The following is a 115,343-nucleotide window of genomic DNA, read 5'->3' as shown; positions in this document are numbered from 1 at the left end:
TTGCGACTAGCCATGTCGTAGGAAAAGGACCTGGTAACTCCATACAACGAGACTTTTTAAGTCAAGCCTTCTCCGATTTCATCTATGCCATTGTTATTGAAGAGATGGGACTTATCGGAGGAATAGTCGTAGTCTTTCTCTATCTTTGTTTATTAATGCGGGTGGGACGAATTGCTCAAAAATGCGAAAGGACCTTTCCAGCCTTCTTAGTGATGGGTATAGCCTTATTACTTGTATCACAGGCTATATTAAATATGATGGTTGCCGTAGGATTATTCCCCGTAACCGGGCAACCCCTCCCCCTAGTTAGTAAAGGAGGGACAAGTACTCTCATCAATTGCGCCTATATTGGTATGATCTTAAGTGTAAGCCGATATACAGCATACCTTGAAGAAGTAAAAAATCAAGCATTATCTCAAACACCGGAAGAGACAGCCCTCGAAGAGCAAATCGGCAATGAACCTAAAGCTGAAGCATTGAACAGTGATGATCAGTTTGATGATGCCATAAAATAGAAAAGATTTAGTAAGGATAATCATACAATGAAAAAAGAATTAAAAGTAATTATAAGTGGTGGAGGTACAGGAGGACATATTTTCCCTGCCATCTCAATAGCCAATGCCATCATGGAATTAAATCCAGATGCCAAAATTCTCTTTGTCGGAGCAGAAGGAAGAATGGAAATGCAAAAAGTCCCTGATGCCGGGTATCAAATTATAGGTCTGCCGATTGCAGGTTTAGACCGAAAGCACCTTTGGAAAAACATTGGTGTAGCCATTAAACTGATCCGTAGTCAGCTAAAAGCTCGGAAAATCATCAACGATTTCAAACCTCAAATCGCGGTCGGTGTCGGTGGATACGCCAGCGGTCCAACTCTGAAGACAGCCTCGATGATGGGTATTGCTACACTCATACAAGAGCAGAACTCTTATGCCGGAGTAACGAATAAGTTATTGGGCAAAAAAGCCCATCGCATCTGTGTAGCATACGACCATATGGATCGTTTCTTCCCTACGGAAAAGCTTCTGATGACCGGCAATCCTGTTCGTCAAAACCTTATTGATAAACGTCCAAGTAAAGAGAATGCTTTAGCATCGTTCAACCTAGCGCCAAATAAAAAAACCATATTAATCATCGGCGGAAGTTTAGGAGCAAGAACCATAAATAATGCATTGGTCAATGCTATTCCAACAATCAAGAACAATTCTGATATTCAATTCATTTGGCAAACCGGTAAAATCTATCACAACCAAGTGCTAAACGAACTAAAAGCAACAACGACTCTACCGAACCTATACGTCACCGATTTCATCAAAGATATGCCGGCAGCATATGCCGCAGCCGACCTTATCATCTCGCGTGCCGGAGCCGGTTCTATCTCAGAATTTTGTCTATTAGGAAAGCCGGTCATACTTATTCCTTCACCCAATGTAGCGGAAGATCATCAAACTAAAAATGCACAAGCATTGGTTGACAAGCAGGCCGCATTATTAATCAAAGACAGTGATGCCAACCAAGAACTATTTGTAACGGCCCTCCAAACAGTTAAAGATGATGAAACCTTAAAAGACCTAGCTGCTCACATTAGTCAACTAGCCTTGCCGAATGCAGCAAGGATGATCGCAGAAGAGGTGATAAGAATAGCAGAAAAATCTCAAAAGCGATAACGTTTTGTAGTTAAAAAGACAATCTATCATATTAAAAAGAACATGAATATTGAATCAATCAAATCAGTATATTTTATTGGCGCAGGTGGAATAGGAATGAGCGCCTTGGTACGTTATTTTCTGGACAAAGGTAAAGTTGTAGCAGGATACGACCGGACACCTACTCCATTAACCCAGAAGCTCATCGCCGAAGGGGCTGCTATCCATTACGAAGACAATATTAATCTCATACCGGAATCGTGCAAAGATATCGAACGAACATTAGTTGTATTAACTCCGGCTATTCCGAATGATCACTCCGAGCTCGTATATTTCAGAGATCATGGGTTTAGCATTCAAAAACGTGCTCAGGTTTTAGGCATCATCACACATTCCAGCAAAGCCCTTTGTGTAGCAGGAACCCATGGAAAAACCACAACTTCAACCATGGCTGCGCATCTGTTACACCAATCACACGTTGGCTGTACGGCATTCCTTGGAGGCATATCAAAAAACTACGAAACCAACCTCTTACTTTCTCAAGAGAGTCCCTACACCGTCATTGAAGCTGACGAGTTCGACCGTTCATTCCACTGGTTATCGCCATACATGTCGGTCATCACTTCTGCTGATCCCGACCATCTCGATATTTATGGCACCACAGAAGCCTATTATGAAAGCTTCGAACACTATACCACGCTGATCCAACCAGGTGGAGTACTCCTTATGAGAAAAGGGATTACCTTACAACCCCAAGTGCAAGAGGGCGTTCAAATCTACACTTATTCACGTAATGAAGGTGATTTCCATGCCGAGAATATCCGAATCGGCAATGGTGAAATCTACATCGACTTTGTTACTCCTAACACTCGAATCAATAACATTCAGCTAGGTGTACCTATTAGTATTAATATTGAGAATGGAGTAGCTGCTATGGCTCTTGCCCACCTCAATGGTGCTACCGATGAAGAAATCAAACAAGGTATGGCTAGTTTCCGTGGAGTAGATCGTCGATTTGATTTTAAGATCAAAAACGATCGCATCACTTTCTTAAGCGACTATGCTCATCACCCTTCGGAAATCAAACAAAGTATCTTATCAATCAAAGAACTTTATACAGACAAGAAGATCACTGCCATCTTCCAGCCACATCTTTATAGTCGCACAAAAGACTTCTACTCCGATTTTGCAGAAAGCCTCTCTTTGCTCGATGAGGTGATCCTCACAGAAATTTATCCGGCTAGAGAAACTCCGATACCAGGAGTTACAAGTCAGCTAATTTATGACAGACTAAAACCCGGAGTAAATAAGACCTTGTGCAAAAAAGAAGAGATTATTAATCTTCTCAAAGACCGAAACATTGAAGTTTTAATTATATTAGGAGCCGGAGATATAGACAATTACGTACCGGAAATCCAGAAAATGCTTGAAAACCGATAACTTATGATAAAGAAAATCCTTCTACTTCTAGTCATGTTAGGCCTTTTAGTCTATTTCATTATAGCTATAACGGTACTGAACAACAGGCCTAGACAACAGGTTTGCAAGGACTTGGAGTTAACGATAAAGGATACCACATTTGCAGGCTTCATCAAGAAAGAAACCATCACGGCTCTTTTAGAGCAAAACGGAATGTACCCCGTAGGGAAAAAGTTAGAATCGATCTCAACAAAAACGTTAGAAAAGATTTTAAAGAAACATCCGTTAATAGATAAAGCCGAATGTTATAAAACCCCAAGCGGAAAGGTCTGCATAGAAATCACACAGCGCTTTCCGATCCTAAGGGTTATGGCCTCAAATGGAGATGATTACTATATTGACAATAAAGGAATTATCATGCCACCCGAGGCCAAATGTATTGCACATCGGGTAATTGTAACCGGTAAGGTAGAAAAATCGTTTGCAATTAAGGATTTATATAAGTTTGGTGTATTTTTGCAAAACAATGATTTTTGGAATGCCCAAATCGAACAAGTCAACGTGTTACCCGACCGAAGTATTCAACTCATACCTCGTGTTGGTGATCACATGATCTATTTAGGTCAGTTAGAAGGTTTTGAGACTAAGCTAGAGCGATTAAGAATATTCTATATTAAAGGACTGAATAAAGTCGGTTGGAATAAATATTCTTATATTAGCCTAGAATTTAACAACCAAATCATCTGTTCGAAAGATAAGGTAAACAACAAAGTGATGACAACAGATTCGTTTCCACAACAAACAGACTCTGTTGCCTCAAATGATAAGAAAAATAATAACTAACAATATAAACCCTATCGCTCAGTCGTACAGAGAAAGAGTGATAGGACAAATTATAAAGAATATGGCAACAACAGACTTTATCGCAGCGATTGAACTCGGTTCATCAAAGATAACCGGTGTGGCCGGAAAAAAGAATAGCGATGGGAGTATGCGCATCTTAGCATACGCACAAGAAGATTCTTCTACCTTCATACGTAAAGGAGTGGTCTACAATTTGGATAAGACTGCTCAGAGTTTAACTTCAATCATCAATCGATTGGAAAGTGAGTTAAACAATTCGATTGCTAAAGTATATGTAGCTATTGGTGGACAGTCGCTTCGTACAGTACGCAACGTTGTAAGTCGCAACTTAGAAGAAGGAACCATCATATCAGAAGAATTAGTCAGCGCTATAGGAGATGAAAATGTTTCTATTCCGTTAGTCGATATGGATATTCTTGATGTCGCCCCTCAAGAATATAAAATAGGCAACAATCTACAAGCTGATCCGGTGGGCGTAGCAGGCAATCATTTAGAAGGTCGCTTTTTAAATATTATCGCCCGTTCTTCAGTTAAGAAGAACTTAGAACGTTGTTTTGAACAATCGAAAATCGATATAGCCGATCTACTAATTGCCCCAACGGTGACAGCCGATGCCATACTCACCGAAAGTGAGCGCCGTTCGGGATCTGCACTGATCGACTTTGGAGCAGACACCACTACCATCTCGGTCTTCAAGAACAACATCCTTCGCTTTTTGAGTGTTATTCCACTAGGTGGAAACAGCATTACAAAAGATATTGCAACATTACAGATGGAAGAGGAAGAAGCTGAGCAATTAAAAAGAACTCACGGAGACGTCTTCTACGAAGAAGCTGAAAATGAAGAAGAACCGGCTATGTGCACAACAACCGGTGATGGACGAAGCATTGAACTTAACAAACTCAATGCAATTATAGCTGCCCGTGCCGAAGAGATCATTGTCAACGTATGGAATCAATTGCAACTCTCGGGATACGACGACAAGCTACTTGCCGGGCTAGTGATCACGGGTGGAGGTGCAAACTTAAAGAATCTTGATGAGCTCCTTCGTAAGCGGACGAAGATAGACAAAATCAGATTTGCAAAAATGCCGCGAAATAGCATTGATGCAACCGATCATATCGTAAGAAAAGATGGGACACAGAATACCGCTTTCGGATTACTTTTCGAAGGCACACAAAATTGTTGTTTAGTCGAAAGCAAAACAGAAACTCACCAACCAACTTCAACTTTTACATTCACCTCTGAAGAACAGAGTCAAAGCACACCTCAAGAAATCTCACAAGATATGTTTAAAGATGATGAGGAACTCATGCAACAAGCCGAAGCAGCACGTAAGAAAAAAGAAGAAGATGACAAGCGTCGTAAAGAAGAAGAAAAACGCCGCAAGGAGGAAGAAAAGCGCATGAAAGAAGAAGAGAAAAGAATGAAGAAGCAACAAGCCGGACCAAGTTGGATACAGCGGAAGTTAAACTCTCTCACCCAAGAAATCTTCTCAGATGATAACATGGAATAAATTTTAGAGATCAGTCATTAGTATAAAAATATAATACAAAATAGATATGGACGAGATAGTACAATTCGATTTCCCGACAGATTCACCGAAAATCATTAAAGTTATAGGTGTAGGTGGTGGTGGAGGTAATGCCGTAAACCACATGTACCGGGAAGGGATACATGACGTAACATTCGTTCTATGCAATACGGATAATCAAGCCTTAGCAGAATCGCCTGTTCCAGTCAAACTACAATTAGGAAGAAGCATTACTCAGGGGCTTGGAGCCGGTAACCGACCAGAGAGAGCTCGCGAAGCTGCAGAAGAAAGTATAGATGACATCAAAGATTTGCTCAATGATGGGACAAAAATGGTCTTTATCACCGCCGGTATGGGTGGAGGTACCGGAACCGGAGCTGCTCCTGTTATTGCCCGTGTTGCTAAAGAGATGGATATCCTGACTGTCGGCATCGTCACGATTCCCTTTATCTTCGAAGGCGAAAAGAAGATTATTCAAGCTCTAGACGGTGTAGAACGCATCGCACAACATGTTGATGCCTTATTGGTCATTAACAACGAACGGTTAAGAGAGATCTATGCCGACCTAACCTTCATGAATGCATTTGGAAAGGCCGATGATACGCTTTCGATAGCCGCAAAGAGTATTGCCGAAATCATCACGATGAGAGGAACGGTCAATTTGGACTTTGCCGATGTGAAAACCATCCTCAAAGATGGTGGTGTAGCCATCATGAGTACCGGATTTGGAGAAGGCGATAATCGTGTCACTAAGGCCATCGATGACGCTTTACATTCTCCTTTACTCAACAACAATGATATATTCAATGCGAAGAAGGTGATGCTCAATGTTTCGTTCTGTCCAACATCAGAACTGATGATGGAAGAGATGAACGAGGTGCACGAGTTCATGAGCAAGTTCCGCGAAGGTGTCGAGGTCATCTGGGGAGTTGCCATCGACAATGCGCTCGAATCGAGAGTTAAGATCACTGTCTTAGCAACCGGATTTGGCGTTGAAGACGTACCGGGTATGGATAGCCTACACGAAATTCGTAATCAAGAAGAAGAAGAACGACAGCTCCTTATCGAGGAAGAAAAGGAACGTAACAAAGAGCGCATCCGTAAAGCATATGGCGAGAGTGCCAGCACCATTGGCAGTAAAAATATACACAAACGTCGTCACATCTATCTATTCAACACGGAAGACCTCGACAACGATGATATCATCTCCATGGTCGAAGACTCACCGACTTATCTACGCGATAAAACCACGTTGAAGAAGATCAAGACTAAAGCGGCCATTGAAGAAGAGAATGCAACAGAAGAGGTCGTCAACGAGGATGGCGTTATAACCTTCTAAAAAAGCTCTTTGTAAAAGATAATAGATATCAACAAAATAATAGATAATTATGGATTTATTTGAAAGAATCAGTGAAGACATCAAGAGTGCAATGAAAGCCAAAGACAAAGTAGCTCTTGAAACCCTAAGAAACATTAAAAAGTTTTTCCTAGAAGCTAAAACAGCTCCGGGAGCCAATGATACTTTAACTGATGATGCGGCACTAAAAATCATCCAGAAACTAGTAAAGCAAGGCAAAGATGCTGCAGAGATCTATATTGGACAAGGACGACAAGATTTAGCCGATGAGGAATTGGCACAAGTTAAAGTGATGGAAGCCTACTTACCTAAACAAATGAGCCCAGAAGAGCTAGAAGAAGCTCTGAAAGCAATCATTACAGAGGTTGGTGCTAAAGACGGCAAAGACATGGGTAAAGTGATGGGCGTAGCGTCTAAAAAACTCGCAGGATTGGCAGAAGGACGTGCAATCTCAGCTAAAGTTAAAGAATTGCTTGGATAAAAGATTAGAGTAAATGGTTTAGATATGTGGAAACGATTGTTTTTACGATATCAACGCCCCCCAACATTATTACTCTAAAAGTTAATGGCATCTGGTAAAAAAGACACCAGATGCCATTAACTTTTAGAGTCTACTTCTTACTTTTTCGATATTTAACCCATAAATCATATGCAAAAGGCCATGATATAAGCAATATTAGGAAAAAGTCATCATACTTTTGTACGATACCAAATGCGTATAAGCATTTTATAGCCGAATAGATTACAATAATCAAACCTAGCTTTAAGATAATCTTTTTTACTGTATTATTCATTGTCAGCCTTTTTAACCAAATCACGAATCTCCCCTCCATTCCTACCGCCTAAACAAACAGCAAGAATCAGTTTTAGAACATTAGGAATAGCATACTTTTAATGATGATTCAAATTAAACCAACTCCAAAGATCATATTAGAATTGGTCAAATAAAACTTATATTCAAAAGTATAACATTTTCTATACCCAAACAATATTTCATGAAAAAAAACAGAAATCTGCCTCTCCTTTTATCACATGAATTCTATAGTTTGGAATAATGATCAACACAAACCATTAAATAAGAAATAAAAGGCAAAAATGGACCAAGCCAATGAATTAATCGAACAACTCTTTGAGTACCTCTATCGAACGTAAAGACGGGAACTCCGGAAGATGGAGGCGATAATAATCATTAATAATCATCAGGCAACGATTTCGCTCTGCACGATTCATTGCAAACAGGTGCATCGTACGATAGCTCATGCGCATTAAATTCAAGATTCTTGAGGCATCAGCCGGCTCAAGATAAAACGAATGCGTTTGTGGTCGTCCGCCCGTAAAACAAGCATTCAGCATGTCGAAGTAACTCCCGGGACGATAATCCTCCAGATTAGGGAAAAGCCCCAAGAAACGAGAAAGACGCATCAAAAAGACCAGATGAAAATTTGAGAAACCCCCTCGGCAAGCATCTAACCATACCACAGAATGACGTAAATAAGCAAACAATGGTTTATTTTCCCCCTCTTCACGGACGGCCCGATAAAGAAACTCGGCCAAGAAAAGAGCAATGGCCGATTTATACGGATCATAAGGGATCGTTTCGAAAGGATAAAGAGATTTGGCCTCTTTAATGCGATAAAGCGTGGTGCGAGGACGAACATCAACTTCAAACTCAAGGAGCGACAGCGGTTGAAAAAGAGCACCTCTAAGCGTACTTTTCTTTGAGCGAGGTGTAGAGACAACAAAGGCATTTCGCCCTAATAGTTCCGTATACATCTCCACAATCATGGACGAATCGTTATATTTCACTGTATGCAGGACTAATCCTATCGTTTTTTGAAGCATGTTCCCTATTTATTTATGCGATAGCAAAACTACTAAAAAGTAGATAAACCTCAACCCCGGCTACTCAAAAAATCGCTTTATCAGAAGCAATTTGGAAAACTATTATCGAAAAATTCGTAGAAAAAATGAACGGCACCCATCAAAATAGATCCTCATCACTTTCAAGTTGTATTAATGACTACTATATATAATAAGGTATAGTAAAAGAAAGGTAAAATCAAGTAAAGAAGAGAAACAAAGAAAAAAGTAAAAACCTATTCACTTGATATCCAGAATAAACAGAGGATACAAACAAAAAAAATCAAGCAAAACAGCTTTTTTTTCTGAGAAATGTTTGCCAGTTTCAAAAATGTTCCTACCTTTGCATCCGCAATCGAGAAACAAACCACGCTTCGAGAAAGCAACCAAGCAGAAATGCTAAGCCAAATGGCCCATTCGTCTATCGGTTAGGACGTAAGATTTTCATTCTTGAAAGAGGGGTTCGACTCCCCTATGGGCTACAAATAAAAAAATTAAAATCAACAATAAAAAAGATTAGTCGAGATGGCAAATCACAAATCATCACTGAAAAGAATCAGACAAGAAAAAGCAAGAAGAATCCACAATAGATATTATGGAAAAACCATGAGAAATGCTGTGAGAAAACTTCGCGCTACTACAGAAAAAGCAGAAGCTTCTTCATTGTTAGTAGTTGTTTCTAAGATGGTGGACAAGTTGGCTAAGGTAAACATTATCCACAAGAACAAAGCAAATAACTTGAAGTCTAAATTGGCTCTTCACGTTAACAAACTAGCTTAATATCTAGAAACTAAGCACAAAACATATATATTTAGGCTGAGCTTTAAAAGCTCGGCCTTTTGTGTTTTGTCTCGAATCGAAGCCCATTCAAAATATTAAGTTGGCATTCCACATTTTTCACGATTCATTCTTCCCTACCTCAATAAAAATCACTATATTTGTTCTGTTATTATAATCAGAAATGTAATTATGAGCGAAGAACAACTCACTCCCAATAACGGGTCTTATTCAGCGGATAGTATCCAAGTATTGGAAGGGCTTGAAGCAGTAAGAAAACGTCCGGCGATGTACATTGGGGACATCAGCGTAAAAGGACTCCATCATTTGGTTTACGAAATCGTTGACAACTCTATCGATGAGGCATTAGCTGGATATTGCGATCATATCGAAGTTAGCATAAATGAAGATAACTCAATAACCGTTCAGGACAATGGTCGTGGTATCCCGGTTGACTTTCATGAGAAAGAAAAGAAATCAGCTCTCGAAGTTGCAATGACTGTGCTACATGCCGGAGGTAAGTTCGACAAGGGTTCGTATAAGGTATCCGGCGGACTCCATGGTGTGGGTATGTCTTGTGTTAATGCCTTGTCAACCCACATGATCACTCAGGTTTTTCGTAATGGAAAGACCTACCAACAAGAATATGAGATCGGTAAGCCACTCTATCCGGTAAAAGAAATCGGAGAAGCGACTTGTACCGGAACAAAGCAACACTTCTGGCCGGATAAAACGATCTTCACAGAAACCATCTATGATTATAAGATTTTGGCCTCACGCTTACGCGAGTTGGCTTATCTGAATGCCGGATTACGCATCTCATTAACCGATCGCCGCGTGATCAACGAAGACGGAACATTCAAAAACGAAACGTTCTTCTCTGAAGATGGATTAAGAGAGTTTGTACGGTTCATCGAGTCCTCTCGCGAACACCTCATCAACGATGTGATCTATCTCAATACAGAGAAACAGGGTATCCCAATCGAAGTTGCCATCATGTACAACACCGGATTCTCTGAGAACATCCACTCGTATGTAAACAACATCAACACCATAGAAGGTGGTACTCACCTATCAGGCTTCCGTCGTGCATTGACTCGAACACTCAAGAAATATGCCGAAGACAGCAAGATGCTTGAGAAAGTCAAGGTAGACATCTCGGGAGACGACTTCCGCGAAGGGTTGACTGCCGTAATCTCAGTAAAAGTAGCCGAACCTCAGTTCGAAGGACAAACCAAAACAAAACTAGGTAATAGTGAAGTGATGGGAGCTGTAGACCAAGCTGTTGGTGAAGTGCTGAATTATTACCTCGAGGAACATCCTAAAGAAGCAAAAACCATTGTCGACAAAGTGATTCTTGCAGCCACTGCACGCCATGCCGCTCGTAAAGCACGCGAAATGGTGCAACGCAAATCACCGATGTCAGGAGGGGGACTTCCAGGTAAGTTGGCCGACTGTTCAGATCGAATTCCGGAAAAATGTGAATTATTCCTTGTCGAGGGAGATTCTGCAGGTGGAACCGCAAAACAAGGTCGTAACCGCGCCTTCCAAGCTATCCTACCCCTTCGTGGAAAGATTTTGAACGTCGAGAAAGCCATGTACCACAAAGCGCTAGAAAGCGATGAAATTCGCAATATCTATACGGCACTTGGGGTAACGATCGGAACAGAAGAAGACAGCAAAGCAGCTAACATTGAAAAACTGCGTTATCACAAGATCATCATCATGACCGATGCCGACGTCGATGGCTCGCACATCGACACTTTGATCATGACGTTCTTCTTCCGCTATATGCCACAGATCATCCAAAATGGTTATCTCTATATCGCTACTCCTCCACTCTATCTCTGTAAAAAGGGTAAGAATGAAGAGTACTGCTGGACCGAAGCACAGCGTCAGAAGTTTATCGACACCTATGGAGGTGGTTCGGAAAACGCTATTCACACGCAACGCTATAAAGGTTTGGGAGAGATGAACGCCCAACAATTGTGGGAAACAACCATGGATCCTGAGAACCGCATGTTGAAGCAGGTTAACATAGAGAATGCAGCCGAAGCAGACTACGTCTTCTCCATGCTAATGGGTGAAGAAGTTGGCCCTCGCCGCGAGTTTATTGAAGAAAATGCAACTTATGCAAATATCGATGCATAACCCAATATTTTAATTAACCAACCTCACATCTTACAAGAGAAAAAGCGTCGATCCAAAGAGAAATCTTTCGATCGACGCTTTTTTAGATGTATAAAAGAGAAACGGTTAAATCAACTTCCGTTCTTTCAATTCGTTCACTGCAACTTCCAGTTCATTATACCAAGCCTCACCAAACTTGCGAATCAGAGGTTCTTTCAGGAACTGATAAACAGCCACTCCCTCTTTACGTCCTAGAATCTCGGCCGCCTTACAAACCTCCCAACGGTGATAGTTCACCGCTTTAAAAGGTCCATAATCGCCGACACGTATCGGATAAAGATGACACGACACCGGCTTATAGAAATCCACCTTCCCTTCACGGAAAGCTTTCTCAATGGCACAATAACAACACCCCTTTTCATCGTAACACGTAAAGACACAATCTTTACCATTCACGATCGACGTTACCAAATCACCTTCCTCGTCGGTATAGACCACCCCTTGGCGATCGATGACCGCACGAGCCTCAGCCGACAACTCATCCCACACGACAGGTAAAGCAGCTTCCAACTGCGCCACCTCTTCGAGTTCAACCGGAGCACCGGCATCCCCCTCGATAGTGTTTTAAAAAGTGTGTAAATCCCAATATTTCTTAGATTTGTATTGTAACCTAAAATGAAAGAGAAATGGAATTTACACAAGAACAAATGTCTGAAATTATTTCTTCACTTACAAATGGTAAAGAAGGATTTCAGGAATTAATCCGTTTAGGGATGGAATCCTTAATGAAATCAGAGCGTAAGATTTATAATTCTCAGACTGATGATGTGAGTAATGGCTATCGTGATCGTCGAGTATGTCATGGCGGTCAAATGTTTGAGATTCGCGTTCCTCGGAGTCGTGAGAGCAACTTTTATCCTGTTTTATTAGGGGTACTTAAAGATCAAGAAGCTGAAGTTCAGCGCTTAATTTGTAGTTTATACGCTCAAGGCTTGACCACCAAGCAAGTTGGTGATATCTCTGAGGAATTTTACGGTAAGCATTATAGTAAGAGTCAAGTAAGCCGGCTCCTTGATACGGCACGTGGAGATGTTTCTGCGTGGCTGAACCGTAGATTAGATGCACGTTATCCAATCGTTTATATTGATGCTACGTATGTTGCCACCAGGCGCAATGACTCGGTTTCAAATGAAGCATACTACGTAATATTAGGAGTAAAAGAAGATAGAACTCGTGAGGTCTTATCAATTGTGAATTTCCCAACCGAAAGTGCTTCCAACTGGCTTGATATATTCGATGATATAAAAGAAAGAGGAGTTAGTGAGATTAATTTATTTGTATGCGATGGCTTATCTAGTATTGAAAATTCTATCGCACATGCATTTCCTGGTGCAGATATCCAATTGTGCACGGTGCATTTAAAGAGGAATATATTGGGGAAAATTAAACCTCGAGATAAAAAAATAATTGCGGCTGAAATGCAGATAGTATTTAGGCCGGATCAAGATTTGGCCACCCCTGAAAGCTCACATAAACAATTTCTAGATTTTATAGATAAATGGGTGAAGAGTTACCCCATGCTTAAAAGGTATAAACATGAAAGGTACAAATTCTATTTCACTTATTTCAAATATGAGAGAGAAATAAGAGGTATGATATATACAACCAATTGGATTGAACGACTCAATAAGGATTTTAAAAGAGTGCTGAAAATGCGTGGTGCGATGCCAAACTATGATTCTGTGATATTATTGCTTGGCAATGTGGCTATGAATAAAGATGTATTTAAATATCCAATTTACAACTTTCTTGAATCAAAGCTTTTTATCAAAACAGAATAATTATATTTTTGAGAAATATTTATGCCTAAGAAATAAAACATACACACTTTTCTGAACATTACCTCCCCCTCAATACAACAAGCCCCTTTGCACGCCTCAAGATTACATATAAACTTCTCCCGAAGCACATCCAAAGAAACGACTACATCATCTATTTGAATCATACCTTTATTATCATAGACGACAAAGGGCGAAGTCGAACACCCCGCCCTTCATCTATCCATCGTTTTCTTACTTAATCAAACAATTACCGTTCATCTCAGCAGGAAGTTCCAATCCCATAATCTTCAGAATGGTTGGAGCCACATCGGCCAAACGACCGTCTTCCACTTGAGCCTCTTTATTCTCGGTAACATACACACAAGGAACAGGGTTCAACGAGTGAGCCGTATTGACCGAACCATCTTCATTCAACGCACGATCCGCATTTCCGTGATCGGCAATGATGATAGCCTCATAACCCTCAGCTTTTGCAGCCTCAATGGTATCCTTCAAGCAAGCGTCTACAGCGACAACCGCTTTCTCGATCGCTTCATAGATACCCGTATGACCCACCATGTCACCATTAGCATAGTTCACCACGATGAAGTCAAATTTATCTTCGTTGATGGCAGCCACCAATTTATCCTTCACTTCAAACGCACTCATCTCCGGCTTCAAGTCGTAAGTAGCCACTTTAGGTGAAGGAACCAAGATACGTTCCTCATTGGCATAAGGCGTTTCACGTCCGCCATTAAAGAAGAACGTCACGTGAGCATACTTCTCTGTTTCAGCAATATGAAGCTGATTCAATCCCTTCTCAGCAATATATTCACCCAACGTATTGCTCACATTCTCTTTGTCGAACAAGATATGAACCCCTTTGAAAGAAGCATCATAAGGCGTCATACAGTAGAACTGCAATCCAGGGATTGTTTGCATACCAGCTTCAGGCATATCCTGCTGAGTCAACACCACAGTCAGCTCCTTCGCACGGTCGTTACGGTAGTTAAAGAAGATCACCACGTCACCCTCTTTGATCGTCCCGTCAACCGCTGCATTAACGATTGGTTTCACGAACTCATCCGTCACCCCTTCGTCATACGATTCCTGCATCGCCTGAACCATATCCGTAGCTTTCTTTCCGGCACCGTTCACCAACAAGTCGTAAGCCTCTTTCACACGCTCCCAACGTTTGTCACGGTCCATCGCATAATAACGTCCGATGATAGAAGCCACCTTAGCAGTCGACTGCGCACCATACGCCTCCAACTGTTCGATGAAACCCTTACCACTCTTTGGATCGGTATCACGACCATCCATGAAACAGTGTACAAAAGTATTCTCAATCTGATATTCCTTAGCAATATCACAAAGTTTGAATAGATGATCGAGTGAACTATGCACTCCACCATCAGAAGTCAACCCCATGAAATGGACACTCTTACCGTTTTCTTTAGCATAAGAAAAAGCAGAAACCACTTCAGGATTACTCAATATACTATTATCAGCGCAAGCGCGATTAATTTTAACCAAATCTTGATAAACCACACGTCCGGCACCGATATTCAAGTGTCCAACTTCAGAGTTTCCCATCTGTCCGTCGGGCAAACCCACATTCTCACCACTCGCCTCAAGCTTTGAGTGAGGATAAGTACGGGTTAGATAATCCCAATACGGTGTAGGGGTATTAAAAATAACATCGTCTTTTTTCTGATCGCCTAATCCCCAACCATCGAGGATGACTAAAAGAGCTTTCTTACTCATATGTTTCAAAATTAAATTATCAATCTAGTTCTTGGCTACAAAGTTACAAAAAGTTCACGAAGATGACGCTTAATCTATGTTAAGTCAGCCAATAATGACCGTCTATTCAACTATTTTAGCTAAATTTGTCCCGCATTATAAAAAACAATCTATAGAAATATGGACGATTCGAACCCGCGAAGGTATAGTTTACAGTATTCATTCACACGAACAGAGTCATAGCATCTGCCGTCTCTGCTCGTCATTAATTTACGAAAGGAGACAATAAGATGAGAACCTATCTTTATTGTGAGGCCGGTTTTGTAGAAAAAGACCAATGGCTTCCTAATAGCTGGATCAACGTTGTGTGTCCCACCACCGACGATTTCAATTTTCTAACCCAAGAGCTTCATGTTCCGGAATCTTTTCTAACCGATATTGCCGATACGGACGAACGTCCGCATACGGAAGAAGAGGGCGACTGGCTACTGACCATCTTACGCATCCCGGTGCAAAACAGACAAGGCGGCTTCCCCTTTGGTACCGTCCCCATCGGCATCATCACCAATAAAGAGCTCATCATCTCCGTCTGCTACCAACAAACCGACATGCTGCCGGATTTTATTGAACACACCCGTCGGAAAGGCATTGAGGTGCGTAATAAGCTAGACCTAATCTTACGCCTCATCTACTCCTCGACCGTCTGGTTTATGAAGTATTTGAAACAGATCAATCTGGACATTGCAGCCGCAGAGAAAGAGTTGGAACGTAGCATTCGTAATGAGGACTTGTTACGACTCATGAGGTTGCAGAAGACTTTAGTCTATTTCAACACCTCCATTCGTGGAAACGAAGTGATGATCGGTAAGCTAAAGAGTCTATTTCAGAACACCAACTACCTCAATGAGGACCTTCTGGAAGATGTGATTATCGAGTTACGCCAGGCTTACAACATGGTGAATATCTATAGCGACATTCTGACCGGCACAATGGATGCCTTCGCTTCGATTATCTCGAACAACGTCAATACGATCATGAAACGCATGACCAGTATCTCTATCATCTTGATGTTGCCGACCTTGATTGCGAGTTTCTACGGTATGAATGTGGACATCCATTTGGATAGCATGCCACATGCCTTTATAGCTATTATCGTATTCTCGGTCTTGCTCTCGGCATCAGCCTTTGCTGTTTTCAAGCGGATCAAATGGTTCTAAAATTGATTGCAAGCAGTCAACTTGTAGGATAAAGCAAGCATTTACTCCCGCAGTGCCATTTAGAACTTGCACCATCTCTTTAAATATTATTCAAGTCCGATTAAGCGAGAGCTTCATTCCATTAATCGTTCTTTAAGTACGATTTGTTGAGCCCTCGAAGCAGGGCTCTTCAGCCCTCGTTCGAAAACCCATGAGCCCTCGTTCGAGGGCTGAAGAGCCTTCGAACGAGGGCTCAACAAACGACGGTTGCCCAACACCTAAAGTGACTGCAAAAATGATTAAATGCAGCAAGATCTTTCGTTAAAGATACGGCATAAAAATGCTCACGCAATGTTTATCTTGTCCGACCAATCGGAATAAAGAAACCTAAAAAGGCATTCACGCTCTTAGAGTTGTTGCTAAGCATCACATAATCACTGCCAACTAAAACCGGTCCCAGTTTCATGGCTACCCCGAAAGATTGCGCATGACTCTGAATCAATGAATAGCTTAAAGAGAGGTTAAACCATTTCTTCGGACGGAAGTTCGTAGAAAGCGTCACTTCAGACCACGTCTTAGGCTTCAAAAAGCGCGTGGTAGAAAGAGCCCCGAACGATAAACGATCGTTAAAGCAAGCATACTCTGCACCCAGAACCACCGTTGAAGAAAGGGACGTCGTCCGCTTACGTTTCTCATTTTCAGATAAACGCAACAGGTCAAGGTTCAACAAGTCGCCATGATCTACCCGATCAAGAAAATTAGAAGCATCGGCAGAGAACTGCGCCAATCCCTCAGCCGTTAGCGGATAGTCACTCCCTTTATAATCAATATCTTCTTTAGCCTGAGCAAACACAGAACTATTCTTATCCCAATTGATGAAGCCCAAATCGAGCACGGAAGCCGAGAGGGTCACATTTCTAAACGGTTTATAAGAGACACCCAGGTCGACCGCCCCTCCGACACCGGCTATTCCATAGCCCTTGAAACTCACATCATCAATGTATGTATTGTTGGGGTCTTGATTGTTTTCATCCAACGTCCACCCTTTAAAAGAGCCTTCCAGTTGGGCATCGACCTTGATTTGCGCATGATAAGAGGCCAACTCTTCCGGCAAGATGTGGTTCGGATCTTGGGGTAGATGAGTCGAGATATAAATCCGATTCGTTCTGAACTTCATATTTCCCGCACCAAGCAGAACCTTAAACTTTGCGCCGACCGACAGCTTCTCATTGATCGCCCGAGCATAACCTAGACCAACTTCGGCATAGGAGTTAATATCCCAATTGTTGCCGACCAGATCATATTGTTTACCACTCCAATCGATCGTTTCAGAGTCGGTCTCCCGCAAGAAATCAAAGACCGATTTAGAGACTTCTCCACCGATATCCGTTCGGACTCCCACATTAATACTCCAAAAGTTATCTCCTTTATACCATCCCATAGCAAACAGATCCGTGCTCTGCTCGACATTAATCTTGTTTCTATCCGAAAGACGACTCATGAGCGATTCATTGTTATAGAATTTCTTGTCGCTAAAGAGGTCGATCATATCGTTGAAGCCTAATGAACTGGAAGAAGCAGAAGCATAAATCGAACCGACAAACGGAACATACAAATAACCTCTGTCGGGCATTAAAGACGGATTGGACTTCATACGGTAAGGAGCATCTTTCATGAAGTATGCTGTACGGAGGTTCTGCGCCTTTATGGAACACATCAAAGATAAATATAAAAGACATCCACAAAGAGCTTTTAAGCGATAGTTGGTCAACGTTTTTTGCATCATATTGTTTTTTTCAAAAAGAGAGTTTTAATTGCTGATCCCCCAATAGATTGAAAGTCATCCGATGATAAGCGGTCGTTCCGTGCTCGGCAATAGCCAAGCGATGTTTTTTGGTCGGATAGCCTTTATTGTGCGACCAATCGTATACGGGATATTCCTGATGAATCGCATTCATATAATCATCCCTATAGGTTTTTGCCAAGATAGAAGCAGCGGCAATAGATAGATACTTGCCGTCGCCCTTCACCACCGTAGTATGAGGAATTTCCGGATAGCTCTTAAAACGATTTCCGTCGATCAATAAATGCTGTGGTCTCACCTTCAGCTGGTCGACCGCCCGATGCATAGCCAGAAAAGAGGCATTGAGAATATTGATCTGATCAATCTCCTCAGGCGACACAACACCCACCCCCCAAGCAACCGCTTCTTTCTCGATCACCTCACGCAAGGCATAACGTTGTTTCTCGGTCAACTGTTTCGAGTCATTGAGTAAATCATTCCGAAAATCCGAAGGAAGAATAACAGCTGCAGCATAGACAGCACCGGCCAGACAGCCCCTTCCGGCTTCGTCACAGCCAGCTTCAATCAAGCCTTCATGCAAATAGGGTAATAGCATTGCTTCTTAATATTAAATAAAAATGAAAGCAAAGATAAAAATAAAAAATAAGAAAAAAAGACCGGCGACCAGAATCACTTCTAACCACCGGCACTCACAAACCCATATTTTTATTTGATTAAAATAAGCTCCAAACCACTGTTAATCCGGCCATGACTATAGAAACCATGCTCATTAACTTGATTAAAATATTAAGGCTAGGCCCTGAAGTATCCTTGAACGGGTCGCCAACGGTGTCGCCAACGATCGTTGCTTTATGCGTTTCACTGCCTCTGCCGCCAAAATGACCTTGTTCAACATGTTTCTTTGCATTATCCCAAGCTCCGCCGGCATTAGCCATAAATATGGCCAAAACAAAGCCACTACTCAATCCGCCAATCAAAAGGCCAAGCACACCCGGCACCCCAAACACTAATCCCATCAAGATCGGCGCAATAATAGCCATTAAAGAGGGTAGAATCATCTCTCGCTGGGCTCCTCTGGTCGAGATCGCCACACACCGTTCATAATCCGGCTCAACCTTACCTTCTAGAATGCCTTGTCTCTCACGGAACTGACGACGAACTTCGTCGACCATATGCCCGGCAGCACGCCCTACTGCGTTCATCGTCAACCCACAAAACAAGAAAGCCATCATCGAACCAATAAAGACACCGACCAGAACTTTCGGATTCATTAAGTTCACCTCATAGTAATTCATAAAATCGAAGAAGTTCGCCTGAGAAAGAGAGACCGACTTGCCATCAACAAACGTTAAGTCGACCATTCCAGAACGCGACAGTCCGATACGAATCTCTTCGATGTAGGAGGCCAGCAGGGCCAAACCGGTCAGCGCAGCCGAACCAATAGCGAACCCTTTACCAGTCGCCGCGGTTGTATTGCCTAAAGAGTCTAAAGCATCGGTACGCCGACGTACCGTTTCGCCTAAACCCGACATTTCAGCATTTCCACCGGCATTATCGGCTATCGGACCGTAAGCATCGGTAGCAAGGGTAATTCCCAAAGTAGACAGCATACCAACCGCTGCGATACCGATACCATAGAGCCCCATGCAGACATTCGAAAAGTCGCCTGCAGCAGCCAATAAATAGGAGGCAATAACCCCAGTTGCAACAGCGACAACAGGAATAGCAGTAGAAAGCATTCCTAAACCAATTCCTGAGATAATCACCGTAGCGGGGCCGGTTTGTCCACTCTCGCTTAGCCGCTGAGTTGGACGATAAGACTGCGACGTATAATATTCTGTAGACCGGCCGATAATCAATCCCACGACTAGTCCAACCACCACAGCCGATCCAATCCAGGCCCAATTATCTATTCCTAGTAACCACAAGATCAAATAAGTCGCTATAACGATCAGTAACGAACTCAGATTGATGCCAAACGACAGTGCGCCCAACAAATCTTTCATGGTGGCGTTCTCTTTCGTTCGCACCGCAAAGATGCCAATGATAGAAAGCAGGATGCCCACAGCAGCGATCAACATTGGAGCAATCACGGCCTTGTATTGCATCAAGGTATCGGTAGTATGAATATAAGCCGCTGCACCTAATGCAGCCGTGGCTAGGATGGAACCGCAATACGATTCGTATAAATCAGCTCCCATGCCGGCTACATCACCCACATTGTCCCCCACATTATCGGCTATCGTAGCCGGATTGCGAGGATCATCTTCCGGGATTCCGGCTTCCACCTTACCGACCAGATCGGCACCTACATCAGCAGCTTTGGTATAAATACCACCACCAACACGGGCAAATAGAGCCTGAGTGGAAGCTCCCATACCGAAAGTCAACATCGTGGTTGTGATTATACATAACTTGTGACTTGGAGTCAGCACGTCTGCAGGTATCACACTATTTAAAAGTAAATACCAGAACGAGATATCCAACAAACCCAAGCCAACGACGACCAAGCCCATCACTGCCCCACTTCGGAAAGCAATTTTCAAGCCTCCATTCAGCGATTCCCGAGCAGCATTAGCCGTACGCGCAGAAGCGTAGGTTGCTGTTTTCATTCCAAGAAAACCCGATAGTCCGGAAAAGAAACCTCCGGTAAGGAAAGCAATAGGCACCCAATTGTTCTGAACATGGAAAACGTAGGCCATCAAGGAGAAAAGTAGAACCAGGCCTAAAAAGACAAATCCAACAATTTTATACTGTTGCTTCAAATAAGACATCGCCCCTCGACGTACCGCAGCGGCAATTTTGATCATTTGAGGTGTACCCTCACTCTCTTTCATCATCTGCTTATAAAAATAAGCAGCAAAGCCTAATGCTAGAATAGATGCAAAAGGAATAAGCCAAAATAAAGTATTATCCATAGGATTTATGTCAGGTTACAAAGGATAAAAATATCTATTTTATACAAAAAACGCAAATAAAAAAACAGATTTTATACACTTTATCTTGGCTGGTTAGCTATAAAAAGAAAAAAACCTTCTTCTAGTTTTTCTCTTTCATAAAGAAAAGAACAGAAGAAGGTGATATAAATAATCAATTAATCTGCAATCAAAACGGCTGTTCCGGTAGCGGTAACCATTAACATACTACCATTTCCGCCAACAGTCTCATAGTCTAAATCCACTCCAATAACGGCATTGGCACCCATTGCAGAGGCTTGTTGTTGCATCTCACGAAGAGCGGTTTCTTTGGCTTCACGCAACACTTCTTCATAAGAGCCCGAACGGCCACCAACAATATCACGAATACTTGCAAATAAGTCACGAAAAACATTCGCACCGATAATCGTTTCACCAGAAACGATACCATAATACTTAACGACTTGTTTATTCTCAATTATAGGAGTAGTTGTAACTAACATAATATTTAAATTTTAGTTTCTTTATACTATTAGACGAACGAGAAACCTATAAGTTGCATCGGATTTCTTAAAAAAATAAAAACCGCCTAATATTAGACGGTTTTTTTATTTTCTATTGCGTTAGAACATCTTGCGAACTCGATCGATACCGGCAACTAGCCGATCAATCTCTTCCTTCGTATTGTAAATGCCGAAAGAGGCACGAACCGTTCCTTCAATGCCTAACCTTTGCATCAAGGGTTGGGCACAGTGATGTCCTGTACGGACAGCAATGCCTAAACGGTCGAGCAGAGTACCCATATCAAAATGATGGATATTCCCAACAAGAAAGGAGATCACTCCACCCTTATGCTCCGACTCACCATAGATCTTTAAATCCGGAATCTCTTTCAATCTCCGGGTGGCATAATCCAAAAGCATTTGCTCATAAGCGGCAACCTCATCCATACCAATAGCGGTCATGTAATCGAGAGCTTTAGCTAACCCTGTCGTGCCGATATAATCTGGTGTGCCGGCCTCAAACTTAAATGGAAGTTCATTGAAAACGGTTTTCTCGAACGAAACGGTTTGAATCATCTCTCCACCGCCTTGATAAGGGGGAAGGCGATCTAACCACTCCTCTTTACCATAAAGAACTCCAACGCCTGTTGGACCGTAAACCTTATGACCGGAGAAAACCAGAAAATCAGCATCTAGTTGTTGGACGTCAATTTTCATATGAGGAACCGATTGAGCAGCATCCAATAATATAGGAACATGGTGCGCATGAGCAATGCGAATGAGTTCCTGAACCGGATTAATGGTTCCAAGTACATTCGACACATGCGCAATGCTAACGACCTTTGTCTTGTCTGAGAATAGTTTCTCGTACTCATCGACAAGCAATTCGCCCTGATCGTTCATGGGTACCACCTTTATGCTTATTTTCTTTCGAGCAGCTAATAACTGCCAAGGGACAATATTGCTGTGGTGTTCCATCACAGAAACAATCACCTCGTCGCCTTCTTCCATGAAAGCTTCACCAAAAGAATAAGCAAAAAGGTTAATACTTTCGGTCGTTCCACGCGTAAAAACGATCTCATTCGTGCTACGCGCATTAATAAAGTTACGAACCGTTTCACGAGAGGCTTCATGCAATTCAGTGGCTTGTTGCGATAAGTAATGCACACCGCGATGAACATTGGCGTTAACCGAATAATATTCATCGACTATGGCTTCGACCACACAACGAGGCTTTTGAGTCGTCGCTCCATTATCAAAATAGACTAACGGCTTATCATACACCGTACGACTCAAAATCGGAAAATCTTCACGTATCTTTAGAATATCCACTTTCTACTAATTTAATATGACTCAACAGAGATTATTTGCAAATGGCACAACCATGGCACTTATTCAATTCACCTCTAAAACGTTTTTCTACAAGAAGGTGAAGACGATCTTTCAAAGCATCTATCCGGATATTGTCCACCACCTCATTGACAAAAGCAAACATCAACAATAAGCGAGCTTCTTTCTCCGAAACGCCTCTAGATCGCATATAGAACAAGGCCTTTTCATCCAATTGCCCTACAGTAGCACCATGAGAGCACTTCACATCATCAGCGTATATTTCCAATTGAGGTTGAGTGTACATCCGTGCATCCCTGGTGACACAAAGATTTCTATTGGTTTGTTGAGAGTTGGTATGTTGTGCATCCGGACGCACTAGAACAATGCCGGAGAAAGCCCCAACAGCTTGGTCGTCCAAGACATACTTAAATAGTTCATTGCTCGTACAACGAGGAACCATATGATCAATCGAAGTATAATTATCGACCTGCTGGTTCTTATCGGCAATCGCCATTCCACATAAGTTAATCTCAGCGTTCTCACCGGCAAGAGTCACCTTAGTCATATTGCGCGTGGTTCCGTTATGCAAAGTCACACCATTCAAGAGGACATTACTGTTCCGTTCCTGTTTAACATATAGGTTGTTTAAACGAACGGTGCGCGTATGAGTCTCCTCAAGTTCGTATAAGTCGAAAGTGGCATTCTCACCCACATAAGCTTCGATCACTTGAGTCGATAAGAAACGAACGTTATCCATCGCATGATCACAAATCAAGAAACGAGCCTGAGCTCCATCCTCAACGACTATCAGAATTCGACGATTAACCATAAAGTCAACATCTCCTCGCAGGACATTAACAAGTTGAATCGGCTTCTCGATCACTACATTTTTAGGAACATAGCAAAAAAGTCCATCTTGCACAAAAGTCGTATTAAATGCTGTAATGCCATCTTCAGAGGTTTCCGCCAACTGTCCATAGTACTGACTCACTAAATCCGGATATTGTTGGCTCATCTCTTTTAAGCTTCCAACAAGAACTCCTTCCGGTAAATGAGATTTAGGCAATGCCTGATCATAAAAAGAATCATTAACGACAAAATACAAGGATGTACTCATATTAGGGACGTCGCATTTGAAAACCTCATACGGGTTCACAGGGAGATCCAAACGGTTCAGATTCAGTCCGAAGTCCGGTTCAAAAAGACTTGCAACATTCGTGTATTTATACGTTTCTAGTTTTCGGGTAGGAAAGCCAAGATGACTAAAATCAGCAAAGGCCTTAGAACGTTTCAAATTAAGTACCTCAGAACTATGCTGACGTATCATACTTTCCGCCTGCGAAAAAAGGTCTATATATTGTTGTTCTACGCTCATCGTTATTCTCCTAATTCTTTCTTTATCCAATCGTATCCCTTCTCTTCAAGCTCAAGTGCCAATTCCGGACCAGCCGTCTTCACAATACGTCCTTTATACAAGACATGTACAATATCAGGCTTGATATAATCCAATAGACGTTGGTAGTGAGTAATGACAATGGTGCTTGTCTCGGCAGTCTTCAACTTATTCACTCCTTCTGCAACGATGCGCAAAGCGTCAATATCAAGTCCCGAATCCGTCTCATCAAGAATGCTTAAACGAGGCTCCAACATTGCCATCTGGAAGATCTCATTACGTTTCTTCTCTCCACCGGAAAACCCCTCGTTCACCGAACGATTAGCTAGTTTGTTATCGAGTTCAACAACCGCTCTTTTCTCACGCATTAATTTTAAGAACTCACTAGCCGTCAAAGCAGGTAAACCTTTATATTTTCTCTGTTCGTTAACAGCCGCGCGCATAAAGTTAACCATACTGACTCCGGGTATTTCCACCGGATACTGGAAACTTAAAAAGACACCTTCATGGCTACGATCTTCCGGAGACATCTCTAGAAGATTCTTACCATAAAATTGCACACTACCTTTAGTCACTTCAAAAGCCGGGTTTCCTACGAGCACAGACGACAAGGTACTTTTGCCCGATCCATTTGGTCCCATAATGGCATGTACTTCTCCTGGTTTTACAGTTAAGTTTATACCTTTTAATATATCTTTGCCATTAATGCTGGCACATAAGTCTTTTATCTCTAACATGATTTATTGACAGTTAATCTATTTATATTTCAATAATAATATAAGTTCAATCTTATAAGATCAGCCAACACTCCCCTCAAGAGAGATGGAAAGCAACTTTTGTGCTTCAACTGCAAACTCCATCGGTAGTTTGTTCAGTACTTCTTTGGCATAACCGTTTACAATCAGTCCAATGGCATCTTCGGTTGATATGCCTCGCTGATTACAGTAGAATATCTGATCCTCACTAATTTTACTTGTCGTTGCTTCATGCTCAACAACCGCAGTCTCATTATGAATATCCATATAAGGGAAAGTGTGTGCCCCACACTTATCACCAAGCAATAATGAATCACACTGGCTATAGTTACGAGCATTGTCTGCTTTCTCAGAAACACGAACGAGTCCACGATACGAGTTCTCGCTTTTTCCGGCAGATATCCCCTTACTGACAATCGTACTTCGGGTATTTTTGCCTAAATGGATCATCTTTGTTCCGGTATCGGCTTGCTGATAATTATTAGTCACAGCAACCGAATAAAACTCAGCTGTAGAATTATCACCAGATAAAATACAAGAAGGATACTTCCAAGTGATAGCCGACCCGGTTTCAACCTGCGTCCAAGAAAGTTTACTATCATTTCCTTTACAGATGCCGCGCTTAGTCACAAAATTGTAAACACCACCTCTACCTTCAGCATCACCTGGATACCAGTTCTGAACCGTGCTATATTTCACTTCTGCACGGTCATGAACCACAATCTCAACGATAGCAGCATGCAACTGATTTTCATCATGCATTGGGGCGGTACATCCCTCTAGATAAGAAACGTACGACTCATCATCCGCTATAATTAACGTTCTCTCAAATTGTCCCGTATTACGGGCATTTATACGGAAATAAGTCGAAAGTTCCATCGGGCATCTCACTCCTTTAGGAATATAGACAAAAGAACCATCTGAAAAAACAGCCGAGTTCAACGCTGCAAAAAAATTATCTCGGTAACCAACAACCGATCCCATGTACTTTTTAACCAAATCAGGATGTTCCCGAACAGCTTCGCTAAACGAACAGAAAATAACACCTTTTTCCATTAGTGTTTCTTTAAATGTCGTCTTCACAGAAACAGAATCCATCACTGCATCTACAGCAATACCGCTCAAGGCCATTTGCTCTTCCAAAGGAATGCCAAGTTTATTGAACGTTTTGATCAGTTCCGGATCGACTTCATCTAAACTCTTCGGAGCATCTTTCTTTTTTGTCGGATCGGCATAATAGGAGATCGCTTGATAATCAATCTCCGGTATTCTTAAATGAGCCCAAGTCGGCATCGTCATTGTCAACCAATGACGATAAGCCTTCAGTCTGAACTCTAAAAGCCATTCAGGTTCTTCTTTCTTTTGAGATATTAGGCGAATAACATCCTCATTTAATCCTTTATCGATAATTTCGGTATCCACCTCGGTTGTAAATCCATACTTATATCTTTCTTGAGTAAGGTCCTTTACATATTTATTTTGTTCTTCTTGCGGTGTCATCTTTCAATAAATATTGTTGAGTCATTTGTTTTGCGGCAGGTAAAAAGAGTCCTGCCATATTCTTCACTGGTTTATATAACAATGATGAGTTTCTATTTGTTTCACTAATCATATGACCTTTGGGATCAATAAAGTCAATCACATTAAGAAGCAGGCTCAACACAAGCGTGTATTTTAAAAGCCCTAAAAAGCTCCCTAAACACCGATTTAACCACCCCAGAGATATGGCTTCGATTGCTTTTGTCAAAATAGAAGCAACCAGAGCAAATAATAAAGGGACAGCAATCCATATCATCACAAAAGCAAGTATTTGAGCGACGTTCATAGAGTCTGTAACCGTCGGACAAAGTTGCTCTGCCAATGGTGTATAAAGCATCTTTGCAGCGATCAACCCAAGCATTAATCCCAAGAGTGATGATAACTGCTTAATAAAGCCAGCCATAAAGCCTAGGACTGAACCGGCAGCAATAATTATTAATATAATAATATCGATAGTCGTCATACTTAAAATAAAAAAGAATGTGCCAACACGTCAACTGACCGCGCTATATGATACCGCAAGGCAATTGGCATATTGGCACATTATGCGAAGCGCCACAAAATGGCATTGTATTACAATGTCTGTTTCACTTCTATTTCTTCAAAGGTTTCGATGATATCACCAACCTTTATATCACTAAAGTTCACCAAACTGATACCACATTCAAAGTTTGTACCAACTTCTTTAACATCATCTTTGAAACGTTTCAGAGCATTGATGTTTCCTGTAAATATAACAATACCATCACGTACCAAACGAGCCTTATCACTACGTTTCGCCTTACCTGATTTTACCATAGCTCCGGCAACAACACCAACTTTGGTGATATTATAAACCTCACGAACTTCAATATTAGATGTGATCTGTTCCTTAAGCTCAGGGGCCAACATACCTTCCATTGCAGATTTAACCTCTTCAATAGCGTCATAAATCACAGAGTATTTACGGATATCAACGCCTTCTTGTTCAGCCAATCGACCTGCAGAACTTGATGGACGTACTTGGAAACCAACGATAATTGCATCTGAAGCTGCAGCCAAAGAAACATCCGATTCAGAGATTTGTCCAACCCCTTTATGGATAACATTGACCTGAATTTGTTCAGTAGAAAGTTTAATTAATGAGTCACTCAACGCCTCAACCGATCCATCCACGTCACCTTTGACAATAATATTAAGCTCTTGGAAGTTACCCAATGCAATACGACGTCCAAGTTCATCAAGGGTAAGGATCTTCTGAGTACGTAAGCCTTGTTCACGTTGAAGTTGTTCACGCTTATTAGTGATTTCACGAGCTTCTTGATCTGTTTCAACCACATGGAAGGTGTCACCTGCAGCAGGAGCGCCATTCAAACCTAGAATCAACACCGGTTCAGCGGGACCTGCTTCTGTAACTCGTTGATTACGTTCGTTGAACATCGCCTTTACACGTCCATAACTAGTACCAGCAAGAACAACGTCTCCCATTTTCAAGGTTCCATTAGAAACCAAGATTGTAGCAACATAACCTCTTCCTTTATCCAAAGAAGATTCAATGATAGAACCCGTTGCGTTTCGATTCGGGTTAGCCTTAAGATCAAGCATTTCTGCTTCAAGCAAGACCTTCTCCATCAACTCTTTTATGCCAAGTCCTTGCTTAGCTGAAATATCTTGTGATTGATATTTTCCTCCCCAATCTTCAACTAAGAAGTTCATTGCGGCTAGCTCTTCCTTAATCCGATCTGGGTTGGCTGTTGGTTTATCAACTTTATTAATAGCAAAGACAATCGGTACTCCGGCCGCCATTGCATGGTTAATTGCTTCTTTGGTTTGAGGCATAACGTTATCGTCAGCTGCCACAATAATAATAGCGATATCCGTTACTTTCGCACCACGGGCACGCATCGCAGTAAAGGCCTCATGCCCAGGAGTATCAAGGAAAGTGATTCTTCTACCATCTTCCAACTTAACATTGTAAGCTCCAATATGCTGTGTAATACCTCCGGCTTCTCCAGCAATTACATTGGCTTTACGAATGTAGTCAAGTAATGAAGTCTTACCATGGTCAACATGACCCATCACAGTAACGATAGGAGCACGAGGTTTCAAATCTTCAGGAAGATCTTCTTCTTCAACAACAGCTTGTGCAACTTCTGCACTAACGTATTCAGTCTTATATCCGAACTCTTCAGCTACAAGATTAATGGTCTCTGCATCCAAACGTTGGTTAATAGACACCATGATACCAATGCTCATACAAGTTGCAATAACTTGGTTCACAGAAATGTCCATCATGCTAGCCAACTCGTTAGCTGTCACAAACTCAGTCAACTTAATAACCTTACTTTCGGCCATTTCTTGATTCTCAAGTTCCTGCATACGGTTAGAGGCTAACTCACGCTTCTCTTTACGATATTTAGACGCCTTATTTTTACCTTTGCTTGTTAAACGAGCTAAAGTCTCTTTTACCTGCTTAGCAACATCTTCTTCACTAACTTCCTGCTTAATAATCGGCTTTTTAAAGCGATCTTTGTTTTTCTTTCCTCCGGGCACAGGTTTAGGAGATTGAGGATGAGGTCTTTGGTTAGAGGTCGGCTGATTTGAAACGACATTATTGACATCAACTTTTTCTTTATTGATACGTACACGTTTCTTCTTGTTGCCATGAGCATCAAGATCTTTATTGACTCCCTTAGACGGCTTATTATCATCCTTGCGGATTTCCTTGATAATAGCCTCTTTCATTTGCTTTTTCTGATCTTGACGAAGCTTTTCCTTTTCTTCACGTTCGCGACGTTTCTCTTCCTTGGATTTTTTCTTAGGACGAGTCGATTGATTTAAGGCTGCTAAATCGATTTGACCAATAACATTAATTTTCGCTCCTAATTCAGGCTTGCGAATTGTAAACACTTCATTTTCCACTGAAGCATCTACTCCATTTTGAGATGTTTCCTCCGATTCCATTGGCACGTTTTCCTCTTTCTTCATAAGAGTGGGCTCTTCTTGTATTTTCTCTTCTTTCTTTTTTTCCACAATCTCTATTACCTCCTGCAAGTTTTCCTTGATTGGCTTTTCTTGATTATTCTGAGGCTCATTTCTCACAACATCAGAAGACTCTTTAATCTTCAATTCGTTTTCATTGGACTTATTATCCACTGGTTCGTCATGAGCAACGTTCGATTCTTTGACAGAAACTTGAGATTGAGTTTCAGTTGTTTCTATTTCACTAATCGCCTCTGCATTTTTCTCTACTTTGCGATTATTTAATTTTTCTAAATCAATTTTTCCGACAGGTTTAAACTTTGGGCGTGCCTCTTCAGGTACGACAGTTTTAATTACCTCATTAGCCTTTACAGCCTCAGGTTCTTTACTGTAGTCATCAATCGAGACCGAAGCTTTGTTCCGATCTTTATTTTGACGTTCCTGAATAAAACGCTCAGATTCAAGTCTAAGATTTTTATCTGTACTAAACTCTTTCACGAGCATAGCATACTGCTCTTCACTAATTTTCGTATTAGGATTGGCCTCAACAGTATATCCTTTTTTCTGCAAAAATTCAACCACTGTAGTAATCCCTACGTTTAAATCTCTTGTAACTTTGTTTAACCTTATCGTCATACTTTAAATTTAATGAATAAATGAAGCGAAGAAGCTTATTAGGAAAAGACGTCAACCATATTCACAATAGTCTCTCCTTAAAATCCGAAGTATTTCACCTTGTTTACTCTTCTTCAAACTCCGATTTCAAAATGCGTAATACCTCATCCACCGTTTCTTCTTCCAAGTCAGTCTTCTCGATCAACATCTCACGAGATGCATTCAAAACGCCTTTTGCTGTATCAAGCCCAATCGATTTGATTGCCTCGATAACCCATGCGTCAATTTCGTCTTTGAACTCATCCAGATAAATATCCTCATCATCTGTTTCACCATCCAACTCACGGAATACATCAATGGTGTATTCAGTCAACATACTGGCTAATTTAATATTTAAGCCACCTTTACCAATAGCCAACGAAACCTCTTCCGGCTTCAAGAAAACCTCAGCTTTACGTTCTTCCTCATTCAAACGAATGGAAGAAACTTTAGCCGGACTTAGAGCACGTTGGATAAATAATGAAATATTAGACGTATAATTAATAACATCTATATTCTCATTGCGCAACTCACGAACGATACCATGAATACGGCTCCCCTTTACTCCGACACAAGCCCCAACCGGGTCAATTCTGTCATCATAAGATTCTACCGCAATCTTGGCTCTTTCTCCTGGAATACGAGCAATCTTTTTTATAGTGATCAACCCATCATTAATTTCTGGTACCTCCACTTCGAATAAACGCTGCAAAAAGACAGGCGAGGTACGTGAAAGAATAATTTTGGGATTATTGTTTTTATTATCGACGCGAGCCACAACAGCACGTGCTGTTTCACCTTTACGATAAAAGTCAGAAGGAATTTGTTCAGTCTTTGGCAATAGCAATTCGTTTCCTTCATCATCAAGAAGAAGTATCTCCTTTTTCCAAATTTGATAAACCTCAGCACTTATAATTGAGCCAACTTTATCAATATATTTATTATAAATACTATCTTTCTCTAATTCAAGAATCTTAGATGCCAATGTCTGACGAAGATTCAGAATAGCACGACGACCAAATTTTGCAAAAATCACCTCATCGGTAACTTCTTCTCCCACTTCATACGATGCATCAATCTTTTGTGCTTCACTTAAAGAAATCTGCATATTCGGATTTGTCAAGTCTTCATCTGCCACAACTTCACGATTACGCCAGATCTCAAAATCGCCTTTATCCGGATTAACGATAACATCGTAATTTTCATCGGTGCCAAACATTTTCGTGATCACGCTACGGAACGATTCTTCAAGTACACTAACCATCGTTGTCCGATCAATATTCTTCAGTTCCTTAAATTCCGAAAATGTATCAATCAAGCTGATTGTTTCTTCTTTCTTGGCCATAACTTCTATTTAAAACTAATTAAGTATTTAGTATATTTTATTTGTTCATACGTAAAGACCTCATCCTCGTCAACGAGTTTCGGTCGCTTTGCTCCCTCAGGTTTCACCTTCTTTTGAGCAGTCAGAATAAACTTTTCTTCATCAGCATCCTTAAGAACACCAACCAATTTACGACCGTCTTTTGCCAAGACTTCAACCTCTTGTCCAATATGAATGTAATATTGTTGCAAAACTTTAAATGGTTGTCCAATACCAGCAGAGCCTACTTCAAGTTCATAATCTTCTTCCTCACGATTAAGTTTCGATTCGATATAACGACTCAACTCAACGCAATCTTCAATCCAAACGCCTTCTGCATGGTCAATTTCAACAACGATCTTATCATCGGGACTAACATTCACCTCTACCAAAAAGTAGTCTTTTCCTTCCAACCACTCTTCAACAATCTGACAAATAGTTCTTTTTTCTATCATTGATTAACTATTAAGAACAAAAAAAGGAGCTTTATCGCCCCTCCACCTTTCATCCAATTCGACTGCAAAGATATAAATAATCTGTTCGATTACAAAATATTAAAGAAAAAAAGATAGAATTAGATTAAGAGAGACAAACCATTACAAATACAATTCCATCACGTCAAGAAAAAGAGTCTTTATGTTTCTTTGAGACCAGGCTCTTTTTTCATATCTTTACCACTCATTCACTAAAAAAGCTTTTTATGGCACATCGTCTGAATACAAATAAGCAATTTATGGTCGGCAACGGCATTCTTGCATTTGCCGTTATATTTGTTGTTGTACTTTTTGTTTATATGAGCATGAAGCTACAACAAGACAAACAAGGAAGACATCGATTCACCGAATCCTATACGCTTTCGCTCACTAAAGGATTCGTAGACGACTCCATTTCTCTCTTTATCAACGATAGCTTAATCGCTGTAGAACGAATTAAAGAAGAGCCTTACTCCATAAACGTTAACCGTTTTGCAGAACAAAACCTTCTAATGATTGTCGATCATAAGACAGATCTCAGCACCTCATTCGCATTAAGTGAAAAAGGAGGTTCCTACCGATTTGAGAAAAGAGAAGGCAATATTGTATTATTAGGAGAATAGCTTTTTTATCAAAACGTTGTCCGATACCGCTTCAGGTCTTGACGCAGCGCCATTGCCGATCCAGACATCGACTGATCTAAAAGCGCCCAAAAAGCATTACCATGATTCATCTCAACGGTATGACAAAGTTCATGCAATAGCACATAATCAATAAGAGCTTCAGGAAGAGTCAACACATATAAAGATAAGTTTATATTCTTATCAGCAGAGCAACTCCCCCATCGTGTCTTACTGCGATTGATCTTCACCGTTCTAAACGAAAGATCCCTAGAACGGGCCAACTGCGCCAACTTCAAGGGAAGAATCTGTTGAGCTCGTTCGCGAAGGATTTCTTCCACAACCTTCGACAGCCATGTTTGAACATGATGCTCTTCAAAATTGGTTTTTTGAGGACAGACCACTTCAATCATTCCAGGGGTATCCTTACGCACAAAAAAACGGTCAACCTGCTCTTCTACAAAAAACAAACAGAAGTAGGGCGTTTTCAACCGAAAGGATAAATCAATCATTCTTCTAGAATATTTTTGCATCTGATCGAGCAATCGTGGACGCATCTTCCCAATCACGTTTAGTAATTCATCTTTTCTACAGCCAACCGGTACAGTAACACATAACCCAGAATCTTTCGATCTAAAAGTCAAACGTTTAGCCCGAGGATTCACCATTACCTTCACTTGTCCAAGTTCATCATCCTTAATATAATAACATTGTGTCATACCGTCTTAGTTATCTACCCACCATTTGTGTTGCAAAAATAGATAAATAAGCTCAAAATCAACTTTTTTTCTTTATCTATAAAAAAAAAGAGATTTAAAATGCAACTTTTCACCCCCCAGCCTCGTCTAAAATACAAATAACTAAAAAAACAAGAATGATATGAAGACCTTATTTAAAGTGATAACAGTTTGTGTGCTAACGATAGGATTTATTAGCAGTTGCACCCTTTATCAGGGCGATTCAATCAAACCTAGCAAAAATCGGATCACAAGAACTTATCGAGTAACCGATTTCAATAAAGTAGAGATTAACACCGTCGCAGATGTTAACTATCGACAATCAACAGACGGCGCCGTATCTGTAGAAATAAATGGTTCGGACAACATTGTCGCCCTCATGAAAGTCAATGTAAAAAACAATCTATTAACCATCAGCGCATCAGAGAAATTCAGATTAAACAAGAAAAACGTCACGATCAGCATCATTTCGCCACAACTAAATTCTGTATCTTTTAAAGGTGTAGGAAACTTTTCGGTCAAAGATTCTCTAATAGTCGATGATCTTTACATGGAGAATAAAGGAGTAGGAGATATTTTTGTTGATCATTTAAGAGGAAACAAAGTAACCATATACTCCTCAGGAGTTGGAAATGTAACCCTAAAAGGAGAGGTCAACGAAGCTTACCTAAATTCGAAAGGAGTCGGCAATATCCAAGCCGAAAGTCTAATTGCCAATAAAGTTGATGCCCATGCCAAAGGAATAGGCGACATTAAGTGTTACGCCACAAGTGCCATCAACGCTTCTAGCAAAGGGATTGGGAGTATCAGCTACAAAGGTAACCCTTCTATGAAGAACATCAATAAAAAAGGTATTGGAACCATTAGCCACAACTAATAAAAGAAGATGATGACTAGAAAAATAATATATACCGTATTAGCTTTATGGCTAATCAACCTGACCGCCTACTCGCAAAGCCATTCAAAAAGGAATTCACAGTTTGTGACTCAAACCGTTCAAGTCTCAAATTTCAAAGGAATAACGATTTTAGGAAGTGCAGATGTGTTATACAAACAGACTCCAGGCAAGCAGCAAGTTGAAATATACGCTTCTAAAAACATCATTAATGATGTAGAAGTTAAAGAAATCAATGGGATTCTGACTATTCAGACAAAGAACAAAATGCATTGGTTTAAGAACAGCCGATTAGAAGTAAGGGTTTGCAATCCAGGGATCAACTCCATAACGATAAACGGCTCAGGAGACATCAGACTCCTAAACGGATTAAAAATAACCAAGGATCTCATGATGAGAATCAAGGGCTCGGGTGATCTCTACGCCAAAAGACTGATCTCCAATAAGCTAGATTTATCCATCAATGGATCGGGCGACATGAATCTGGCAAACATCAAAGCCCACACCGTATTGGCAAACATTTTCGGATCGGGAGATATCACTCTTACAGGCGAAGCCTATGACGTCGGATTATACAGCCATGGATCAGGAGACATTGATGCCACCAGACTTAAGGGGCAACGCGTCACCTCTCAAATTAACGGATCTGGAGATATCGACTGTTATGCCGTTCAACATCTAAACATGCGAGTCAATGGCAGTGGAGATTTAAACTACAAAGGACATCCCAAAGAAGTCATCTCCAACAAACGTAAAAGATAGATCAAAACAACTCTCTTAATTACTATATAACATTGCAAGATCCAAGAGAGAAATCTCTTGGATACTTATCTCACAAAAAAGGCTACAACGGGATGTTGCAGCCTTTTTTATTTCGTTAGCTTTCAATGAAATTCTTCATATGAAACTTCACAGTCTCAAATAGGTTGTTTTAATTAAGCACACTAACTATATATACTAAAGTAAATGAAAAATTCTATTTATTCATAAGCTCAACTTTAGACTCTTTCTTCAAAGAATCTGCCAATTGCCCATGCTCTAATTGTACGCCATCAGAAATAGCGACTGAAGGTGTTGTCACCTGTTTCCCGATCGTATCTGCCGCCATCACACTCTTATCATTTCCCGGTAAAGAACGTTGAGCCAAATTACCCAACAACAACACCACAGCTACAGCAGCTGCTGCCTTTGCGATGGGCATAAAGCGAGTAACAAAAGTGATTTTCCTAGCTTTAACAACCGGCATCTCAACCTGAGCCAAAATACGCTGTTCAAAATCGTCACTAATCCTCACCTCTTCTTGGAGGCGTTGATAAACAAATATCTCTTTATATTGAATCAAATGAGCAGGGACGTCTTCTGATAAAAAGAAGTCACGCAAAGCCTTCTCTTCAGATAGAGAAGTTTCGCCATTCCAATAATGCTCCAAAAGCTGTTCAATAGATTTACAATCCATATTTTTCAATATCTAAGAATCTTTGTTTTACTTTTTGTCTGGCCCGAAAGAGATTCACTTTTACTTGCTCCTCGGTCAAGCCTAAAACAGATGCTATAGTTTTGTAGCTCTCGCCTTCGATATCCCTCAATTGTATAATCAAGCGTTGTTTCTCAGGAAGTTCATTCACCAACTTATTAATCAGCTCCAACTTTTCGTCCTGTACCAAGCGCTCGTATGGGTTCAACAGATCAGCCTGTTCTTCCATCGCCGGAGTAATTGGAACATTAGAAGCTTCTTTTCTTTGACTACGATCAATCGCCAGATTTCTAGCAACCACCAAGCAATAAGCTTCTACAGAACCAAAGGAACTCCATTCCTCACGCTTTGACCAGACACGAATCATAGTATCCTGAACGACATCCTCAGCCTCTGCTCTATCTAGAGTAATCCTGAGTGCCAAACGAAAGAGCTTATCTTTCAGAGGTAAAATATCGTCTCGGAAGCTAATTTCTTGCATCTCTATAATAATGACGAACGTGTCGATTAAAAGTTACACCTTTGCTAAAGAAAAATATGAATTATTTTTTGATACGAGTTCCTCCGGATAAATAGAAGGCTGACGCAGAAGTAATTACCACCTCTTTCACCCCGGCATTTATTGCGCGAAAAGAATTTTCTAATTTAGGAATCATTCCTCCTTGTATGATACCTTGAGCGACATAATCGTCGAACATAACCTGATCAAGCTCAGGGATAACGCTCCCTTCATCGTTAGCATCACGCAATACCCCACTCTTCTCGAAACAATAAATTAATGTCACCTCAAAGAGCGACGACAACGCTTTAGCGACCTCACCGGCAATCGTGTCCGCATTAGTATTTAACAGATGCCCCTCACCATCATGAGTCAGGGGAGCCATAATAGGAGTCACGCCCTTACAGATAAGATCGGACAAGACCGTGATATCAACCGCCTCCACGTCACCTACAAATCCATAATCCACCTCCCCAACAGGACGTTTTATCGACCGTATGACATTCAAATCAGCTCCGGTCAACCCTAATGCATTCACTCCACGTTGTTGCAAGCCGACCACAATATTTTTATTAACGAGTCCGCCATAAACCATGGTGACCACCTTGAGCATCTCCTCGTCGGTCACCCGGCGACCGTTCACCATCCGACTTTCGACACCAAGCAAAGAGGCTATTTTTGTAGCCGAGCGTCCACCACCGTGAACCAAAATCTTATGCCCCTTAATCGAAGCAAAGTCACACAACAATTGTTCGAGTGAGGCCTGTTCTTCAACAATGGCCCCACCGACTTTAATTATGGTTAGTTTTTCCTTCATGACGCTTACTCCAAATACGTGTACCCATACAATCCGGAGCGGTAATTCGACAAGAACTCCTTGCCCTCTTCAACAGAAATCTTACCTTCCTTGACGGACTTCGTCACCCATGTTTCTAACGTACGAACTAGTTTCTTAGGATTATATTGCACATAATCGAGAACCTCGGCCACCGTTTCACCATCAATGATCTGTTCGATGGTATGTCCCTTCTCGCTGACAGAAACGTGAACCGCATTCGTATCACCGAATAGGTTATGCATATCTCCCAAGATCTCTTGATAAGCCCCAACCAAGAACACAGCCAAATAGTAAGGCTCCTTGCTTTTCAACGCATGAACCGGCATATAATGAGCCACATTCCGAGTCGAAATAAAGTTGGCTATTTTACCATCCGAGTCGCAAGTGATATCTTGTAATGTCGCCGAGCGATCAGGCTTCTCATCCAAACGTTGAATCGGCATAATCGGGAAGATCTGATCAATCGCCCAAGAGTCTGGCAACGACTGAAACAAAGAGAAGTTACAGAAGTATTTATCAGCCAACAACTTCGACATGCTTCTAAATTCATCAGGTGCATGTTTAAGTCCTTGAGCAATCTGATTAATTTCACGAGTGATCGACCAATACAACCGTTCGATTTGCGCACGAGTCTGCAAGTCCACAATACCGTGACTAAACAAATCGAGTGCCTCTTCGCGGATCTGCTGAGCATCGTGCCAAGCTTCAAGCATCTTGTTCTGATTCAGCGTATCCCAGATGCCATAAAGTTCTTGAACCAACTCATGTGCATCTGCAGGAATTTCCTCTTCATCATCCCATTCCGGTAAAGTCGCTGTTTCGAGCACCTCAAAGATCAATACAGAATGATGAGCCGTCAATGCGCGCCCACTCTCCGTGATAATATTAGGATGAGGGATATCATTCTTGTCACTCGCATCCACCAAAGTTGAGATCGAGTCGTTGACATATTCCTGAATAGAGTAGTTCACACTGCTCTCACTGCTCGACGAACGCGTTCCGTCATAATCCACCCCAAGTCCGCCGCCAATATCGACAAACTCCACTTTAAAGCCCATCGCATGCAACTGAACATAAAACTGAGAGGCTTCACGTAAAGCGGTTTTAATACGACGAATCTTCGTCACCTGGCTACCAATATGGAAATGAATCAATTTCAGACAATCTTTCATATTCTTAGCCTCAAGGAAGTCTAAAGCTTCAAGGAGTTCACTCGACGTCAAGCCAAACTTGCTAGCATCACCGCCTGATTCTTCCCACTTTCCGCTACCGGAAGAGGCTAATTTGATTCGAATACCGATATTCGGCTTCACATTCAACTGCTTAGCCATCTTGGCAATGAGTCTTAACTCATTCATCTTCTCAACAACCAAAAAGATGCGTTTTCCCATTTTTTGAGCAAGCAAAGCCAGCTCAATATAACTTTCATCTTTATAACCGTTGCAAATAATCAAAGAGTCAGAATCCGTATTTACCGCAATAACGGCATGCAGTTCCGGTTTTGAACCGGCCTCTAAGCCCAAATTAAACTTCTTTCCATGGCTGATAATCTCTTCAACCACAGGGCGCATCTGATTAACTTTGATGGGATAAATAATAAAATTTTGTGCTTTATAACCATACTCTTCTGCCGCTTGTTTAAAACAGTGAGATGTTTTCTCAATACGGTTATCCAGGATATCCGGAAAGCGAACAAGCATTGGTGTAGCTACATCACGCAATTGTAATTCATCGACCAATTCTTTTAGGTCAACGCCAACACCATCTTTTCTCGGTGTCACCACCACATGCCCTTTGTCATTTATACCAAAGTAAGAAGTACCCCATCCATTGATGTTATAGAGTTCCTCTGAATCTTCAATACGCCATTTTCTCATTTTCTGTATTCGGAATTTATAATTTATTAATGAGGGGCAAAAATACTGATTAATCTATTAATTTCGGCAGTATATGATTAGATTTTATCATTTTTATAGCCTTAAAAGTGAACATAAGCGATTGACGGAAGTCGTAATTTGTTCGCGATCTTCCAATTCATCGGCATTAAAGACATATTGCGCTTTTTTATAAAAAACGTCTCTTTTTTGAAGCGCATTGATAATAAACGCCATAAGTTCGTCATCTTCTTTGTTTTGCAAGATCGGCCGTTGTTGTTTAGCCACCCGCAAACGGCGAAAAAGGACTTCGGGACAAACATTCAAAAACACCGTTTGCCCGACACGATTCATAAAGTCCATATTATCGAAGAAACAAGGGGCTCCTCCACCGGTCGAAATGATGACATCCTCAAACTCACCGACCTCGTGAAGCATCTTTTGCTCTAAGAGCCTAAACGCTTCCTCGCCCTGTTCCTTAAACAAATCACCGACACTTTTATGCAAACGTTCCTCAATATACCAATCTAAATCGACGAAAGATATATTCAAATGCCGTGCAAGAGCCTTTCCTAAAGTGGTTTTTCCGGCTCCCATATAGCCGGTCAAAAAAATCCGAATCATACTATTCATGTTTGATCAAGCAAAAATAATGATTACCTCGACTTCAACGAAGGAAAAGCCTCAAAAAGAGTCGGAAACCCTCGAAAAAGATGTTTAGGTTCCTTCTTCTCTTCCACGCCGTGACTTATATCTTTTCTGCATAAGACTTGCAGGAACTCTTCATAACACACACAGCAATAGCAGCTATACGCATAAGATGTAAAGGGAATGTGCAAATAAGCACTGATTACACGTTCATTGATATTCAACCCAACGTCCTGCTCCTCTCTCACAGCCCAAAGAGTCGCTGTGACACGTCACTTAATGGTTAGCTTATTAAGATTAGCGGTTAGCTTAAGCCCATTTATTGAGCCCTCGTTCGAGGGCTCTTCGGTTTTCCTTCGAGGGCTCATGGGTTCTCGTTCGAGGGCCGATCAGCCTTCGAACGAGGGCTCAACAAAGCAAAGGGCAATAATCACTAAAAGAGTCATCTCAGACGATTAATTGCATCTCAGAAACAGATAATCTCATTGCCTCAAATCTGCCACCCACTATAGTACCATCAGGCCAAACAAGCCTCTAAAAAGACAACGCTTCCCTTCGTCTCTTTATTAGCCTTCCGGATCAAAGACAACCGCAGTCATTAACGAGACACAAGTATGGGACGATGCTCAAAAAGTGTGGGATAATGTTAGAAAGTGTGGGATAAAAGTCAAAAAGAGCACCTCCCACACTCTCTTGAATACCCGATGAAGAAAGTTTTTCGAGAAAAAAGAGTGAGAGAGGTGTGAGATAAACAACATTTTTATTTCTCCGGAGAGAGAAGATATAGGTCTGTTGTCTATAAAGAAATAGGTCAGAACAGCGACTTATTTAAAGACCTTCAACCGATCCGCCATCGGCAAAAAGCTCTTAGGATCGGGCTTCTGAAGAGGAACGCCAAAAGGCATCTGAGCAATTAAAGTCCAATTCCAATCCAAGTTAAATGTTTCGTGCACCTCTTTATCAATGATCGGATTGTAATGTTGCAGAGAAGCCCCAAAACCAACATCCTCCAACATAGCCCAGACCGCCAACTGCAACATACCCGAGCTCTGCAACGACCATTCCGGGAATCGTTCACTGTAAGGTGGAAATTTCGTCTGCAGGCCTTTAACCACCGATTGGTCTTCAAAGAATAGAACCGTCCCATAGCCCGAAGCAAAACAATTCTCAATCTTTTCTTCAGTCTGCCTAAACGCTTCGGTAGACAGTCGTTTCTGTAAGGTTCGCTTCACAATGCTCCACAACCGTTTGTGATGTTCGCCCAGGAGTAGCACCACACGGGCCGATTGGGAATTGAACGGAGACGGCGTATGAGCAATAGCTGTTTCTAGAATATCCTGAATCACGCTGTTATCAATAGGCGACTGATTGGTTATCGAATAATAGGACCGGCGATGCATGAAAGCCTCTTTAAATGTCTTTTCCATATTCATCCTTTCTCTAAAAATTAATAATCGAAACGTAATAAAACAACAAAGGCTATCTCTCGTTTGTTCGAATATTAGCTATCTTTGCAAATCGACAGTCAGATTAATGTGATTAAATAACGATATTAAAAGAGCAATGGCAAAGCAGAAGTATTATGTAGTATGGAAAGGCGTATGCCCCGGGATTTATACCTCATGGACCGACTGTCAACTTCAAATCAAGGGGTATGAAGGGGCTAAATATAAATCGTTCGAAACCCATCAAGAAGCCGAACAGGCTTTTGCTTCTTCTCCTTTTGAGTATATAGGAAAGAGAGTTTCGGCAACAAGCACCGGAAAAGGTCAGCCAACCATTCTCCACACTGCAATCATCGATAATAGTCTTGCAGTAGATGCAGCCTGTAGTGGTAATCCGGGACCGATGGAATATCGGGGGGTTTATGTAGCCAACCGTCAGCAACTCTTCCATTTCGGACCGGTCAGGGGCACCAATAACATTGGCGAATTCTTGGCTTTAGTACATGGCTTGGCTCTCATCAAGCAACAAGGCTATAATATTCCGGTGATTTACAGCGACAGTGTAAATGCGATCAACTGGGTAAGGAACAAAAAATGCAAAACAAAATTAGAGCGTACACGAACAACCGAGGAGCTTTTCTTGATGATTGAGCGTGCAGAGAAATGGCTAAAGGAAAATAGCTACACCACTCACATTTTAAAATGGGAAACCAAAATCTGGGGAGAAATCCCGGCAGATTTTGGTCGTAAATAAAAGTCGTTTATCAGGCTAAAATCTCTTGACTTTCCGAGCAGAAAGTTCTATTGAGGAAGCTTAAACCTTTTCTTACTAAAGCAATTATAAAGCCTGCATGTCATTGAGTCGTTTATAATATCCATTCAACTCAATCAGTTCTTCGTGACGTCCACGTTCCACAATTTCTCCTTCATAAAGCACACAAATCTCGTCTGCATTCTTAATAGTCGACAGACGGTGAGCAATCGCAATCGTCGTACGTGTTTTCATCAAGCGCTCCAGAGCCTCTTGCACCAAGCGTTCAGACTCAGTATCTAAAGCAGAAGTGGCCTCATCAAGGATCAAAATCGGTGGATTCTTCAAGATAGCACGGGCAATACTAATACGTTGACGCTGTCCGCCCGACAGTTTACTGCCTCGATCACCAATATTTGTCTCATAACCTTCCGGTTTCTCCATAATAAAATCATGAGCATTTGCAATCTTTGCCGCCTCAACAACTTGCTCCATTGTTGCATTTTCAACACCAAAAGCAATATTATTAAAGAACGTATCATTAAACAAAATCGCCTCCTGATTCACATTACCAATCAGACTACGCAAATCTTTAAAACTCGTCTCTTTAATATTAATACCATCAATTAAGATCGCTCCGCCAGTCACATCATGATAACGAGGTAAAAGATCGACCAAGGTTGATTTTCCAGACCCGGATTGTCCCACAAGAGCGACCGTTTTCCCTTTACCAACCGTCAGATCGATATTTTTCAAGACCTCTCGTTGACCGTCATAGGTAAATGATACGTTCTTGAACTCCACCTTATCGGTCAACTGTTTTATCGGTTTGGGATGTTCAATCTCTTTAATATTATTCGGAGCTTTTAAGATTTTATCGACACGTTCCATAGAAGCTAGCCCCTTCGGGATATTATAACCAGCTTTAGCAAAGTCCTTCAATGGATTAATCACGCTATAAAGGATAACCATATAAAAGATGAACGTCGGTGCATCCAACACAGAACTTTTGCCCAAGATCAATGCTCCACCAAACCAAAGCACAGTCACAATCAAGAGGGTGCCCAGAAACTCACTCATTGGATGAGCCAAGGCTTGACGCATAGCCACCTTATTCGTTGCCGTGCGCAACTCGTTACTGCATTTAGCAAAACGATTCACCATCTTCTCTTCGGCAATAAAAGCCTTGATGATACGCAGACCACCGAGTGTTTCCTCCAGTTGAGACATCGTATCACTCCATTTTCCCTGAGCTTCTAGAGATTGACGTTTAAGTTTTTTTCCGATCTTGCCCATTAGCCAGCCCATACCTGGAAGTACAAGAAAGGTGAAGAGGGTCAACTGCCAACTCGTAACAATCAACGTCGCAAAGTATAGAATGATCAGAATCGGATTCTTCATCAACATGTCTAATGAGCTCGTAATTGAATTCTCTACTTCACCCACATCACCGCTCATACGAGCAATAATATCCCCTTTCCGTTCTTCCGAGAAAAAGCCAAGGGGTAAATACATCACTTTCGAATAGACCATGATGCGAATATCACGAACTACACCGGTACGTAATGGGATCATCACAGCCGAAGAAGCAAAATAACATCCAGTCTTCAAGAGAGTCATGACAGCCAAGAAGACACCTAAGAAAAGCAACGTAGTCGAAGGTCCGTTGACGGTAATCATCTGTGAGACATAATAATAGAAGTTATTCACGGCAACATCTTTAAGACCTGCACTACCCCATTCCATGTAGTGATAAACTTGAGCCTCAGCTCCAGTCTTAAATAGGATATTCAAGATTGGGATTAATAATGTGAAAGAAAAGACATTAAAAACAGCCGACAAGATATTGAGCAATACAGCCCATCCGATGAATTTTTTATAAGGCGACACGAAACGTCGCATCAATTGCAGGAATTCCTTCATTGTTTACGCTTAAAGATTAAGGGGACAAATATACACGTTTTTATCGTAAGTCGAGAAAAAAGGAAATAGTTATTAAGAATAAAAAAAAGAGGAACGTGCTTTAATATTGAAACTTATAAACGAGTTTAAGTCCCTTTTTTACAATTTTCATCATACATTTTAATAAAAACAAGTTTAACTTGTGAGGTTTATTACTCAACCAGTTAATACCTAAATATAACCGTATAAACGCTAATTCTTTTTTCAAAGCTTTCTTTTTATCCCTCAAAACCAACTCTGGCTTTATTTTATCGTACCAGAACTGTTTGATGGAATTAAAAAACAATGGATTAGCAAATACCGCTTTTGTTCGTGTTATAGATTCTTCAAAACGGTATAATACAGTAACACCATCCATAAAGGAAAGTTTCTCACCCGACTTTGTTACGATTAACCAAAGTGGATAATCTTCCAAAAAAGGATAATCTTCATTGGCATATCCCACCGATAATAGGAGCTTAGCATTGATGAACGCGCTCGGAGCTGTAGGGCCTAAATTGTCGATCAACAATTCTTCATATTGCTGCTCCGCCGATAACGCAAAGAAACTTTTTTCCTCTGTTGTAGGCAATTCGAATAAGAACTCCTTTTCTCCATTCGTCGTCGTTTTAAAGGCTTTTATTGATGAGAACAAGACATTTACTTGATGTGATTGAACGAAAGCCACGTTCTCTTCAATACAATGAGGCAGCAAAATATCGTCACCCGCAATACTTTTTATCCATTCCCCATCTGCGACTTTCCACACTTGGTTACAGTTCGCCGCAATGCCTCGATTCCGATCAGCCTTTATATATCGGACATTCACAAAACGATCAGCATATCGATCGAGCCAATCACGACAGCATTCCATCGTGTCATCATTAGAGCAATCATCACCAATCAGCAGTTCTATCTTCCGATAAGTCTGAGACTTAATACTTTCTAGTGTTTCTATAATTGTTTTTGAAGAGTTATAAGCAATAACACAAACCGAAACTAAAGGAGTATGTACCATGTTATTTTTGTTATACCAGACATTCAATATTATACTTGAAATTGATTCACCAAGTCGACTACGCGACAAACCTCTTCATCGCTCATCACTGGACTTATAGGTAAACTCAACTCTTCTTGATGAATACATTCTGTGATAGGATAACTCTTTGCATTCCATTCCCTATAACAAGCTTGTTGATGAGGTGGAATCGGATAATGAATAAGAGTTTGCACACCATTGTTAGTCAAGTACGTCTGCAATTCAGTCCTATACCGACAACGAATGGGGAAAAGATGAAAGACATGAGCATCCCAATCGGAAACTTTAGGCGTTATAATTAACGGATTATCGATACGATCAATATAATATCGTGCAACCTTCTTTCTTAACTCCAAATCGTCCTCTAAATGAACTAACTTCACACCAAGTATTGCTGCCTGCACTTCGTCCAAACGGCTATTCATGCCTTCGTATTTAAATATATATTTCTTTGATGAACCGTAATTGGCAAGAGCGCGGACAGTTTCAGCAACAATTGCGTCGTTTGTGGTCACTGCCCCTGCATCACCCAAAGCACCTAAATTTTTGCCTGGATAAAAGCTATGACCTGCTGCATCTCCTAATGAACCGGTAGTGCGACCTCTATATTTGCAGCCATGTGCTTGTGCGTTATCTTCAACCAATTTCAGAGAGTGTTTTTTACAAATTGAAGCAATCTTATCCGTATAAGCACACTGACCGTAAAGATGCACGATAAGCACCCCTTTTGTGCGTGGGGTAATGGCAGACTCTATTTTGTCCTCATCAATCTGATAGGTAACAATATTGGGCTCTATCAATCTTGGAATTAATCCATTTTTTGTGATCGCCAAAATAGATGCGATATAAGTATTAGCGGGAACAAGAATTTCATCACCTGCCCTCATAAAACCCAACTCTATGTACGCGCGAAAAATGAGAACTAGTGCATCGAGCCCATTCGCAACTCCAATGGCATGCTTTGTTCCTATAAAAAGAGCATAATCGCGTTCAAAAGCCTCTACCTCTTTACCTTGTAAATACCAACCAGAATCAACTACTCTAGCTACTGCTTGATGGATCTCTTTGGCGTATTTCTTTGTTATCTTTTCTAAATCTAAGAACTTAATCATAACTTAATATTCATATATATAAATCGTTCATCTTCCTTATCTATGATGAATCCCTTTTTTATATAAAGGCTGTAAGCACGTTTATTAGAATGAAGAACTCTTAAATATAGGGTCTTTAATCTTAATCTTTTAGCTTCATCTATACAAGCAGACACCATTTCTCTCCCTAACCCTTTCCCCCAATAATCTTTATTGCCAATATACCCCCAATATTCAGCAGAATCCTCTGTTATCTTTTTAAGTCCGCAAACCCCTATTCGACTGTTGTCAAAAGAGACTCCCCAAATCAAATAATCATTCTTATCAGAGAGCGATTCATACCACTTTTTTTGTTCTTCTCGGGTAAAAGGTGGCGTATCTGTCATTTCACTAATCTCGGCATCCATAAGCCAAGAATAAGAATCTTCTAAGTATTCGGAGTTATAAACTTCTAATTTTAAATGACAAGCCGATGGAATCGCATATTCATAACTATCATAAACAACTCCACGACCTCCAAAACCTTCTTTTTGGAAAATCAACGATTCATTTAAGATATTCCCCATTTGTTCTGTTGATTGACCAAAATCAAAAATAGGAATATTTTTATATGTTTCATTTATTAATTGATCAAATAACAAATCAAGCGCTCCAGTTTCTTTACCTAAAGCACTGGCAGATATATATTGTGTATGAAGCACCTGTTGTGTAATATAAAGTACCGTCCCAGCAACAGCGACAGTATCAATATAGGCTAAATAAAGTTTTATATTATTAGGGAATCGGCTATGCAACAATTCAATTTCAGATAAAGTATGCACGGGAGGTACACCATATTTATTTGCTAAATTAGTATTTAATATATCCCAGAACGAGGCATAATCCTCACTCTCACGAATAACAACGTGATGGTTTAAAGCCTTTCTCATGCCCGACTTACGGGATTCTATGAATTTGATTTTATGACTTTGATAAATTGCAGACGATATATTTCGACCAATAAGTATTGCTTTATTCTTAAATAGCCCATATAAATCTTCTTGCGCTGGGACCTGATGATATATAAAAGGAATTGTTTTATAGACAACCTTTGTGACGCCAATATTAGATAAAAATAGCGAGATCTCTCTAAAAATCTCAACGATTTCAGATGTTGTCACCTTCGAAGACATAATAAGTCCTCCATAAGTAAGTCCCTGGTGAGAATATACTATTTTTGAATCAATATTTGCTGGGAATAGTGTACATAGTTTACCCTTCCTAAAAACCAATAAAGAACAATCTGTAAATCGATCAGAGTGGTAATCCATATATTCTCGATTAAATAAAAATGTCCCATTCTTAGATCTTTCAACAAATTGATTCCAATCATTTGCATATTTGGGGGTATATTTTTTTATTTCAAACATTTTTATAATTTAAGAAATCATCATAACTCCGAATATAGTCACCAATCTCATAAAGGTGAGACGTTAAAACTAAACAAATAGAGCCAGAAGAAAACCCTTGCTCTGAAGCCCAAATACCGGGTGGAATGTGTAAACCAAAAAAAGGACGATTCAATAATACGGTGCGTTTATTGACCCCATCATCCAATACCACTTCAAAAGCGCCACTAGCAGCAACAATAAACTGATGACAAGTTTTATGAGCATGAGCACCACGAGATTCACCACCAGGAATATCATACGTATAGAACACACGTTTAATATCAAAAGGGATATTAAGTGAACCATGTACGGGAGTTATATTCCCTGCACGATTCTCAATGCGCTGTAGTTCTATTAAAGAACAATCATAAACAGACGGAAACTTTATCATTACCTAAGCTCTCTAAATTTGTCGTATTCATAAATGTAATCAGCCGCATCATAAACCGTTGAAGCAAGCACTAACGCCAAAGAATTCGTTGAAAAATTCTCCATCTGTCGCCAAATGCCTTTAGGCACATAAAGGCCATAATATGATCTATTCAAATGAAACGTTTGGCGTTTTTTTCCATCGTCGAGTATCACATCAAAACTCCCAGAAAGAGCGACAATAAATTCTTGATTTTCATAATAAGCATGTCCTCCACGTATTTCACCACCGGGAACATCATAAATCCAATAAGTACGTCGTATTTCGAAGGGGATTTCTTTGAGTTCCTCAATCACCGAAAGATTCCCTCTACAATCAAGAATCTTCGGCAAATTAATCATCCTAGCTTCCGATATATTCATAGACATAAACTCAACTTCTTTTCAAATAAGAATGTATAATAAACTGCAAAGTAAGGAAAAACATTCCATAAATAAAGCTTTTAAACATAAAACTTCCCTATATTTAGGAAGTACAACAATGACCAGAAACATTTTTATAGACCGACTTGGCAAACTCATTCTTTTGATTTATCTTTCCAAACTTTTTTAAGTTTCAAACCTAAAATAAGCCATCAGTCTTCTAAATTAAGATAACAGAATGAAGAAAGCAACTATCGGCATACTCTATATTTGTACGGGCAAATATGACATCTTTTGGAAAGAGTTTTACTTAAGCTCCGAACAATATTTCATGCAATCAAATAATTACACGATACAATACTACGTCTTTACAGACTCCAAACATTTATTCGATGAAGAAAACAACCCTAATATACATAAAATAGAACAAACAAATTTAGGATGGCCCAACAACACCTTAAAACGTTTTGACATATTTCTCCGCATCAAAAAGCAACTTATCAAAGAGACGGATTATCTCTATTTCTTTAATGCAAATTTACTATTTAAAAAAGCTGTCAACGAAGAATTCTTACCACCCAAGGATGGCAATGGCTTAGTAGGTACGCTTCATCCCGGTTTTTTCAACAAAACAGCCTCAGAATTTACATACGAGCGTTCTTCCGAATCCACGGCCTATATTGCTCAAAACGAAGGTGTACACTACTACGCCGGCGGATTGTCGGGTGGTCGCACTAAAGAGTATCTGATCTTATGTGAAACCCTAAAGAAGCAAGTTGAATGTGATGAAGAAAAACAGATAATAGCGATTTGGCACGATGAATCACATATTAACAAGTATTTCTTAAACCACCCACCCTATACATTATCACCAGCCTATCTCTATCCAGAAGGTTGGTCAATACCGTTTGAACCAATCATTCTCATCCGTGACAAAAGCAATAAAAAATATGGTGGACATCATTTCTTAAGAAGAAAAGAGAATAAATTGACGCGGTGGTTAAAAAAGTTCTTAAATAAAAGAAATAAAACTTAGTAAAAGAGAACTCTTTGAATTTTATTTTAACTACAAATAAACCGGATGATTGAAAACGTCTTTCCAATAATATTCAGTGCGATCATCGCATAAAATAACAATTTTAGAAAGATTATCGTTTAGCAAAGCACCGTATTTCCCCAATGTCCCCTTACTTGTTATTTGGTTCTTACAACATGCTATTAAACATAGATCCATGTATCCTTTATCTGAACCATTTATATCAACGACCAAGCTATTCACTGGACCTAGCCCTAAAGCTGGAATAAGTTCATCTATAACCCATTCTGGTTCGTCTGAGAAAAAATAAAAGAAGGCTTGGCCCATTCTATCTTTGAAATAAGCGATCGATCGCTGAAAATAGCCCAAAGAAGCAGGCTTACCATAAGCATAAACCTCCTCTTTGAGATCCCCACGCCGTACATGAACAGCTACTGAATATAAAGAAGAGTTTATTTGATCAAGCATGGCATTGTTTTCTGCATCTAAAACTTTATTATCTATATGATAAAGTGATTTAAAAGCCGAACTCCAAACCTTTGGTGCCAAAGAATAATATCCACCTAAAAAAACAGGAGGCGTTCTCTCCAAAAAGGAATAGTCTGTCATGGTCTCAAGTGAATGATTCCCTAATGTATAATGTTTTCGTCTATATACAGCCACTTCAGTCTTAGAAGCCTTTTCAAAAGTCAAATAAGGAAAGATCTTAAGTAAATCAAAATTTCGCACATATTTATTCTCTAAATCCATCCCCCATTCGTCAAAAAAAGATAAGTCATAAGAGACTCGATATCCACGCCTTAGGAAAAAAGTTCCAATCAAATATTGATGCATTTGAGAACAAATACCACCATCCATCTGAACGACGACTTTAGGAGAAATAACTCCAAAATTTAAAAAACGCTTATATAAGCTTATCTTCCATTTTCTCAACACACTCATTTTAATTAAATTTTACCTTGTAAGTTGTAGCGTTTCAAATTTAAAAAACCTAGCCAAAAAGAATACTGATATACTTTTACTATTTTTCGCTCACGTTTGGAAATCATTAAAATTAGATCAGGATATAACTTTAACGTCCGAAGCACTTCTTTTATTTCTACTTGAAAATCTGAGAACTTTTTCCAATGCATTCGAAGCATAGTGTTTTTCAAATGAAATAAAGCTAATTCCTTGTTTAAAGAAGAATCAAGCTTTTGTTTAATTATGAACGAAATAAACCAATCTACATAAGTATTAAAATCAGCATATTTTGATTCATCAAACATCTTTGGATGAGACATAGACCGTGGAGTAAAATTATATCGAATTATTTCATAATCAATAGGAACAATCTTATTAGATCTTAAGAGTAGCTGAGTAGATAAAATAACATCCTCTCCAAATGACGCATTAGGTCTATCAATAGGCTGATTATATAACGAATGCAAATGAAACTTTGACCAAACACACCAATGAGCTTGTAAATTCAAAATAGCTTTTAGATACGACACACCTGTCATCTCACTAAAATCCAATTTCAACGATTTCTCCGGTTTTCCTTCAATCACAAATAGGAAAGGTGCAACAACCATGTCGGCTTGTGTTTCTTCTGCTTTTCCCACTAAATGAGCTATAGCCTCTTCACGCAAAGTATCATCTGCATCCAAATATTGTATATATTTCCCATGTGCCTGTTCAATTCCTGTTTTTCGAGCTAATACAAGACCTTCATTCTGTTTTTTGTTAATAATCAAGATGCGAGAATCTTTCTGAACAAAATCACTCGCGATCCTTAATGTGTCATCCTTACTACCATCATTGATTAATATGATTTCAAGGTTACAATAAGTTTGTTTGATTACACTTGACAAACAATCTGCCAAAGTCTCTTGGCTGTTATAAGCTGGAATAATTATTGAAACCAAAGGCTCTTTCTGTGACATCTTAACAAATTTATATAATAAAACGATTTATATCTACGATAAAACAAAAGATAGAAAATCAGAGGCAAACTGTTTTCTAACAAAACGCTCATGAATAGACAATTTGAAATTTTTATTAAACTTTTCTCGCAAAGCAAAATCATTTAACAGTTCTATTTTCTGGGCTAAATCTTTGTAATCCCCCTTTTTATATAGGAACCCATTATAACCATCTTGGATTAACTCCGGGTTTGCACCAACATTAGAAGCAATAACCGGAATACCGCATTTTAAAGCTTCGACCGTCACGCGTCCAAAAGATTCTGACTTAGAACAAACCAACGCAACATCCGACAAATAAAAGTAATTTAAAGGAGTCATGGTATAAGGGATAATGGTTACATGCTGTTTCAAACAATGAGACTCAACATATTCAGAGACTAATTGAGAATATGATCCATCATCAGAACCTACTAAATAACAATGAAGGTCTAACCCTTTAACACATAATTCTTTGATTGCCTCTAATAATTCTAATTGTCCCTTGTTGGGGTCAAAACTTCCTATCATAGCTAAAGTATAACGATAATCTTGCCTGCAAATATTATTCGATTGACCTTCTATTTCAACAGCCTGCCATATACGAACGATCTTATATAGCAATATGGAACATTTATTATTGTAATAAAACTTAGCATAGTCAGATGGTACGACCAGCTTAACAGACAACCTATCAACCAATAGCATCACGGATTTCTCCCCAAAAACAAAACTCATATGTTCGGTATCAGAAGGCACTTCATGAACAAACCAAACGTGCTTATATCCACCCAATTTCGCACCTAGTGCACCAGAAGGAATTGCCAGTGTGTTTGTTACCACATAGTCCGGTTTAATTCTCTTAAAGTAACAAAAATTCAGAAATGATGCTTTTATAATTTTTCTGCATAATGCAATTTTTGACTTTTTCTTTGTAGAGAATGAAAGCCAAAAAGGCTGCTTAATGATTTTATGACCATTAATATAGGGAAGGCAGGCGTCTATTAACCCTCCTTCTTTAGGGAATACAACATAAATTTCTAATTCAGATCGTTTTTCCCTCAATCCTTTCAAAAGATCCAACAGACACCACTGAGCACCACCTATCAGGTCCGCATCGTGAGAAATAAAAACTACTTTCATAAAGGCTTAGTTATCCATTTTTTTATAACTTCCAGATATTTTAGGCCATATTTTCTATCAGGTTCCAAATAGTTTCCCTCAGCCCACTCATTCCATGATTTAATAAAAGCAATACGGCGCTGTTCTGGTTTATCTTTAAGACATTCCATTACATCTCCCATGTGCTTATCAAAATTCTTTGGAGTTGATCGGTGCAAAACCAGAGCTTTATACCCAGAACGTGGCGAATGATCCCAGTTCGGAAAAATAGTAGGAATTATAGATGGTTTAGAGTCTTCGCGTCCAACTAAGTAAGGACGGATAGATTTATAAGAGATCACCTTAGGTATATGGAAAAGACGATGCTTCCATTTCACCCAAAAATATAATGCTTTCGCCTTTTTTTGATAGTCAAATAACCGTACCACATTAATGGATTCAAACCCACAAGCCATAAGTCTCGTTTCTTCCTTTACCACATTAAATGATTGTGCTATAAAATGAATTCCTTTTAATCCATTCTCTATAGCTAACTCCTGCCACAATAGTATAAATTTTTTAATTTCAGGATGTTCAAGTGGATGATAAATAACAAAAATAGGTTTGCCATCAATTAGCATATAACGAGAGTCCCTAAACGCTGGCAAAACCGCATTAAAATGTTCCGCATAATCATCAATACCTGGGTACAACTGCTCAATTAATGCTGTTTTCATTTTTACACCATGATCAAAACCACGCCATGATTCATTAGCCCAGGCTAAACAGAAGGGGAAATCAGGCTCACCAGATTTTAAAACTTCTTCAAAAGGACGTTCTAAAAGTCTCTTGCCATTCCCAAACCAATAATGCCAATAGCAAAATCCTTCAATCCCATAAGCTTGAGCCAAATCAGCTTGAGCTTTTCGTGTCTCAGGAACTCTTAAATCATAATACCCTAAGTCTGCAGGTACTTTAGGCTGATAATGCCCTGGAAATAAAACTTTAGCCTTACCTACATTAGTCCACTCTGTAAACCCCTTACTCCACCATTTATCATTTTCTGGTATTGGATGAAATTGAGGTAAATAAAAAGCTATTAATCTTGCTCTTTTTCCCTTACTCATAAGCTGTTGAATCAACTAAAAAAATCTTTTTTCTTATTCTTTTTCCAAAACTCTAACTTCTTTTTCAAACGGAGCTCCACATAAAGACTATGCGGCGTTTTTTCAAATTTAAACTTCCTCCTCAAAGCTTTGTTTAGCCATCTGTGCTTTACTACAACATCAACCATCTTTACATAATCAATCATCCTTATTCTCCATCTCTCAAATTCTAAATAAGAAGTACTCAGAAGTGCAATCTTCTTAACCTGTATCATTGACAAGCGAATAAAGCGTAACCTAATTTCTTTTCTCTCTTTTACCAGATCAGGATGAGATACCGCAAATTTATACCGCTCCAATTCTGCTAAAAAGAAGTGATATTCTTTTAGCGGATTGGCATCCTGACAAGTCCCAGATGCCCGCTGTCGATAATAATACTTTGCGGTACGCACATTCACGATCTTTTCTGCTCTGTTAAACCATTTGAACAGAATAGCATAATCTTCATAATAAAACGAAACAGGAAAAGGTTCAACAAGAAGTGATTTCTTAAATAGTTTATTGGCTGGATAACTTTTTATCTCACGATCCTCTAAAATTAATCGAAGTGCCTCTATGCGGCTATAAACTAGGACATCATTTACAAGAGTTGAAGGTCTCGTTTTAGATAAAGTAACCGTATAATATCCACAAATAGAAATATCGGCATTATTAGTAATCAGGGCTTGATAAAGTGTTTCATACATGTCCGGATCAATCCAATCATCACCATCCACAAAACCTATATAATTACCTCTGGCTAAAGTTAAAGCAATATTTCGGCTATCCGCTTGCCCAGTATTTTGTTTATGAATAACTCTTATTCGCCGATCCTTCTGACTATACTCATCACAAATCTGTGCAGAAAAATCTGTAGAGCCATCATTAATTAATAAAAGTTCCCATCGCTGAAATGTCTGAGCTAGGATTGATTCAATGCAGTTCTTTAAGTATTTTTCAACATTATAAACAGGAGTTATGATTGTTATTAAAATTTCTTTGTTCATATTAAAATCAATTACAACTTACTCTTTTTTATTCCATTTTCGCACCAGACAGTTTTATTAGCAATAACTTCTTCCAATAAACGCTCATGGTAGCTTAAGTTTGCACGCGATGCTAACTTGTGATAAAGATGAAACTCAACTCCTCCCATCTTTAATTGTTTTTTCAGAACCCCGGCATGTATTAATCGACAACCAAATTCAACATCCTCTTGACCCCACATTTCTAAAGATTCATTATATCCGTTTACCTTCAACAAATCATCTTTCCAGAAAGCCATATTACACCCCCTGATACGTTTCAAATTACATTTTCCATAACGTTTTGCTAAGAAATGTCTCAACATCTTTGAACGAAAGCCATTAAGCATAAAAGGAATACTTTGTTTAAAGAAAAGCGGTTGATTCTGAAGGCTTCTCAATAATCTTCGAGAAAGTTTGGCCTCCAATAAGACCCGACTTCCGCAAACAAAACAACCTGGTTCAGCCAACTCTAGATGATCTGCGATAAAATGCTTTTCTAAAACAACATCTCCATCTATTTGAATAATATAAGGATAATTAACCTGCAACAAAGCCTTATTCAAAATCGACGTTTTTCTGAACCCTTTGTCTTCATGCCACACATGAATGATCGGAATGGTCGTCTCCCGTTGAATATTTTCAATTAAAAGACGCGTATCCTCTCGTGATCCATCATCAGCAATAACGATCTCGTCAGGCTTAACAGTTTGGGCAAACACGCTCTTAAGGCATACAGCCAAAGCATTCTCCCAATTATAGGTCGATATAAGTAATGAGACAAACATTTATTTTTAAAATAATCTAGAAAAGGTTAGTTCAATAGCAAGTCGTCATTTGGCATCTTCTTTCCAATTAAAATCTTGTTCTGCTTCTCTTTGTAAAGCAGCTTCTACAATCTGATTCGTGCAAGAGATAATATCCTTCTTAATAGTCGTCGTGCTAATGCCCGGAGTATAAGGGAAATAGATAACTTGCTTACCTTCTTGCTGCTTCATCCACTCGAGTCCCTCAAGATATTTATCAATCCAGTCATCTCCAATAGTCACAATATCAATCTGTTCTGCTTTGAGCTGGGCTATCTCCGTCAGTTTAACTTGTTTCACTGCTTTAGTGACACATTTCAATGACGAAATAATACGGAAGCGTTGATCAAAAGGTATAATCGGTTTCATTCCTTTGTATTCTGCAATCAGTTCATCTGTACTGACACCAACGATCAATTCATCACCCAATGCAGCCGATTTCTCTAGGATATTAAGATGTCCAACGTGAAATAAATCAAAACTACCGGATGTAAATACTTTTACTTTTTTCTCCATATGACTAGTAATCTAAAGTTTTCAACGATGTTCTATTTCGTAAATAGCCTCTGCTAACTCATCTAAATCAGCCTGAGTCTGAATGCCTAAATGCGAGACTCTAAAATAATGAGGCGTTCCACCAGGCATAATATAGATATCTCGCTTCATTAATTCTGTAAAAAGCAGATCCGCGTTTCGATGCACAAAGAAACCGGTGATACAGTTAGAAGGGACTTCCGCCGGAATATCCCAATGACACTTAACACATAATGATCTAAAATACAAGGCTTTTTCTTGAACTTCCCTAATCACTTGGTCAGTGCCTTTATCAATAAGCATCTGGAGCCGAGCATGTAACTGCAAGAAAAGAGTTGTTGCCGGGCTATAAGGTGTTTGTCCTCGCTCTAAGTTTTTGAGGTTCTCCACAAAATCAAAATAGTACGACCGATGATTAAACTTCTCCTCCAGAATTCGTTCCGCAAGCACCACAAATGAAAGTCCCGGAGGAATATTAAGCCCTTTCTGACTACTAGTCAGACAAATATCTATCCCCATCGCATCCATGTCCAACGGATCCGAAAGAAAAGAACTAATAGCATCAACGATCAAGAAGATATTTCGAACCCGGCACATGTGCCCAATCTTTTCGAGATCAAATAATTGCCCTGTAGAAGTTTCATGTTGTTGGCACAAAAGGACACTTGGTCGAGAAACATCCAAAGCCTCTTCTAAAGCCAAATAATCGATATCACAAGCAAAAGGAACTTCAAAAACATCACTCTCACAACCGTAATAAGTACACAGCTCATACCAACGACGTCCAAAAGAACCTCCGGCAATGATAAAAGCTTTGCCATGTGTCGTCACAAAGTTAGACACTACAGCATCCATCGCTCCAGTGCCCGAAGCTGTATAAAACAGCATTCGCCCATTAGAGCAACCGATCAAATCTAAAAACATTTGTTCAGAGGCTTTAACTAAAGCCGAGAATTGCGACGTACGCATATAAGGTATCTGTTGCGCACCGATCTGGAGAATTTCTTCTTCTATATTTCCCGGAAACACGTATGATTTCATCATCTTCTTTTTATTTTTCCAAATCGTTTAATACTTGTATACTGACGCCATAAATTGAGTTTCCTCCTTTCAGGCACTCCATGACGCGCAATATAATCGCTGACAGCATCCAACATCCGACGGCAAACTTGCCCATCGAGATAAGGATCATAATTGTCGACGATCCAACGTCTTTTGTTTATAGCTGCTTCATCATTCTGAGCTTCCTCAAACGCCTCCTCCAACTGTGATTTTTCTGTTATGTTCGTCCAATAGATGTCTTTGGCAATAGAACGATAAGTAATTACTGGGCGATTAAGCAGTAGAAACTCATAAACAGTAGAGGAAGTATCGCTAATCATAACATCGGCCATCAGCTGATATTTCGTTACATTAAAATCATCCACCCAAATGACATCTTTCTCTTTCTGGGCGAGTTCTTTATACTCCTCGATCCATTCTATTTTTGTCAGAGGATGAAATTTCAACAACAAAACTATAGACTTTTTTCTTACTAAATCCACCAATTCCTTTTTTAATGCAGGAATAGACGTTAAAGAAGGTGAAAAGGTCGGTGCATACAACACTATTTGTCTTTTTTCATGACTTTCGAGAAGTCTTTGTTTCTCTTGATCAAAGTCATTCCAATGTAATTTAATCCAATCTTGCTTAGGCCAGCCTGTTTCAACCACCTCAAAGTCCTTATATTTCTGAGCTAGTGTTTTAAAATGCTGAGTAAAATAAGGGCCTTGTGTAAAATAAGTATCAAAATACCGACGAATCACCCAATGATCTTTCTTTTCAGCGGCATAGCCATGAAAGACTTGAACTTTAACTCCCGGCAAATAATAGGGAATAATATTACCAGGTACGAAGTTAACTTCCGGCGAAAAGTCATAAACCTCCTGCATTATAGTAGTATAGTTCACCTCATCACCCAATGGAAACTGCTGGATTTTAGGAGCATGAATATACCAAAGTACTTGATGCACTCCCTGACGCATCGCTTCTTGATAAATAGGGTACAAGATGTCGATAGCGTATTTGTTCTCACAAAATAAAACTATTCGCATAATCTTATAACTCTAGTTTATATTTTATAGGATGTTTTAATCTAAATTTACGCCAAAACTTTTTACGATGAAACAAAATTTGTCTGCGGCAATACTCAGCATCAGCGCCTCGTGCTGAGGCATATTCTCGAGCTAATAACTCAAAAAAAGCCTTTTGTCCCCATAAACGAGCAAAATTTGCGCACCCACGCTTGATACTTACCGGTCCAAAATACATCCGATTAATATCGACAAGTGAAAAATGATACTCGCCGTCAATCTCATCAAAAAGGATATTCCCCGGAGAATAATCACGATGCAAAATGCCTGCTTCATGTAACCGAGCAGTATATTTAGCAAAAGCAACCACCACATCGCGACAAGATTCTACATCTGCATTACCAAATTCATAGAACTTACGCTGATAAGGCGATTGTATACTAACAAAAAAAGAATGTTGAATTAATCCCCAACGCTTTTGCTCAAGATAAGCTATTGGACAAGGGGTTTCAAATCCTTTCGCCAATAACATCTCAGGATAATGAAACGCTCGCTTACCTTTCGATAGCCGGAAAAAAGCGTAAACAATTTTATTCACTAAGAGTGGAACTCCATAGCGCTTAACATTGATCTCTAAGTCTCCAATTTTCAGCACTTTTATAAGATTACGTCCTCGATAAATCACTCTGCCTTCTTGTTCAAAAGTCTCAGGTAATCGAGAGATGTATTCCCTCAGATACTCATATTTAGGGTTAATCATTAATGTCATTGGTTGTTAGCCCCTCTGAATTTAAGTCAATATTATTTAAAGAGGCTTTCATTGCTTGCCTCGTCATTTTAAAATACTTATCCAATACAAGTAGGGCTATTAACCGCTCTCGCTTATTATTTTTAAACTGCTCTACATATTCATGAGCATGTCCGATGATCTCTAACGCTTCTTTAGGGTGAGCGATGTAATAGTTCAACCGTTCTTCTAAATCTGAAAAATCCGGTTTAATTTCTATATAATGATAGTTGGGTATCAAGGTACCCTCCATAAACCACGTTTCACAAGTTGGTTTAGGCATCACTGCAATAGAATTCGACGACATCACCCACTTCAAATTACTAGCAACATCGTTACCTTCTAAAGCCATAATAAATTTATAGTCTAAATGCTCACGAATAGTTTTTTTCTCAGTTTGCCATTCTTGAGGATCAACCGTATGCTTACTCACATCTCCTAAATCACACATGGGATGATTAAAATACATCTCCATAAATAACTTTCTAGAAGGTTTTCCTTTAACCTTTCCTCTAAAAATAACTTTATTCTTTTTCTGTTCGAAGGACATTTTATCTTTCACGAAAATAAAATGGCGAACTTTATCAAGTTTCAAGATTATCGAATTCTTATTATCAGCTATCAACGGACGACTTTTGACCACTGAAGGATAAGAAGGAACATAAGTTACATCTCCCGGACAAAACCCCCATTTATAATCTTTCGAAAACCAACGAGTAAACTCATAGGTATCAAAAAAATAGACTTTCTGTCTACCAAGTTTATGTTGATCAAGAGATTTCGCTTGATCAGGCAAAGCCTTAACTTCCGAAAGCTTATTATAATAATCCACACGAGTCTTAATATATTCCTTGTCTTTTCTTAAAATAACGCTTTTCAAAACAGCTTGCAGACGTATTCTAAACAGAGACTTAGGAATCATTAAATTTAAAAAGCCCTTAGCATAATAAATAAACTTAGGATTCTTTCCGCTATGTAATCGATATAATATAGAATTCTTCATCGCAATAAGGCTTAGTCAATAATACCTTCTATTTTAGTGATCACCTGTTCTGGAGTTATGTTTCTCATACAAGCATAATCCCCTCTCAAACATGGTTTTTGCCCATAAACCGAACATGGACGACAAGACATGTCGAGTTGAACCGCATTCACCGGAAGCTGTTTCCAGCCCATAAAGCCGGCATAAGGATGAGTAGCTCCCCAAATAGAAACGACTGGCACATTAACCAATGAAGCCAGATGCATATTGGCAGAATCCATTGAGACCATTAAGTCAAGATGACTAATCAATGCAAGTTCGGTTTGCATGTTGAGTTTCCCCACAGTCGAGATCAATGTGGGATATTTAATCACCCATCCATCAAGAATTGCTTTCTCTCTCGATCCACCGCCAAACAAGAAAACCTTAACACCAGGCTTGGATGCCAGATGCGCAACGACACGTTCTTGTAGTTCTAACGGATAGATTTTTCCCTGATGCTTGGCAAAGGGAGCCATACCAACCCATTTATTTCCCCCTTTCACCTCCGATAAAAAATCGACTTGAGAAAGGTCACCTTTTTCTTCAGCATAGATCGAAGAGAAATTGATTAAGACAGGCAAACCAAGTGCTTCAAACACATCGACATAACGTCGGAAAGAACTTTTTTGGTTCTCCAAAACTTTATGTTTTTGCCTAACGAGTTTATGCTTGCCGGAACGCCCTTTACAGATGACAGCCACCGATTTCCCAATAAGCCTAAAACGCCACGACAAATATTTCGAACGAAGCACATCATGCAAATCTGCAACATAATCAAAGTGTTCATGACGTAATTCCTTAAAAAGCCTGTTAAGTCCTCCAAGTCCCTTATAATTTTGTAAAAAATCAACTCCTCGAAATCGCACATTTTGAGGTAATTCACAGAAAAGAGATTTGAAAGAGGTACGACTCAATACAGTAATTTCATGCTCAGGGTATTGTTCGGCCAGTGAATAAATCACAGGAATAGTCATGGCCACATCCCCCAAAGCAGAAAAACGAATAACAAGAATACGAGCCATCAATTATTTTTTTGCATAAAGAACCGGATTCAATGCAGGGTCGTTATACATCTTCATCTGTTTATAGACTTTCATGTATTTCTTGCCCGATTCAATATCACCTAACAATTGGTCAATTGCAGCTGACAAGTCCTTCTTTTGTTCCAACAAGATACTTAGCTTAGTCTGGCATTGCGATAAATGCTCTTCGGTCGTATCTTTACGCTCTACTTCTTTTTGCATATGGTAAATCTTCAATGCAAGAATAGAGAGACGATCGATTGCCCATGCAGGGCTCTCTGTATTGATTGTCGCATCAGTTGCGGCAGTAACATCTTTATATTTATCTAAGAAATAGCTATCAATTAGTTCTACTAAATCCGTTCGATCTTGATTTGATTTATCAATCCTTCTCTTCAAGACTAAAGCCTCATTAGGATCGATGTGTGGATCGCGAATAATATCTTCAAAGTGCCATTGAACAGCGTCAATCCAATTCTTCAAATATAAATAATATTCGATGGTCTTTAACTCGTAAGGGTTATTTATTGGCGCATCTACATTGTCTTTAATGTGATAATCGTTGGTTGATTGCCAAAAGATCTGGTTAGAGATATCACTAAATGTCATAATTTTTATCAGCTTATAAATATACTAATAGACAAAACTAGACAATATTTTCCATACAGCCAATCTTTTCTTCTTTTTTTATTTTGTATCTTTGCTAGACTAAAAACAGACTGTTTATGAAAATTATCGTTGACGATAAAATCCCGTATTTAAAAGGAATCATAGAAAAAATAACTCCAGAAGTTCTTTTTGTTTCCGGAAAGGATTTTAATAAGAGCTTGATAAAAGACGCCGATGCACTTATTGTACGAACACGAACGCTTTGCAATCAAGAATTACTTGAAGGCAGTTCTGTGAAATTTATAGCTACTGCAACGATCGGCTATGACCATATCGACACCGATTATTGCCACAAAGCAGGAATAACATGGACGAATGCCCCTGGATGTAATGCCAACTCTGTAGCCCAATATATTGAATCCTCATTACTCTTGCTAAAAGTTCAAAAGGAGTTCAACCTAAACGCACTGACTATTGGGATTGTTGGCGTTGGAAACGTTGGGAAAAAAGTAGCTGATGTCGCTCGAAATTTAGGAATGCGTGTCCTATTAAATGATCCTCCGAGAGAAAAAAACGAAAATATAAAAGGATTCTATTCATTGGAACAATTAGCACAAGAAAGCGATATTATCACCTTCCACGTTCCGTTGAATCAAAGTGGAGCATACAAAACTCTGCATCTAGGCAACCAAACCTTCTTTTCCTCTCTAAAACGTCGACCGATCATTATCAACACCTCCCGAGGAGAGGTTCTAGAAACTGAAGCCTTATTAGAAGCCTTAGAAAAAGGAGAGATCGCAGATGCCATAATCGATGTCTGGGAGAATGAGCCAAACCTCAATCTTCCATTATTAGAGAAAGTGTTCATCGGCACCCCGCACATCGCCGGTTATTCAGCTGACGGAAAAGCCAATGCAACCAGAATGTCATTAGATGCCTTATGCCGTTTTTTCAACATCAATGAAAATTATAATATAGCCCCCCCAGAACCGGAGTCCTCTATCATTTCCGCGAAAAGCAGAGAGGAGGCTCTACTTCAAATATACAATCCCACAAACGATAGTCAAAGACTTAAAGAACACCCTGAACAGTTCGAATTTTTCAGAGGGAATTATCCATTAAGAAGAGAAGAGAATGCTTATCATCTAATCATAGAAAAATAAGTTCTCGGTTTCCCGCTTTACATTATATTTTACGTATTTTTGTAAAAAAAACAAATCATGAATATCCTCATCGTTTACAACGGAATCGTACCTGCAACCTTATATGGAGGGACAGAACGTGTGATATGGTACCTAGGACACGAACTCGTAAAACTAGGACATAAAGTGACTTTCCTCGTACACAAAGGGTCGCATTGCCCGTTTGCAAAAGTAATCTATCGAGACCCAACACAACCTCTTTCCAACCAGATTCCTCAAAACACAGATCTTGTCCATTTTAATGCACCTGCTGATTCTAGCATTAAGCAACCCTATATCGTAACAGAGCACGGGAATAGGAAACAAGATTTTGTTTTTGACCGCAATACGGTTTTTGTTTCAAAAAACCACGCCGAGAGATATAACAGCAATTCTTACGTACACAATGGTTTAGATTGGGATGATTATGGAAAGTGTGATTTAAATTGCAAACGAGAATACTATCATTTCCTCGGAAAAGCAGCATGGCGAGTTAAAAACGTTCAAGGCGCCATCCAAGTTGCCAAGCAACTTCGCAATGAAAAACTGTATGTATTAGGAGGGACACGACTAAATATCAAAATGGGATTTCGATTAACCTTATCACCGAAGATACGATTCAAAGGTATGGTTGGAGGAGAAAAAAAATTAAGACTACTCAACCGATCCAAAGGACTTATTTTCCCAATTCGCTGGCATGAACCTTTCGGATTAGCCATCACTGAAAGTTTATACTTTGGTGCTCCCGTCTTTGGAACCCCATATGGATCATTGCCTGAACTAGTCACACCTGAAGTTGGCTTCCTCTCAAATTCGGCTCAAGAGTTAGTCGAGCACATCCAGTCAACATCATACGATCCAAAGATTGCACATGAATATGCTCTGGAGAATTTCAATTCGGCAGTAATGGCTAGAGAATATCTAAAAAAATATGAGCAGATTTTAAATGGAAATGATCTGAATAACATCACTCCAAAATTGAAGGAAGTAAATCCAAACAAGTTCCTTCCTTGGAAATAAAATGCAATAATACGCTTTATAGGTTTGGATGAAAACATAAAAACAAAATCAGAATAGCTCTTGATCTATTCTGATTCTGGAATAATCACCTCTATCTCACTTGAAGTAGAGGTTTTTTCATTCTCTTGATCTTTAATCTCGTTTAGCAGTTTAACGAAATCAACTTCCTTAATCTTATGAATGGCCATCTTTGCAGCATTCTGCTGTGACTCTTTCTTAGAATAACCAGTGCCAGTACCCGCAGACTGCTTTTGAATCAAGATTTCGGTTTGGAAAACAGGATTTCCCTCTCCATCAGAAAACTGTTCAATCAGCTCAAACGACACCTCCATCTTATTCTTCTGGCTCCACTCAATCAGTTTCGATTTAAAGTTAACCTCCTTACGAGAAATCTTATCCAAGTCAATGTAGGGGCTAATAATCTTCTGATCGACAAACTGTTTACACCGATCATACCCCTGATCGAGATAAATCGCTCCGACGAAAGCTTCAAACGCATTGCCATACATATAACTGTTGTGAGAAGACGATCTCGAAGAAAACTTAATCAGCTTATCTAGTCCAATCTCCACAGCCAACTTATTCAATGTTTCACGCTGAACGATTTTCGATCGAGTATTGGTTAAGAAACCCTCTCTCTTACCAGGGAAACGATTATAAACGATATCTCCGACAATGGCATCCAAGATCGCATCACCCAAAAACTCCAAACGTTCGTTATTGAGCTGTCGTCCTTCTTCCGATCGAATAGATGAAGATTTATGTAAAAGCGCCTGCTGATAAAGATTTATATTTCGAGGATAAAACCCCAGAATACGATAAAAACAAAGATAAGACTCTTTGTTTTTAACAAACAAGAGCCTTATCTTTTCTATTTTTTTGCGTAACACGATATTACTCAGCGTATTTCTTGAATATTACACAAGCATTATGACCACCAAAACCAAACGTATTTGACAAAGCCACGTTAATATCACGTTTTTGAGCTTTGTTAAATGTAAAGTTCAAGTCATAATCTACATTCTCGTCATTGTCCCCTTCTTCATGATTGATTGTAGGAGGTACAATGCCATTTTTAATGGCAAGAATACATGCGATAGCTTCCACAGCACCGGCAGCACCTAATAAGTGTCCTGTCATAGACTTAGTTGAACTAATGTTCAAATCGTAAGCATGTGCACCAAATACCTCTTTAATAGCCTTAGCTTCCGAGATATCTCCAACCGGAGTAGATGTACCGTGTACGTTGATGTAGTCAATCTCCTTAGGATCCATTTCTGCATCTTCCAAGGCATTAAACATCACCAACTTAGCCCCAAGACCTTCCGGATGAGAAGCCGTTAAGTGATGAGCATCAGCCGACATGCCGACACCGACAAGCTCAGCATAGATTTTTGCACCACGTGCTTTGGCATGCTCTAGTTCCTCAAGAACCAAGCAACCGCCACCTTCACCCATTACAAAACCGTCACGACTAGCGCTAAACGGGCGAGAAGCACGAGTAGGATCATCATTACGGGTTGACAAGGCATGCATAGCATTAAAGCCACCTACACCTGCAGGGAAAATAGCTGCTTCCGATCCTCCGGATACGATAGCATTAGCTTTACCTAAACGAATCAAGTTAAAAGCATCAGCAATAGCATTTGTTGATGTTGCGCATGCCGAACAAGTCGAATAGTTTGGTCCGTGAAAACCATACATAATAGAAATCTGTCCTGCTGCAATATCCGAGATCATCTTAGGAATGAAGAACGGATTAAACTTCGGACCGTTTTCTTTACGCAATGCATAATTCTCAACTTCTTCCTCAAATGTATGTATACCACCGATACCGGCACCAAAAATGACACCGATTCTGTTCAAATCTTCTTTTTCAATATCAAGACCAGAGTCATCGACCGCTTCTTTAGCTACAGCGACTGCATAGTGTGTATACAAGTCCATCTTACGAGCTTCCTTGCGATCAATATACTTTGTCACATCGAAGTTTTTAACTTCACATGCGAATTGTGTCTTGAATAACGACGCATCAAAATGAGTAATAGGCCCTGCCCCACTTACTCCATTAGTCAAGTTTTCCCAAAATTCAGGAATACTATTACCAACGGGGGTAATTGCACCAAGGCCTGTTACTACTACTCTTTTTAATTTCATATCTATGAAATCGGATTACTTAGTGTGTTCTTCGATATAAGATACAGCGTCACCTACAGTACCAATCTTTTCAGCTTGGTCATCAGGGATAGAGATATTGAATTCTTTCTCAAATTCCATGATAAGTTCTACTGTGTCAAGAGAATCTGCTCCGAGATCATTAGTGAAGCTTGCCTCATTAGTAACTTCTGATTCTTCTACGCCTAATTTATCAACGATAATCGCTTTCACTCTAGATGCAATTTCAGACATAACTTTAAGTTTTTAATTAATAATTAGTTTTATTTCTTTAATTTTGCGCTGCAAAGGAATGAATATTTATCGTTTTGAGCAAATATTTGATTAAATAAATGCAACTTTTTGCACATTTTTTAGAAATCTGTGCACTAAACTCCGATTATATGAGGAAAAACATCGCTATTTTTGCTTCCGGCTCAGGTACAAATACCGAGAATATAATTCGTTTTTTCGAAAATCACCCTGATATTAAGATTGAATTAGTGGTTTCGAACAAATCAGAGGCACCGGTTTTGACTCGATCAACCCATCTAAATGTTACAGCTTTAGCTTTTTCAAAGGAAGAATGGCAGAGAGGAAATCAGATCTTAAATCTTTTAAAGAAACACAAAATCGATTTCATCGTTCTTGCCGGATTCCTCATTCGTGTCCCGGAATCAATTTTGCATATTTATCCTAATAAAATTATAAATATTCACCCAGCCCTTTTGCCGAAGTTTGGGGGAAAAGGGATGTACGGTAGCCGTGTTCATGAGGCTGTTCTGCAACACAACGAAACAAAAACCGGCATTACCATTCATTATATTAATGAGAAATATGACGAAGGAGATATTATTTTTCAATCCTCCATTCCAGTCGAACCCAATGAGACCCCAGACAGTCTCGCTCAGAAAGTGCATCAATTAGAATACCAATATTACCCCATCGTGATCGAAAATCTACTCAAGTCTCTTGAGTAAACTCTATCTTAACCAAAACAAATACCCATACGTCGCCCTTGCACCACTAAATCATGATCATCAGTAACCAATTTTAATTTACCGGCTACTTCATCCAGCGGTATGGACAATATATCAGCGCCCTTTAACGCTACCATATGGCCAAATACGCCATTAGCAATCAACTCAGTAGCATGACCACCCATTCGAGTCGCCAGATTACGATCATAGGGTGTTGGAGATCCACCACGCTGAATATAGCCTAAGACCGTCTCACGCGTTTCGATCCCTGTTTCGTATTCAATCTCTTGAGCAATAAATTCACCGGCTCGCTTCTTACCTTCAGTCGATATGCCTTCGGCAACCACCACAATAGAATAAGGCTTACCTTTCTTCAAACGATTCATAATCGTTTCACCAATATTCTTAATCTGATAAGGAATCTCAGGAACCAAGATCACATCTCCACCGCCTGCCATGCCTGAATAAAGAGCAATCCATCCGGCCTTATGTCCCATCACTTCAATGACCATCACCCGTTTATGCGAACTTGCCGTAGAATGTAGACGATCGATGGCATCCGTTGCAATATTAACCGCCGAATCAAATCCAAAAGAGACATCCGTACCCCAAATATCGTTGTCGATGGTCTTAGGTATAGAAATAATGTTAACACCCATTGCGGCAAACTTAGCAGCCGTCTTCTGCGTTCCGTTTCCACCAATACAAACCACACAATCCAATCCCAGTTCCTTGATATTATTCTGAATCAACGTTGGCTTATCCACTCCTGAGATGAGTCCGCCTCCTTTTTTAAAGGGTTTCTCACGGGAAGTCCCAAGCATCGTTCCCCCTAGATTCAATAAGCCCGACAACGATTTATCTGTAAAAATCTCGACATCTTTTGTTAGTAGTCCTTGAAAGCCGCTGTGTATCCCCACGACCTCCATCCCATAATGGTTAATTGCCGTTTTACACACGCCACGAATCGTTGCATTGATTCCCGGGCAATCTCCTCCAGAAGTTAGTATTCCAATTCTCATTGTAGTAATTATTAGACAGAAATGTGTTATTTTGACTCCTTAAGAGTCTATTTTAACGTTTATTTCTCTGGTAAAGATAGAAAAAAAAATAAATAAGGTTACTTTTGCAAGACTAAACATCATGGCTTAGAACAAAAAAATGAATATAACAAAAATTATCAGCAAAGCTTTTACCCCGCGTCTGAGGGAAATAGAACTTTATGCCACACAAGCCGGTGAGATTCAAAACCGAGTTTTGATGCATTTGGTTCATACCGCCGAACACACAGAATGGGGAAAGAAATACGATTACAAAACCATTCGGAACTACAATGACTTCCGTTCGCGACTTCCCATACAAACGTATGAAGAAGTCAAGCCCTATGTCGAGCGTTTACGCCAAGGTGAACAGAATCTCATTTGGCCATCGGAAATTCGTTGGTTTGCCAAATCTTCAGGCACAACAAACGACAAGAGCAAATTCTTGCCAGTCAGCCGTGAAGCCTTACAAGACATTCATTATAAGGGAGGAAAAGATGCGGTTACTCTCTATTTCAATATCAACCCCGATAGTCGGATGTTCTCAGGCAAAGGCCTCATCCTGGGAGGTAGCCATAGCCCCAACCTCAACTCCAATCACAGTTTGGTTGGCGACCTATCGGCCATTCTTATCCAAAACGTCCATCCGCTGGTCAACTATATCCGCGTACCGGAAAAGCGCATCGCTTTAATGGACGAATGGGAAAGCAAGATTGAAGCCATAGCCAACAGCACCATTCCTAAGAATGTCACTAATCTATCGGGTGTACCCTCATGGATGCTCGTTCTCATCAAACGAATTCTCGAACAAACCGGCAAACAAAGCTTAGAAGAAGTTTGGCCCAACCTAGAAGTTTTTTTCCACGGTGGAGTTGCTTTTACGCCCTATCGTGAGCAATACAAGCAGGTGATCCACTCACCGAAGATGCACTACATGGAGACTTACAATGCATCGGAAGGTTATTTCGGGACACAGAACGATCTGACCGATCCGGCCATGCTCTTGATGATCGACTATGGAGTATTTTATGAATTTATTCCTTTAGAGGAAGTTGGCAAAGAGAACCCAACGGTTTATTGCCTCGAAGAGGTGGAGGTCAATAAAAACTACGCCCTCGTCATCTCCACAACTTGTGGATTGTGGCGTTATATGATTGGTGACACCGTGAAGTTCACTCAAAAAGATCCTTATAAATTCATCATCACCGGTCGCACCAAACATTTCATCAACGCTTTTGGCGAAGAGCTCATCGTTGATAATGCAGAAAAAGGGTTAGCAAAGGCTTGTCAGGCTACCGGCGCACAAGTTTTAGAGTATTCCGCCGCACCGGTCTTCATGGATGCGAATGCCAAATGTCGCCACCAATGGTTGATCGAGTTTGCCAAACAGCCCGATTCACTGGAACAGTTTGCTGCCATTCTCGACGCCACCTTGAAAGAAGTTAACTCCGACTATGAGGCTAAGCGTTGGAAAGATATTGCCCTACAACCGTTGGAGGTTATCGTGGCACGCAAAAGTTTATTCCACGATTGGTTGGCTCAGAAAGGCAAACTCGGTGGACAACATAAAATACCAAGACTATCGAACACCCGTGAATACATCGAAGATATGCTGGCATTGAATGCTCAATAAGAGCCTCGCCACTCCCACAACCGGAAACGTTCGAAACCCAATCATAAGGCATGATCACATCAGAAGATGAATCATGCCTTTTTTTCTTCAACCCAAGCCTGTTGTGAACCCATTCGCAAGCATTTCCTTTGTAAAAACGAATCGGCGGACTTGCAACGCGTTATTCGTTTGCCTATAGGCGAACGAAAGAATTCCCCTAGGCGAACGAAAGTTTGCCTATAGGCAAACGAATAACACATCGCAAGAAAATAGGTTAGCGATCGCAAACGAGCAGCTTAGTCTTAGTTAGCGACTGATCAAGGAACGAGACTACAACACCGCCTCAATAATTCCACCACCAATCAACAACTCCCCATGATAAAACGCAGCGGCTTGCCCAAGAGCAATCGCCGTAAGCGGTTCCAGAAGATCAACAAACAGTTGTCCGGACGAAGTACGGGACACCCGACAACGATTAGCTTGTTTCCGATAGCGAATCTTAACGATCACTTCATCATGACCGAACAACAGAGACTCATCGACCACATTCCATTCTTTCAAAAAAAAGCCTCGTTTCTCCAAGCCACGTAGGTCGGATAACACGATCTCATTCGTCTCCGGATGAATCTCTTTGACGAACACAGCTTTGTTTAGGTGAATGCCCAACCCGCGTCGCTGACCAATGGTATAATACGGATAGCCCTCGTGCCAAGCGATGAACCGTCCCTCCTCATCAACAAACCGTCCACGCTTATCGGAGAGTAATGGTGGCGGATTGTGATCATTCTTCAAGAACGTTCGATAATCCATCGGACAGAAACATACTCCTAGGCTATCTTTCTTTTTAGCCACCTTAGCATACCCACGCTCTAAAGCCAAGGCACGTGCCTCCGTTTTAATGATGTCGCCCATCGGCAAAACCATCCGTCGCAAAAGATCTTGCGACAAGCCCCATAGGAAGAAGCTTTGATCTTTATCTCGATCGAGCCCTGGTGTCAAATAATAAGTTTCTCCAATAAGAATCTTCCGGACATAATGTCCTGTAGAGATATAGGTAATGCCCATCTCATCGGCAATCTTTGCCAACAACGGCCATTTAAGATAGTTATTGCATAAGATGCAAGGGACCGGCGTGCGACCGGCAAAATACTCCGCCACAAAATATCGAACGATATACGCCTCGAATTGGTCACGCGCATCGTACACCAAGTGGCGGATACCTAAACGCTCAGCCAACTCCGCCGCATCGTTCAGATAGTCGCGACTGTCGTTCAATTCATAAAAGCGGAACGTCACCCCAATCACGTCATAGCCTTGATCCTGCAACAACATCGCCGCCACCGAGCTGTCGGTTCCACCGCTCATACCCAACAAAACCTGCCTCTTTTCTGTATTCATCCTGCAAAAATAGATATTTTCAGAAAGCAACAAGAGATTTTAAGCCTAAGGGATCCTAAAAGTCATAAAAAACAGTCCACAAGGTTCATGATCGAGGGGACTTTGTAGAATGGCAATATTATCTTACCTTTGCGCCTTTATTTTTTAATACCTAGCTCATTACCCCATGGATTATAAATTGATTGTACTCGATTTAGACGGTACACTAACCAATAGTAAAAAGGAGATCACTCCACGCAATTTAGAAACGCTGATCCGCGCTCAAGAACAAGGCGTACGCTTGGTGTTAGCTTCCGGACGCCCCACCTATGGCATTGTCCCTTTGGCCGAACAACTTCGTATGGCCGAGTTTGGCGGTTATATATTATCATACAACGGTGGCGAAATCATTGATTGGAAGACCAAAAAGATGATGTATGAAAACGTGCTGCCCAATGAGGTGATTCCCCACCTTTATGAGTGTGCAAGTAAATACAAACTACCTCTCTTATCCTACGACGAAGCAGAAATCGTCACGGAATACCCGGAGGACGAGTATGTGCTTAAAGAAGCCTTTCTCAATAAGATGGCCGTTCGTAAAGCTTCGGCCTTCCTCGAAGAGATCACGCTCCCATTACCTAAATGCCTCATCGTGGGCGATCCGGATCTATTGATTCAAGTCGAATCGGAACTCTGTATTGAGTTACAAGGACGAATTAATGTCTTCCGCTCGGAACCCTATTTCTTAGAACTCGTTCCACAAGGAATAGACAAAGCCATGTCGCTCGATGTCCTCATCAAAGAATTAGGCCTAAGTCGTGAGGAACTCATTGCTATCGGCGACGGATACAACGATCTTTCGATGATCCGTTTTGCCGGCATGGGAATTGCCATGGCCAATGCGCAAGAACCCGTAAAAAAGGCAGCCGATTATATCACATTAAGCAATGAGGAAGACGGTGTAGCCGAAGCGATCCTCAAGTTTGTACTCAAAGACTAATCGGCCCCACCCCCATAAAAAGAAATCCCCTGTTGCTTAAACAACAGGGGATTTTTATTGCTAAAACGTATCAGTCGGATTAATATCCGCTATTATTTTCCCAACCGGACATCTGCACTTCCGTTTCAGGGAGTGGTAGATAATAATGCCCTTGAGCTTTATATACCGATTGTACAAATGGATCTGTAATATTCGAGACTTCATCAACGAAACGATATTCTTTGATCTCGCTCACTTTCTCGCGACGGACAAAGTCAAACCAACGTTTGCCTTCAGCATAGAACTCGATACCACGCTCTTTAAACACAGCCTTGTCAAACAAAGCAGGATCGGTTGTTGTTGTCTGTTCGTTAATCGCCACATGAGCACGTTGTTGGATATCGCGCAGGCATTTCGATGCCAAAGCATCAACTTGATGAGTGGCCAACACCGAAGCCTCAGCATAAATAAGATAAGCATCTGCCAAACGATAGATCGTCGTCAATCCATTAGACAGCTGGCTCAACACCCCTTTGGCATTCACCTCATTATAATCTCTAAATTTTGAAATCAGAGGAAGTTTATTCGCACTTTGTTGGTAAGTCACATGAGTCTTTACACCATTCACCTTTTCATCCCATTCGGTTTCAAAGTTCCAAGCCTTACGGTCATCATTCGGACAAGCATCCATGAAATGAGGATTAGCAAAATAGTCTCCCCAACCTGCGTACTGAGCATGAGTGCTTGGGTAGAACGACTTTCCATACTGACTTGGCATCTTATAAGCCACACTATTCATAATGGCAAACAAGTGCTCATTCGCGTCAGTCTTCTTCGCTTCTTTCCATAGGTCGGCATATGCGGGAGTCAACTGTAAGCCTGAATTAACGACCACATCCTTAGCCAAATCGGCGGCTTCGGCTGCTGTATTTCTCTTCAGTGGCCATCCTGCCATGGTCAATTTAACATCCGCCAAACAAGTCTTAGCCGCCCACTGTGAAGGAGAACCGGCATCACCCGTACGACTCACTTTGGGTAAATCCTGACAAGCAATCATCAAATCGGGCACAATCACCTCATCATAGATACGTGCCACACTCACTCTCGGGTTATTTTCTAGAGCAGCCTGTTCCGAGTTAGTCACCAATGGAACTTCACCAAACATACGCACCAAATAAAAGTAAGCCAACCCACGCATGAATCGTGCTTCACCAACCACAGCCTTATATTTTGGTCCTTCCACAGCATCATCCGGAATGGGAGTACCGTTAATCATTTTATTCGAGCTATTGATCACTGCCCAGAAATTTTGCCAGAGTGCTGTAATATCTTTTACACTACCACTGGTACTTGGAATCATATTATAAAGATAAAGCATGTCATTATTCGGTTTAGTCACCAAAGGGACAACATCTCCGGCAGCCGTGTTATAGCGTAAGATACGACAACTAAATCCATAATTACCATTCCACATATCACCATAGATACCCGATACCCCTTTCGAAACCACATCAAGGCTCTGTGGTATTTGAATATATTCTTCCTCGGTCAGGAACGATTGCGGGTCTTGGTCAAGTTCTACACAAGAAGCAAACAGTAGTAAACTTCCGGCAGTCAAGGCCATAATTTTATTTAAATTCTTCATAAATTGCATTGTTTAAGATTAGATTAGAATGAGAAATTGACACCAAACAAATAGTTACGTCCGTTAGGATAAGCGCCCCAATCGGCCCCTTGAGTCAAAGGAGTTCCGAGAGCAGCTTCCGGATCCAAGCCACTATAGGATGTGATATGGAATGGATTCTGTATAGAAGCGTAAACACGGAAACGGTTAATACCCATTTTCGAACAAACAGTCGAAGGTAAATTGTAACCCAACGTTATATTTTTAATCTTAATGAAGCTTCCATCTTCTACAAAACGTGAACTGATAGCATCTCTAATATCCTTCGTTGCATTGACAAATCCCGGGATAGAGGTCTCTTCATGATCTGGGCGCCAACGATTAAGAAGTTCCGGATTAGCGGTGATCTTGTCTACATTTGTTCCCGGAAGGACACCAAAGCGTGACTGGCGAGTCGCATTATAGATATCGAAGCCATGGTAACCTACAATGAAAAGAGCTAAGTCAAACTGACCATAAGCAAAAGTATTGTTCCATCCCCAGTTAAAAGTCGGTTGTCCACAACCGATCACCTTCATATCATCTTCTGTATATTTACCATCACCATTCAAGTCTTTGTATTTAGCCTGACCAGGGATCACACCGTAAACCTCTGCGTTTGTTTTGCCTTCGGGATTCTCTTTCAAAGCAGCCACTTGCGAAACCTCAGCGGTTTTCCAAACCCCATCAAACACATAGCCATAGAACGTACCGAGTTTTTCTCCTTCAATCATACGGAAAAGGGCACTCTCGTACTTACCATCGCCTTGAGTTTGCATTCTTGTCAGTGTAGGAATACGTTCGAAAGTTCCTTTATTGTGTGTCAAAGTCACATCTGTTCTCCAATTGAAACTTTCAGAGCTAATAGGAGTTGCTCCTAAAGTCACCTCAAATCCACGGTTTCTAATCTCACCGGCATTACGAAGCAAATCGGGCCATCCGGTATGGATCGGTTGTTTAACGTTCAACAAGATACGCTTTGACAATTTATCATAATAATCAATGCTTGCTGTCAATCGTCCGTTCAAGAATGAAAAGTCAGCTCCGGCATTCCATTGTTCGTTGCGTTCCCATTGCAATGCAGGTGAAGCAGGACGTCCCACACGATAAGAGGTTGTTCCATCGGCATTCTTTACCGCTTCCATCTTAGAGTAGATGCGATACATCTCTACCGATTGATTACCTACAGATCCGTAACCCAAACGAAGCTTGAACTGATCCATCCACTCAACCGACTTCATGAAGTGTTCTTGTTTCACATCCCAAGCCAAAGCAACCGATGGAAAATAATCCCATTTCTTCGATAACGCAGCCGATCCATCGGCACGAAGAGAAGCTGTCAGCATGTAGCGATTCAAAAAGACATAATTGATTCGTCCTAAGAACGACATGAGAGAATGTTTGGTCAAGTTCGATGAAACCTCAGCAATCTCAGAGTAATCCAACCCGTTAATTGCAATCAAATCCGGGAAAGTCAGATTCTGTCCCACTCCCTTATGCTGATAATAGTTCTTATGACTTTGTTCGAACACCGCAGTTGCATTAATACGATGTTTCTTATTGAATTCTTTCGTATAGTTTAGAGTATTGGTATTCAAAAAGTCGAATGTCCACCCAGAGTTAGCTAAAGCACTTGTTTGTGAATTCGAGAAATAGTTATAACTTCTTTCGTTATAAGCAGCTGTCGAAAGGTTGTTGGTGAAATTTATACCAACTTGAGAACGGAACGTCAGTCCGTCAACAATATTAAAGTTAACATAACCTTGTAAACGGTTATCCAAGCGTTTTACCGTTTCATCCAATTCCCAGATATGTCCCATTGGATTGTAAGCCGGTCCGCCATCAATCGCAAAACGGTTGTTGTAATTACCATTAGCGTCTTTAGGTTCTACTGTCGGAGCAAAGTTCATCGCCGTCATGAGCAAACCATTATACTGATGCATACGAGGACCTGCACTTTCACTGTAATCGCCCCAAAAGTTTAAACCTACAGAGACCCATTTCTTTAATTCGGTATCTAATTTCAAACGCCAGTTATATTGCTTATAGTTCGATTCTTTAATCACACCATCGGTGTTTTCATAACGCAACGAAGCTAAGAAATTCGTCTTTCCGCTCTTGCCCGAAATAGACAAATCGTAGTTCTGTGAAATAGCCGGCTCATTAAAGATGTGATCCATATAGTTATATCCGTTTTCACCACTCTTGAATGAAGCGATCTGTTCAGGACTATAATAAGATTTAGAAGGATCTTTAAAAAATTCTTTTGCATAATCGTTGGCTAACTCAGCAAACTGACCGGCAGACAATAATTCCGGTTTATCAAGCACCGTCTTAACATTAACAAAGGCATTGACATCAACCGTAATCTTATCATCTTTAGCACTCTTTGTCGTCACCAAGATCACACCATTAGCACCACGTGATCCATAAACCGCTGTAGCCGATGCATCTTTCAAGACTTCAATCGATTGAATATCGTTAGGATTGATATTCTTCAAACTTCCTCCGATAAATCCATCAATAACGACCAAAGGGTCGGAATCAGCAGAGACCGAGTTGATTCCACGGATGCGGATAGAAGAAGATTTAGAGGGATCTCCTCCGCTAACAACCGACACACCCGCTAGTCGACCTTGCAAGGCATCAGATACGTTTGCTGCAGGAGTGCCCTTTATGGCATCCGCACCTTTCACGGAAGCTACCGCACCAGTCAAGTCCGACTTACGCATAACGCCATAACCTACCACAACGACTTCATCGAGTGACTGAGTGTCCTCAACCAACTTCACTTTAAAGTGATTTTGTCCGTTGACCACCAACGTTTGAGGTTTATATCCGATAAAAGAAACTTGAAGTTTGCCATTAGAAGGCACATTAACTAATGTGAAATTTCCATCAATATCAGTAATTGTTCCGTTACTTGTGCCTACAACTAAAACAGAAGCACCGATAATTGGTTCGTCGGCCGAATCGACCACACTTCCCTTTACTGTGAGATTTTGTCCAAGAGCTTGCTGAAGAAAAAGTGTACTTATAAATAATACACTCAAAGCCCTGTAAATGACATTTTGCTTTCCCATAAGTGAAATAAAATTACAAAGGTTTATTAATTTGTTTTTGTTAGTTCGATCTGTTGCGTGTTTAAATTCATATCTTATACAATAAGATCCCCGATCGACCGAACAAAGATAGCCGTGATCGCACACAACCACAGAAACAAATGTTCAGAAAAGATATAAAATAGTACATCTTATTGTTTTTAAAGATCTAGAATGCACTATTTCGCGTTTTTAGACTAATTAAGGTTATATCCCCGTGAAAAAAATAAATCTTAGCTGGCATTCACTTTATTCAACTTTATAAAACTCCAGAAACGTTCCAAAAAAAAAGGAACACACTTATCCCTCAAATGATGCATTACAAATCAATTATTTATGCTAAATTTGTAGTTTCAAATAGAATAAATATCAAAACGTTATGGAACATCAACTGACCATCTACAACACTCTAAATAGAAAAAAAGAACTGTTCGTACCGTTGCATGCTCAACACGTAGGCATGTATGTCTGCGGTCCGACAGTCTATGGCGACGCACACCTAGGACATGCTCGTCCATCTATAACTTTCGATCTTCTGTTTCGTTACCTTACCCACCTCGGCTATAAGGTACGTTATGTAAGAAACATCACAGATGTGGGCCATCTTGAGCATGATGCCGATGACGGCGAAGATAAGATCGCTAAAAAGGCGCGTTTAGAACAACTCGAGCCAATGGAAGTGGTACAATTCTTCTTGAACCGTTATCACAAAGCCATGGAAGCTCTTAACGTCTTGCCACCAAGCATTGAGCCACACGCTTCAGGCCACATTATTGAACAAATCGAATTGGTTCAAAAAATCTTGGATGCCGGATATGCTTACGAAAGTGAAGGATCGGTTTATTTCGACGTCGCAAAATACAATAAGGATCATCACTATGGAAAGCTTTCGGGACGCAACTTAGATGATGTACTTAATACCACCCGCGACCTTGACGGGCAAAATGAGAAACGTAATCCGGCCGACTTTGCTTTATGGAAGAAAGCTCAACCCGAACATATCATGCGCTGGCCTTCACCATGGGGCGACGGATTCCCAGGGTGGCATGCCGAGTGTACAGCTATGGGACGTAAGTACCTTGGCGAGCATTTCGATATTCACGGTGGTGGCATGGACTTAGTTTTTCCGCATCATGAATGTGAGATCGCTCAATCGGTTGCCTCACAAGGGCACGATATGGTCAATTATTGGATGCACAATAACATGATCACAGTCAATGGGACCAAGATGGGTAAGTCACTCGGTAACTTCATCACACTCGACGAGTTCTTTACCGGTTCACACAAGCTGTTAGATCAAGCTTATGCTCCAATGACGATTCGTTTCTTCATTCTTCAGGCACACTATCGCAGCACAGTGGACTTCAGCAACGAGGCTTTACAAGCTGCGGAGAAAGGGCTACAACGTCTCCTTGAGGCCGTTGACACCTTAGAGAGACTTTCTTCGTCGGCTACAACTTCAGAAGACATTGACGTCAAAGCCATTCGCGAGAAATGTTATGAAGCGATGAGCGATGATCTCAACACACCAATGGTTATTGCTCACCTCTTTGAGGCGGCACGTATCATTAACACCATTAGTGCCGGAAAAGCAACCATCTCCGCTGACGATCTAGAACATTTAAAAGAAACGTTCCATTTATTTGCATTCGACATCATGGGAATTAAAGCAGATAAAGGATCTTCAGACGGCCGTGAAGCTGCTTATGGCAAAGTTGTCGATATGTTGCTACAACAACGCATGAAGGCCAAAGCCAATAAAGATTGGGCCACTTCAGATGAGATTAGAGATACTCTAACTGCACTTGGCTTCGAGATCAAAGATACTAAAGATGGTTTCGAATGGCGATTAAACAAATAATCAGCGAAACTCAATAAAGAGTTAAAGGCCGCTTCTTCACAGAAACGGCCTTTATTGTTACCTTAAAAAAACTAATACCCAATTTTTATTTACCTATTGCTAATATAAATTCAACGGGTTGTCCATGTTGACAACGCACTTTGATTAAAGTCTCTTCATTTTGACCGTTCACTTCCACACCATTCACAGCAGAAGTTAATTTCCATCTACCTTTTAAACGTATAATCTTCTCAATGGGAAGACTCTCTTCTTTTGTCGTATATCCCTTATCGCCAATATTCAGATTAGGATCACAAACACTCAGATGCAGGGTTCCACGATCATCCTTACGCTCCATTACTAACGTTTCAGCGGGGATTTCAATAACCTCACCCACAGCAGTCGTCGAACGATAATGATCGAATGCAGCATACGCGATAATACGACTCTTTATATCGTAAACGACATGGGCAGCATGATCCTTTTGCAACAGTTGGTAACCTAACGTTCTTTTGGCGTCCTCTAACTCCAACTTGGAAGGTTGAACGAGAACAACATATTCGTATGTTGCGTCTTTCGGTGCAATTCCATGGTCAATCCATGCAGACGCAAAAACACCTTTAGTCGATTTTCTAGTTTTCTCATCTCTCGACACTTGTTCACCAAGTGAAGTCATCAGTCGCCCGTCAATCACATGATAATAATTATCATATCCATCAATGAGCCAAGCTTGATCTTCGAATGAGGCTGACGAGTTATCTTTGCATTGGAACAAAGTCGTCTCGGTGGGATAATCTCTGTTTGTATTACTAATCCCACTGCCTACAAAAATAAGACGATTATCAAAACAGAAAACGGATTTACGAGCCACAAAATCAGATGTAAAATTCTTATAATTGGGTTCTGTCAGTTTCATGGCAAACATACCATAACGTTTGTTCAAAGAACTACTACCCGAGAAATTACTTGTGGATCGGGCCATCATGGTCCCTTTAGACGTACTCTCCAGAAGTTCAAAGGGCAAATGAATAGTCGTAGTCCCCGGTAAGCGGTTCCAGTCCCACCCATTCGGAGTAAACCCACTCGCTTCACGCGAGACCGGATCTCCTTTACCCATAATCTGGACAGATCCATAACTTTGATAACGGCCATATCTATTGTCTTTGGCATAGATCTCTGCCCCCCAGACATTAGTGGTATAACCTTTTAAGGTAACCATCCAATCTTGACGACGATAAATTCCCGCCGAGCCGTAATTATAAACCCAGAACCCTTCGGGTGATAATCCAGCCGAGAATCCGGCTTTTTCCAATAAAGATCCGTTTTTTGTCTTTCGTCCATTCAACAAGCGCAAATAATTGGCAGCAAGTTCCTGATCAATCGATCCACCTTCACCACTTAAGTCACCCGCTAAAGCCAAATGAGCGAAAGCCTCAATATCTTCTCCTCCCATTCTACCATTAAACGGATGCCGCCCACTAAGACCAATCCCCCATTCATAAAGATTACAATAGGTTCTCATAGCCATGAACGCTTCCTTCAAGTGTTTCCGAGCAACATAATCTAGTTGGTAAGGCGTTCCGCCAACCAAAGCAACATACTGCCCGATACCAGCCAAAACTCCCGTTGTGTATCCCGGATAGAATCCGCCATGGTGAAAGGTCGTTCCATCCACTTTTATTCCGCCAATTGTTCCCGGAGTATAATCTAGCGACGACGACAACCAGCGAGATAACCCACGCAAAGCGCGTTCCTTTTCGCAAACATCAGGTATTAGCATCGCCGATATAAACTTAGGCATCAAAAGTGTATGCCAAGAATCCAAGAGTTCATCACGTCCCTTTTCACAAGGCAAACGCGTTTCTTGTAAAGCTGACCAAAACAATAAAGTCGACAAAATCTCTGCAGAATTTGGCTGTTTATAGATTTCTTTGCGCATCAACCAAGCAGTATCATAGATCTTGCGAACTTGATAGCCGTAATGGTGATTGGTACCCATTCCGCTACCGTAAGCAAAGCCTTGATCAATAGCGTAATTAAATACTATAAAATAGTTTTGCGCCGATCTCTTATTCTGATTATAATAAGCATCGTATGCAAAACCAGAAAGCATAGCCTCCATATCACTCCAAGTCAGTTCTCCTTTTTTTCGATTCAACTCATCGGGAGTAACCAATGGGGCTCCGACATATCCCTTGCCGGTTGCCGAAAGTTGGATATGAGCTTGACCAAACAAGCGATAAGCTGTTTCAACCATTCGCTGAGGAGCCTTCTTTATGTCCAGAATTGCAGTCAGCCGCTCTCCAATCATATCTAAATCACGTCCTTGAGCTGCAGTCAGCCGATTCAGTAGAGGTAAATCCGATTGGTACTGTTCCCATTGCCAAACCCGACACCAATGCCACAAATTTCTATTGGATAACGCATTATTATATGGCATTTGCTGATCGGGAGTTGTACGATCATTCATCTTTTTCATAGGGAACGTTAACCGATCAATGAAAATTCTCCCACTTTTTTGAGGAGCTACAATCCGATACGAAGTAATGTTGGGATCCTTTTGGGTCCAGTGCATATGTTCAAATGCAATCCAACACGCTCTCCAACCCTTGGCCTTTAGTCGGAAAGTAAACCAACATCCCACTTCACCTTCTCTATTTAGAAAGTCAAACCGTACAGAATCTTGACAAGGCTGTTCGTTATAAATCCAAGCCATAAATCCAGAACTTCTACGTTTAGGATCGCTAAGATCCAACGGCTTGATCTGCACAGCAACAGATTCACCAGCTGAATAGTTCCACTCTAGACTAGTCTTCCCCTCTTTATAGTAAAGAGAAGAAATCTTCAAAGGCTGTTGACCTAAACTTATAAATGTTTCAGGCACGCAGCCCTCGAATCCCTCAACTTGCCCCCAAACCGAAGCTGAGAGCAAGCTTAAAATAAAAAATAGAGTTTTCCGCATCATCAATTAATATGAGATACGATCTGATAAAATCTTCTCCTTATACCAAGGATCATCAATCTCCTTCAACAACTCTCCCATCCGACGGTATAGATCACTGACAACTTCAGGATACTTATCTAGTGGAAGATTATTCATTTGATAAGGATCATTAAGGTCATCAAATAACAAGCTCTTTGTCAGTTGATGAGTTTTTTTATTGATATACAATGCTAGGGTATAACGAGAAGTCTTTATTCCTCTAGAAGAAGGGAAATAAGAACGCACTAATCCATTAGCATCTTTGGTTCCATCGACATTTTGAATATAAAGTGCAGCATCCGGACGAGTAACAGACGATTTCTGTCCAAAGAATAATGGCGCAAAATTTCGACCTTGAACTTCGCTTGGGATCGCCTTAGCAAGTCCACATAGTCCTAACAATGTAGGCATGACGTCAGGAGTCGAAATCATTAAGTCGTCCACTCTAGGTTTTATTCTCTCGGGGAAACGAACGATGAAAGGGACATTCATCGACTCGGCATAAGGAGAGTTCTTAGGGTCATTCGTTCGCTGACTGCACATGGTTTCACCATGATCGGACGAAAAAACAACAATAGTATTTTTATCTAATCCCATCTCTTTCAATGCATGTAAGATTTGTCCGAATGCACGGTCAACCCCAGTCACCGAAGCAAAATAATAGCGGGCAGATTCTGCTTTGTTCATCGTCACATCTGCATTAGGGCGAATAAGAAGTTTATCTAACGACTGATCTTTATAAAGATTAAAATCTTCTTCTTCACAATCATTTAATGAGCGATAGGGACTATGAGGCGGGTTCATACCGACCATAATAAAGAATGGTTTCTTCGGATCACGGACTCCACCTTCATTCTTCAAATAAGAGATCACTCTCTTGGCTTCATGAAGTGGCGACCACTCTTTGGGTTCGTGCTTCTTGCCATCATTATCCCAGTAATGAGGGTTTTTGTGCTCATCAAATGTTCCGTAAGAATACCAATAGTTGAATCCGTGACGATGCTCGCGAGGCGTATAAGCATCCCATGCCGGCACTCTGTCCTCAACATAGTGTCCCGGACGATCAGGGTCATTAGGCGTAGGGAAATCGGTATGCAGTTTCCCAAAATAAGCACAATCGTAACCTGATTGACTAAAGGCATCACCTACGCAAACAGCATCATGTCGCAATGTACTAATTGGACGTGAAGAGTTACAATTCAACGTAACCCCACTTTTATTAGGATACATACCGGAAAGCAACATGCCACGATGAGGGCTACTCAACGGGCAGTTACTCATAGCCGACGTTAAAACCATCGACTCACGAGCAAAAGCATTTAGATTCGGGGTCCGAACCGGATCAGCTTCAAAGTTTACTTTATCACGAAATCCCTCTTGATTCCAGAATTCGAGTGCCTGATTTCTAAATTGATCAGGAAAAATATAAATGATGTTAGGTGATGAATTTGTCTCCACCACTTTCTGAGGCGTCTTACAACCCTGAGTGCTTAAGATCGTTAGGCCACTCAATAAGAAATGAACATTCTTTTTCATAATTTCGTCCTTTCCATGTAAAAATATAGGCCACGAGGTATGCCTGATCACATTAGTATACCCTGTAGCCTATAACTTATCCATTTATTTATTGCTTATTTTCTAAATCTCGTTTCCTCATCAATGCCTCAAGAAAATAATAATCAGCATAGTTCAACGGTACATCAATTTCAGCATTGTGAGGAATACTTCCCACAGAATGCATCAAAATGAAATTACCATTCGTTCCAACTTTTGCGCGATAAGCCGGAGACCCTAAGCTATTCATTATTTTATCAGCCATCTCTTTATAATCATGATTCGGCAAATAGGTCTCCATTTCATAAAGAGCAGATGCCGTACAAGCTGCTGCCGAAACATCTCTAGGTTCATTAGGTATGTTAGGAGCATTATAATCCCAATATGGAACTAAATCAGCCGGTAAATTTTTGTTCGTAAAGATATACTTATAAACCTCTTGTGCCAAATCAAGATACTTTTTATCTTTAGTATAGCGGTAGCAAACCGTATATCCATAAATGGCCCAAGCTTGTCCACGAGCCCATGCCGATTCGTCAGCATATCCTTGAGCTGTTTGTCTTCCGCGGACAGCTCCAGTTTCCGGATCATAATCAACAACATGATAAGAGCTAAAATCAGCACGAAAATGATTAGCCATCGTTGTATCAGCATGTTTCACCGCAATATGATAAAAAGTAGAATCCCCCGATAAGGCTGTTGCCTCAAATAGTAACTCCAAATTCATCATATTATCAATAATAACCGGACATTTCCATCCTCTTTCAGCCTGCCATCCTTTATTTGCATCCCAAGATTGTATAACTCCGGCATTTGGGCGGAAACGAGTTGACAACGATTTGGCCGCCTCAACGATGACCTCTTTATATTCTTTTTTACCTGCTAAACGATAACCGTTTAAATAGCTACAACCAATCATGAAGCCAACATCGTGATGCCATTTCAGATATTTTACCGAGTCCAGGGCCTCAGTATATTTTTCAGCCAAAGGCAACCACTTTTGATCCCCAGTCAGATTATAAGTCAACCACATACTACCAGGATAGAATCCTGAGCACCAATCGTCAACAGGGATATAAACAATCGTACTATCTTTTCTTATCGTTCTGGGATTTAATATTTTGCCTGATTTCTCAATAAGATCTGTCTGTAATGTGTTTTGGGCAGCAGCATTTTCGATGTTGTCTTTTATAAAAACAGAATCTGTTTTCTTTTGAATGCCACAACCAGATAGAATGAAAAGGGAGATCCCCAATACGCTAAGAGTCATTTTCATAATAGATGGATGTTTTTTATTTAATTTTGAGTTTTATCTTGGGGCAAAAATAGAGGATAAAAAACAAACACACTGTCCCAAATCATCCAAGAAAAGGATGAATTTGGTACATTTGTCCATCAAAAACAATTCAATAGCTTTCTTTATTATTTTTCGATAAGCTTAGAAGAAAGAAAGAAAGAGTCTTCGTCAAGTGAGCGACTCGCTATAAAAACAAACCTATCAAGTTTTTATCGAGTGACAACAGAGGTTAAGGGATGACGGTTACCTGTTACATTTCTCAAAAAGGCTTTAGCCGATCCAAAGTTTAAATACATATCTAGCCGGACTGGTAAATGATTCTGATCATCAGTAATATAAAAGGTTATCACTTCTTTTTCCTTCCCTTTTTTGTTATATTCAACTAATGAAAAGACTAGACATCTATAAGTAACATCGTTCTCAGCCTTAACCTGATCACGACCTCTAAAAATTAGAGTCTGCTCTTCAACTTTCTTTCCGGTAGTCATAGGAAAGGTGATTCGGACTCCTTTACTAAAGCTGGCTGGATCATAAGATCGAGCTTGCGCCAAGATACTTAACATGTCATAAACACAACGCTTATCATAATATTGGTTTTCTACCGTTTCTCCATCTTTGTAGGTTCTTCGTTGCCGAACATGGCAAGTCCCATTCTTATACGAAAACCAAGCTTGATCAACGTTATAGCGTTTCCCTTCTTCGGCTCCCTTACGGAAATATAAAGGTTCCAATTGATGACTAACCAAGCAAGTTAACGTATCACGCATCTTAAAAAAGAAGTCAGCACGCTTACTCCCAATAGCCAAAAGATTAATTCGATATGCCGGTTCCCGGTTGTAGAGCGTGTCAAAAGTCGTCATACTCGCACTCCCTGCCTTAGCCCATACAAACTTCCAATTGAAGAATAGATCGTAGGTAATTTGCTCACCGGATTTAAAGGCGCCATTTTCAGATTCGCACTGAGCATTCAGCGGAGATAGAAAGAAAGCATTCAAGAGACAAAGGAGCAAAGTAATCTCCCAAACGTTCTTTTTCCGCTCCTTTTTAACGACGGCGGTTCTGCTTGTTTTTCTTCTGTTTATCTTCATCTGGTTTTTGTTTTTTTAGTGGTTCAGGTTTTTGTTTATCCAAAGAAACTGCTTTAACATCCCATTGTTGAGTGGCATCCCAAAGTGCTTTATATTCCAATATATTAGGATAGTAATAAACCTTTTCCGGTTGGCGCAATTCATGGTAAGAACCTGGATCCCAAACGCCATTTCCATTAAGATCATCAATCAATCGTGCCCCATATTTACCAGGATCTAGAAAATAAAAATCAGCAACCCCGTCAACAACCCGCCTTCTACGGACAACTTGATCTTGAGCGTTCAACAGCTCGATAAAAGCCTGATTACAAGCACCTGTTACATTAAAATGCAATGTAAAATATTCATCTTCACTACGTACTTTAAACTTCTGATCAATCTTGTTACCAAATACGCCATAAAGTCCTTCAAATCCTAGAGAATCGACTGAAAATTTATACTCACCTTGGGGTTCCCAATCATAATACAAATGATATTTTCGCAGATTTAGAGAGTCTTGGACAAAATCGAACGAAACCTCTTTCCATAGCGTATCTATCTTTTGGCACAAGTGAACGGCAGAACGATCATAAGCCTTAATCGGTTCATCAAAATCTAGCGAAACTTCATCATACACATTCATCGTTGACGGCGCATGCACATTAACAGTCAAGAAGCGCTGCTCTATAGCTTCCTTTTCATCTCGTTTCTTTTTCTTCTTTTTAGGCTCCTCCTTATATAATGTCTTTTGCTTAGATACCAAGTTAAGGGTGTCTAGTCGTGGAACCAGTTGCCCTAATGTATCTGTATACAAATAAGACACACTCATACTTAAGGTATCTTGCTGATACACCAAAGAATCCTTTATCCAATAATGAAGGGTATCATTGTGCACCCCATGCTCAACTATAAAGGCGTCTTTATCCTCAAAATTCAACCCTCTCAATAAAGGCAGGCTATCAGCAGGTGCTGCAAAATAAAGAGATATTTTTTGCGGAATCAACCGTTCACTTTTAATTAAATATTGTGAATAAGAAGGTTCTTTAAATGCACGAAGAATTAAATCGTCAGGAAGATAATGCGTATATTTCTTTTCTATAACTGTATCATAAGTCAACGAATCAACCCAAGCCGTATCCATACGTGTCCGCTCTTCAATGGTAGGCACGACAAGCTCGTCATTAAAAGCCAAGATCTCACTTTTTTGTGTATAAGCAAAGTTCTGGTCTGCATCCATTAAAGCATAAATGTGATATTTACCGGGGGCAATGCCGCGAATCGTAAAACGTCCTCGACTATCTGTACGAGCAACCCGTTCAAAAGGTAATGTCGTAAAAGTAGAATCAGCTAGATTTTGATGTAGTCCCACTAGAATACCCTTAATTGGTTCCAAGGTTGAAGCCTCAAGTACAGTACCCGAAACCTGCATCGTATCAATGCGGCTTCCGGTCGAGAAAGTGAAAGCAAAGTTTCCTAAAGGATTATTCTCATTGTTATCAACAATTGCATCAGAAAAGTCGACAGTATAAGTTGAATTTAACTTTAACGTATCTAAAAGTTCAATCTGCACCTTTTTCCCATTAACCTTAATCTCAGGCTGTTGAATCTGAGGGGGAGATATAACAACTTTCTCGGAAGGTTTTTCCAATTTAATGAACTCATCAAACTCTAAAATAATTTTCTTTTTCGAAACGTTCAAAGCAGATTGCCCCGGAGAACTCCCAATGAAACGAGGTGGAGTCTCATCTAAGGGGCCGCCATCAGGTCGTCCCATGCTAGCACATGAATACAATAAAACCACCAAAAGGATAAGTGGTAGTGCCGAGATCACAACTCTTTTACTTTCAAGATTCTTTATTATCTGTAACATGCTGCAAAAATAAAGGTTATCCAACAATAAACATTATATTTCATACTAATTTATTCAAAAACTCGACACAGATCACATGAAAAGCTTTTTTATATTTGTATCAGCCTATTTTTCTTAACAAGAAAATGGATTTCGCTACAAATCAACTCCAAATAAGAAAAAAAATATATCTTTGCTTCCTAGAATCAAACCTAATAAGTCATGAAAAAACAACTACTATTTTTTGCCCTATCTCTTACACTAGGGCTTATTGACACGCACGCACAAAACAACGAATGGAAAAATCCTGAGGTGAACGCAATCAACCGTTCACCAATGCACACGAATTATTTTGCTTACTCAAACACCGAGGAGGCCAAAACTAGTTTAAAAGAGAAATCGGAGAACTTTATGACACTTAATGGCATCTGGAATTTCAATTGGGTTAGAAATGCAGATGCTCGTCCTACCGATTTTTATAGAATGGATTATAATGACAAAGGGTGGGATAAAATGAATATTCCCGGTTTGTGGGAGTTAAATGGCTATGGCGACCCGATCTATGTCAATGTGGGCTACGCTTGGAGAAATCAATACGAAAATAATCCCCCCTACGTACCCATTTTAAATAATCATGTTGGTTCATATCGAAAAGAAATCACTCTTCCAACCCAATGGAAAGACAAAGACGTTTTTGCACATTTTGGTTCGGTCACCTCTAACCTTTATCTATGGATCAACGGGAAATATGTAGGTTATAGCGAAGATAGCAAGCTAGAGGCTGAGTTCAATATCACCAAGTATCTTAAACCAGGAAAAAATTTAATTGCTTTCCAGGTTTTTCGTTGGTGTGATGGAACTTATCTAGAAGACCAAGATTTCTTCCGCTACTCAGGAGTTGGACGTGATTGCTTCTTATACGCACGCAATCAAAAACGCATAGAAGACATACGCATAACACCTGATTTAGATTCTAGCTATAGGAACGGGAGCCTAAGCATTGACCTTAAACTTAAAGGACAAGGTACGGTTGACTTAGACTTAACTGACCAGAACGGCAAGAGCATTGTTCGTTCAACTCTCAAAGGTGCCAAACAGCTCAAAACCCAACTTAAGATTGATAATCCTGCGAAATGGAGTGCTGAAACGCCCTACTTATACACGCTCACTGCAACACTCCGAAACGCTAACCAAGTGATAGAAGTCATCCCAATTAAAGTTGGCTTCCGAAAAGTGGAACTCAAAAATGGGCAGTTATTGGTCAATGGACAAGCCGTTTTATTTAAAGGAGCCGACAGACACGAGATAGATCCTGATGGAGGATATGTTGTATCTCGCGAACGTATGATCCAAGATATTCGCTTAATGAAACAGCTCAACATCAATGCTGTACGCACTTGCCATTATCCAGATGCCAACCTTTGGTACGATCTGTGCGATGAATATGGTCTCTACCTAGTAGCAGAAGCTAACGTTGAATCGCACGGGATGGGTTATGGAAAAGAATCTTTAGCTAAAAATCCAATTTATGCAAAAGCTCATCTAGAACGTAATCAGCGCAATGTACAGCGCGGATATAATCACCCATCCATTATTTTCTGGTCATTAGGTAATGAAGCCGGAATGGGAGCTAACTTTGAAAAATGCTACACTTGGATAAAGGACGAAGATCAAACTAGAGCGGTTCAATATGAACAAGCCGGAATTAGTGATTTCACCGACATTTACTGCCCAATGTACCTTGACTATAACGGGTGTAAAAAATACAGCGAAGGAACTATTCAGAAACCTCTTATCCAATGTGAATATGCTCATGCCATGGGTAATTCACAAGGCGGGTTTAAAGAATACTGGGATTTAGTCAGAAAATATCCAAAATATCAAGGTGGATTTATTTGGGACTTTGTCGATCAATCAAATCATTGGAAAAACAAAGATGGAGTAGCTATCTATGGATATGGTGGAGATTTCAACCCATACGATGCATCGGATAACAACTTTTGCGACAACGGACTAGTTAGCCCAGATCGTACTCCGAATCCTCATGCTTACGAAGTGGCGTACTTCTACCAATCCATATGGACCAAAGCAAAAGATTTACAAAAAGGAATCTTAACCGTATACAATGAGAACTTCTTTAAAGATCTTTCCGACTGTTACATGGAATGGCAATTACTCTCTAATGGAGAAGCCATACAATCAGGGATCGTTTGGGATCTGAACATCGCTCCCCAAGAGACCAAACAGATTCAACTTCCGATTGATTCTAGCACAACTAAATCCAATCAAGAATTACTACTAAATGTTAACTACAAATTAAAAGCACAAGATCAATTACGTTCTGCCGGAGAGGTTGTAGCATACGACCAACTCAGCATCAAACCTTATGAGTTTGATCGACTAAGTTTAAGCAACCAACCCGTCAATAATAAAGAGATCACATCGCCTATCATTAAAGATAATGACTACAATTATGTCGTCATTGAGGGAGAGGATTTTACAATTGAATTCGATAAACACTCCGGATACCTTTGTAAGTACCAAGTTCATAAGAACACCTATATTGAAAATGAAACCGCGCTTACTCCAAATTTCTGGCGTGCGCCAACCGATAATGATTTCGGCGCCCGCCTGCAACAACGATATGCTGTTTGGAAACAACCAGAAATCAAGCTGATATCATTAAAACAAACCATAGAAAATAAACAAGCGATTGTACATGCTGAATATGACATCCCAGCAGTAAATGGGAAATTAAGTTTGATTTATGCCATCAATAATCAAGGGGCTGTTAAGGTGACTCAAAAATTAAAAGCAGATACCAGCAAAAAAGTTTCTGACTTATTCCGTTTTGGAATGCAGCTCAAAATGCCTATAGCTTTTAATGAAGTAGAATACTATGGAAGAGGACCAATAGAAAACTATGCCGACCGAAATCACAGTGCACGCATTGGGAAATACCGTCAAACAGTAAAAGAACAATTCTATCCTTATATTCGTCCTCAAGAAACAGGCACGAAAACAGATATACGCTGGTGGAATCTTCTCAAAATTGATGGTTCAGGATTGAAATTCATATCAGATGCCGCATTCTCAGCTTCTGCACTCAATTACAGTATAGAATCATTAGATGATGGAAACCAAAAAGATCAGCGCCATTCCACAGAACTTAAAGAAGTAAATTATACCAACTTTTGCATTGATAAAACACAAATGGGATTAGGATGTGTCAACAGTTGGGGAACAATTCCTCTTGAGAAATATCGTTTACCTTATCAAGACTACGAATTCAGTTTTATTATGATGCCGGTTCAGCATCAACTCAAATAAAAAGACAAAAGAGAGCGAGCCTTACTTAAAGCTCGCTCTCTTTATAATATTCTGATCTCTTAAGCAGAAAACAAACTGACATTCAGATCACCTCTATTCAAAAATAAGATCTCCGAAAAAGTCTGGACGATGGAAATCTGGTTTCTCAATGCCAATTGGATTCCAAGACAAGAAATGTGGGGTTTGAAGTTCATCACCGCACTTATAGAAATTTGCTTTTATAGTATTTCCCGCAAGTGAAGTCAGTTGATGCTTAAAAAATACAGCATAAGGAATAACCAAAGCAACTTCCCACTCAGTCTCCCCAATTCGTTCATCAAAAGGAGTTGTTCCCAAACTCGACCAACGTTTTATGAGCTTAGTCACCTCATGAGAAGCATGCTCACGTCCATTACGCACTGGACCTGCACCAACTAAAACCGTACCGATACAGTTACATTCGATATTATAATAAACACCATCTTGAGCCGGAATAGAAAAGAATTCCACACAAGAATCTGTCCAAACGGCTCCATTATCCTCGCCATATTTAGCACGCACGCTTTCTTCTCTAACTTTAAAGTGCAAAAGTACACCTTGATCATTATAAGAGATACCAAAAGTCACCTCCGGTTTATAGGCATATTCTTTCCAGTTCACACATCCGATTGAATGGTATTCAACTCCTGCCCGACTGAACAATTCAGGGATCGAGGATGCCTCAATCGCATTCACATTTATCTTCTTTAGTTTCATCGTTGTTTAGTTTATAAATTAACAATTGTAAGTGAGTTTATTCTAACGAGTACGCAAAAATAAAATAAAAAACGATATATTTGCCACCATATTATCTTAATACCCCAAAATACGTGCGAAAACTTCTTCTTCTATTTTTATACCTTATTAGTGCAATATCTGTTTATTCTCAAAAACAAAATATCACATTTAGACATCTGACTACAGATGACGGACTCTCACAGTTTTCCGTTAACAGTTTATATATTGATCATCAAGGGCTGCTATGGGTTGGAACTCGGGAAGGACTAAATCGATATAATGGAAACAGCATAGAGACTTTTAAACTCAAAAAAAACGACCCCAACAGTTTATTTAGTAATACCGTACTCCGCATAACAGGAGACGGGCAAGATTATATCTATCTTCTTTGTACCGATGGAGTCGCAGAATTCAGTTTAAGAACACAAAAGTTCAAAACGTTATTGCAAGGAAGCATCAACGCAATATACTATAAAGACAAGCTTTATATTGGAAAGAAGAACGAACTTTTCACTTATAATCAATCAACAGGAAATTTTGATTTATTTTATCGCCTACCAGGAAAAAACACACAACTCTCGGCCATTCACATTGACCAAAACCACACCATTTGGATAGGTACAACAAATTCCGGGGTCTATCTTTTAGATCGAAACAAACAGCTCAGCCAGATCATTAAGAAAGGGAATATTACTAGTATCTACGAAGATTCAAACCAAAAGATATGGATTGGAAGTTGGGAAGATGGGCTTTATTGCATCAAAAAAGACAGACAGATTGATCACTTTTTAAATGAATCTTCGAATACCAATAGTATTTCGTCAAATTTCGTCAGAAGTTGTTGTGAAGATAACGACGGGAATATGTGGATAGGAACTTTCAATGGATTAAACTTTTATAACCCTCGAACCAAATCCTTTCACGTCTATTCAACAGATAACAAAGCGGAAAGTTTGACCCATTCATCTATCTGGTGTATTGTAAAAGATGAACAGGGCACTTTATTCTTAGGTACTTATTTTGGAGGAGTCAATTTTTTTAACCCGGAATACGAGCTCTATACCCGATATAAAGCAGCATCTTCCGAAAAAGAAGGACTAAGTAGCCCAATTATCGGTCGAATGACCGAAGACCAAAAAGGAAACCTCTGGATCTGTACTGAAGGTGGAGGAGTTAACGTCTACAATAAGAAAGAACGCACTTTTAAGTGGTATAGACCTCTTGAAGGGAAAAACAGCATCTCACATAACAATGTAAAGGCCATCTATTATGACAAGAGTACCGATATCATGTGGATCGGTACACATCTTGGCGGATTAAATAAATTAAATCTTAAAACGAATCAATTTACAGCCTATAAGATGAAAGAAGGAGACCCCACCACCCTCCCATCAGATATTGTACGTGATATTATTCCTTACCAGACATCGCTGATTATCGCCACCGAGAACGGTGTTTGTTTATTCGACCCCTCAACAGAAAGATGCGAACAACTTTTCAAAGATCTAAAAGAAGGACATGATATCAAAATGGTCTCATCGATCTTTTTTGATAATACAGGAACACTTTGGATCTCTGCAACTGGCAAAGGAGTATATACTTATAATTTTAAAACTAAAAGACTAAAGAACTATACCCATGATCCTAATAATCCCAAATCAATCAGTAATAATAATATCAACAACATTACTCAAGACCGTTACGGCAACTTATGGTTCTCAACTTCTGGAAGTGGGCTAGACCTCTATCATCCCGAATCAGATCGTTTTGAGAATTTCGATATGCAAAAAAATGGTTTGGCGAGCGATTGCATTTACAAAGTTTGTGAGTCGTCTATACAGCCACATAGTCTGTTACTTATCACCAATCAAGGATTTTCAAGATTCAATTATAAACAGCAACAAATCTATAACTATAGCAAGCTCAATGGGTTCCCTCTTAGTGCTATTAACGAGAACTCACTTTATGTCACACGAGATAAGGAAGTCTTTCTAGGAGGTGTAGACGGTATGATCTCATTTAAAGAAAAAAGTCTGGACTTTAGTCCCAAACCTTACAACATACTCTTGTCTCGTTTACTCGTTAATGGCAAAGAGATCATGCCCGGCGATGAGAGTGGGATTTTAAAAGAATCTTTATCATACACTCCCACCATTTATCTAAAAGCTAACCAATCGATGTTTAGCATTGAATATACAACATCTAATTTTGTTCTAGCTAACCGAGACGATATCCTTTATCGCCTTGAGGGCTTTTCAGATGAGTGGCATCAAAGTTATCAAGATCAGAAAATAATTACGTATACCAATCTTAATCCTGGTGTATATACTTTGGTTATCAAGACAGCTAAGCAAAACATTAAAGAGACTAGACTCGTCATACACGTGTTACCTCCATGGTATAAAACATGGTGGGCTTATCTCATCTACACTATTGCTATAATTAGTCTACTCGTTTTCCTCATCAAGAATTACAAAGCAAAGATTAGACTCAATGAGTCGTTAAAATATGAACAGAAACATATTGAAGACCTTGAGGCTCTAAACCAATCAAAGCTTCGATTTTTCACCAACATCTCTCACGAGTTCCGAACACCACTAACGTTAATCGTCGGCCAGATTGAAACCTTATTGCAGGTTCAAACCTTCACACCTTCTATCTATAGCCGAATATTAGGCATATATAAAAATAGCCTTCAATTACGCGAACTGATCACCGAACTTCTGGATTTCCGCAAACAAGAGCAAGGGCATATGAAAATCAAAGTATCTCGCCACAACATTGTAGACTTCTTGTATGAAAATTACTTGATCTTTATGGAATATGCCAACAGTAAACAGATCAACTTTCTTTTTGAGAAAGAAGAAGAACAGATTGAAGTTTGGTACGATCAGAAGCAAATGCAGAAAGTGGTCAACAACCTCCTTTCGAATGCCCTTAAACACACCCAACCGGAAGACACAATACTTATTCGGGTATCGCAAAAGGAATCATCAGTCATTATTGAAATCAATGATACCGGTAGCGGAATAGATACCAATGAAATTGATAAAATATTCGACCGTTTCTACCAAACAGAACGTCTCGATTCGTTAAATACAGGTGCAGGAACCGGTATCGGATTGGCACTAACAAAAGGTATCGTCGAACTTCATCATGGCACCATATCCGTTACGAGTGAAGTCGGAAAAGGAAGTAAGTTCACGATAACTCTTAAAACAGGACAAGCCCATTTCAATGAAGAGCAAATCATTCAGGAAAGCGATAGCTTGGCACAAAAACCAGAAGAAACACCTTCTCCAATCGATTTGATCCCTGATCTGGAAATAGAACAAGAAGCACACAAGCGCATTCCAGATGCAAAAATGCTAATCGTCGAAGATAATGAAGCTATAAAGGAAATGTTGTCTTCTATCTTTTCAACATTTTATGATGTAATTACTGCATCAGACGGTAAAGAAGCGCTCAATCTGATACTCCACGAAATGCCTAATATTGTGCTTAGTGATGTTGTAATGCCTGAGATGTCGGGAACAGAATTGTGCAAACAGATCAAATCAGACTTCAATACCTGTCATATTCCTGTGGTATTACTGACCGCTCGCACTGCTGTGGAGCATAACATTGAAGGATTGAAAATCGGAGCGGACGACTATATCACCAAACCGTTCAACACCAATCTACTGATATCAAGATGTAACAATCTTGTGAATTCTCGCCGTTTGTTGCAAGAAAAATTTAGCAAGCAACCACAAGCCTTTGCACAAATGCTAGCAACAAACCCAATGGATAAAGATATGATCGACCGCGCGATGACGATTATCGAACAAAACCTCGACAATACCGATTTCAACGTTAACTTCTTTGCACGTGAAATGGGAATGGCGCGTACCAATCTATTCACCAAGTTAAAGGCTATCACTGGACAAACTCCTAACGATTTCATTTTAACGATACGTCTTAAAAAAGCAGCCGTTATGCTCCGGAACAATCCAGAACTCAACATCACAGAAATTTCTGATAAGATTGGATTTTCATCCCCTCGTTACTTTAGTAAATGCTTTAAAGAGATTTATTATGTTAGTCCTCTAGCTTACCGCAAAGGAGAAGAAAGTTTAGAGAATGAGGAAAACGAACAATTTTAGCCTATAGTTGTATTTTTTCAGGCTTAACAAGAATGACTTCTGAGTTATCTTTGTCACAAGAACACTTAAAAGTCAAACTCGTAATGAAAAATTATATCCCTTTTATTTCCTGTCTACCGGGAATTGCTCTATTGGCCTCTTGTTCGTCGAAAAAGAATAAGCCTGTCGATCGCAATCAAGACAAGCCTAATATTATCTATATCTATGCAGATGACCTAGGTATAGGCGATTTAAGTTGTTATGGAGCCACCCGAGTGAGCACACCAAACATTGATCGCTTAGCCGGTCAAGGCGTTCAGTTTACTAATGCCTATGCCACATCGGCAACAAGCACTCCATCACGATTTGGATTACTCACAGGCATGTATCCATGGCGTCAGCAAAACACTGGTATTGCCCCTGGCAATTCGGAACTCATCATCGACACGGCTTGCGTAACCATGGCCGATATGCTCAAAGAAGCAGGATATTCCACGGGCGTAGTGGGAAAATGGCACTTGGGATTAGGTCCTAAAGGAGGTACAGATTTTAATAAGAAAATTAGTCCAAACACTCAAGAAATCGGATTCGATTATGAATTTATCATCCCTGCTACCGTCGATCGCGTACCTTGCGTTTTTGTAGAAAATGGTCGTGTAGCCGGATTAGACCCAAACGATCCAATAACTGTGAGTTATGATCACAAAGTGGGCAATTGGCCAACCGGAGAAGAAAATCCGGAACTTGTGAAGCTCAAGCCTAGTCAAGGCCACAACAATACCATAATTAATGGCATTCCACGCATTGGATGGATGACCGGTGGAAAAAGTGCTCTTTGGAAAGACGAAGATATTGCCGACGTTATCACCGACAAAGCCAAAAACTTTATCATCAATCATCAAGCCCACCCCTTCTTTTTATATATGGGTACACAAGATGTACATGTCCCACGGATTCCTCACCCACGATTTGCAGGTAAAAGCGGGCTAGGCACACGTGGTGATGTAATCCTTCAATTAGATTGGACCATCGGTGAGATCATGCATACCTTAGACAGTTTAAATCTTGCTCAGAATACCATCTTCATCTTCACTAGTGATAATGGACCGGTCATTGACGACGGATATCAAGATCAGGCTCTCGAACTCTTAAACGGGCATAAGCCAATGGGTGATTATCGAGGAGGAAAATACAGTATCTATGAAGCAGGTACGCGGGTCCCATTTATCGTCCGTTGGCCCAATAAAGTAAAACCGAGCAAACAACAAGCCCCTTTCTCTCAAATAGATGTTTACGCTTCAATTGCAAGTTTATTAAAGCAACCCCTAGCAAAACACGCTGCACCTGATAGTGAGGATCACTTAAACACTTTACTCGGGAAAGACGAAACCGGAAGAGAGTATATTGTACAACAAAACTTAAATAATACCCTCTCGATCATTAGTGATCAATGGAAATATATAGAACCTAGTCAAGCCCCTCAAATCGAATTCTGGACAAAAATGGAACTGGGAAATAATCCTAAAGCCCAGCTTTACGATCTATCAACCGATCCACAAGAAAAAAGAAATTTGGCGCAACAGAATCAAGAGATTGTCAAACGTCTTAGTCAGAAACTAGAAGAGATCAGACAAAAAGGACGATAAGGAAAGTCCGATTATATACCGATTCCCCGACAACGATAATTTGAATCGTTGTCGGGGAATGTCATCTCCACATGATCTAGCAATTTTATAGGATTCTACTCAATCCTATTACTTTCCCCAAAAGGAGTATTTAATCTTCTCCTATTCTATAATAAATCTTATTGAACACTAAACTTAATCGCTAACTACAGGAGCATTATCATATAAAAATGCATTCATTTAAGCTCCCAATTGAAAGCCTAAATGAATGCATAAATCATTCGTTGCTATAATCAAACGGCAAATCTTCGTATAAAAGATACTAATCGTAATAGTTTAAGTCTTATTTTGCAGTCAACGTCAAACCATCACTATAGTCAAAAGTGTAACTTTCCCCCTTATTCGTCTTAAAAGTTTCCACCTCATTACCAATACGAATGCGACAAGAATGTCCTAGTAAAGAATGCAAACGTAACGTTTTAACAGCTCCATCGTGCCAGATCAAATCAATAATAAATCCACCACGAGCTCTCAAACCTTTTACTTCACCATTAGGCCACGCTGAAGGTAAGGCCGGTAACAAATGCAACTCATTCTCATGACTCTGAAGCAACATTTCAGCTACACCAGCCGTATATCCAAAGTTTCCATCAATTTGGAAAGGAGGATGTGCATCAAAAAGATTCATATACAATCCCCCGCCAGTAGGATTAACTCCTCCAAAATCAACAGGAGTGAAAAGATTCTGAATAATCTTATAAGCATGATTACCATCCAACATTCTTGCCCAAAGGTTAATTTTCCACCCCATAGACCATCCTGTTGCTTCATCACCACGCAATTCCAAAGTCCTGTGTACCGCTTTCATCAATTCAGGAGTTTTCATATAGGTTAGTTGACAGCCTGGATAGACGCCATATAAATGTGACAGATGACGATGACGAGGTTCGGTCTCTTTGAAATCATACATCCATTCCTGCAATTGTCCCTCTGCTCCAACCTGATAAGGGAAAAGCCCATCACGTTTTTCAATTAATTCTTTATGGAAATCCGGATCAATATTTAGCACCTCTGCAGCCCGAGCTGTAAAAGTGAAAAATTCACGAATAATGGCCATATCCATCGTTGGAGCCATACTCACTGCTACACGTTCACCTTGAGGAGAAAAAAAGATATTCTCGGGCGACACCCCAATTGGGGTCACCCAGAATCCTTGTTCGTTCTTAACAAGCCACGAAGCATAAAACTTTGCAGCTCCTTTCATTAAAGGATAAGCTTGCTCTCGAAGAAAAGTCAAATCACCAGTAAAAAGATAATGTTCCCACAAATGACGACAAAGCCAGCCAGGAGTCATACACCAAAACGAGAAACTAGGATCACCATCCGTAGGAAACGTTTCTCGCCAGATAGAAGTATTATGATGAGCCGTCCATCCTGGCAAATGGTACATTTTCTGTGCGACCTCTGCACCAGTCACCGATAATTCATTAATCAACCGATATAAAGGCTGTGCACACTCATTCAATCCAGTCAGTTCAGCTTGCCAATAATTCATCTCTGTATTGATATTCATTGTATAACCACAATTCCACCGGGGAACAATCTGGTCATTCCATAACCCTTGTAAGTTAGCTGGTTGTCCTCCTTCACGGGATGATGCAATCAACAAATAACGACCAAACTGAAAGAGCATAGCAGCCAATCCATTATCGCGATGTTGCCCAAACTTAAGAATACGTTCGTCTGTTGGTAGCATAGTATAATTAGAATCAGAAGACAATGTTAAAGCAGCTTGATTAAACAAACGTTTATAATCAGCCTCATGGCGATTTTGCAACTTTTTGTAGCTTAAACGATCAGTCTGATGAAAGCGCTTTCCAATGATCTCTTTATAATCAGCTCCATCGCGAGATGGACTTTTCATTAATCCATTATAGCTTGTAGCACACGTCACCAAGAAGATAACTTCTCCTCTACCACTCACGCGTAGATGTCCGTCATCAGCTACTGTTTTTCCCTTTATCACCTTTACACGACCTTCAAAAAACATGCCTTTCCCATCAATTTCATCACCATAAAGCAAGGCCTTGTCATGAATCAGTTTACCCTCCTTAAAATATTCAGGATGAAGATCAGTCAACTGATTCTTAATCAATAAGTCTTTCGGACGTCGATCGCAATATCCGGGAGCCTGTCCTTCAAGGCTATATGTACCGTTCTGTCCACAAGAAGCATGTGCCGTTATATGAGGTGAAGTCATAGAAATCTTAAAATCAATGGGAGCATTTTGAGAAGTACGAATACGACACACCATCACTCGGTCAGGATAAGAAGCAAACCAATCGCGTGAATAATGCACCCCATTCACCGCATAAGAAGTAGAGCACAAGGCTCGTTCCAAATCAAGTGAACGACGATAATTAGTAACTTGTGGATTTTCCATTCCATAATTAAAATCAAGAAATAGATCACCCAGAGGTAAATAACTTTGTGGTAAGCGCCCCTGCCAATTCTGTTCCATTATTCTTTGGGCTTTGGCGTATTCCCCTTTAACCATCCAATCACAAACCTGACTAAACTCTGGTTGGATATCCACCGTAGCCATTCGAACAGATGGTTCACCACTATATAAGGTATTATCGTTTAATTGTATACGCTCGCGCTCCACGCCACCAAAAATCATTCCACCAATAAAACCATTTCCTACTGGCAAGGCTTGATTCCAATCCATAGCTGGCTGCAAGTAAAATAAAGTCAAATCTTCACTAGCAGAAGCCGTTAAGGTAAGAAAGACTGACATGAAAACTAAAAATCTCTTTTTCATCGTATTATTATTTTAAGTATAAAAAAGGAGAGCCTAAATAGGATTGTCCTTTTTGACTGTTGTTTGTTCTATTGATAATTGTTTTTACTATTACTAGAAAAATGGGATAGCAAAAATGGCGAAGATAATATTTAAAGAGTTAGATTCCAATCAAAATATTCTTTTTCCCGGTAAGTCCTTTGGATTAAATTTATTGCAATCAGATTGCCTATATTGATAATTAAACCATCAACTTTCTGGGCATCAGAGTCCTTGAAATATAAACACCAAACTGATTCTATTGATCTTTTACACAGATGAGTTCATTCCATGAATGAATAACCGTTAAGAATGAAAAATCAATAAAGAGTTGATTCCTGTTTGAAGTAAACGAATAGATAGTATAAAAAAAGAGGGTATCCTTTTGAGACACCCTCCTAGGGGAGATTTAATTGATTAAGGTAGAATATACTATTATCTTATTCTTCCGCCGCTTTAACTTCCACTGTGACCTCTTTGAGTACAGTTTCCTGCCCTTCAACTGAAGCGTTTCCAGCTAAGAAAGTCACAACATAAGTACCAGGAGAAGTAAACACGTAACTATAATTAGTCACTCGGCGATTAATATCTTTAATGTTTTCACCCATATCAGGAGAACAAGAGTTTAATTTTATGCGATCGGTCAACAACCAATCATCATTATTGGCCCAAGTTGCATGAGTAGTTGTCCCTCCCTGCATCTGAATCTTATTTAAGGTAGCTAGCTGAATTAAATTCCACGTTCCTTGAATAGCCGTCCCAGAGACAATTTTCTTATAAAAATCACCATCTAGGTTTGATGGAGTTATATCAAAGCAAGAGAAATTCATATCACTTCCTCTCACTTCTGTCACGCTACCATTCTTTAATTCATTACGAACCGTTAGATCAGAAATAACGATTGTACGTTGCGGAGCAGTTTCTGTATTTCCTAAGAAACGAAAAGCCAAATTAAATCCGCCTTGATAGCTTGATAAATCAAAATTCTGTACAACAACTTTCTTCCCATCCAACAAACCACAAGCTTCAGTGATATCATCCCAAGCATGGCCTTGAATCAAAGTTTTGTCCGCATCAGCATCTTTTAGATTAAGTCCAGGGAAATCTTTCGACAAATAGACTTTCAAAGCTTCAGTTTGCGTTCCGTATTTAGACTCTGCTGTAAAAGATAACGTAGATGATGTGATATCTGATGGATCAAGCTCCGTTCTATTTCTATTGGCATACTTATGTCCATCTTCACCAGAAAAAAAGGTGATAAAGTTAGGATTACCATTGAAAGAGAATTCTACAGGTTCTCCCACATTGACCGTCGTTTTATTAACAGCCACTTCAAAATCAACACTTTCAGGAGCTAGACTATCACACGATCCAAAAAACAAGCTTGCAACGAGTCCTCCGAGAATTATATTTTTTTTCATTTTAGTCTTCATATTAGATGATCAATAATATCATTATCTCCACGCCTTGTTTTGGTATAACAATTTGTTCAAGCCCAATTCACGATTAGGAATAGGCAACCATTTGTAACGTTCACTTGCATTTTCAGCATAGCTTACCGCAAATTTCTTACCGGCCGTCCAACGAGAATCCTGTGTATTCAAAGCAACTAATCTCATATTAGTCAAGTAATCATCCCAGCGAATCAAGTCATATTTACGCAAGCCTTCAAAGCAAAGCTCACGACCACGTTCATCTTTAATTAGCTTCTTGAACGCCTGATAATCCATACCGGAAATATCTGTCGCACCGACAATACTCCGTTTACGCACTGCGTTAACGGCGTCGTATGCCACTTGAGTTGGCCCATCATTGATTTCATTCTCTGTTTCAGCAATCATTAACAATACATCGGCATAACGCAGAATTGGGAAATTGATCGGCGTCTGATTTTTATCACGAGGCAATACTTTCTCATACTCACGACGATACTTTCCAGCATTACGTTCTACGTATTGTGTTGCAGTGAACAATCCACTAGGATTTCCATCAGTATCAGTCTTTACATCACCTTTATATCCCCATCCGCCTTTAATATACTCATTCTGAGAATTCTTAACATAACGGTAAGGTGCGATATTCCAATCTCTACGTACATCCGGATGATTTTTTTCTTTGGCACTTCCCTCTTCAAATCCATCATCAACTAAACCGTCGCCATTAAGATCATTATACATATCCCATAAGTTCAATGTACATGAGATAAACCCATAAGAATAGCCTTCAGAAGAAGTCGATGCATCCCCATTTAGAATACCAATAGTATTACCCAATCGTCCCGATCCAGCATGCGCATCTTGACGATTGCCTTTGTATTCAGCTTCCCAAATCGATTCACGATATTTAGTATCAACAACATCAGCTGCTAGATTTACAAAAATCTCTTGATAATGAGGATTTAGCTGGTGCTTACCATCTTTATTGACCTGTTTTGCCCAATAATTAGCTTTCTCATACATCGGTTTTCCACCATTGATTGGCCAACCTGCCAATTTCAAATAAACGCGTGCCAAAATACCACGCACTGCCGATTTATTTACTCGTCCTGCAGGAACTTCATCAATTTCTCCAACTAAACGTTCAGCTTCTTCCATCTCTGCTACAACATTCTCAAAAACCGTTTTCTGAGAAGTATTTGCAATATTAACGTCAGCTACCGACTTTTGCGATTCTGTCTTATAAGGAACATCTCCCCAACATTGAGCCAAAAGGAAGTAACAATAAGCACGTAGGAACTTCGCTTCGCCAATATAAAGGGTACGTGTTTTATCATCCATATCAGGCACGTTGCCCACATTTTCTAAAAAGAAGTTAGCATTGTTAATGGCTTCATATAGATTCTGCCAGAGTTTTAGTACATCATTATCACTTGTACTAATATTATTGTTAAAGATACCAATAGGTACATTATTACGGTCATAATATCCTAAGTCGTCAGTGCCAGTTACCATCAACGGATAAGTATTGCCATACACTTCTTGGCGAGTCAATCTGTTGTATACAGTGGTAAGCGACATAAAGGCTTCTTCTTTGTTTTTAAAGAAGTTTTCAGGAGATACAAAGTCTTGTGGAACTGTATCCAAAAAGTTACATGAGCTCAAGCTCAGACATAATGCAACTGCGGTTACTATCTTATTGTATTTCATTGTCATGATAGAATTAAAATTTAGAATCCAATGTTCAATCCAACCGAGAAGTTATAAGCTCTTGGATAAGCTGAATAATCAAACCCGGGAGTCAAAGCAGAATTTCGTACCGATACTTCAGGATCATAACCCGAGTAAGAGGTAAAGGTTAATAAGTTCTCTGCAGAAACAAAAAGTCTAGCCGATGAAAGAGTGAACTTTCTCAAAGCTTTAGCAGGGACATTGTAGCCTAATGAAACTGTTTTCAGACGAAGATATGAGCCATCCTCAACCACACGAGATGAAAAGACCTTAGGACCTTGCCCACGCACTGCAGGAATATTACTCATAGGATTCTCAGGTGTCCAACGATCAGCATAAGTAGCGAACATATTAGTATCCTTTTTAGGTTCACCATTTTCAAACAACAGACGGTTGGCATTAATGATATCATTTCCATAAGACCACTGGAAAAATATGGATAAATCAAAGTTTTTGTACGAGAAGTTATTCGTAAAACCTCCGGTATGAAGAGGATGTCCGCGACCAATAATCGTCCGATCGTTATCGTTCACCACGCCATCTCCATTAATATCTTTATATCTCACCGAACCTGGTTTAATGCTACTCCGATCACCCCCATTGTTTGGCACAGTTGATTTCAAGACATAAGTACCCGAAGCTGTTTGATCAAAATCTTCGTATTTATAAGTACCATCAAATACGAATCCATACATCAGCCCGACAGGTTTACCTACTTGAGCGATATAAGAAGGTGTTTGATATCCGGTATCAAATGAAACCATACTTAAGAGTGTTTCTTGTCCTTCATTCAGATCCACAATTTTTCCTCTATTGAATGAAATATTGAAATTTGTACTCCAAGAAAAATCTTTCGATACAATATTTCTAGTATCTAAAGTAATTTCCAATCCACGATTCTGCATCTTACCAATATTCTTATAGGCAGAAGAGAATCCAGAGGTAAAAGGAAGATCAGCATCAAGCAACAAATCTCTAGTTACCTTATTGTAAACATCCACTGTTAAGTTAATGCGATCATCGAAAAATCCCAAGTCCACTCCAAGGTTGGTTTGTTCGGTTGTCTCCCATTTCAAATCATGATTAGGCAATGAGCTCAACAAATATCCTGGGTAATAACTGTTAGCAAATGAATATTCGGTATCAATGCTAGAGTAAAGTTTAGCATAAGCAGCAAAATCAGAAATACGGTTATTACCCGTCAAACCCCAGCTCAAACGAATTTTACCATTGCTCAACCAACTAGATGCCTTCTTAGCAAAGGCTTCGCGATTAAAATTCCAGGCCAAAGATCCTGAAGGGAAATATCCCCAACGGTTCTTGCTAACAAACTTTGATGATCCATCGGCACGGAAAGAGGCTGTAGCGTAATATTTTCCATCATAGTTATAATTGATACGTCCTAAATAAGACATCAATTTTGATTCAGACAATGCCGAGTCAATCAGTTTTGGTGTACCTTCGTCCAAACCACTCATTCCTAAAGCCTCATTTGTGATTTGCTGTACGTCCATACGGTAATACTTTGAATAGTCTCCTTGAAAAGTTAAACCAGCCAATGCATTAATATTATGTTTTTTACTAAACGTTTTTACATAGGTTAGGGTGTTTTCATTCAACCATGAACGATTCTCCGTCATCCGTAATGAAGCATTGACACCCTCAGAACGGCTAGGATTACCATAACGGGTTTTCGAATTATTAAAAGCCTCGCTTGTAACATTCTTCAATCTATATCCAGCAGAAAATTTTGCCTTTAAACCGTTTAATATTGTATACTCTACAAATCCATTGGCTACTAGGTTATCCTCAATACGTTTTCTATATTCCTCTCTAGAAGAAAGAATTGGATTAAAACGATAATCATTTGCTTGATCAACAGCCGGATCGTATAATGAGTTCAACAAATCTGTGTTATCCCAAGTCACCGGACGATAACCCCACACACTATACATCAAACTACTTGTCGCACTTGACACAGTACTCGACGGAGAAGCACCATTAGTAATGGCACGCGTATAATTAGCATTTACATTAACTTTAAACTTATCGTTTATTTTCTGATCCAAGCTAAGACGACCTTGATACCGTTGGAAATCAGAGTTCATAATAACGCCTTGTTGGTCCATATAAGAAAGCGACGCACTATAACGAGTTCCGTCAGTACCGCCATTCAAAGAAGCATAGTGATTTTGCGTATACGCCGTACGGAATATTTCATCTTGCCAATCATAATAAGGCACGTTTCTATAATATTCCAAGTCTCTCTTTATGGCATTCTCTCCTTCACCTATAGGTTCAAAATAAGAACTTTCCATATCAGCCTGAGTACGAATTTCCGATTGCAATTTAACGAATTCATACGGATCCATCATATCAATCTTATTAATGATCTTTTGTACACTGAAACTTCCGTTATAAACCACAGTCGGTTTACCGGCAACTCCCTTTTTAGTCGTAATGATTACGACTCCATTAGCACCACGAGCTCCGTAAATAGCCGTAGCCGAAGCATCTTTCAAGATATCCAATGATTCAATATCTGCAGGATTAATAGCAGCAGCATTAGCGTCCTCTACGGGAAAACCATCAATAACATATAAAGGAGAATTGGACTGCGTTAAAGAGTTGTTACCACGCACCACAATATTAAACGTTGATCCAGGTGCGCCCTCATTAGACGACACTTGAACACCAGCTACACGCCCAGCCAAAGCCTGGTCGAAACTTCCAATCGGTGCCTTCATCATGTCCGAAAGGTTAGCTTTACCAGCAGCACCGGTAAAATCACGTCTTTTAATTTCAGTGTAACCAGCAGAGATCACAACCTCATTAAGGTTTGTCGCTTCTTCTTCAAGTCTAACCGAAATAAAAGTTTGATTTCCAACTTTTACTTCTTGTTTCTTATAACCGATAAACGAAACGACAAGAACGCTAGATTTGCTAGGTACAGCTATGGCGTACTTTCCATCAATATCAGAAATGGCACCAATAGTAGAACCTTTGACTGTGATGTTTACTCCCGGCATACCTTCACCGGTTGCATCAGTAACCAGTCCGGTTACTTTAACTTGAGCCTTTACGAAAATTCCTATACTTAATAGAGAAAGAAATAGGAACCATCTTAATTTTGCTATTTGCATAATTAATTAGATTTAGTAATAAAAAAGAGGTTTTATTTTTGACTGGACAAAAATAAACGCCTACCGAATTATAAATGTGATTATTCTATTCAGAAATAATACAAAATTGTTCTTTTAAAAGTCACCTTAAGGAAATTCACCGTATTTTTGGGGCAAAAATACAAAAATGTCACAAGAATCTCTACTTCCAATCCATTTTGCACCTTTACAAGGTTATACAGACGCTATTTACCGAAATGCTCACGCTTCATTTTTTGGAGGAGTGACAGCCTATTACACACCATTCGTGCGTTATGAAAAGGGTCGATTTCGTCCAAAGGATATTCGAGATATTGACCCACAAAACAATAGTTCGAATAAGATTATCCCTCAACTCATCGCATCCAATATTCATGAGACAACATCTATTTTAGACCTTTTCATCGATAAAGGATACAGAAAGGTCGATATAAACTTCGGATGCCCTTTCCCACTATTAGCAAAAAGACATTACGGATCAGGTATTCTTCCTTATCCCAAAGAGATAGAATCAATATTAACGGCAACCGAACAGTATCCAGAAATCGATTTCTCTATAAAAATGAGGTTGGGTTGGGAGCATCCAAATGAATGCCTTGAGTTAGCTTCAATGTTGAATGACACTCGACTAAGTTCAATATGCCTACATCCAAGATTAGGTAAGCAACAGTATAAAGGTGCAGTCGATTTAGAAGGATTTGCAGCCTTTCATGCCATTTCCAAACACCCTTTAATTTATAATGGTGATCTGTTAACCATCGAGGACATTAATCATATCAGCAACCTATTTCCAAACCTTTCGGGTATCATGATCGGGCGAGGACTATTAGCTCACCCGGCTTTAGCTCTAGAATACAGCCATTCGCAAACTCTACCTAACGATGTTATCAAAGAAAAGCTTTACCTCTTTCATCACGAAGTATTCACTAAAAATCAAGAACGGCTGGAAGGAGGAGACGGACAATTATTAATGAAGATGAAAACATTTTGGGAATACTTGTTACCCGAACTTGATCGAAAACTCAAGAAAAACATTTCAAAAAGCACCACTATAGATAAATACCGGCAGTCCGTATCAACTCTATGGAATAAATTATGAGCATTAATCAAAAAGAGAGGAAAAATGCCGGAGCATATTCCCTCTCTATCTATACAAAATCAATCAGTATATAGTCATTTCGTCATTTCACAAAGATACAACATCTCGAAGTAAGTGACAAATTTCTAATTACTTTTTCATTTTCCCCTCAAAACGACCTCAAAACTCGCAGCATCTTTACAATTAAAACGTAACACCGTCTGCTCTCGATCGGCTTTCACAACAGAACAATAAGGTGTTTCAGTAATCTCCCAACACCCTTTAAGGGTAATGGTTACCGGTATAACACCGCTTTCATTATTTATCCAAGGACGAGAATAAATGCTTCGTTCAGTCCGTTTGCCATTTGCATCAAAAAGTTCATCACTATTGCCCTTATAAAGGGCTAAATCCGGTTGAGAAACTGTTAATAGCAACTTTTCTTTACCCTCTTGCTGTATCATAACTAAACAAGCCGTATCAGTTTTCATCAACAAGTTTCCAGGAAGTAACGATTTAGGAGTTTCAAAAAGCACATATGAAATGGTTTTATTCATGTAAGATTCCACAATATGTGCATCGTGATCTTTTTGAAGGACACGATATGAGGGATTAAAAGCAAAGTCGTTCATAAATCGCTGAGTCGTCTGTGGAATCACTGCATACTCATATGCCCCATTCTTAGGAGCCACACCATGATCAATAATTAAAGAAGCCCAATCACCTTTCGTTTCTTTTCCACTATCCTGACGACGGGAATACTGAGGAAAGTTCCTTTCTAATCGAGCTTTTACCGGCACATAATAACCTGTTCCCAAATGATCGACCCAAGTATTTCCCTTCTCATTGTAGTTTGCCCAATAAGCTTTATCTTTCAAATTATCAACAGACAATTGAAAGACAGTTGTTTCTGTTGGATAGTTCAAATTGGAGTTTTCTATATCAGAACCTAAACAAACAACCATTCCATCAAAAAAATGATAGGACTTACGAGCACGATGAGAGCCATTGTATTTGTCATGTTCATGTAATTTCATTCCGAAATTACCATTCAAACGGCTTTGTGACAGCCCTCCGGCAAACCATTCATCAGAATACAACATCTCTTCCATGCCGGAAAAAGTATCAACATTCAATACATTTGCCTTTAATTGTTCAAGAGGCAAATGAATAGAAGTGACCCCTGGTATGCGATTCCAATCAAAACCTTCTTCCTGCCATCCACTACTTTGAGGAGTAACAGCTTCCCCCAATTTGCCGGTTAAAATCTGCAAGCTGCCATGAGCTAGATATCGACCATACAAATTGTGTCCTAAATAGTGCTCTGACGCCCAAAGATAACGAGAATGCCCACGAACAACAGCCGACCAATTAGAACGACGTTGCACCGCAACACATCCATAGCCCAAGGCTAAATTTCCTTGTGGATTCATTTCAGCACTATAGCCTTTATCCACTAATATGCGAGCAATCTGTTTCTCTTTAGCATTGGATGTTTTAGGCATGTAATCCGGTTGTATCTCTTCTGTTTTACCCTCATCCATTAATCGCAAATAAGCTTCAGCCATCTCTTGATCAATTGCATCATGTCCATTAGGGGAGCCGGAAATCGCCATTAAACCATATTGCATTGGGATTAACTTTCCTTTTCCATTGGGATGACGTCCAGACATTGCTAAAGGAAAATGTAGCTTGTTACAATAAAAGCGCATAGCTAATAGAACATTCTTAACAGTCGAATGAGCTTCTGAAGATACAGCAAAACGAGTACGGCTCAATAAATAAATCATATTAGTGGCTCCATCAAGCCCACCAACCGCATAAGCCGGATAATTATTACGATGATGAAAGGCTCCCCCATCTTTCTTAAAAGAGCCACCCAACCCCAAGGCAGGACGACAACCATAATCAATCCAGCGAGAAAAGGCTTTCAAATATTGCAATTTTTCAGGAGTATCTTCCATCAACAGAATCCCAGCTAGACGCCCTGTTGTTTGAGTATTAAATGAGTCCATATCAATTCCATTAGACTCAGGTTTTATAAAGACTTCATTCGCTATAGAATACCACAAGAGAGTACGTTCTGCCTCTTGTAGTTTCCCTGCTTTTGCCAATGCTTCTTTCATTAAAAAGTAGGAAATGTAAAGTCCCCTAACGCTATAACCATAATGATGAATATTCCCCCAGCAACTTCCATAAGTAACACCTTGATCAGTTATGTGATCATACATTGCCATGAATCGGCCTTTCATCTCCTCCTTTACGGTTTCATCCTTAGCATTATTATAAGCCACGGCAATGCGTTTCATCAAATCAAAATACTCACGCATTTCGACTCCCATTTCGGTAAACATATCCTTATCCCAATTTGGAATCATACGTTCATACGCCTCTGCAGCACGCACTAAAAATATTGGGCGACCAGTCACCTCACCTTTTTTATAAGAGATGTTGTAAAAGTTGTATTTCTTTCGAATAACCTCAATTTCCTTATTCGTAAGTTTCCCAGGCGTATATACAGTACCTTTAAAACGTTCTTCTATCCGCTTGATGTCCTCTCGGTCAGCTTGTTGTATAGAAACCAATGGAAGATCTGGTTTAATTAATGAATGTGGATAAATGACTAACCAATGGCTAGTCGTTTTAGCATTAACAAAAGGTACTTGGCAATCCGCCGTTTGTTGTCTAGCATCAACTTTAACGGCAGTAATCAAATGGTCAATAAACAACTGCCCTTTTACCTGAGGAGCAATGATACGAATCTGATTCATCCCTTCTTCAGGAGTGCCTTGCATATCACGTTCATAACAAACCCAAGCCGCACGCCAACCTTTAAAATTGATTCCAAAAGAAAAAGAGGTACATTTTTCCCCATTTTTCAAAAATTGGAACTCAATTTTCTCATCCAAAGGCGTTTCATTATAAATCCAAACAATAAAAGCCGAAAGATAGAGGTCTTTTCCTGTAGGGTCCTTTTTTTCAAATTTCAAATCCTTATTAATGCTTAATACACCACCTGATTTAAAGCTCCATTTCAAAGAATAGTTACCATCTTTGTAATGCTTATCACTCAGAGAGAATTTCGATCCATCAGAATGGATAAAATGGGGAAGTCTTTTTTCTTCAAAAGATAAAAATCGATCGTCAATAACCGGTTGAGCATAAATACTCACAAAGGAATAAAAAGAGAGTATTGCAATAGTAGCTTGCCTTAGCAGATTCTGTTTCATGAGCAGGTGTATGATTAGATTGTTTTATATTATAAGTCAACAAAATATAATTACCATACAAAGAAACCCCTCTTTCGTGAAAAAGAGGGGCGTATTTCGTACAAAAACAGGAGACAATTATTCAAATAGGCATCAAACCCCTTTAAACGTTAGTTCCGAAAGGTCCTATTCTTATAGCATTCTCATGGGTGAAGTTCTTTAAAAGCAGCATTCTCTTCCGCAACCTGATCAATCGTCTGTTTAAGTTCACTAATTGGTAAATCATACCCATACCATCCGGTGTAACAATCAGTGACATACCATTTCCCGTCAGGAAGTAGCTCAAATTCCACTCGTAAATCCATCTCCGATTCCTCATAACCAGCTTCAAAAGTTTTATGCTTAGGTTCATCCAAGGTGAATTTTGAGACATAAACGCCTCCTTCATCTTGAGTGATACGTTCCTCTTTCAATGTTTCACTATCAAGTAACGGCCATTTCTCTTTCGAAAAAGGAAAAGTTTTTTCACTATTCCCATCATCCGTCATCAACGTTATTGGTGTTTTTAGAGGAAATTTGACTCGGGAATATTGAAACGTTGCACTAGACGTAAACTTTTCTAAAAAGGTCTTAAAATTTTCTTGTCCGGCAACAGTCATTTCTGTATCAGCATTTCCTTTAGAGCTATTTCCACAAGAAATCAGCGATACGCTTGATAACAACGTTATCATCAACAAACAGAATACAAATCTTTTTGCTTTCATAAACTTATCTAAGTTAGTGTTCATTTTGCATGCAAAGATAATGGCATATTTGATATCTTTTTCTTTTTTATACTTTTCTTTTAAATCAACTCACATCAATGACTTATAACCCATAAGTCAAAGCTATAAAAGGGCAAATAGTCTAAACAAAAAGGGGTTCACTATTCAATGCCTAAGGGCGATGGGTAATAACTTTCCCATGCATAAATTCAAAACCAAATCGGCAATCCAAACATCTCTTCTTCTCACAATATTCCCTTTCAAGCTCAATCAAAGCCTGGCTATCTGCGGCTGAATCAACTTTAATACCCACCTTATTCCATTTGCGAGTAATCACATTATTCTCAGCCCGCAATTGTTCTAAGAAGTGTTGTGCTCGATCAGATAATCGTTCTTCTCCTTTATGCTGTCCAAAAGCATGAAGAAAGGGAATAATTGTATTGATACAAATAAGATCAATGGTTCGATCTCCAAGTTTCTTCGCCTCTCTTCTTGAGTATTTTCCAAAAACATAATGTTCTTCCCAGTATGAAGAAGTACGTATCGTCAGCAAGTTGCGTATCTCATTTAAATCCTCCGCCTCCATCAATTTCGAGAACAATCCTTCACCATGATGATACAAATAAGCCAGCTGAGCCAATCGAATAAAAGGAAAATTGCTGGGACGTAAACGCAAAAAACGCCAAACATTCTTCTCCATGGGTGACACTAGTTCAAACTTATGCTGCAAATAAAAAAATTCCTTTTGCAAATCAGTAAAATAAGGATCTCCATTTGTATCATTTAAAAGGCCGGCTTGTCCGAAAAAGAAAGCTTCAATTTGAAACAAATCATCCCGATGTTTATCTACCGCTCGAAAAGGGATCTTCTTAGCCCAACACTCAAAGGCTTCGCCATTCAATCCAAAGCCAAAATTACGCGCCAAAGTTATAAAGAAAGCATCTTCCCAATTCTGATTACAATACCGTAACCAACGTTCAATATCCTTCATTTTATGATCTAAGCGCTCAGCTTCCAAAGCCGATAGCCAAGAATGAATGAAGAAAGGAGATAGACGGGCAACAACAGACTGACAGGCCGGATATGATCGAATGTGGCACAGTTGCTCATAATGATCCTTTAGTTCCGGAGGACAAATTAGAACGAATTGAGGAATTGGTTCACCAGTCGTTCGATAAACGCTACAGTCAGATTGTCCGATGACATGTAAAATAACAGAATCATAAGCCTTATTCTTATCATGACCATGACGAAACCAATCCGAAGAATGCTCGTGAATTTCAATATTACCGACCCACACCGTGCCCTGAATTTTTAATTTGGCATTGAAAAAGTCAGGACCGGAGTTCGTATTCCACAAACCAGGATCAATCACTTCAATCGACAAGCCGGAGTCTGTTTGGAGAGGTTTTAAAGGAAAGATCTTGTGTTTCCATAGATATTGTAGAAGAACTTCCATGTTAACAAGTCATTAAAGTGGAAGCAAATGTAATAAAAATCTTATCTTTGCGATTATAAAATTGAAAATAAGTCAGATTACAATGAAAATAGCTTTGATAGGATACGGAAAAATGGGAAAGGAGATCGAGAAGATCGCTCTTAACCGCGGACATGAAATTGTATGTATTATAGATGTAAACAACCAACAGGACTTTGACTCCGAAGCTTTTAAATCGGCTGACGTTGCTATTGAGTTCACAAATCCGACAGTTGCCTACAATAACTATATCAAGACCTTCCAAGCCGGAGTAAAGTTAGTTTCCGGCAGTACAGGATGGATGGACCTGCATGGAGAAGAAATCAAACAGCTTTGCACAACCGGAGGACAAACACTATTCTGGTCGTCAAACTTTAGCCTTGGGGTAGCCATCTTTTCAGCAGTCAACCGCTATTTAGCTAAAATCATGAACAACTTCCCGGCTTACGACGTACAAATGACTGAAAGCCATCACATCCACAAGTTAGATGCTCCAAGTGGAACAGCCATCACTCTTGCGGAAGGTATTTTGGAACAGCTTGACCGAAAATCACAATGGGTCAAAGAAGTTGCATCTACTGACAACGAACTTCCGATACATTCCATCCGTGAAGGGGAGATCTTCGGAATACACACCATCCGATACGATTCAGAAGTCGATAGTATCAGCATTACTCATGATGCCAAGAATCGTGGTGGATTTGCTCTTGGTGCAGTCCTCGCTGCCGAATACACCGCTAAGCAAAGAGGTTTCTTAGGCATGAGTGATTTATTTCCGTTTTTAAACGACTAACAAGAATAAAGAAATCAATAAACCAATACGACAATGAAATCAATATCACGTAGTCAATGGGTGAAATGTTCGGTTGCAGTTTTACTTTATTTAGCTTTTCTTATTTGGATAAAAAGCTGGTGGGGACTACTCTTCACACCTTTCATCTTCGATATTTATATCACTAAAAAAGTGCCTTGGTCTTTTTGGAGAAAATCAAAGAGTTCCGTGGTTCGAAGCGTAATGAGTTGGGTCGATGCCATCGTCTTTGCCTTAGTCGCCGTCTATTTTGTGAATATTTATATTTTCCAGAACTATCAGATTCCTTCTTCTTCTCTGGAAAAATCTTTATTAGTGGGTGATTACCTCTACGTCAGCAAGATGAGTTATGGACCACGAATCCCTAACACACCACTATCACTCCCTCTAACACAGCATACCTTGCCGATTTTTAACTGTAAGTCTTATATCGAATGGCCACAATGGAGCTATAAGCGTGCCCCTGGATTCGGAAAAGTAAAACTAAACGACATCGTCGTGTTTAACTTTCCTGCAGGTGATACGGTAGCCTTAAATAACCAGCAAAGCGATTTCTACAGCATAGCCTATTCTGAGGGAAAAACAATTTTCCCAAAAGAAATTAATATGGATAGCCTAAGTCTTTCCGAGCAACGCTTGGTTTACAGCCTCTACTATGCCGCAGGACGAAAAGCCGTTCTATCAGACCCTCAAACTTATGGAGAAGTTATTTATCGCCCGGTCGATCGTCGTGAAAACTACGTTAAACGTTGCGTCGGACTCCCTGGCGACACATTACAAATCATCAACGGACAAGTCATGATCGATGGTAAAGCAATTGAAAATCCAGAAGAGATGCAATTCAATTACTTTGTTCAAACCACTGGTAGTACTCTGTCAGAAGACTTCTTAAAAGATCTAGGCATCAGCAAAGCTGATCAACTTTTACTTGATGCAACAGCTTACGAAACCACCTTAGTTGAGATGGGATTTGAAAGCCGTGATGAAAATGGTCGTTTAAACCCAGTTTATCACTTCCCTCTGACCCAAAAGATGTACACCACTTTATCGAGCAATAAAAAGCTAATTAATAAAATTCTTTTAGAGTCAGAAGACTATTCTGGGACATTATATCCTTTAAACCTATATACAAAATGGACTAGAGATAATTACGGCCCAATCTGGATTCCATCGAAAGGCGCAACAATCACTCTAACAGAATCGAATCTACCAATATACGAACGTTGTATAACGGCTTATGAAGGAAATCTACTTGAGATCAAATCCGACGGTATTTATATCAACCACCAAAAGACCGATACATACACCTTTAAGATGGATTACTATTGGATGATGGGAGATAACCGTCACAACTCCGCCGATTCTCGTTATTGGGGATTTGTTCCTGAAGATCACGTCGTAGGCAAGCCTATTGTTGTTTGGCTCTCTTTAGATAAAGATCGTGATTGGTTTGACGGTAAGATTCGTTGGAACCGATTCTTTAAACTGGTAAAATAATAAGCCAAAAGAGTTTAAATATTAATGCCGAAACACCTACAAAAATGGATCATAGCCTTTAGTGGAGCAATAGTCATTGTACTATTGCTCCGGGCTTTTTTTGTAGCCTCTTATATTAGTCCCTCCGATACGATCGACAAACGTATTTTATCAAACGAAAGAATCATTGTCAACAAATGGAGTTATGGACTGCGCCTCCCGTTAATGGCCCTCTGCTCGTATCACCGCTACTTAGAGAAGCCCATCAAGCGACAAGATGTTATTCTATTCAACAATCCCGCAAATTATAAAGAAAAAATAATCGACCGACGTGAAGTCTTTATGGGATCATCCATTGGCATACCCGGTGATACCTTATGGATCGATTCCACATTTAGCGCAACTCCATCCGGAGCAAGCAACCAACAATTCTTAGAACAAACGTATCGCTATCCAGCAAATAAAGATTCGCTTCTCTGTTCTGTTACAAAAAGCTTATCGATATCACTGAACGAACCAATAGATAGAGATTCTTTAAACCATGTAATAGTACGTTCATTCAATTTTGACCAGTATCACGATATCTGTGCGGCTCTAGGAAATCCCA

Annotated in this window: 88 protein-coding genes, 1 tRNA gene and 3 pseudogenes (2 of these 92 only partly in view); 30 read left to right on the top strand and 62 right to left on the bottom strand. The window is 39.9% G+C overall.

Features of this window, described 5'->3' with window-relative positions; genetic code table 11:
* The 7 genes and pseudogenes from AC4PG5_RS11215 to AC4PG5_RS11185 all read left to right on the top strand — a co-directional run.
* On the top strand, positions 1-515 hold the 3' end of the coding sequence (locus AC4PG5_RS11215; protein ID WP_492028971.1) for an FtsW/RodA/SpoVE family cell cycle protein. Its footprint begins 781 nt before the window's first position; 515 of the gene's 1,296 nt are visible here — the last part of the coding sequence; its start codon lies off the left edge, out of view; the stop codon is at positions 513-515.
* A 27-nt stretch (positions 516-542) separates the two neighbouring features.
* Positions 543-1,667, top strand: coding sequence for an undecaprenyldiphospho-muramoylpentapeptide beta-N-acetylglucosaminyltransferase (gene murG / locus AC4PG5_RS11210; protein ID WP_492028970.1), 1,125 nt, complete (start codon positions 543-545; stop codon positions 1,665-1,667).
* Positions 1,668-1,709: 42 nt separating this feature from the next.
* A complete protein-coding gene (murC, locus tag AC4PG5_RS11205) occupies positions 1,710-3,086 on the top strand; it encodes a UDP-N-acetylmuramate--L-alanine ligase (RefSeq protein WP_492028969.1) in 1,377 nt (458 codons plus the stop codon).
* Between the two features lie 3 nt (positions 3,087-3,089).
* A pseudogene (locus tag AC4PG5_RS11200) lies at positions 3,090-3,818 on the top strand (cell division protein FtsQ/DivIB); the annotation flags it as partial.
* A gap of 151 nt (positions 3,819-3,969) precedes the next feature.
* The gene (gene ftsA, locus AC4PG5_RS11195; protein WP_492028968.1) at positions 3,970-5,445 is read left to right on the top strand and encodes a cell division protein FtsA; all 1,476 of its coding nucleotides are present in this window, start codon (positions 3,970-3,972) and stop codon (positions 5,443-5,445) included.
* A gap of 46 nt (positions 5,446-5,491) precedes the next feature.
* Positions 5,492-6,802 carry a cell division protein FtsZ gene (gene ftsZ, locus AC4PG5_RS11190; protein WP_492028967.1) on the top strand — a complete coding sequence of 437 codons (1,311 nt, stop codon included), beginning with the start codon at positions 5,492-5,494 and terminating at the stop codon, positions 6,800-6,802.
* Between the two features lie 49 nt (positions 6,803-6,851).
* A complete protein-coding gene (locus AC4PG5_RS11185; RefSeq protein WP_492028966.1) occupies positions 6,852-7,301 on the top strand; it encodes a GatB/YqeY domain-containing protein in 450 nt (149 codons plus the stop codon).
* Positions 7,302-7,933: 632 nt separating this feature from the next.
* On the opposite strand, the gene recO is transcribed toward AC4PG5_RS11185, so the two are convergent.
* Positions 7,934-8,662, bottom strand: coding sequence for a DNA repair protein RecO (gene recO, locus AC4PG5_RS11180; RefSeq protein ID WP_492028965.1), 729 nt, complete (start codon positions 8,660-8,662; stop codon positions 7,934-7,936).
* A gap of 428 nt (positions 8,663-9,090) precedes the next feature.
* Between recO and AC4PG5_RS11175 the strand changes: the two genes are divergently transcribed.
* The 3 genes from AC4PG5_RS11175 to gyrB all read left to right on the top strand — a co-directional run bounded on the left by AC4PG5_RS11175 (position 9,091) and on the right by gyrB (position 11,608).
* Positions 9,091-9,162, top strand: a tRNA-Glu gene (locus AC4PG5_RS11175).
* A 43-nt stretch (positions 9,163-9,205) separates the two neighbouring features.
* Entirely contained in the window at positions 9,206-9,460 is a 255-nt protein-coding gene (gene rpsT / locus AC4PG5_RS11170; RefSeq protein ID WP_492028964.1) for a 30S ribosomal protein S20, read from the top strand.
* A gap of 189 nt (positions 9,461-9,649) precedes the next feature.
* On the top strand, positions 9,650-11,608 hold the full coding sequence (gyrB, locus tag AC4PG5_RS11165) for a DNA topoisomerase (ATP-hydrolyzing) subunit B (protein WP_492028963.1): 1,959 nt from the start codon (positions 9,650-9,652) through the stop codon (positions 11,606-11,608).
* Positions 11,609-11,713: 105 nt separating this feature from the next.
* On the opposite strand, the pseudogene AC4PG5_RS11160 reads toward gyrB, so the two are convergent.
* A pseudogene (locus AC4PG5_RS11160) lies at positions 11,714-12,205 on the bottom strand (DUF3109 family protein); the annotation flags it as partial.
* 68 nt (positions 12,206-12,273) lie between these two features.
* On the opposite strand from AC4PG5_RS11160, the gene AC4PG5_RS11155 reads away from it, so the two are divergent.
* Positions 12,274-13,428 carry an IS256 family transposase gene (locus tag AC4PG5_RS11155; protein ID WP_492028566.1) on the top strand — a complete coding sequence of 385 codons (1,155 nt, stop codon included), beginning with the start codon at positions 12,274-12,276 and terminating at the stop codon, positions 13,426-13,428.
* A gap of 62 nt (positions 13,429-13,490) precedes the next feature.
* Here the strand turns inward: AC4PG5_RS11155 and AC4PG5_RS11150 are convergent.
* Together AC4PG5_RS11150 and gpmI are read right to left on the bottom strand one after the other, a co-directional pair.
* Positions 13,491-13,592 (bottom strand): annotated as a pseudogene (locus tag AC4PG5_RS11150) (DUF3109 family protein); the annotation flags it as partial.
* Positions 13,593-13,659: 67 nt separating this feature from the next.
* On the bottom strand, positions 13,660-15,174 hold the full coding sequence (gene gpmI, locus AC4PG5_RS11145; protein WP_492028962.1) for a 2,3-bisphosphoglycerate-independent phosphoglycerate mutase: 1,515 nt from the start codon (positions 15,172-15,174) through the stop codon (positions 13,660-13,662).
* A gap of 269 nt (positions 15,175-15,443) precedes the next feature.
* Here gpmI and AC4PG5_RS11140 point away from each other — a divergent pair, with 269 nt between their 5' ends.
* Positions 15,444-16,370 carry a magnesium transporter CorA family protein gene (locus tag AC4PG5_RS11140; RefSeq protein ID WP_492028961.1) on the top strand — a complete coding sequence of 309 codons (927 nt, stop codon included), beginning with the start codon at positions 15,444-15,446 and terminating at the stop codon, positions 16,368-16,370.
* 334 nt (positions 16,371-16,704) lie between these two features.
* On the opposite strand, the gene AC4PG5_RS11135 is transcribed toward AC4PG5_RS11140, so the two are convergent.
* The 12 genes from AC4PG5_RS11135 to rimP form a co-directional block, all read right to left on the bottom strand.
* Entirely contained in the window at positions 16,705-18,135 is a 1,431-nt protein-coding gene (locus tag AC4PG5_RS11135) for a DUF5723 family protein (protein WP_492028960.1), read from the bottom strand.
* Between the two features lie 10 nt (positions 18,136-18,145).
* Positions 18,146-18,748 (bottom strand): ribonuclease HII, encoded by a 603-nt coding sequence (rnhB, locus tag AC4PG5_RS11130; RefSeq protein ID WP_492028959.1) that lies wholly within the window; start codon positions 18,746-18,748, stop codon positions 18,146-18,148.
* Positions 18,749-18,866: 118 nt separating this feature from the next.
* Complete coding sequence (locus AC4PG5_RS11125) at positions 18,867-21,071, bottom strand: sodium-translocating pyrophosphatase (protein WP_492028958.1); 2,205 nt, start codon at positions 21,069-21,071, stop codon at positions 18,867-18,869.
* Between the two features lie 176 nt (positions 21,072-21,247).
* Entirely contained in the window at positions 21,248-21,571 is a 324-nt protein-coding gene (locus AC4PG5_RS11120; protein ID WP_492028957.1) for a heavy metal-binding domain-containing protein, read from the bottom strand.
* 120 nt (positions 21,572-21,691) lie between these two features.
* Positions 21,692-22,903, bottom strand: coding sequence for an aminotransferase class V-fold PLP-dependent enzyme (locus AC4PG5_RS11115; protein ID WP_492028956.1), 1,212 nt, complete (start codon positions 22,901-22,903; stop codon positions 21,692-21,694).
* Positions 22,904-22,934: 31 nt separating this feature from the next.
* Positions 22,935-24,278 (bottom strand): Fe-S cluster assembly protein SufD, encoded by a 1,344-nt coding sequence (gene sufD / locus AC4PG5_RS11110; protein ID WP_492028955.1) that lies wholly within the window; start codon positions 24,276-24,278, stop codon positions 22,935-22,937.
* Positions 24,279-24,280: 2 nt separating this feature from the next.
* Positions 24,281-25,033, bottom strand: coding sequence for a Fe-S cluster assembly ATPase SufC (gene sufC, locus AC4PG5_RS11105; protein WP_492028954.1), 753 nt, complete (start codon positions 25,031-25,033; stop codon positions 24,281-24,283).
* Positions 25,034-25,093: 60 nt separating this feature from the next.
* The gene (gene sufB / locus AC4PG5_RS11100) at positions 25,094-26,551 is read right to left on the bottom strand and encodes a Fe-S cluster assembly protein SufB (protein ID WP_492028953.1); all 1,458 of its coding nucleotides are present in this window, start codon (positions 26,549-26,551) and stop codon (positions 25,094-25,096) included.
* Entirely contained in the window at positions 26,526-27,053 is a 528-nt protein-coding gene (locus AC4PG5_RS11095; RefSeq protein WP_492028952.1) for a CvpA family protein, read from the bottom strand. The genes sufB and AC4PG5_RS11095 overlap by 26 nt, the downstream gene beginning before the upstream one ends.
* Positions 27,054-27,163: 110 nt before the next feature.
* Entirely contained in the window at positions 27,164-30,187 is a 3,024-nt protein-coding gene (infB, locus tag AC4PG5_RS11090; RefSeq protein ID WP_492028951.1) for a translation initiation factor IF-2, read from the bottom strand.
* Positions 30,188-30,290: 103 nt separating this feature from the next.
* A complete protein-coding gene (gene nusA / locus AC4PG5_RS11085) occupies positions 30,291-31,550 on the bottom strand; it encodes a transcription termination factor NusA (RefSeq protein WP_492028950.1) in 1,260 nt (419 codons plus the stop codon).
* A gap of 5 nt (positions 31,551-31,555) precedes the next feature.
* Entirely contained in the window at positions 31,556-32,023 is a 468-nt protein-coding gene (gene rimP / locus AC4PG5_RS11080; protein WP_492028949.1) for a ribosome assembly cofactor RimP, read from the bottom strand.
* 245 nt (positions 32,024-32,268) lie between these two features.
* Between rimP and AC4PG5_RS11075 the strand changes: the two genes are divergently transcribed.
* Entirely contained in the window at positions 32,269-32,664 is a 396-nt protein-coding gene (locus tag AC4PG5_RS11075) for a hypothetical protein (RefSeq protein ID WP_492028948.1), read from the top strand.
* 8 nt (positions 32,665-32,672) lie between these two features.
* On the opposite strand, the gene AC4PG5_RS11070 is transcribed toward AC4PG5_RS11075, so the two are convergent.
* Positions 32,673-33,380 (bottom strand): YgjP family zinc-dependent metalloprotease, encoded by a 708-nt coding sequence (locus tag AC4PG5_RS11070; protein WP_492028947.1) that lies wholly within the window; start codon positions 33,378-33,380, stop codon positions 32,673-32,675.
* A gap of 160 nt (positions 33,381-33,540) precedes the next feature.
* Here AC4PG5_RS11070 and AC4PG5_RS11065 point away from each other — a divergent pair, with 160 nt between their 5' ends.
* The gene (locus AC4PG5_RS11065) at positions 33,541-34,275 is read left to right on the top strand and encodes a head GIN domain-containing protein (protein WP_492028946.1); all 735 of its coding nucleotides are present in this window, start codon (positions 33,541-33,543) and stop codon (positions 34,273-34,275) included.
* 9 nt (positions 34,276-34,284) lie between these two features.
* Positions 34,285-35,055 (top strand): head GIN domain-containing protein, encoded by a 771-nt coding sequence (locus AC4PG5_RS11060; protein WP_492028945.1) that lies wholly within the window; start codon positions 34,285-34,287, stop codon positions 35,053-35,055.
* 214 nt (positions 35,056-35,269) lie between these two features.
* On the opposite strand, the gene AC4PG5_RS11055 is transcribed toward AC4PG5_RS11060, so the two are convergent.
* The 6 genes from AC4PG5_RS11055 to AC4PG5_RS11030 all read right to left on the bottom strand — a co-directional run bounded on the left by AC4PG5_RS11055 (position 35,270) and on the right by AC4PG5_RS11030 (position 41,053).
* Positions 35,270-35,749 (bottom strand): PG0215 family putative anti-sigma factor, encoded by a 480-nt coding sequence (locus AC4PG5_RS11055; protein WP_492028944.1) that lies wholly within the window; start codon positions 35,747-35,749, stop codon positions 35,270-35,272.
* Positions 35,739-36,248 (bottom strand): GFO_1088 family ECF-type sigma factor, encoded by a 510-nt coding sequence (locus AC4PG5_RS11050; protein ID WP_492028943.1) that lies wholly within the window; start codon positions 36,246-36,248, stop codon positions 35,739-35,741. Before AC4PG5_RS11050 ends, AC4PG5_RS11055 begins: the two co-directional genes overlap by 11 nt.
* A 61-nt stretch (positions 36,249-36,309) precedes the next feature.
* Positions 36,310-37,083 carry an acetylglutamate kinase gene (gene argB / locus AC4PG5_RS11045; RefSeq protein WP_492028942.1) on the bottom strand — a complete coding sequence of 258 codons (774 nt, stop codon included), beginning with the start codon at positions 37,081-37,083 and terminating at the stop codon, positions 36,310-36,312.
* A gap of 5 nt (positions 37,084-37,088) precedes the next feature.
* Positions 37,089-38,981: a biosynthetic arginine decarboxylase gene (gene speA, locus AC4PG5_RS11040; RefSeq protein WP_492028941.1), complete on the bottom strand. Its 1,893-nt coding sequence runs from the start codon at positions 38,979-38,981 to the stop codon at positions 37,089-37,091.
* Positions 38,982-39,074: 93 nt separating this feature from the next.
* Positions 39,075-39,602 carry a shikimate kinase gene (locus AC4PG5_RS11035; RefSeq protein ID WP_492028940.1) on the bottom strand — a complete coding sequence of 176 codons (528 nt, stop codon included), beginning with the start codon at positions 39,600-39,602 and terminating at the stop codon, positions 39,075-39,077.
* Positions 39,603-40,450: 848 nt separating this feature from the next.
* Positions 40,451-41,053, bottom strand: a complete 603-nt coding sequence (locus AC4PG5_RS11030) for a nitroreductase family protein (RefSeq protein WP_492028939.1) — start codon at positions 41,051-41,053, stop codon at positions 40,451-40,453.
* A 136-nt stretch (positions 41,054-41,189) separates the two neighbouring features.
* On the opposite strand from AC4PG5_RS11030, the gene AC4PG5_RS11025 reads away from it, so the two are divergent.
* Positions 41,190-41,825 (top strand): ribonuclease H1 domain-containing protein, encoded by a 636-nt coding sequence (locus tag AC4PG5_RS11025; RefSeq protein ID WP_492028938.1) that lies wholly within the window; start codon positions 41,190-41,192, stop codon positions 41,823-41,825.
* Between the two features lie 84 nt (positions 41,826-41,909).
* Here the strand turns inward: AC4PG5_RS11025 and AC4PG5_RS11020 are convergent, their stop codons facing one another.
* From AC4PG5_RS11020 to AC4PG5_RS10995, 6 genes are all read right to left on the bottom strand, one after another.
* Positions 41,910-43,745, bottom strand: coding sequence for an ABC transporter ATP-binding protein (locus AC4PG5_RS11020; RefSeq protein WP_492028937.1), 1,836 nt, complete (start codon positions 43,743-43,745; stop codon positions 41,910-41,912).
* Between the two features lie 100 nt (positions 43,746-43,845).
* Positions 43,846-44,781: a glycosyltransferase family 2 protein gene (locus tag AC4PG5_RS11015; protein ID WP_492028936.1), complete on the bottom strand. Its 936-nt coding sequence runs from the start codon at positions 44,779-44,781 to the stop codon at positions 43,846-43,848.
* 29 nt (positions 44,782-44,810) lie between these two features.
* Complete coding sequence (locus tag AC4PG5_RS11010; RefSeq protein WP_492028935.1) at positions 44,811-45,914, bottom strand: DegT/DnrJ/EryC1/StrS family aminotransferase; 1,104 nt, start codon at positions 45,912-45,914, stop codon at positions 44,811-44,813.
* Complete coding sequence (locus tag AC4PG5_RS11005) at positions 45,911-47,302, bottom strand: GNAT family N-acetyltransferase (protein WP_492028934.1); 1,392 nt, start codon at positions 47,300-47,302, stop codon at positions 45,911-45,913. Before AC4PG5_RS11005 ends, AC4PG5_RS11010 begins: the two co-directional genes overlap by 4 nt.
* Complete coding sequence (locus tag AC4PG5_RS11000; protein ID WP_492028933.1) at positions 47,295-47,714, bottom strand: sugar 3,4-ketoisomerase; 420 nt, start codon at positions 47,712-47,714, stop codon at positions 47,295-47,297. The genes AC4PG5_RS11005 and AC4PG5_RS11000 overlap by 8 nt, the downstream gene beginning before the upstream one ends.
* Positions 47,714-48,115 carry a sugar 3,4-ketoisomerase gene (locus AC4PG5_RS10995; RefSeq protein WP_492030748.1) on the bottom strand — a complete coding sequence of 134 codons (402 nt, stop codon included), beginning with the start codon at positions 48,113-48,115 and terminating at the stop codon, positions 47,714-47,716. Before AC4PG5_RS10995 ends, AC4PG5_RS11000 begins: the two co-directional genes overlap by 1 nt.
* Before the next feature lie 238 nt (positions 48,116-48,353).
* On the opposite strand from AC4PG5_RS10995, the gene AC4PG5_RS10990 reads away from it, so the two are divergent.
* Positions 48,354-49,151 (top strand): family 6 glucosyltransferase, encoded by a 798-nt coding sequence (locus AC4PG5_RS10990; protein WP_492028932.1) that lies wholly within the window; start codon positions 48,354-48,356, stop codon positions 49,149-49,151.
* Between the two features lie 30 nt (positions 49,152-49,181).
* Here AC4PG5_RS10990 and AC4PG5_RS10985 read toward each other — a convergent pair whose 3' ends face one another.
* From AC4PG5_RS10985 to AC4PG5_RS10925, 13 genes are read right to left on the bottom strand one after another with little or no spacing between them, the layout of a single operon-like run.
* Positions 49,182-50,093: an alpha-1,2-fucosyltransferase gene (locus AC4PG5_RS10985; protein WP_492028931.1), complete on the bottom strand. Its 912-nt coding sequence runs from the start codon at positions 50,091-50,093 to the stop codon at positions 49,182-49,184.
* 5 nt (positions 50,094-50,098) lie between these two features.
* Complete coding sequence (locus AC4PG5_RS10980) at positions 50,099-51,076, bottom strand: glycosyltransferase family 2 protein (protein WP_492028930.1); 978 nt, start codon at positions 51,074-51,076, stop codon at positions 50,099-50,101.
* A 33-nt stretch (positions 51,077-51,109) separates the two neighbouring features.
* On the bottom strand, positions 51,110-52,237 hold the full coding sequence (locus AC4PG5_RS10975) for a glycosyltransferase family 4 protein (protein ID WP_492028929.1): 1,128 nt from the start codon (positions 52,235-52,237) through the stop codon (positions 51,110-51,112).
* Positions 52,234-53,322: a glycosyltransferase WbsX family protein gene (locus AC4PG5_RS10970; RefSeq protein ID WP_492028928.1), complete on the bottom strand. Its 1,089-nt coding sequence runs from the start codon at positions 53,320-53,322 to the stop codon at positions 52,234-52,236. The genes AC4PG5_RS10975 and AC4PG5_RS10970 overlap by 4 nt, the downstream gene beginning before the upstream one ends.
* An 11-nt stretch (positions 53,323-53,333) precedes the next feature.
* On the bottom strand, positions 53,334-54,347 hold the full coding sequence (locus AC4PG5_RS10965; protein WP_492028927.1) for a glycosyltransferase family 2 protein: 1,014 nt from the start codon (positions 54,345-54,347) through the stop codon (positions 53,334-53,336).
* A gap of 11 nt (positions 54,348-54,358) precedes the next feature.
* Positions 54,359-55,153 carry a glycosyltransferase family 2 protein gene (locus tag AC4PG5_RS10960; protein WP_492028926.1) on the bottom strand — a complete coding sequence of 265 codons (795 nt, stop codon included), beginning with the start codon at positions 55,151-55,153 and terminating at the stop codon, positions 54,359-54,361.
* 45 nt (positions 55,154-55,198) lie between these two features.
* Entirely contained in the window at positions 55,199-55,687 is a 489-nt protein-coding gene (locus tag AC4PG5_RS10955) for an FAD synthase family protein (RefSeq protein ID WP_492028925.1), read from the bottom strand.
* A gap of 21 nt (positions 55,688-55,708) precedes the next feature.
* Positions 55,709-56,749, bottom strand: a complete 1,041-nt coding sequence (locus tag AC4PG5_RS10950) for a pyridoxal-phosphate-dependent aminotransferase family protein (protein WP_492028924.1) — start codon at positions 56,747-56,749, stop codon at positions 55,709-55,711.
* Positions 56,746-57,798 (bottom strand): CDP-glycerol glycerophosphotransferase family protein, encoded by a 1,053-nt coding sequence (locus AC4PG5_RS10945; protein WP_492028923.1) that lies wholly within the window; start codon positions 57,796-57,798, stop codon positions 56,746-56,748. Before AC4PG5_RS10945 ends, AC4PG5_RS10950 begins: the two co-directional genes overlap by 4 nt.
* A gap of 4 nt (positions 57,799-57,802) precedes the next feature.
* The gene (locus tag AC4PG5_RS10940; protein WP_492028922.1) at positions 57,803-58,546 is read right to left on the bottom strand and encodes a lipopolysaccharide kinase InaA family protein; all 744 of its coding nucleotides are present in this window, start codon (positions 58,544-58,546) and stop codon (positions 57,803-57,805) included.
* On the bottom strand, positions 58,530-59,567 hold the full coding sequence (locus tag AC4PG5_RS10935; RefSeq protein ID WP_492028921.1) for a glycosyl transferase family 90: 1,038 nt from the start codon (positions 59,565-59,567) through the stop codon (positions 58,530-58,532). The genes AC4PG5_RS10940 and AC4PG5_RS10935 overlap by 17 nt, the downstream gene beginning before the upstream one ends.
* A gap of 11 nt (positions 59,568-59,578) precedes the next feature.
* A complete protein-coding gene (locus AC4PG5_RS10930; protein ID WP_492028920.1) occupies positions 59,579-60,610 on the bottom strand; it encodes a glycosyltransferase family 9 protein in 1,032 nt (343 codons plus the stop codon).
* Positions 60,611-60,613: 3 nt separating this feature from the next.
* The gene (locus AC4PG5_RS10925; protein WP_492028919.1) at positions 60,614-61,219 is read right to left on the bottom strand and encodes a DUF4254 domain-containing protein; all 606 of its coding nucleotides are present in this window, start codon (positions 61,217-61,219) and stop codon (positions 60,614-60,616) included.
* 116 nt (positions 61,220-61,335) lie between these two features.
* Between AC4PG5_RS10925 and pdxB the strand changes: the two genes are divergently transcribed.
* Together pdxB and AC4PG5_RS10915 are read left to right on the top strand one after the other, a co-directional pair.
* A complete protein-coding gene (pdxB, locus tag AC4PG5_RS10920) occupies positions 61,336-62,382 on the top strand; it encodes a 4-phosphoerythronate dehydrogenase PdxB (protein ID WP_492028918.1) in 1,047 nt (348 codons plus the stop codon).
* A 57-nt stretch (positions 62,383-62,439) separates the two neighbouring features.
* On the top strand, positions 62,440-63,420 hold the full coding sequence (locus tag AC4PG5_RS10915) for a glycosyltransferase (protein ID WP_492028917.1): 981 nt from the start codon (positions 62,440-62,442) through the stop codon (positions 63,418-63,420).
* Positions 63,421-63,485: 65 nt separating this feature from the next.
* Here AC4PG5_RS10915 and rnc read toward each other — a convergent pair whose 3' ends face one another.
* The 3 genes from rnc to AC4PG5_RS10900 are packed head-to-tail and all read right to left on the bottom strand — an operon-like array spanning position 63,486 to position 65,829.
* Positions 63,486-64,310: a ribonuclease III gene (gene rnc / locus AC4PG5_RS10910; RefSeq protein WP_492028916.1), complete on the bottom strand. Its 825-nt coding sequence runs from the start codon at positions 64,308-64,310 to the stop codon at positions 63,486-63,488.
* A 4-nt stretch (positions 64,311-64,314) separates the two neighbouring features.
* Positions 64,315-65,577: a beta-ketoacyl-ACP synthase II gene (fabF, locus tag AC4PG5_RS10905; protein ID WP_492028915.1), complete on the bottom strand. Its 1,263-nt coding sequence runs from the start codon at positions 65,575-65,577 to the stop codon at positions 64,315-64,317.
* A gap of 15 nt (positions 65,578-65,592) precedes the next feature.
* Positions 65,593-65,829: an acyl carrier protein gene (locus tag AC4PG5_RS10900; protein WP_492028914.1), complete on the bottom strand. Its 237-nt coding sequence runs from the start codon at positions 65,827-65,829 to the stop codon at positions 65,593-65,595.
* A gap of 98 nt (positions 65,830-65,927) precedes the next feature.
* Between AC4PG5_RS10900 and purN the strand changes: the two genes are divergently transcribed.
* Positions 65,928-66,554 carry a phosphoribosylglycinamide formyltransferase gene (gene purN / locus AC4PG5_RS10895; RefSeq protein ID WP_492028913.1) on the top strand — a complete coding sequence of 209 codons (627 nt, stop codon included), beginning with the start codon at positions 65,928-65,930 and terminating at the stop codon, positions 66,552-66,554.
* Between the two features lie 8 nt (positions 66,555-66,562).
* Here the strand turns inward: purN and AC4PG5_RS10890 are convergent, their stop codons facing one another.
* Positions 66,563-67,576 carry an ATP-dependent 6-phosphofructokinase gene (locus AC4PG5_RS10890; protein WP_492028912.1) on the bottom strand — a complete coding sequence of 338 codons (1,014 nt, stop codon included), beginning with the start codon at positions 67,574-67,576 and terminating at the stop codon, positions 66,563-66,565.
* A 139-nt stretch (positions 67,577-67,715) separates the two neighbouring features.
* Between AC4PG5_RS10890 and AC4PG5_RS10885 the strand changes: the two genes are divergently transcribed.
* A complete protein-coding gene (locus tag AC4PG5_RS10885) occupies positions 67,716-69,227 on the top strand; it encodes a GH3 auxin-responsive promoter family protein (RefSeq protein ID WP_492028911.1) in 1,512 nt (503 codons plus the stop codon).
* Between the two features lie 309 nt (positions 69,228-69,536).
* Here the strand turns inward: AC4PG5_RS10885 and mnmA are convergent, their stop codons facing one another.
* The gene (gene mnmA / locus AC4PG5_RS10880) at positions 69,537-70,604 is read right to left on the bottom strand and encodes a tRNA 2-thiouridine(34) synthase MnmA (RefSeq protein ID WP_492028910.1); all 1,068 of its coding nucleotides are present in this window, start codon (positions 70,602-70,604) and stop codon (positions 69,537-69,539) included.
* Between the two features lie 166 nt (positions 70,605-70,770).
* On the opposite strand from mnmA, the gene AC4PG5_RS10875 reads away from it, so the two are divergent.
* Positions 70,771-71,583, top strand: a complete 813-nt coding sequence (locus AC4PG5_RS10875; RefSeq protein ID WP_492028909.1) for a Cof-type HAD-IIB family hydrolase — start codon at positions 70,771-70,773, stop codon at positions 71,581-71,583.
* A gap of 79 nt (positions 71,584-71,662) precedes the next feature.
* Here AC4PG5_RS10875 and AC4PG5_RS10870 read toward each other — a convergent pair whose 3' ends face one another.
* Positions 71,663-73,207, bottom strand: a complete 1,545-nt coding sequence (locus AC4PG5_RS10870; RefSeq protein WP_492028908.1) for a RagB/SusD family nutrient uptake outer membrane protein — start codon at positions 73,205-73,207, stop codon at positions 71,663-71,665.
* A gap of 23 nt (positions 73,208-73,230) precedes the next feature.
* Complete coding sequence (locus tag AC4PG5_RS10865; RefSeq protein WP_492028907.1) at positions 73,231-76,308, bottom strand: SusC/RagA family TonB-linked outer membrane protein; 3,078 nt, start codon at positions 76,306-76,308, stop codon at positions 73,231-73,233.
* 397 nt (positions 76,309-76,705) lie between these two features.
* On the opposite strand from AC4PG5_RS10865, the gene cysS reads away from it, so the two are divergent.
* On the top strand, positions 76,706-78,187 hold the full coding sequence (gene cysS / locus AC4PG5_RS10860; RefSeq protein ID WP_492028906.1) for a cysteine--tRNA ligase: 1,482 nt from the start codon (positions 76,706-76,708) through the stop codon (positions 78,185-78,187).
* Positions 78,188-78,272: 85 nt separating this feature from the next.
* Here the strand turns inward: cysS and AC4PG5_RS10855 are convergent, their stop codons facing one another.
* From AC4PG5_RS10855 to AC4PG5_RS10835, 5 genes are all read right to left on the bottom strand, one after another.
* Positions 78,273-81,128, bottom strand: coding sequence for a chondroitinase family polysaccharide lyase (locus AC4PG5_RS10855; RefSeq protein WP_492030747.1), 2,856 nt, complete (start codon positions 81,126-81,128; stop codon positions 78,273-78,275).
* 6 nt (positions 81,129-81,134) lie between these two features.
* Positions 81,135-82,685, bottom strand: a complete 1,551-nt coding sequence (locus AC4PG5_RS10850) for a sulfatase family protein (protein WP_492028905.1) — start codon at positions 82,683-82,685, stop codon at positions 81,135-81,137.
* 88 nt (positions 82,686-82,773) lie between these two features.
* Entirely contained in the window at positions 82,774-83,979 is a 1,206-nt protein-coding gene (locus AC4PG5_RS10845) for a glycoside hydrolase family 88 protein (RefSeq protein ID WP_492028904.1), read from the bottom strand.
* Positions 83,980-84,209: 230 nt separating this feature from the next.
* A complete protein-coding gene (locus AC4PG5_RS10840; protein ID WP_492028903.1) occupies positions 84,210-85,088 on the bottom strand; it encodes a DUF3108 domain-containing protein in 879 nt (292 codons plus the stop codon).
* Positions 85,045-86,937 (bottom strand): Ig-like domain-containing protein, encoded by a 1,893-nt coding sequence (locus AC4PG5_RS10835; protein WP_492028902.1) that lies wholly within the window; start codon positions 86,935-86,937, stop codon positions 85,045-85,047. The genes AC4PG5_RS10840 and AC4PG5_RS10835 overlap by 44 nt, the downstream gene beginning before the upstream one ends.
* Before the next feature lie 201 nt (positions 86,938-87,138).
* On the opposite strand from AC4PG5_RS10835, the gene lacZ reads away from it, so the two are divergent.
* Positions 87,139-90,246, top strand: a complete 3,108-nt coding sequence (lacZ, locus tag AC4PG5_RS10830; protein WP_492028901.1) for a beta-galactosidase, LacZ type — start codon at positions 87,139-87,141, stop codon at positions 90,244-90,246.
* Positions 90,247-90,339: 93 nt separating this feature from the next.
* Here the strand turns inward: lacZ and AC4PG5_RS10825 are convergent, their stop codons facing one another.
* Positions 90,340-90,981 carry a carbohydrate-binding family 9-like protein gene (locus AC4PG5_RS10825; RefSeq protein ID WP_492028900.1) on the bottom strand — a complete coding sequence of 214 codons (642 nt, stop codon included), beginning with the start codon at positions 90,979-90,981 and terminating at the stop codon, positions 90,340-90,342.
* A gap of 113 nt (positions 90,982-91,094) precedes the next feature.
* On the opposite strand from AC4PG5_RS10825, the gene AC4PG5_RS10820 reads away from it, so the two are divergent.
* Positions 91,095-95,147 carry a hybrid sensor histidine kinase/response regulator transcription factor gene (locus AC4PG5_RS10820; protein ID WP_492028899.1) on the top strand — a complete coding sequence of 1,351 codons (4,053 nt, stop codon included), beginning with the start codon at positions 91,095-91,097 and terminating at the stop codon, positions 95,145-95,147.
* Positions 95,148-95,230: 83 nt separating this feature from the next.
* Positions 95,231-96,772 (top strand): sulfatase family protein, encoded by a 1,542-nt coding sequence (locus tag AC4PG5_RS10815; RefSeq protein WP_492028898.1) that lies wholly within the window; start codon positions 95,231-95,233, stop codon positions 96,770-96,772.
* A gap of 322 nt (positions 96,773-97,094) precedes the next feature.
* Here AC4PG5_RS10815 and AC4PG5_RS10810 read toward each other — a convergent pair whose 3' ends face one another.
* The 4 genes from AC4PG5_RS10810 to AC4PG5_RS10795 all read right to left on the bottom strand — a co-directional run bounded on the left by AC4PG5_RS10810 (position 97,095) and on the right by AC4PG5_RS10795 (position 105,903).
* Entirely contained in the window at positions 97,095-99,575 is a 2,481-nt protein-coding gene (locus tag AC4PG5_RS10810; RefSeq protein ID WP_492028897.1) for a glycoside hydrolase family 95 protein, read from the bottom strand.
* A 458-nt stretch (positions 99,576-100,033) separates the two neighbouring features.
* A complete protein-coding gene (locus AC4PG5_RS10805; protein WP_492028896.1) occupies positions 100,034-101,014 on the bottom strand; it encodes a DUF5017 domain-containing protein in 981 nt (326 codons plus the stop codon).
* A 33-nt stretch (positions 101,015-101,047) separates the two neighbouring features.
* Complete coding sequence (locus tag AC4PG5_RS10800) at positions 101,048-102,739, bottom strand: RagB/SusD family nutrient uptake outer membrane protein (RefSeq protein WP_492028895.1); 1,692 nt, start codon at positions 102,737-102,739, stop codon at positions 101,048-101,050.
* A gap of 20 nt (positions 102,740-102,759) precedes the next feature.
* On the bottom strand, positions 102,760-105,903 hold the full coding sequence (locus AC4PG5_RS10795) for a SusC/RagA family TonB-linked outer membrane protein (RefSeq protein WP_492028894.1): 3,144 nt from the start codon (positions 105,901-105,903) through the stop codon (positions 102,760-102,762).
* 166 nt (positions 105,904-106,069) lie between these two features.
* Here AC4PG5_RS10795 and AC4PG5_RS10790 point away from each other — a divergent pair, with 166 nt between their 5' ends.
* On the top strand, positions 106,070-107,020 hold the full coding sequence (locus tag AC4PG5_RS10790) for a tRNA-dihydrouridine synthase family protein (RefSeq protein ID WP_492028893.1): 951 nt from the start codon (positions 106,070-106,072) through the stop codon (positions 107,018-107,020).
* Between the two features lie 137 nt (positions 107,021-107,157).
* Here AC4PG5_RS10790 and AC4PG5_RS10785 read toward each other — a convergent pair whose 3' ends face one another.
* The 3 genes from AC4PG5_RS10785 to AC4PG5_RS10775 form a co-directional block, all read right to left on the bottom strand.
* Complete coding sequence (locus AC4PG5_RS10785) at positions 107,158-110,229, bottom strand: chondroitinase family polysaccharide lyase (protein WP_492028892.1); 3,072 nt, start codon at positions 110,227-110,229, stop codon at positions 107,158-107,160.
* Positions 110,230-110,411: 182 nt separating this feature from the next.
* Positions 110,412-110,972, bottom strand: a complete 561-nt coding sequence (locus AC4PG5_RS10780; RefSeq protein WP_492028891.1) for a DUF4348 domain-containing protein — start codon at positions 110,970-110,972, stop codon at positions 110,412-110,414.
* Positions 110,973-111,144: 172 nt separating this feature from the next.
* A complete protein-coding gene (locus AC4PG5_RS10775) occupies positions 111,145-112,431 on the bottom strand; it encodes a DUF2851 family protein (RefSeq protein WP_492028890.1) in 1,287 nt (428 codons plus the stop codon).
* 82 nt (positions 112,432-112,513) lie between these two features.
* Here AC4PG5_RS10775 and dapB point away from each other — a divergent pair, with 82 nt between their 5' ends.
* The 3 genes in view from dapB to AC4PG5_RS10760 are tightly spaced (at most 33 nt apart) and all read left to right on the top strand, a layout consistent with a single transcriptional unit that may run on beyond the window.
* Positions 112,514-113,242 (top strand): 4-hydroxy-tetrahydrodipicolinate reductase, encoded by a 729-nt coding sequence (gene dapB, locus AC4PG5_RS10770; protein WP_492028889.1) that lies wholly within the window; start codon positions 112,514-112,516, stop codon positions 113,240-113,242.
* 33 nt (positions 113,243-113,275) lie between these two features.
* Complete coding sequence (locus AC4PG5_RS10765) at positions 113,276-114,757, top strand: S26 family signal peptidase (RefSeq protein WP_492028888.1); 1,482 nt, start codon at positions 113,276-113,278, stop codon at positions 114,755-114,757.
* A gap of 24 nt (positions 114,758-114,781) precedes the next feature.
* Positions 114,782-115,343, top strand: the 5' portion of a protein-coding gene (locus AC4PG5_RS10760; protein WP_492028887.1) for a S26 family signal peptidase. Its footprint extends 380 nt past the window's final position; the window shows 562 of its 942 coding nt (coding positions 1-562); the start codon lies at positions 114,782-114,784; its stop codon lies beyond the right edge, outside the window.

It is taken from the genome of Bacteroides sp. QWL-09 (genome assembly GCF_058683585.1).
This window is presented reverse-complemented; position numbering and strand designations above follow the sequence as displayed.

What these genes read in the sequence shown, in the direction of transcription:
- AC4PG5_RS11140 (WP_492028961.1), top strand. Translation starts at nt 15,444, where the DNA reads ATGAGAACCTATCTTTATTGTGAGGCCGGTTTTGTAGAAAAAGACCAA.
- mnmA (WP_492028910.1), bottom strand. Translation starts at nt 70,604, where the DNA reads ATGAATACAGAAAAGAGGCAGGTTTTGTTGGGTATGAGCGGTGGAACC.
- AC4PG5_RS10780 (WP_492028891.1), bottom strand. Translation starts at nt 110,972, where the DNA reads ATGAAAGCAAAAAGATTTGTATTCTGTTTGTTGATGATAACGTTGTTA.
- AC4PG5_RS11055 (WP_492028944.1), bottom strand. Translation starts at nt 35,749, where the DNA reads ATGGATTGTAAATCTATTGAACAGCTTTTGGAGCATTATTGGAATGGC.
- AC4PG5_RS11050 (WP_492028943.1), bottom strand. Translation starts at nt 36,248, where the DNA reads ATGCAAGAAATTAGCTTCCGAGACGATATTTTACCTCTGAAAGATAAG.
- speA (WP_492028941.1), bottom strand. Translation starts at nt 38,981, where the DNA reads ATGAGAAAATGGCGTATTGAAGATTCAGAGGAACTCTATAACATCAAT.
- AC4PG5_RS10775 (WP_492028890.1), bottom strand. Translation starts at nt 112,431, where the DNA reads ATGGAAGTTCTTCTACAATATCTATGGAAACACAAGATCTTTCCTTTA.
- ftsZ (WP_492028967.1), top strand. Translation starts at nt 5,492, where the DNA reads ATGGACGAGATAGTACAATTCGATTTCCCGACAGATTCACCGAAAATC.
- AC4PG5_RS10970 (WP_492028928.1), bottom strand. Translation starts at nt 53,322, where the DNA reads ATGAGTAAGGGAAAAAGAGCAAGATTAATAGCTTTTTATTTACCTCAA.
- AC4PG5_RS11135 (WP_492028960.1), bottom strand. Translation starts at nt 18,135, where the DNA reads ATGATGCAAAAAACGTTGACCAACTATCGCTTAAAAGCTCTTTGTGGA.
- AC4PG5_RS10790 (WP_492028893.1), top strand. Translation starts at nt 106,070, where the DNA reads ATGTCACAAGAATCTCTACTTCCAATCCATTTTGCACCTTTACAAGGT.
- AC4PG5_RS11035 (WP_492028940.1), bottom strand. Translation starts at nt 39,602, where the DNA reads ATGATTCGGATTTTTTTGACCGGCTATATGGGAGCCGGAAAAACCACT.
- AC4PG5_RS11125 (WP_492028958.1), bottom strand. Translation starts at nt 21,071, where the DNA reads ATGGATAATACTTTATTTTGGCTTATTCCTTTTGCATCTATTCTAGCA.
- AC4PG5_RS10800 (WP_492028895.1), bottom strand. Translation starts at nt 102,739, where the DNA reads ATGAAATACAATAAGATAGTAACCGCAGTTGCATTATGTCTGAGCTTG.
- nusA (WP_492028950.1), bottom strand. Translation starts at nt 31,550, where the DNA reads ATGGCCAAGAAAGAAGAAACAATCAGCTTGATTGATACATTTTCGGAA.
- rimP (WP_492028949.1), bottom strand. Translation starts at nt 32,023, where the DNA reads ATGATAGAAAAAAGAACTATTTGTCAGATTGTTGAAGAGTGGTTGGAA.
- purN (WP_492028913.1), top strand. Translation starts at nt 65,928, where the DNA reads ATGCAACTTTTTGCACATTTTTTAGAAATCTGTGCACTAAACTCCGAT.
- AC4PG5_RS10900 (WP_492028914.1), bottom strand. Translation starts at nt 65,829, where the DNA reads ATGTCTGAAATTGCATCTAGAGTGAAAGCGATTATCGTTGATAAATTA.
- AC4PG5_RS11005 (WP_492028934.1), bottom strand. Translation starts at nt 47,302, where the DNA reads ATGTTTGAAATAAAAAAATATACCCCCAAATATGCAAATGATTGGAAT.
- AC4PG5_RS10835 (WP_492028902.1), bottom strand. Translation starts at nt 86,937, where the DNA reads ATGTTACAGATAATAAAGAATCTTGAAAGTAAAAGAGTTGTGATCTCG.
- sufC (WP_492028954.1), bottom strand. Translation starts at nt 25,033, where the DNA reads ATGTTAGAGATAAAAGACTTATGTGCCAGCATTAATGGCAAAGATATA.
- rpsT (WP_492028964.1), top strand. Translation starts at nt 9,206, where the DNA reads ATGGCAAATCACAAATCATCACTGAAAAGAATCAGACAAGAAAAAGCA.
- infB (WP_492028951.1), bottom strand. Translation starts at nt 30,187, where the DNA reads ATGACGATAAGGTTAAACAAAGTTACAAGAGATTTAAACGTAGGGATT.
- sufD (WP_492028955.1), bottom strand. Translation starts at nt 24,278, where the DNA reads ATGAGCGTAGAACAACAATATATAGACCTTTTTTCGCAGGCGGAAAGT.
- AC4PG5_RS11025 (WP_492028938.1), top strand. Translation starts at nt 41,190, where the DNA reads ATGGCAAAGCAGAAGTATTATGTAGTATGGAAAGGCGTATGCCCCGGG.
- AC4PG5_RS11000 (WP_492028933.1), bottom strand. Translation starts at nt 47,714, where the DNA reads ATGATAAAGTTTCCGTCTGTTTATGATTGTTCTTTAATAGAACTACAG.
- AC4PG5_RS10875 (WP_492028909.1), top strand. Translation starts at nt 70,771, where the DNA reads ATGGATTATAAATTGATTGTACTCGATTTAGACGGTACACTAACCAAT.
- AC4PG5_RS10795 (WP_492028894.1), bottom strand. Translation starts at nt 105,903, where the DNA reads ATGCAAATAGCAAAATTAAGATGGTTCCTATTTCTTTCTCTATTAAGT.
- rnhB (WP_492028959.1), bottom strand. Translation starts at nt 18,748, where the DNA reads ATGCTATTACCCTATTTGCATGAAGGCTTGATTGAAGCTGGCTGTGAC.
- sufB (WP_492028953.1), bottom strand. Translation starts at nt 26,551, where the DNA reads ATGACACCGCAAGAAGAACAAAATAAATATGTAAAGGACCTTACTCAA.
- AC4PG5_RS10810 (WP_492028897.1), bottom strand. Translation starts at nt 99,575, where the DNA reads ATGAAAAAGAGATTTTTAGTTTTCATGTCAGTCTTTCTTACCTTAACG.
- AC4PG5_RS11015 (WP_492028936.1), bottom strand. Translation starts at nt 44,781, where the DNA reads ATGGTACATACTCCTTTAGTTTCGGTTTGTGTTATTGCTTATAACTCT.
- AC4PG5_RS10785 (WP_492028892.1), bottom strand. Translation starts at nt 110,229, where the DNA reads ATGAAACAGAATCTGCTAAGGCAAGCTACTATTGCAATACTCTCTTTT.
- AC4PG5_RS11095 (WP_492028952.1), bottom strand. Translation starts at nt 27,053, where the DNA reads ATGACGACTATCGATATTATTATATTAATAATTATTGCTGCCGGTTCA.
- AC4PG5_RS10845 (WP_492028904.1), bottom strand. Translation starts at nt 83,979, where the DNA reads ATGAAAATGACTCTTAGCGTATTGGGGATCTCCCTTTTCATTCTATCT.
- AC4PG5_RS10885 (WP_492028911.1), top strand. Translation starts at nt 67,716, where the DNA reads ATGAATATAACAAAAATTATCAGCAAAGCTTTTACCCCGCGTCTGAGG.
- AC4PG5_RS10965 (WP_492028927.1), bottom strand. Translation starts at nt 54,347, where the DNA reads ATGAACAAAGAAATTTTAATAACAATCATAACTCCTGTTTATAATGTT.
- cysS (WP_492028906.1), top strand. Translation starts at nt 76,706, where the DNA reads ATGGAACATCAACTGACCATCTACAACACTCTAAATAGAAAAAAAGAA.
- murC (WP_492028969.1), top strand. Translation starts at nt 1,710, where the DNA reads ATGAATATTGAATCAATCAAATCAGTATATTTTATTGGCGCAGGTGGA.
- AC4PG5_RS10980 (WP_492028930.1), bottom strand. Translation starts at nt 51,076, where the DNA reads ATGTCACAGAAAGAGCCTTTGGTTTCAATAATTATTCCAGCTTATAAC.
- AC4PG5_RS11120 (WP_492028957.1), bottom strand. Translation starts at nt 21,571, where the DNA reads ATGTTAGTTACAACTACTCCTATAATTGAGAATAAACAAGTCGTTAAG.
- gpmI (WP_492028962.1), bottom strand. Translation starts at nt 15,174, where the DNA reads ATGAGTAAGAAAGCTCTTTTAGTCATCCTCGATGGTTGGGGATTAGGC.
- AC4PG5_RS11020 (WP_492028937.1), bottom strand. Translation starts at nt 43,745, where the DNA reads ATGAAGGAATTCCTGCAATTGATGCGACGTTTCGTGTCGCCTTATAAA.
- AC4PG5_RS10825 (WP_492028900.1), bottom strand. Translation starts at nt 90,981, where the DNA reads ATGAAACTAAAGAAGATAAATGTGAATGCGATTGAGGCATCCTCGATC.
- AC4PG5_RS10765 (WP_492028888.1), top strand. Translation starts at nt 113,276, where the DNA reads ATGAAATCAATATCACGTAGTCAATGGGTGAAATGTTCGGTTGCAGTT.
- AC4PG5_RS10930 (WP_492028920.1), bottom strand. Translation starts at nt 60,610, where the DNA reads ATGGCTCGTATTCTTGTTATTCGTTTTTCTGCTTTGGGGGATGTGGCC.
- AC4PG5_RS10855 (WP_492030747.1), bottom strand. Translation starts at nt 81,128, where the DNA reads ATGCGGAAAACTCTATTTTTTATTTTAAGCTTGCTCTCAGCTTCGGTT.
- gyrB (WP_492028963.1), top strand. Translation starts at nt 9,650, where the DNA reads ATGAGCGAAGAACAACTCACTCCCAATAACGGGTCTTATTCAGCGGAT.
- AC4PG5_RS10815 (WP_492028898.1), top strand. Translation starts at nt 95,231, where the DNA reads ATGAAAAATTATATCCCTTTTATTTCCTGTCTACCGGGAATTGCTCTA.
- AC4PG5_RS10960 (WP_492028926.1), bottom strand. Translation starts at nt 55,153, where the DNA reads ATGTTTGTCTCATTACTTATATCGACCTATAATTGGGAGAATGCTTTG.
- AC4PG5_RS10840 (WP_492028903.1), bottom strand. Translation starts at nt 85,088, where the DNA reads ATGAAGATAAACAGAAGAAAAACAAGCAGAACCGCCGTCGTTAAAAAG.
- AC4PG5_RS10975 (WP_492028929.1), bottom strand. Translation starts at nt 52,237, where the DNA reads ATGAAAGTAGTTTTTATTTCTCACGATGCGGACCTGATAGGTGGTGCT.
- ftsA (WP_492028968.1), top strand. Translation starts at nt 3,970, where the DNA reads ATGGCAACAACAGACTTTATCGCAGCGATTGAACTCGGTTCATCAAAG.
- argB (WP_492028942.1), bottom strand. Translation starts at nt 37,083, where the DNA reads ATGAAGGAAAAACTAACCATAATTAAAGTCGGTGGGGCCATTGTTGAA.
- AC4PG5_RS10890 (WP_492028912.1), bottom strand. Translation starts at nt 67,576, where the DNA reads ATGAGAATTGGAATACTAACTTCTGGAGGAGATTGCCCGGGAATCAAT.
- AC4PG5_RS10850 (WP_492028905.1), bottom strand. Translation starts at nt 82,685, where the DNA reads ATGAAAAAGAATGTTCATTTCTTATTGAGTGGCCTAACGATCTTAAGC.
- AC4PG5_RS10985 (WP_492028931.1), bottom strand. Translation starts at nt 50,093, where the DNA reads ATGAGTGTGTTGAGAAAATGGAAGATAAGCTTATATAAGCGTTTTTTA.
- dapB (WP_492028889.1), top strand. Translation starts at nt 112,514, where the DNA reads ATGAAAATAGCTTTGATAGGATACGGAAAAATGGGAAAGGAGATCGAG.
- AC4PG5_RS10925 (WP_492028919.1), bottom strand. Translation starts at nt 61,219, where the DNA reads ATGACATTTAGTGATATCTCTAACCAGATCTTTTGGCAATCAACCAAC.
- lacZ (WP_492028901.1), top strand. Translation starts at nt 87,139, where the DNA reads ATGAAAAAACAACTACTATTTTTTGCCCTATCTCTTACACTAGGGCTT.
- AC4PG5_RS10940 (WP_492028922.1), bottom strand. Translation starts at nt 58,546, where the DNA reads ATGACATTAATGATTAACCCTAAATATGAGTATCTGAGGGAATACATC.
- AC4PG5_RS10955 (WP_492028925.1), bottom strand. Translation starts at nt 55,687, where the DNA reads ATGGAGAAAAAAGTAAAAGTATTTACATCCGGTAGTTTTGATTTATTT.
- AC4PG5_RS10805 (WP_492028896.1), bottom strand. Translation starts at nt 101,014, where the DNA reads ATGAAAAAAAATATAATTCTCGGAGGACTCGTTGCAAGCTTGTTTTTT.
- pdxB (WP_492028918.1), top strand. Translation starts at nt 61,336, where the DNA reads ATGAAAATTATCGTTGACGATAAAATCCCGTATTTAAAAGGAATCATA.
- AC4PG5_RS10990 (WP_492028932.1), top strand. Translation starts at nt 48,354, where the DNA reads ATGAAGAAAGCAACTATCGGCATACTCTATATTTGTACGGGCAAATAT.
- AC4PG5_RS11155 (WP_492028566.1), top strand. Translation starts at nt 12,274, where the DNA reads ATGGAATTTACACAAGAACAAATGTCTGAAATTATTTCTTCACTTACA.
- AC4PG5_RS10865 (WP_492028907.1), bottom strand. Translation starts at nt 76,308, where the DNA reads ATGGGAAAGCAAAATGTCATTTACAGGGCTTTGAGTGTATTATTTATA.
- AC4PG5_RS11010 (WP_492028935.1), bottom strand. Translation starts at nt 45,914, where the DNA reads ATGATTAAGTTCTTAGATTTAGAAAAGATAACAAAGAAATACGCCAAA.
- AC4PG5_RS10950 (WP_492028924.1), bottom strand. Translation starts at nt 56,749, where the DNA reads ATGATGAAATCATACGTGTTTCCGGGAAATATAGAAGAAGAAATTCTC.
- AC4PG5_RS10995 (WP_492030748.1), bottom strand. Translation starts at nt 48,115, where the DNA reads ATGAATATATCGGAAGCTAGGATGATTAATTTGCCGAAGATTCTTGAT.
- AC4PG5_RS11030 (WP_492028939.1), bottom strand. Translation starts at nt 41,053, where the DNA reads ATGGAAAAGACATTTAAAGAGGCTTTCATGCATCGCCGGTCCTATTAT.
- fabF (WP_492028915.1), bottom strand. Translation starts at nt 65,577, where the DNA reads ATGAAATTAAAAAGAGTAGTAGTAACAGGCCTTGGTGCAATTACCCCC.
- AC4PG5_RS11070 (WP_492028947.1), bottom strand. Translation starts at nt 33,380, where the DNA reads ATGACACAATGTTATTATATTAAGGATGATGAACTTGGACAAGTGAAG.
- AC4PG5_RS11065 (WP_492028946.1), top strand. Translation starts at nt 33,541, where the DNA reads ATGAAGACCTTATTTAAAGTGATAACAGTTTGTGTGCTAACGATAGGA.
- recO (WP_492028965.1), bottom strand. Translation starts at nt 8,662, where the DNA reads ATGCTTCAAAAAACGATAGGATTAGTCCTGCATACAGTGAAATATAAC.
- AC4PG5_RS10935 (WP_492028921.1), bottom strand. Translation starts at nt 59,567, where the DNA reads ATGAAGAATTCTATATTATATCGATTACATAGCGGAAAGAATCCTAAG.
- AC4PG5_RS10870 (WP_492028908.1), bottom strand. Translation starts at nt 73,207, where the DNA reads ATGAAGAATTTAAATAAAATTATGGCCTTGACTGCCGGAAGTTTACTA.
- AC4PG5_RS10915 (WP_492028917.1), top strand. Translation starts at nt 62,440, where the DNA reads ATGAATATCCTCATCGTTTACAACGGAATCGTACCTGCAACCTTATAT.
- AC4PG5_RS10945 (WP_492028923.1), bottom strand. Translation starts at nt 57,798, where the DNA reads ATGCGAATAGTTTTATTTTGTGAGAACAAATACGCTATCGACATCTTG.
- AC4PG5_RS11185 (WP_492028966.1), top strand. Translation starts at nt 6,852, where the DNA reads ATGGATTTATTTGAAAGAATCAGTGAAGACATCAAGAGTGCAATGAAA.
- murG (WP_492028970.1), top strand. Translation starts at nt 543, where the DNA reads ATGAAAAAAGAATTAAAAGTAATTATAAGTGGTGGAGGTACAGGAGGA.
- AC4PG5_RS11060 (WP_492028945.1), top strand. Translation starts at nt 34,285, where the DNA reads ATGATGACTAGAAAAATAATATATACCGTATTAGCTTTATGGCTAATC.
- AC4PG5_RS11075 (WP_492028948.1), top strand. Translation starts at nt 32,269, where the DNA reads ATGGCACATCGTCTGAATACAAATAAGCAATTTATGGTCGGCAACGGC.